General features: G+C 57.9%; 102 protein-coding genes, 1 tRNA gene, 1 rRNA gene and 4 pseudogenes (2 of these 108 running past the window's edge). 50 read left to right on the plus strand and 58 right to left on the minus strand.

Annotation, left to right across the window (positions count from 1 at the left end):
* Positions 1 to 1,132: the 3' portion of a DUF6882 domain-containing protein gene (locus WM42_RS02405; RefSeq protein ID WP_062035558.1), read on the plus strand. It extends 95 nt beyond the left edge of the window; only the last 1,132 of its 1,227 coding nucleotides appear in the window; its start codon lies beyond the left edge, outside the window; its stop codon occupies positions 1,130 to 1,132.
* Positions 1,133 to 1,149: 17 nt separating this feature from the next.
* Here the strand turns inward: WM42_RS02405 and WM42_RS02410 are convergent, their stop codons facing one another.
* Entirely contained in the window at positions 1,150 to 2,202 is a 1,053-nt protein-coding gene (locus tag WM42_RS02410) for a 3-hydroxyisobutyryl-CoA hydrolase (RefSeq protein ID WP_062035559.1), read from the minus strand.
* Between the two features lie 56 nt (positions 2,203 to 2,258).
* Here WM42_RS02410 and WM42_RS02415 point away from each other — a divergent pair, with 56 nt between their 5' ends.
* From WM42_RS02415 to WM42_RS02425, 3 genes are all read left to right on the plus strand, one after another.
* Positions 2,259 to 3,083, plus strand: coding sequence for an HAD family hydrolase (locus WM42_RS02415; RefSeq protein WP_235591295.1), 825 nt, complete (start codon positions 2,259 to 2,261; stop codon positions 3,081 to 3,083).
* Positions 3,084 to 3,157: 74 nt separating this feature from the next.
* Complete coding sequence (locus WM42_RS12850; RefSeq protein WP_235591296.1) at positions 3,158 to 6,880, plus strand: acyltransferase family protein; 3,723 nt, start codon at positions 3,158 to 3,160, stop codon at positions 6,878 to 6,880.
* Positions 6,881 to 7,032: 152 nt separating this feature from the next.
* Positions 7,033 to 7,734, plus strand: coding sequence for a DUF1648 domain-containing protein (locus WM42_RS02425; protein WP_158510259.1), 702 nt, complete (start codon positions 7,033 to 7,035; stop codon positions 7,732 to 7,734).
* 86 nt (positions 7,735 to 7,820) lie between these two features.
* On the opposite strand, the gene WM42_RS02430 is transcribed toward WM42_RS02425, so the two are convergent.
* Positions 7,821 to 8,147 (minus strand): putative quinol monooxygenase, encoded by a 327-nt coding sequence (locus WM42_RS02430; protein WP_062035561.1) that lies wholly within the window; start codon positions 8,145 to 8,147, stop codon positions 7,821 to 7,823.
* A 167-nt stretch (positions 8,148 to 8,314) separates the two neighbouring features.
* Here WM42_RS02430 and WM42_RS02435 point away from each other — a divergent pair, with 167 nt between their 5' ends.
* Positions 8,315 to 8,749, plus strand: coding sequence for a hypothetical protein (locus tag WM42_RS02435; RefSeq protein WP_062035562.1), 435 nt, complete (start codon positions 8,315 to 8,317; stop codon positions 8,747 to 8,749).
* A gap of 158 nt (positions 8,750 to 8,907) precedes the next feature.
* Here the strand turns inward: WM42_RS02435 and WM42_RS02440 are convergent, their stop codons facing one another.
* Positions 8,908 to 9,489 (minus strand): hypothetical protein, encoded by a 582-nt coding sequence (locus WM42_RS02440; protein WP_062039070.1) that lies wholly within the window; start codon positions 9,487 to 9,489, stop codon positions 8,908 to 8,910.
* 90 nt (positions 9,490 to 9,579) lie between these two features.
* Complete coding sequence (locus tag WM42_RS02445; protein ID WP_062035563.1) at positions 9,580 to 11,430, minus strand: ABC-F family ATP-binding cassette domain-containing protein; 1,851 nt, start codon at positions 11,428 to 11,430, stop codon at positions 9,580 to 9,582.
* 86 nt (positions 11,431 to 11,516) lie between these two features.
* Between WM42_RS02445 and WM42_RS02450 the strand changes: the two genes are divergently transcribed.
* The gene (locus tag WM42_RS02450) at positions 11,517 to 12,836 is read left to right on the plus strand and encodes an NHL repeat-containing protein (protein WP_235591297.1); all 1,320 of its coding nucleotides are present in this window, start codon (positions 11,517 to 11,519) and stop codon (positions 12,834 to 12,836) included.
* 62 nt (positions 12,837 to 12,898) lie between these two features.
* On the opposite strand, the gene WM42_RS02455 is transcribed toward WM42_RS02450, so the two are convergent.
* The 4 genes from WM42_RS02455 to WM42_RS02470 all read right to left on the minus strand — a co-directional run bounded on the left by WM42_RS02455 (position 12,899) and on the right by WM42_RS02470 (position 16,974).
* Positions 12,899 to 13,852 carry a 4-(cytidine 5'-diphospho)-2-C-methyl-D-erythritol kinase gene (locus WM42_RS02455; protein WP_082787615.1) on the minus strand — a complete coding sequence of 318 codons (954 nt, stop codon included), beginning with the start codon at positions 13,850 to 13,852 and terminating at the stop codon, positions 12,899 to 12,901.
* Complete coding sequence (rsmA, locus tag WM42_RS02460) at positions 13,846 to 14,703, minus strand: 16S rRNA (adenine(1518)-N(6)/adenine(1519)-N(6))-dimethyltransferase RsmA (RefSeq protein ID WP_062035566.1); 858 nt, start codon at positions 14,701 to 14,703, stop codon at positions 13,846 to 13,848. The genes WM42_RS02455 and rsmA overlap by 7 nt, the downstream gene beginning before the upstream one ends.
* A 95-nt stretch (positions 14,704 to 14,798) precedes the next feature.
* Positions 14,799 to 15,950 carry a resuscitation-promoting factor gene (locus WM42_RS02465; protein WP_062035567.1) on the minus strand — a complete coding sequence of 384 codons (1,152 nt, stop codon included), beginning with the start codon at positions 15,948 to 15,950 and terminating at the stop codon, positions 14,799 to 14,801.
* Between the two features lie 205 nt (positions 15,951 to 16,155).
* Positions 16,156 to 16,974 carry a TatD family hydrolase gene (locus tag WM42_RS02470; protein WP_062035568.1) on the minus strand — a complete coding sequence of 273 codons (819 nt, stop codon included), beginning with the start codon at positions 16,972 to 16,974 and terminating at the stop codon, positions 16,156 to 16,158.
* Between WM42_RS02470 and WM42_RS02475 the strand changes: the two genes are divergently transcribed.
* Positions 16,973 to 17,173, plus strand: a complete 201-nt coding sequence (locus tag WM42_RS02475; RefSeq protein WP_062035569.1) for a GNAT family N-acetyltransferase — start codon at positions 16,973 to 16,975, stop codon at positions 17,171 to 17,173. The two genes, WM42_RS02470 and WM42_RS02475, sit on opposite strands and share 2 nt — an antisense overlap.
* Positions 17,174 to 17,211: 38 nt before the next feature.
* Complete coding sequence (locus WM42_RS02480; protein ID WP_062035570.1) at positions 17,212 to 17,727, plus strand: GNAT family N-acetyltransferase; 516 nt, start codon at positions 17,212 to 17,214, stop codon at positions 17,725 to 17,727.
* Here WM42_RS02480 and WM42_RS02485 read toward each other — a convergent pair.
* The 4 genes from WM42_RS02485 to rsmI all read right to left on the minus strand — a co-directional run bounded on the left by WM42_RS02485 (position 17,697) and on the right by rsmI (position 23,772).
* Positions 17,697 to 18,875, minus strand: coding sequence for an MFS transporter (locus tag WM42_RS02485; protein ID WP_062035571.1), 1,179 nt, complete (start codon positions 18,873 to 18,875; stop codon positions 17,697 to 17,699). The genes WM42_RS02480 and WM42_RS02485 overlap by 31 nt on opposite strands.
* A gap of 1 nt (position 18,876) precedes the next feature.
* Positions 18,877 to 20,709: a methionine--tRNA ligase gene (gene metG, locus WM42_RS02490; protein WP_062039073.1), complete on the minus strand. Its 1,833-nt coding sequence runs from the start codon at positions 20,707 to 20,709 to the stop codon at positions 18,877 to 18,879.
* Between the two features lie 188 nt (positions 20,710 to 20,897).
* Positions 20,898 to 22,712 (minus strand): BCCT family transporter, encoded by a 1,815-nt coding sequence (locus WM42_RS02495; RefSeq protein WP_062035572.1) that lies wholly within the window; start codon positions 22,710 to 22,712, stop codon positions 20,898 to 20,900.
* A 196-nt stretch (positions 22,713 to 22,908) separates the two neighbouring features.
* On the minus strand, positions 22,909 to 23,772 hold the full coding sequence (gene rsmI / locus WM42_RS02500; RefSeq protein WP_062035573.1) for a 16S rRNA (cytidine(1402)-2'-O)-methyltransferase: 864 nt from the start codon (positions 23,770 to 23,772) through the stop codon (positions 22,909 to 22,911).
* A gap of 78 nt (positions 23,773 to 23,850) precedes the next feature.
* Here rsmI and pmt point away from each other — a divergent pair, with 78 nt between their 5' ends.
* The gene (gene pmt, locus WM42_RS02505; RefSeq protein WP_162492784.1) at positions 23,851 to 25,461 is read left to right on the plus strand and encodes a protein O-mannosyltransferase; all 1,611 of its coding nucleotides are present in this window, start codon (positions 23,851 to 23,853) and stop codon (positions 25,459 to 25,461) included.
* Positions 25,462 to 25,493: 32 nt separating this feature from the next.
* Here the strand turns inward: pmt and WM42_RS02510 are convergent, their stop codons facing one another.
* Both WM42_RS02510 and WM42_RS02515 read right to left on the minus strand, forming a co-directional pair.
* Positions 25,494 to 26,189, minus strand: coding sequence for a zf-HC2 domain-containing protein (locus WM42_RS02510; protein WP_062035575.1), 696 nt, complete (start codon positions 26,187 to 26,189; stop codon positions 25,494 to 25,496).
* The gene (locus tag WM42_RS02515) at positions 26,176 to 26,589 is read right to left on the minus strand and encodes a DoxX family protein (RefSeq protein ID WP_061921314.1); all 414 of its coding nucleotides are present in this window, start codon (positions 26,587 to 26,589) and stop codon (positions 26,176 to 26,178) included. The genes WM42_RS02510 and WM42_RS02515 overlap by 14 nt, the downstream gene beginning before the upstream one ends.
* A 158-nt stretch (positions 26,590 to 26,747) precedes the next feature.
* Between WM42_RS02515 and WM42_RS02520 the strand changes: the two genes are divergently transcribed.
* Entirely contained in the window at positions 26,748 to 27,500 is a 753-nt protein-coding gene (locus WM42_RS02520; RefSeq protein WP_235591019.1) for a DNA-3-methyladenine glycosylase I, read from the plus strand.
* 13 nt (positions 27,501 to 27,513) lie between these two features.
* On the opposite strand, the gene sepX is transcribed toward WM42_RS02520, so the two are convergent.
* The 4 genes from sepX to WM42_RS02540 form a co-directional block, all read right to left on the minus strand.
* Entirely contained in the window at positions 27,514 to 28,824 is a 1,311-nt protein-coding gene (gene sepX / locus WM42_RS02525) for a divisome protein SepX/GlpR (protein WP_061921311.1), read from the minus strand.
* A 147-nt stretch (positions 28,825 to 28,971) separates the two neighbouring features.
* On the minus strand, positions 28,972 to 29,682 hold the full coding sequence (locus tag WM42_RS02530) for a GNAT family N-acetyltransferase (RefSeq protein ID WP_061921308.1): 711 nt from the start codon (positions 29,680 to 29,682) through the stop codon (positions 28,972 to 28,974).
* Between the two features lie 2 nt (positions 29,683 to 29,684).
* The gene (gene glp / locus WM42_RS02535) at positions 29,685 to 30,974 is read right to left on the minus strand and encodes a molybdotransferase-like divisome protein Glp (RefSeq protein ID WP_062035576.1); all 1,290 of its coding nucleotides are present in this window, start codon (positions 30,972 to 30,974) and stop codon (positions 29,685 to 29,687) included.
* A gap of 36 nt (positions 30,975 to 31,010) precedes the next feature.
* Positions 31,011 to 31,937, minus strand: coding sequence for a UTP--glucose-1-phosphate uridylyltransferase (locus WM42_RS02540; protein ID WP_062035577.1), 927 nt, complete (start codon positions 31,935 to 31,937; stop codon positions 31,011 to 31,013).
* Between the two features lie 67 nt (positions 31,938 to 32,004).
* Between WM42_RS02540 and WM42_RS02545 the strand changes: the two genes are divergently transcribed.
* The 3 genes from WM42_RS02545 (at position 32,005) to mscL (ending at position 33,990) form a co-directional block, all read left to right on the plus strand.
* Complete coding sequence (locus tag WM42_RS02545) at positions 32,005 to 32,589, plus strand: 5-formyltetrahydrofolate cyclo-ligase (RefSeq protein ID WP_062035578.1); 585 nt, start codon at positions 32,005 to 32,007, stop codon at positions 32,587 to 32,589.
* A 68-nt stretch (positions 32,590 to 32,657) separates the two neighbouring features.
* Complete coding sequence (locus WM42_RS02550) at positions 32,658 to 33,344, plus strand: SAF domain-containing protein (protein ID WP_062035579.1); 687 nt, start codon at positions 32,658 to 32,660, stop codon at positions 33,342 to 33,344.
* A 184-nt stretch (positions 33,345 to 33,528) separates the two neighbouring features.
* Complete coding sequence (gene mscL, locus WM42_RS02555) at positions 33,529 to 33,990, plus strand: large-conductance mechanosensitive channel protein MscL (protein ID WP_062035580.1); 462 nt, start codon at positions 33,529 to 33,531, stop codon at positions 33,988 to 33,990.
* 108 nt (positions 33,991 to 34,098) lie between these two features.
* Here mscL and WM42_RS12855 read toward each other — a convergent pair whose 3' ends face one another.
* The 7 genes from WM42_RS12855 to WM42_RS02585 all read right to left on the minus strand — a co-directional run bounded on the left by WM42_RS12855 (position 34,099) and on the right by WM42_RS02585 (position 39,506).
* The gene (locus WM42_RS12855; RefSeq protein WP_082787616.1) at positions 34,099 to 34,320 is read right to left on the minus strand and encodes a hypothetical protein; all 222 of its coding nucleotides are present in this window, start codon (positions 34,318 to 34,320) and stop codon (positions 34,099 to 34,101) included.
* 30 nt (positions 34,321 to 34,350) lie between these two features.
* Positions 34,351 to 34,923 carry a MogA/MoaB family molybdenum cofactor biosynthesis protein gene (locus tag WM42_RS02560; RefSeq protein ID WP_061921496.1) on the minus strand — a complete coding sequence of 191 codons (573 nt, stop codon included), beginning with the start codon at positions 34,921 to 34,923 and terminating at the stop codon, positions 34,351 to 34,353.
* A 102-nt stretch (positions 34,924 to 35,025) separates the two neighbouring features.
* Positions 35,026 to 36,426: a S1C family serine protease gene (locus tag WM42_RS02565; protein WP_235591298.1), complete on the minus strand. Its 1,401-nt coding sequence runs from the start codon at positions 36,424 to 36,426 to the stop codon at positions 35,026 to 35,028.
* A 156-nt stretch (positions 36,427 to 36,582) separates the two neighbouring features.
* Entirely contained in the window at positions 36,583 to 38,136 is a 1,554-nt protein-coding gene (locus WM42_RS02570) for a HAMP domain-containing sensor histidine kinase (protein ID WP_062035582.1), read from the minus strand.
* Positions 38,133 to 38,831 (minus strand): response regulator transcription factor, encoded by a 699-nt coding sequence (locus WM42_RS02575; RefSeq protein WP_062039076.1) that lies wholly within the window; start codon positions 38,829 to 38,831, stop codon positions 38,133 to 38,135. The genes WM42_RS02570 and WM42_RS02575 overlap by 4 nt, the downstream gene beginning before the upstream one ends.
* 216 nt (positions 38,832 to 39,047) lie before the next feature.
* Positions 39,048 to 39,221, minus strand: a complete 174-nt coding sequence (gene rpmF / locus WM42_RS02580) for a 50S ribosomal protein L32 (RefSeq protein ID WP_062035583.1) — start codon at positions 39,219 to 39,221, stop codon at positions 39,048 to 39,050.
* A 15-nt stretch (positions 39,222 to 39,236) separates the two neighbouring features.
* The gene (locus WM42_RS02585) at positions 39,237 to 39,506 is read right to left on the minus strand and encodes a type B 50S ribosomal protein L31 (RefSeq protein WP_061921281.1); all 270 of its coding nucleotides are present in this window, start codon (positions 39,504 to 39,506) and stop codon (positions 39,237 to 39,239) included.
* Between the two features lie 578 nt (positions 39,507 to 40,084).
* Here WM42_RS02585 and rpmB point away from each other — a divergent pair.
* The 6 genes from rpmB (at position 40,085) to WM42_RS02615 (ending at position 42,905) form a co-directional block, all read left to right on the plus strand.
* Positions 40,085 to 40,321: a 50S ribosomal protein L28 gene (gene rpmB / locus WM42_RS02590; protein ID WP_005279911.1), complete on the plus strand. Its 237-nt coding sequence runs from the start codon at positions 40,085 to 40,087 to the stop codon at positions 40,319 to 40,321.
* Positions 40,322 to 40,323: 2 nt separating this feature from the next.
* On the plus strand, positions 40,324 to 40,488 hold the full coding sequence (gene rpmG, locus WM42_RS02595; RefSeq protein WP_042530058.1) for a 50S ribosomal protein L33: 165 nt from the start codon (positions 40,324 to 40,326) through the stop codon (positions 40,486 to 40,488).
* A 3-nt stretch (positions 40,489 to 40,491) separates the two neighbouring features.
* Positions 40,492 to 40,797, plus strand: a complete 306-nt coding sequence (rpsN, locus tag WM42_RS02600; protein ID WP_061921278.1) for a 30S ribosomal protein S14 — start codon at positions 40,492 to 40,494, stop codon at positions 40,795 to 40,797.
* A 21-nt stretch (positions 40,798 to 40,818) separates the two neighbouring features.
* Positions 40,819 to 41,067, plus strand: coding sequence for a 30S ribosomal protein S18 (rpsR, locus tag WM42_RS02605; RefSeq protein ID WP_034657238.1), 249 nt, complete (start codon positions 40,819 to 40,821; stop codon positions 41,065 to 41,067).
* Between the two features lie 244 nt (positions 41,068 to 41,311).
* Positions 41,312 to 42,103, plus strand: coding sequence for a hypothetical protein (locus tag WM42_RS02610; protein ID WP_062035584.1), 792 nt, complete (start codon positions 41,312 to 41,314; stop codon positions 42,101 to 42,103).
* Between the two features lie 82 nt (positions 42,104 to 42,185).
* Positions 42,186 to 42,905, plus strand: coding sequence for a TetR/AcrR family transcriptional regulator (locus WM42_RS02615; RefSeq protein WP_062035585.1), 720 nt, complete (start codon positions 42,186 to 42,188; stop codon positions 42,903 to 42,905).
* Between the two features lie 35 nt (positions 42,906 to 42,940).
* Here WM42_RS02615 and WM42_RS02620 read toward each other — a convergent pair whose 3' ends face one another.
* The 3 genes from WM42_RS02620 to WM42_RS02630 form a co-directional block, all read right to left on the minus strand.
* Positions 42,941 to 43,552: a hypothetical protein gene (locus WM42_RS02620; RefSeq protein ID WP_062035586.1), complete on the minus strand. Its 612-nt coding sequence runs from the start codon at positions 43,550 to 43,552 to the stop codon at positions 42,941 to 42,943.
* 72 nt (positions 43,553 to 43,624) lie between these two features.
* On the minus strand, positions 43,625 to 44,296 hold the full coding sequence (locus WM42_RS02625) for a hypothetical protein (RefSeq protein WP_062035587.1): 672 nt from the start codon (positions 44,294 to 44,296) through the stop codon (positions 43,625 to 43,627).
* Positions 44,297 to 44,375: 79 nt separating this feature from the next.
* Entirely contained in the window at positions 44,376 to 45,656 is a 1,281-nt protein-coding gene (locus WM42_RS02630; RefSeq protein WP_062035588.1) for a serine/threonine-protein kinase, read from the minus strand.
* A gap of 176 nt (positions 45,657 to 45,832) precedes the next feature.
* On the opposite strand from WM42_RS02630, the gene WM42_RS02635 reads away from it, so the two are divergent.
* The gene (locus tag WM42_RS02635; RefSeq protein ID WP_062035589.1) at positions 45,833 to 46,624 is read left to right on the plus strand and encodes a hypothetical protein; all 792 of its coding nucleotides are present in this window, start codon (positions 45,833 to 45,835) and stop codon (positions 46,622 to 46,624) included.
* On the opposite strand, the gene WM42_RS02640 is transcribed toward WM42_RS02635, so the two are convergent.
* On the minus strand, positions 46,621 to 47,451 hold the full coding sequence (locus WM42_RS02640) for a serine hydrolase (RefSeq protein WP_235591299.1): 831 nt from the start codon (positions 47,449 to 47,451) through the stop codon (positions 46,621 to 46,623). The genes WM42_RS02635 and WM42_RS02640 overlap by 4 nt on opposite strands.
* A gap of 131 nt (positions 47,452 to 47,582) precedes the next feature.
* Entirely contained in the window at positions 47,583 to 48,362 is a 780-nt protein-coding gene (locus WM42_RS13560) for a hypothetical protein (RefSeq protein ID WP_062035591.1), read from the minus strand.
* 234 nt (positions 48,363 to 48,596) lie between these two features.
* Between WM42_RS13560 and WM42_RS13565 the strand changes: the two genes are divergently transcribed.
* A complete protein-coding gene (locus WM42_RS13565) occupies positions 48,597 to 48,998 on the plus strand; it encodes a hypothetical protein (protein WP_235591300.1) in 402 nt (133 codons plus the stop codon).
* 90 nt (positions 48,999 to 49,088) lie between these two features.
* Here WM42_RS13565 and purH read toward each other — a convergent pair whose 3' ends face one another.
* Genes purH through WM42_RS02665 form a run of 3 tightly spaced genes read right to left on the minus strand, consistent with a single transcriptional unit; the run spans position 49,089 to position 52,996 of the window.
* Entirely contained in the window at positions 49,089 to 50,624 is a 1,536-nt protein-coding gene (purH, locus tag WM42_RS02655; protein WP_062035593.1) for a bifunctional phosphoribosylaminoimidazolecarboxamide formyltransferase/IMP cyclohydrolase, read from the minus strand.
* A 27-nt stretch (positions 50,625 to 50,651) separates the two neighbouring features.
* Entirely contained in the window at positions 50,652 to 51,281 is a 630-nt protein-coding gene (purN, locus tag WM42_RS02660) for a phosphoribosylglycinamide formyltransferase (protein WP_062035594.1), read from the minus strand.
* A gap of 11 nt (positions 51,282 to 51,292) precedes the next feature.
* On the minus strand, positions 51,293 to 52,996 hold the full coding sequence (locus tag WM42_RS02665) for a cell division protein PerM (protein ID WP_201057406.1): 1,704 nt from the start codon (positions 52,994 to 52,996) through the stop codon (positions 51,293 to 51,295).
* Between the two features lie 457 nt (positions 52,997 to 53,453).
* Between WM42_RS02665 and WM42_RS02670 the strand changes: the two genes are divergently transcribed.
* The 5 genes from WM42_RS02670 (at position 53,454) to WM42_RS02690 (ending at position 59,569) form a co-directional block, all read left to right on the plus strand.
* Positions 53,454 to 54,224 (plus strand): M23 family metallopeptidase, encoded by a 771-nt coding sequence (locus tag WM42_RS02670; protein WP_061921490.1) that lies wholly within the window; start codon positions 53,454 to 53,456, stop codon positions 54,222 to 54,224.
* A gap of 244 nt (positions 54,225 to 54,468) precedes the next feature.
* Positions 54,469 to 54,999 carry a PadR family transcriptional regulator gene (locus tag WM42_RS02675; protein ID WP_339019205.1) on the plus strand — a complete coding sequence of 177 codons (531 nt, stop codon included), beginning with the start codon at positions 54,469 to 54,471 and terminating at the stop codon, positions 54,997 to 54,999.
* Positions 55,000 to 55,002: 3 nt separating this feature from the next.
* Positions 55,003 to 55,707, plus strand: coding sequence for an ABC transporter ATP-binding protein (locus tag WM42_RS02680; RefSeq protein WP_061921232.1), 705 nt, complete (start codon positions 55,003 to 55,005; stop codon positions 55,705 to 55,707).
* Between the two features lie 3 nt (positions 55,708 to 55,710).
* Positions 55,711 to 58,389, plus strand: a complete 2,679-nt coding sequence (locus WM42_RS02685) for an ABC transporter permease (protein ID WP_061921229.1) — start codon at positions 55,711 to 55,713, stop codon at positions 58,387 to 58,389.
* A 415-nt stretch (positions 58,390 to 58,804) separates the two neighbouring features.
* Complete coding sequence (locus WM42_RS02690; protein WP_061921226.1) at positions 58,805 to 59,569, plus strand: M23 family metallopeptidase; 765 nt, start codon at positions 58,805 to 58,807, stop codon at positions 59,567 to 59,569.
* A gap of 18 nt (positions 59,570 to 59,587) precedes the next feature.
* Here WM42_RS02690 and pcrA read toward each other — a convergent pair whose 3' ends face one another.
* Positions 59,588 to 62,203: a DNA helicase PcrA gene (gene pcrA / locus WM42_RS02695; RefSeq protein ID WP_082787617.1), complete on the minus strand. Its 2,616-nt coding sequence runs from the start codon at positions 62,201 to 62,203 to the stop codon at positions 59,588 to 59,590.
* A 194-nt stretch (positions 62,204 to 62,397) separates the two neighbouring features.
* Here pcrA and WM42_RS02700 point away from each other — a divergent pair, with 194 nt between their 5' ends.
* From WM42_RS02700 to pgi, 3 genes are all read left to right on the plus strand, one after another.
* Complete coding sequence (locus WM42_RS02700) at positions 62,398 to 62,682, plus strand: chorismate mutase (RefSeq protein ID WP_235591023.1); 285 nt, start codon at positions 62,398 to 62,400, stop codon at positions 62,680 to 62,682.
* A gap of 51 nt (positions 62,683 to 62,733) precedes the next feature.
* On the plus strand, positions 62,734 to 64,080 hold the full coding sequence (locus tag WM42_RS02705; protein ID WP_062035596.1) for a Na+/H+ antiporter family protein: 1,347 nt from the start codon (positions 62,734 to 62,736) through the stop codon (positions 64,078 to 64,080).
* A gap of 81 nt (positions 64,081 to 64,161) precedes the next feature.
* Complete coding sequence (pgi, locus tag WM42_RS02710; RefSeq protein ID WP_062035597.1) at positions 64,162 to 65,793, plus strand: glucose-6-phosphate isomerase; 1,632 nt, start codon at positions 64,162 to 64,164, stop codon at positions 65,791 to 65,793.
* Positions 65,794 to 65,826: 33 nt separating this feature from the next.
* Here pgi and WM42_RS02715 read toward each other — a convergent pair whose 3' ends face one another.
* Together WM42_RS02715 and WM42_RS02720 are read right to left on the minus strand one after the other, a co-directional pair.
* Positions 65,827 to 66,672, minus strand: coding sequence for a DNA-formamidopyrimidine glycosylase family protein (locus tag WM42_RS02715; RefSeq protein ID WP_062035598.1), 846 nt, complete (start codon positions 66,670 to 66,672; stop codon positions 65,827 to 65,829).
* A 129-nt stretch (positions 66,673 to 66,801) separates the two neighbouring features.
* Positions 66,802 to 71,694 carry an ATP-dependent helicase gene (locus WM42_RS02720; protein ID WP_062035599.1) on the minus strand — a complete coding sequence of 1,631 codons (4,893 nt, stop codon included), beginning with the start codon at positions 71,692 to 71,694 and terminating at the stop codon, positions 66,802 to 66,804.
* A gap of 34 nt (positions 71,695 to 71,728) precedes the next feature.
* Here WM42_RS02720 and WM42_RS02725 point away from each other — a divergent pair, with 34 nt between their 5' ends.
* From WM42_RS02725 to WM42_RS02745, 5 genes are all read left to right on the plus strand, one after another.
* Positions 71,729 to 72,487 (plus strand): 3'(2'),5'-bisphosphate nucleotidase CysQ, encoded by a 759-nt coding sequence (locus WM42_RS02725; RefSeq protein WP_062039079.1) that lies wholly within the window; start codon positions 71,729 to 71,731, stop codon positions 72,485 to 72,487.
* Between the two features lie 45 nt (positions 72,488 to 72,532).
* Positions 72,533 to 73,339 (plus strand): thymidylate synthase, encoded by an 807-nt coding sequence (locus tag WM42_RS02730; RefSeq protein ID WP_201057408.1) that lies wholly within the window; start codon positions 72,533 to 72,535, stop codon positions 73,337 to 73,339.
* A complete protein-coding gene (locus tag WM42_RS02735; protein ID WP_061921204.1) occupies positions 73,339 to 73,881 on the plus strand; it encodes a dihydrofolate reductase in 543 nt (180 codons plus the stop codon). Before WM42_RS02730 ends, WM42_RS02735 begins: the two co-directional genes overlap by 1 nt.
* A complete protein-coding gene (locus WM42_RS02740) occupies positions 73,882 to 74,169 on the plus strand; it encodes a glutaredoxin domain-containing protein (RefSeq protein WP_062035601.1) in 288 nt (95 codons plus the stop codon). It begins immediately after the preceding gene.
* Positions 74,170 to 74,286: 117 nt separating this feature from the next.
* Positions 74,287 to 74,359, plus strand: a tRNA-Arg gene (locus tag WM42_RS02745).
* Positions 74,360 to 74,412: 53 nt separating this feature from the next.
* On the opposite strand, the pseudogene WM42_RS12865 reads toward WM42_RS02745, so the two are convergent.
* The 5 genes and pseudogenes from WM42_RS12865 to WM42_RS02780 form a co-directional block, all read right to left on the minus strand.
* A pseudogene (locus tag WM42_RS12865) lies at positions 74,413 to 74,913 on the minus strand (integrase core domain-containing protein); the annotation flags it as partial.
* A gap of 32 nt (positions 74,914 to 74,945) precedes the next feature.
* Positions 74,946 to 76,172 (minus strand): annotated as a pseudogene (locus WM42_RS02755) (IS3 family transposase).
* A gap of 45 nt (positions 76,173 to 76,217) precedes the next feature.
* Positions 76,218 to 76,925, minus strand: a pseudogene (locus tag WM42_RS02765) (helix-turn-helix domain-containing protein); the annotation flags it as partial.
* Between the two features lie 560 nt (positions 76,926 to 77,485).
* Positions 77,486 to 78,829: pseudogene (locus WM42_RS02775) on the minus strand (IS256 family transposase).
* Positions 78,830 to 78,928: 99 nt separating this feature from the next.
* The gene (locus tag WM42_RS02780) at positions 78,929 to 79,255 is read right to left on the minus strand and encodes a helix-turn-helix domain-containing protein (RefSeq protein ID WP_062035606.1); all 327 of its coding nucleotides are present in this window, start codon (positions 79,253 to 79,255) and stop codon (positions 78,929 to 78,931) included.
* Positions 79,256 to 79,442: 187 nt separating this feature from the next.
* On the opposite strand from WM42_RS02780, the gene WM42_RS02785 reads away from it, so the two are divergent.
* Positions 79,443 to 80,555, plus strand: a complete 1,113-nt coding sequence (locus WM42_RS02785) for a hypothetical protein (protein WP_062035607.1) — start codon at positions 79,443 to 79,445, stop codon at positions 80,553 to 80,555.
* Positions 80,556 to 80,614: 59 nt separating this feature from the next.
* Here WM42_RS02785 and WM42_RS02790 read toward each other — a convergent pair.
* The 3 genes from WM42_RS02790 to WM42_RS02805 all read right to left on the minus strand — a co-directional run bounded on the left by WM42_RS02790 (position 80,615) and on the right by WM42_RS02805 (position 83,195).
* Positions 80,615 to 81,807, minus strand: a protein-coding gene (locus WM42_RS02790) for an IS3 family transposase (protein ID WP_432416267.1) whose coding sequence is annotated in 2 segments (ribosomal slippage) — positions 80,615 to 81,525 and positions 81,525 to 81,807 — 1,194 coding nt in all. Because the reading frame shifts where the segments join, the coding sequence is not laid out codon by codon here.
* Positions 81,808 to 82,111: 304 nt separating this feature from the next.
* Positions 82,112 to 82,570 carry a hypothetical protein gene (locus WM42_RS02800; RefSeq protein WP_145915030.1) on the minus strand — a complete coding sequence of 153 codons (459 nt, stop codon included), beginning with the start codon at positions 82,568 to 82,570 and terminating at the stop codon, positions 82,112 to 82,114.
* Positions 82,571 to 82,616: 46 nt separating this feature from the next.
* The gene (locus tag WM42_RS02805; RefSeq protein WP_062035611.1) at positions 82,617 to 83,195 is read right to left on the minus strand and encodes a hypothetical protein; all 579 of its coding nucleotides are present in this window, start codon (positions 83,193 to 83,195) and stop codon (positions 82,617 to 82,619) included.
* A 282-nt stretch (positions 83,196 to 83,477) separates the two neighbouring features.
* Between WM42_RS02805 and WM42_RS02810 the strand changes: the two genes are divergently transcribed.
* The 5 genes from WM42_RS02810 to WM42_RS02830 all read left to right on the plus strand — a co-directional run bounded on the left by WM42_RS02810 (position 83,478) and on the right by WM42_RS02830 (position 91,273).
* Complete coding sequence (locus WM42_RS02810) at positions 83,478 to 85,412, plus strand: type I restriction-modification system subunit M (protein ID WP_062035612.1); 1,935 nt, start codon at positions 83,478 to 83,480, stop codon at positions 85,410 to 85,412.
* Positions 85,412 to 86,536 carry a restriction endonuclease subunit S gene (locus WM42_RS13505; RefSeq protein WP_082787619.1) on the plus strand — a complete coding sequence of 375 codons (1,125 nt, stop codon included), beginning with the start codon at positions 85,412 to 85,414 and terminating at the stop codon, positions 86,534 to 86,536. Before WM42_RS02810 ends, WM42_RS13505 begins: the two co-directional genes overlap by 1 nt.
* A complete protein-coding gene (locus WM42_RS02820) occupies positions 86,529 to 89,618 on the plus strand; it encodes a type I restriction endonuclease subunit R (RefSeq protein WP_062035614.1) in 3,090 nt (1,029 codons plus the stop codon). Before WM42_RS13505 ends, WM42_RS02820 begins: the two co-directional genes overlap by 8 nt.
* 120 nt (positions 89,619 to 89,738) lie before the next feature.
* Positions 89,739 to 90,167: an OsmC family protein gene (locus WM42_RS02825; RefSeq protein ID WP_062035615.1), complete on the plus strand. Its 429-nt coding sequence runs from the start codon at positions 89,739 to 89,741 to the stop codon at positions 90,165 to 90,167.
* A gap of 113 nt (positions 90,168 to 90,280) precedes the next feature.
* Positions 90,281 to 91,273, plus strand: coding sequence for a DUF1906 domain-containing protein (locus WM42_RS02830; protein ID WP_062035616.1), 993 nt, complete (start codon positions 90,281 to 90,283; stop codon positions 91,271 to 91,273).
* On the opposite strand, the gene WM42_RS02835 is transcribed toward WM42_RS02830, so the two are convergent.
* The 6 genes from WM42_RS02835 to WM42_RS02860 form a co-directional block, all read right to left on the minus strand.
* On the minus strand, positions 91,251 to 92,369 hold the full coding sequence (locus WM42_RS02835; RefSeq protein WP_235591301.1) for a hypothetical protein: 1,119 nt from the start codon (positions 92,367 to 92,369) through the stop codon (positions 91,251 to 91,253). The two genes, WM42_RS02830 and WM42_RS02835, sit on opposite strands and share 23 nt — an antisense overlap.
* 31 nt (positions 92,370 to 92,400) lie before the next feature.
* Positions 92,401 to 94,053 (minus strand): solute symporter family protein, encoded by a 1,653-nt coding sequence (locus WM42_RS02840; RefSeq protein ID WP_062035618.1) that lies wholly within the window; start codon positions 94,051 to 94,053, stop codon positions 92,401 to 92,403.
* A gap of 3 nt (positions 94,054 to 94,056) precedes the next feature.
* Entirely contained in the window at positions 94,057 to 94,401 is a 345-nt protein-coding gene (locus tag WM42_RS02845) for a DUF485 domain-containing protein (protein ID WP_062035619.1), read from the minus strand.
* 344 nt (positions 94,402 to 94,745) lie between these two features.
* A complete protein-coding gene (locus WM42_RS02850; RefSeq protein WP_062035620.1) occupies positions 94,746 to 95,588 on the minus strand; it encodes an aldo/keto reductase in 843 nt (280 codons plus the stop codon).
* Positions 95,589 to 95,718: 130 nt separating this feature from the next.
* Positions 95,719 to 96,075 (minus strand): FKBP-type peptidyl-prolyl cis-trans isomerase, encoded by a 357-nt coding sequence (locus WM42_RS02855; protein ID WP_061921152.1) that lies wholly within the window; start codon positions 96,073 to 96,075, stop codon positions 95,719 to 95,721.
* Positions 96,076 to 96,288: 213 nt separating this feature from the next.
* Entirely contained in the window at positions 96,289 to 97,584 is a 1,296-nt protein-coding gene (locus tag WM42_RS02860) for a citrate synthase (RefSeq protein ID WP_082787620.1), read from the minus strand.
* Between the two features lie 154 nt (positions 97,585 to 97,738).
* Here WM42_RS02860 and serC point away from each other — a divergent pair, with 154 nt between their 5' ends.
* The 3 genes from serC (at position 97,739) to WM42_RS02875 (ending at position 101,223) form a co-directional block, all read left to right on the plus strand.
* Positions 97,739 to 98,869: a phosphoserine transaminase gene (gene serC / locus WM42_RS02865; protein WP_062035621.1), complete on the plus strand. Its 1,131-nt coding sequence runs from the start codon at positions 97,739 to 97,741 to the stop codon at positions 98,867 to 98,869.
* 209 nt (positions 98,870 to 99,078) lie between these two features.
* Positions 99,079 to 100,347, plus strand: a complete 1,269-nt coding sequence (sepH, locus tag WM42_RS02870; protein WP_062035622.1) for a septation protein SepH — start codon at positions 99,079 to 99,081, stop codon at positions 100,345 to 100,347.
* Between the two features lie 48 nt (positions 100,348 to 100,395).
* Positions 100,396 to 101,223, plus strand: coding sequence for a DUF6928 family protein (locus WM42_RS02875; protein ID WP_062035623.1), 828 nt, complete (start codon positions 100,396 to 100,398; stop codon positions 101,221 to 101,223).
* Here the strand turns inward: WM42_RS02875 and WM42_RS02880 are convergent.
* From WM42_RS02880 to WM42_RS02890, 3 genes are all read right to left on the minus strand, one after another.
* Positions 101,184 to 101,996, minus strand: a complete 813-nt coding sequence (locus tag WM42_RS02880) for a TrmH family RNA methyltransferase (protein WP_061921143.1) — start codon at positions 101,994 to 101,996, stop codon at positions 101,184 to 101,186. The genes WM42_RS02875 and WM42_RS02880 overlap by 40 nt on opposite strands.
* Before the next feature lie 5 nt (positions 101,997 to 102,001).
* Complete coding sequence (locus WM42_RS02885; RefSeq protein ID WP_062035624.1) at positions 102,002 to 103,405, minus strand: NCS2 family permease; 1,404 nt, start codon at positions 103,403 to 103,405, stop codon at positions 102,002 to 102,004.
* Positions 103,406 to 103,502: 97 nt separating this feature from the next.
* Positions 103,503 to 104,153 (minus strand): DUF3027 domain-containing protein, encoded by a 651-nt coding sequence (locus WM42_RS02890; protein WP_062035625.1) that lies wholly within the window; start codon positions 104,151 to 104,153, stop codon positions 103,503 to 103,505.
* Positions 104,154 to 104,191: 38 nt separating this feature from the next.
* Between WM42_RS02890 and WM42_RS02895 the strand changes: the two genes are divergently transcribed.
* Together WM42_RS02895 and WM42_RS02900 are read left to right on the plus strand one after the other, a co-directional pair.
* Positions 104,192 to 105,031, plus strand: a complete 840-nt coding sequence (locus tag WM42_RS02895) for a glutaminyl-peptide cyclotransferase (protein ID WP_061921177.1) — start codon at positions 104,192 to 104,194, stop codon at positions 105,029 to 105,031.
* A gap of 11 nt (positions 105,032 to 105,042) precedes the next feature.
* Positions 105,043 to 105,648 (plus strand): DUF2771 domain-containing protein, encoded by a 606-nt coding sequence (locus WM42_RS02900; protein WP_062035626.1) that lies wholly within the window; start codon positions 105,043 to 105,045, stop codon positions 105,646 to 105,648.
* A gap of 83 nt (positions 105,649 to 105,731) precedes the next feature.
* Here the strand turns inward: WM42_RS02900 and WM42_RS02905 are convergent, their stop codons facing one another.
* A complete protein-coding gene (locus WM42_RS02905) occupies positions 105,732 to 106,112 on the minus strand; it encodes a cold-shock protein (protein ID WP_061921135.1) in 381 nt (126 codons plus the stop codon).
* A 373-nt stretch (positions 106,113 to 106,485) separates the two neighbouring features.
* Between WM42_RS02905 and WM42_RS02910 the strand changes: the two genes are divergently transcribed.
* Positions 106,486 to 107,100: a resuscitation-promoting factor Rpf1 domain-containing protein gene (locus tag WM42_RS02910; RefSeq protein ID WP_062035627.1), complete on the plus strand. Its 615-nt coding sequence runs from the start codon at positions 106,486 to 106,488 to the stop codon at positions 107,098 to 107,100.
* A 197-nt stretch (positions 107,101 to 107,297) separates the two neighbouring features.
* Here WM42_RS02910 and WM42_RS02915 read toward each other — a convergent pair whose 3' ends face one another.
* Positions 107,298 to 107,483 (minus strand): hypothetical protein, encoded by a 186-nt coding sequence (locus WM42_RS02915; protein WP_061921131.1) that lies wholly within the window; start codon positions 107,481 to 107,483, stop codon positions 107,298 to 107,300.
* Positions 107,484 to 107,549: 66 nt separating this feature from the next.
* Here WM42_RS02915 and WM42_RS02920 point away from each other — a divergent pair, with 66 nt between their 5' ends.
* The 4 genes from WM42_RS02920 (at position 107,550) to WM42_RS02935 (ending at position 113,104) form a co-directional block, all read left to right on the plus strand.
* The gene (locus WM42_RS02920; protein ID WP_062035628.1) at positions 107,550 to 109,634 is read left to right on the plus strand and encodes a helicase-associated domain-containing protein; all 2,085 of its coding nucleotides are present in this window, start codon (positions 107,550 to 107,552) and stop codon (positions 109,632 to 109,634) included.
* A gap of 71 nt (positions 109,635 to 109,705) precedes the next feature.
* Positions 109,706 to 111,337 carry a DNA repair helicase XPB gene (locus WM42_RS02925; protein ID WP_062035629.1) on the plus strand — a complete coding sequence of 544 codons (1,632 nt, stop codon included), beginning with the start codon at positions 109,706 to 109,708 and terminating at the stop codon, positions 111,335 to 111,337.
* 4 nt (positions 111,338 to 111,341) lie between these two features.
* A complete protein-coding gene (locus tag WM42_RS02930) occupies positions 111,342 to 111,980 on the plus strand; it encodes a DUF3239 domain-containing protein (RefSeq protein ID WP_061921125.1) in 639 nt (212 codons plus the stop codon).
* Entirely contained in the window at positions 111,980 to 113,104 is a 1,125-nt protein-coding gene (locus WM42_RS02935; RefSeq protein WP_062035630.1) for an aminotransferase class I/II-fold pyridoxal phosphate-dependent enzyme, read from the plus strand. The genes WM42_RS02930 and WM42_RS02935 overlap by 1 nt, the downstream gene beginning before the upstream one ends.
* Here WM42_RS02935 and WM42_RS02940 read toward each other — a convergent pair.
* The 3 genes from WM42_RS02940 to rrf form a co-directional block, all read right to left on the minus strand.
* Positions 113,085 to 113,444, minus strand: coding sequence for a DUF2200 domain-containing protein (locus WM42_RS02940; protein WP_062035631.1), 360 nt, complete (start codon positions 113,442 to 113,444; stop codon positions 113,085 to 113,087). The two genes, WM42_RS02935 and WM42_RS02940, sit on opposite strands and share 20 nt — an antisense overlap.
* An 83-nt stretch (positions 113,445 to 113,527) precedes the next feature.
* Positions 113,528 to 114,720 (minus strand): IS3 family transposase gene (locus tag WM42_RS02945; protein WP_370633393.1). Its coding sequence is split into 2 segments (ribosomal slippage): positions 113,528 to 114,438 and positions 114,438 to 114,720, totalling 1,194 coding nucleotides; the frame shifts between segments, so codons are not numbered across the junction.
* Positions 114,721 to 115,316: 596 nt separating this feature from the next.
* A 5S ribosomal RNA gene (gene rrf / locus WM42_RS02955) occupies positions 115,317 to 115,343 on the minus strand (it continues 91 nt past the right edge of the window).

The following is a 115,343-nucleotide window of genomic DNA, read 5'->3' on the forward strand; positions in this document are numbered from 1 at the left end:
GCAGCTAGGCGAGGTTGAAGCGACGGAGTTCAACTTCCAGCCTTCCCCGAGCGCTGATGGGACTACCGAATTGGACCAAAAGGTCCAGGTTCGCTTCAACACTGCGCAGGGAATACGCGATTTTCCAGGCATGCGCCTTGCCACCATCAAGGATGGCATTCTCACCTGGTGCGCGGAAGGTGCGCGTCAAGCGCCCATCGCGGAGTTCCACGAACCGCAACCTTTCGAGTTCTCACTGCTTAATATCGCGCGCTTTCTCGTGGGCAACGCCCCGGTCGCCCGGGTACCGCAGGGCGATCACGACGCCGTGGTGGCCATTGCGTTCAACAGTCTTCCGCACGATACGGCCAGCACTATCTCCTTAGGACTTGAGCGTTTCAGCGGCGGCATCGACGAGCGCTTGGCCTTGCTGAACCTCGCGCAAGCGCGCCGGCTCGAAGCTGATTCCGCGCCGGGTAACGCCAAGGGCGGCGCCACAGCGGAGACAATCACGCTCAGCGATGGCACCAGCGTGCATTTGAGCGCCAAGGATGCACCGGGTGGCCAGCGCATCGTTGGCATCCGCAAGGCCCATTCGGGTGTGCTGCCAGAGCACGTGCTTGCCGACGCCCATTTCACCGCCGTTGAGCACCAGTTCTACCTGGAGTCGCGCTTTCCTGATGCCGCCGTGCAGTTTGATGCCGCGACGGCCACCGCGATGCTTTCTACCTCGACCGGTTCGACGCCCGTCGATGCTCATCTCATCGCAACGGTCGACTCCGATGAGTTCACGTGGGCGTGGGCTGATCCGGACTATGCGGGCACGCATTCCGCACGCGCTTCCTTCAACTTGCAGCGCTTCGGGCGCGATAACTGCGTCCCAGATCTTGTCCGGCCTTGCCTACCAATGGAGTGGGCGAAGGACGCCTTTCTTCCGCAGATTGCGATGCCCATCCTCGGCGCATGGACTTTGCTGACCGTACAGCTGGGGGAAAAGACCGGTATCCTCCTAGCGAGCTCGCCTACGCTGACGTTGCCTGCCCCTACTCCGGAAGTTGCCGAGGCAGTGCTGGCCGTCGACCTTCCTGCAGGCTGCGACGCCGAACGCGCCCGTGCCGCTTACGCCGCTAACCGCGGCGTCGCCAGTTGGTAAAGCATTAGTGCCAGCATCTAGGCGTTGGCGATAACCTCGCGGAATTCGGCGGCCTCTCCCGCTGCGGGGAACGCGGCATCATGCGTTTTATCTACCAGGACCGCACGCACGCCTTCGACAAAATCTGGCCGGCGCAACATGTGCTTGCCCAAAGCCAGCTCCATGCGCAGGGCCTCACGGACGTCTTTCGCTTTGGCTTCCCCAGCGAAAAGTTCTGTAGCCGCAACCAAAGATGAAGGGCTAGCCTTTTCGGTAAGTTTTGCAAAGACCTCTGCCAGCTGCGGATGGGCAGGAAGCGCTTGCTTGATATCGGCCCATGTATCAAAGGCAAAGACTTCATCGATGTCATCAATGAGCTCTGCTAGCTCTGGTTTACCTTCCGGTTTAATCGCGTGCTTTTCTGCAGCGGCATCGACGCCTACGGCAATAACATCATCGATGAATGCCTGGGGGCTTTCGATGACGTGCGTCGCCAAGCCAGCCCAGAGCATATCTGCGGCATACATACGGTAGCCGCTAAGGCCCCAAAACTTTGCCAGTGCGGGATCGGATTTTCCACGGGTGCCAATCATGCGTTGGGCCATGTAGGCGACACCGACGTCAGTGATGTAGCCAATTGCCATCTCTGGCATCGAAGCAAATGCTTTGTCGGTGACGATTCGGTGCGAACCGTGGGCGGAAATTCCTAGTCCGCCTCCCATGACGACGCCGTCGATAACGGAGATATAGGGCTTGGGATACTCGGCGATATCACCATTCAGTTTGTACTCTTTTTCAAAGAATTCATCCACTTGTCCCCAACGTTCCTCCAAGACTCCGTCGCGGGCGGCACGCACGTCACCTCCAGCACAAAAGGCCTTGGGGCTTCGCGAGTGAACCAGCACTTGTTGGACATTTTCGTCCTCGCGCCACTGGGAAAGAGCTTGGCGAATAATGTCAAGCATCTCAGGATTTAAACTATTGAGCGCGCGCGGCCGATCCAGCTCGATAACTCCGGTATGGTTGCGAACTGATACTTTCACTGGCTCGGCGTGAGAACTTGTTTCTACAGCACTATTATTCTCAGACATGCCCTCCAGTGTGGCATATCACATTAGATACGGCTACCCCGATAAATCACAGATTGGTGGACGATTTGGCCCCGCAGCTCATTGCACTAGACATGGACGGCACTCTCTTAAACCCAGAGGGTCAACTTCCACATGACTTTGCGGAACTTAAGGCACTCGCTGCCGAAAATGAGTCCGTTCTAATCCCGGCGTCGGGCCGCCAGCTTGCCACCTTGCAGAAGATGTTCCCCGACTTTGACGCCTTCATCGCCGAAAACGGTGCGGTGGTCATGCGCGACAATGAGATCATTGCGTCCTTTCCCCTACCCGCTGCAGCTGTGCGTCGCGTTCTAGCGGCATCGTCTGAGTTCCCTGCGGAGCACACGTTGGTTCTGTGCACCCCGGAGCGCGCGTTTATTAAACGCGATATCCCAGAGCACGCGGTTCAGGAAATCACCAAGTATTACAGTGCGGTTAAGTGGGTGGAGTCCCTCGATGAGGTGCCGCTCGATAACGTCATTAAAATTGCGGCCTACTGTAAGGACGGCTCGGAGACCAACCTCGCGCCCAAGGTTCGGGAGGCTGTTCCCGAGCAGACCGTGGCTATCTCCGGCAAGGTCTGGCTCGACGTCATGGCGGACGGCGTCGACAAGGGCAAGGCGTTGACTGCTATGGCCAAGCTTAGCGACGTCGCGCTTTCCGAGACCGCCGCCTTCGGTGATTTCTTAAACGACTATGAGCTTTTGCGTGCCGCGGGCCTAGCGGTAGCAATGGAAAACGCGCATCCACAGTTGAAGGAGATCGCAGATATTATCGCCCCGTCCAATGCAGACAACGGTGTGTCCACGGTTCTGCGCAAGCTGTTCGCGGAGTCTGCTACCAGCAATTTAGGCACAAGTTAGGTTGCCCAAATAAGGGTGAGTACTCTTCCCCATTTTTTAGGATTCATTTACCAACGCGGGCTAGAATAACCCAGTTGCTAGCCACTATTTCCCTGGAGAATGTTTTGAAACAGTTTTTGAGGTCCCTCCTCGGCCGACCAGCGCAACAGGCTCAGGAGGCCCCGCAGAAACCGGTATATCAACCAGTGGCGGATAACAAGGATCACAACAACGATCCAAAGAAGACAGAGCCACAAGTCAAGGGTTCGCAGGACAAGTCTGCGAACATGCCTTCCCAGGCTAAGTCTGCCAAGGCAAACTCCTCTAAGCCAGCACAGCAGAAGCAGTCCGAACAGAAGCAGCCTGAGCAAAAGAAGTCGACTTCTGCCCCTAAGAAGCCGGAGAACTCTAAGCCTGCCGCTGCCCCTAACAAGCCGGCCGCACAAAACAAGCCTTCCGCAGCATCGGGCAAGCTTGACACTTCCAACGCCAAGCCAGGCAATACGGTACCGAAGCCAAGTGCGCCAGCCCCTACACAAGGTTCTGCTGAATCTAAGCCGCAGCCAGATCCTCAGAAGAAGCAGACTGATTCCAAGGCTCCAGCAAAGCCAGCTCCGAAGAACACCAAGAATGCTCGTCTGGTCTACCCACCTCAGGAAAAGGGCGCTGCAAACAAGCCAGCATCAGCTTCCCAACAGAAGACCGAGGCAAAGCAATCTCCTGCCGCTCCCAAGGGCGTAGCGCCGAAGAACTCTACACCTAAGAATTCTGCAGATTCCGCAGCCTCCTCATCCAAGGATGCGAAGGCCAACAAGCCTGCTGCAGAAAAACCAAAGCAGTCTGCACAAAAGGCACAGCCGACGCAGCCCCCAAAGCAAGCACCTCAGAAGTCTCAGCCTGCCCAGCAACTTAAGCCAAAGACTTCTCAAGCTCCTCAGCAGAAAACTGCCGCTGCGAAGCCTCAGCCCGCTCAACAGCAGAAGCCACAAACTGCGCAGCAACAGAAGCTGGCGCAAAAGCAGGCCAGCCAACCCCAAAAGACTCCTGCTCAAAAGCCGATAAGCCCGAAGTCTCTGCCTGCCAAGAATGTGCAGCCAGGCGCCAAGGCTCAGCCAAGCAATAAGCCTCAGCAGCCTGCACAGAAGTCTGCACAGCAAAAGCCCCAGCCACAGCCGCAGAACCAGAACCAGTCTGGTTCTGCTCAAAAGCAACAGCTAAAGTCAGCTCCGCTACCAAAGAATGCTGCACAAAAGCCACAGCAGCAGGCTCAGCCAGCTCCGAAGGCTTCTGTTCAGAAACCAATTCAGTCGAAGCCGTCGGCACCGCAGGCTAAGTCTGCTGAGAAGCCAGCCGAGAAGCCTAAGCCTGCTGCGAAGTCTGCACCACAGACCGAGCAAAAGTCAGGCAAGAAGCCGCAGCCGTCTCAACCGAAAAAGAACACTGACGGCGCTGGCGGTGCTGGTCGCGCTGCTGGCGCTGCTGCAGCGGCAGGCGCAGCTGGTGCCGCAGGCGCAGCAGGTGCTTCCGCAGCAAAGTCTCCGTCGGCGAAGGCACCAGCGGCCGATCAAGAAATCAAACGTGCGCTCGCACGCCGTTCCCAGCCGGTTGGCACTCCTACCCCGCAGCAGATGAAGGCGCCGAAGCCATCACGCGAGGCGCGCAGAAACTCTGATCAGCACGACGATGCTGGCAAGGGTTCGGCAACTGCTAAGACAGCCGCCGCTGGTGCTGTGGCTGGTGCGGCAGCAGGCGCGGCTAGTGCTTCCACGGCGTCGGCAAGCGAGGCTCCAAAGAAGACCTCCTACGTGCAGCCGCCGCAGAAAGCATCGCAGCCAAAGCAAGACTCCAAACCGGCAAAGCCGGTGATGGTGGACCGCTTCCCGCACGAACCGGAAGCGTTGAAGACCCCGCACGATAGCAAGGAAGTAAAGCGCACTAAGCGCGCACGCCTGCGCCAGGTTAAGGGCCTTGACGGCCTGCGCGGCTTAGCCGTTCTTGCTGTGGTTATCTACCACTTCTTCGGCGACGTGCTGCCTGGTGGTTACCTTGGCGTGGACATGTTCTTCGTGCTCTCCGGCTTCCTCATCACCTCCCTGCTGGTGCGTGAGTTCCGTGTGAGCGGTCGAATCAGCCTGAAGGACTTCTGGGTACGTCGATTCCGCCGCATCCTGCCCGCAGCGCTGACCGTTTTGATTATCTGTACTGCCATCGTGGCCCTCATCGGCGGCGATATCGCAGTCGGTATCCGTGAGCAGTTCCTGGGCACGTTCTTCTTCGTCAACAACTGGACGCAGATTGCCACCTCCCAGTCCTACTTCGCGGACAATGAGATCCAGGTCTTTGCCCACTACTGGTCCTTGGCCGTAGAAGAGCAGTTCTACGTCATCTGGCCGCTGCTTATCTTTGGTGTCTTTGCCATCTCCCGCCGTCAGCCGCGCCGTCTGCCAATCGCAGTCTCGCTGCTGCTGGCTATCGCCTCCGGCGTAGCAATGTGGCTGATTTACGCCCCGGGCCAAGACCCAACCCGCGTGTACTACGGCACCGATACCCACGCCTTCGGCCTGCTCATCGGTGCTATTCTGTCTCTGATTGTTACTAGCACCAAGTCCCACCCGAAGGCAGATTCTTGGCCAAGCCCTGGTAAGTCTGAGCAGGTAATGGCCGGTGTCATCGGCACCTTCGCCTTGGCAGGCTACATCGCGCAGCTGTTCCTCATGCCGGACGATGCTGATTTCACCTACCGCGGCGGCCTCATCCTCACCAGCGTTCTCGGCGCACTGATGATCTGGGGCGTTATCCGTGAGTTCGGTCCGCTCAAGTGGATCTTCAGCACCGCCGTCATGCGTTGGCTCGGCCAACGCTCCTTCTCGCTGTACCTGTGGCACTGGCCGGTCGTGATGATTTTGCGCGCGATTTTCGACGGAAACCACTCCTCCGACAAGCCGTGGATTCTGGGCCTTGTCGCGGTACCGATCTCTTTCTTGCTGGCAGAGCTTTCCTACCAGTTCGTGGAGAATCCTTTCCGCCGCGGCGGTTACAAGAAGACGTGGACTGGCTACTGGGCGGCCCGCCCATCGATGTCCGAGATGAAGGACGGATTTGCCAAGGCCTTTTGGCCGCTCGTGCCGTTGATCGTCGTCGCTTCCCTAGTGGGCGTGGGCTACGCGCTGGCGACCTCCAGCGATAAGTCTGAGCTGGAGCAGCAGCTCGAGCAACTGCAGAAGCAGAACAAGTCCACGCAAAACGGCAGCCCAGCGCCTGCTGCCGCACCAAGCACGCAGACGGAAAAGACGCGTCGCCCGATGCCAACCGGCAATGAAATTACCGCCATCGGTGACTCGGTGATGCTCGCAGCCTCCGAGGCGCTGCAACAACGCTACCCAGGCATCTACATCGACGCTGAGGTCTCCCGCCACTACAGCGCTGCCCCACCAATCATCGAGCAGCTGAAAGCAGCTGGCGACCTGCGCTCCACGGTCTTCCTTGGCTTCGGCACCAATGGCCCGGCATTCCCTGACCAGATTCAGGAAGTCGTGGACCTCATCGGCCCAGACCACACCATCGTGATGGCAGTTCCCTATGGCGACCGCGAATGGATGGCACAGTCTCAAAGCGACGTCATCGACGCTGCGAAAAAGTACGACAACGTCTACCTCGCTGACTGGTGCACCCACGCACAGAACAACCCAAACTTGCTCTATTCCGACGGCATTCACCCGCTTCCGGAAGGCGCCTCGGAATACGCCCTGGCGTTCCACTACGCCTTGTTGCAGTACTCCAACTACGACAAGAACTTGGATTCCAAGTGCCAGATCTAGAAGTTCTTGAGCCAAAGCTCCTAGAACGCAAAAGGCGGACGGTCTCTTACAACGGACTGTCCGCCTTTTCGTTTGCCTAACGCTTGAGCCGAAATTTTCGTTATCATGTTTTTGGATTTATGTAGGAAACTGCACACACGAGGAACTTCCTGTTGACAGCTCCACGCAAGGAATGGATTTGGTTGGCCGCCACGGCAACGCTTGCGCTAGTCGCCGCAATAGTTATAATTCTCGGCTGGGACAGCCTCCCAGACCCGCTACCCAAGCATTTCAATGGTCGAGGCGAACCTGATGCATGGATGCCAAAGACCTATCGCAATGCAATTGGTTTTGCTGTGCTTGTTCCTATTATTCTGACGATTGTTTCAGCCATGACTATCGGCACAACGCAGCAAGGCACTAAGACGGCTGCAACGAGCTACTCACAATCCACAGAAGTTGATGTCGAGCGTAGCCGTGCTCACTCCGCTGCTATCCTTCCCACGTTAAGCTTTTGGTTCTTCGCCCTAACGGCGATCTGCACGGCGTTCGCGCTCACTGGAATCTTTCTCAGCGGCCCTAGACCACTAACTTTCCCCTGCTTAGTCGTTGCCATCCTTGTGGCTTGCGTCTGGCTCGTGTTCAGGTTGAATAGCATAAATAAAAAACTGGATGAACAATTTCCTGACTCCTCTACAACGGGCAAGCTTCGTTACGGATTGTTCTACTACGACCCCACAGATCCCCGCGCGATGGTGCCCCTTCCCAGCGGTTCTTCCCAATTCAACTTTGGGCAGAAAAATTCCTGGTTTATCCTCGCTGGGCTCTTAGTACCTGCGGCCCTATTGATTATCCTTCTTAGCGTCGCGGCCTAGATTGCCCAAATAAAAAAAGTCCGCCTCCCTGCGCTGCGTGGTTGTATACACGGTGCAGGGAGGCGGATCACTTTTAAGCGAGTGCCTTAGGAATCGACCTTGTACTCGGCCATGCGGTCCCACTCTGTCTTACCGTCGATGTGGACGTTGATGATTTCTGGGGTCTCAAGCAGGTACTTCGGGAACTCCTCGCAGGAGCGCTTGAAGTGCTCGCCCTCGACGTGCTCGACGTCCTTGCCATCGGCATAAGCCTCAACGAGGAGGAAGCGCTGACGGTCCTCCGGATCACGGTACCAATCAAAGTTCAGGCAACCCGGCTCCGCATTACAAGCCTGGGTGTACCAGTCGATCTCGTCGAGGAAGGTTTCTGCGTATTCAGGCTTTACGTGGAATTTTACGTTAATCAAAATCATGAGCCCCATCGTACGTATGTGTATTTTCGTCCGCCACGATGCAGCACAAAAGCATGGTTCGGGCAGATTTTGACAGCGAAAGCCGGCACCACCCGGAACGCTTTCAGCCAGATGAGCCGATTAATATATTGTGTAGGAAGCCTCTTTAGAAAGGCCCCTATCCTCCTGTGACTACGCAAATCTCTTTGGACGAAGGCCGCGCGCTGTGGCGTCGGAGGCTTCGCCGATGGATTGCACTCGCGGTTTTTATCGTTGTCTGTGGGGTCGTTTTGGGTATCAGTACGATTCTGCTCAAAGAAGCAGCCCGCAACTGGGCCGATTACCACGCCGCCCGCCCATTGTGCGAGCGCGAGGTGCTAAAGCAGGCAAAGATTCCGGAGCGCGCCGCGTTCCTTACTGAGACCATCCCTGAGACCGATTCAAAGATCAGCGCACCCATGCGCGTTTACACCGCCCACGGTGATGTCATCTTCATCAACGATGAGGGCGTTGAGGATGAAGGCACCTATGATTGCTTGGTGAGTTTCCGTACCCATAGCTTTGTCACGAGCCGCGCCGAAGTCTCTGGCATTGCCCCTGCTGCCCTAGTGGAGGCTCCATGAGTTCGCTGGCGAATGAACTAAGCGCTAGGCGACGCCGTCAAAAACTCGGCGTCGCTCTTCTTGTGGTGGGAGCGATCGTAGTGACTGCATTGTCGCTAACCCGCTCAATTTCGTTGATTCGAGCGCCACGCTAGCAGGCGTAGAGCCGGCCGCATTAGCTAGTTAAAAAAGTACTCGGCGAGGTAGACAAAATTGCCATCGAAGCTGGTGGCTACGCCGAAGTGCTTGCCTGGTGCCGGGGTAACTGGAACGTCACGGTTGAGCCAGTTGAGGCGGTCGTGAGCTTCCTGAATGGTCAGGCGGTAGACGTTGCCGCTGCCTTCGTTCAAGTGAGTACGGCCGTCACCGACGTTACTGCGGTAGCTAAGAGCACCAGCCGCGCCCTGGTCAGCCCATTCCTGAGCGATGTTGCGAGCGTTCGGGTCATCGACATTCCCCTGCTTGCGAAGGTGCTCAGTGGTGGCGCCAACGAGGTGGTGAGCTACCTCCGGAGCTGGCTGCTTGATAAACGGCGGAAGCTGAATGTTGTACTGCTTTGCAAGGTCATAAGCCTGCGGTGGCAGTTCGACCTGTGGTACGCCAGCTGGAATGAACTGGGAGCTGCCAGCGGTGACATCTGCCGGGATGCCCGCAGGAATCTGGGAAGAGAAATCCGGGAGCTGAGCTTGTGCAGGAGCCAAGCTGCCGGCTGCGAGAGTAAGGGCGATGGAAACGGGGAGAATACGGCGCGTCAGTTTCATATCCTCCACCGTGCCACACCTTGGGGCGAGCTGAATAGTATTAGGCAGTGCTGAAAGCGAGATCGCAATAGCATTGTTATCTACGCCTTCTTAGCCTTCGAGCTTCTCGCCAAGCTCTAGCCACTCCATCTCGAGCTCCTCGCGCTGAGAGGTTACTTCCTTCAGCTTGCTGTCTAACTCGGTTAGCTTCGCGGTGTCGATGTCGCCCGCGCCTGCCACCTCGGCCATCTCGGCGTTGAGCTTGGTGGCTTGCTCGTCGAGCTTGCCCATTTTGCGCTCCAAGGCATTCATCTTCTTGGTCAGCTCGCGTTCCTCTTGGGAGGACAGGCGCTTGGTAGATTCCTTCTTGGCGTTTCCTGCGCCATTGCCGCTGCCGTCGGGAGCAGAATCCTGTTTCGCGCTTTCGCCGAGGTTGACCACGCCTGCGGGCTGAGCCGCGTCGAGGGCGGCGCGGCGGCGCAGGTATTCGTCAATGCCGCCTGGCAAGTTGGTGAGTTTTCCGTCGCCAAAAAGCGCATACGTATTATCCGCAATGCGCTCAATGAGGTAGCGGTCGTGTGAGATGACCACCATCGTGCCCGGCCAAGAATCGAGCAAGGACTCCAGTTCCTGGAGAGTGTCGATGTCGAGGTCGTTAGTTGGCTCGTCGAGCAGCAGCACGTTTGGTTCTGCCATCAACACGCGCGTTAGCTGGAGGCGGCGACGCTCACCACCGGACAAGTCCCCCACCGGGGTGCGCTGGCGCTTAGCGGAAAAGCCCAGGCGTTCTGCAAGCTGCGAGGCAGACAATTCTTTCTTGCCCAGTTGGACGTAGGTGGCCACGTCCTCCACGGCGTCGATTAGCCGGCGCTGCGGATCAAGGTCATCGAGTTCCTGGCGCAACCAGCCCAGACGTACCGTCTGCCCCTCAATGCGCTTGCCCGCGGCGAGTGGATGTTCGCCAGCCAGAGCACGCAGCAGCGTGGTCTTGCCTGAACCGTTCACGCCGACCAGACCGATGCGCTCACCCGGGGCCAAGCGCCACGTGAGGTGGTCAACGAGTTCGCGGCCATCCGGCGTCGCAATCGTGGCATCCTCAAGTTCAATGACCACGCGACCTTGGCGCTGTTTGGAAAAGGCCATGAGCTCAACCTTGTTGCGCGGTGCTGGGACATCAGCGATGAGTGCCTCTGCCGCTTCCACGCGGTAGCGCGGCTTCGAGGTACGCGCCGGCGCACCGCGGCGCAGCCATGCTAGCTCCTTACGCGCCAGGTTCTGGCGGCGCTGTTCCATCGCATCGGCCTGACGGGCACGCTCGGCGCGGGCATAGATCCAGTCGTTGTATCCGCCCTCATACGGATCGACCACGCCGTCGTGCACCTCCCACGTGGTGGTTGCCACGGTATCGAGGAACCAGCGGTCGTGGGTGACTACGACAGCTGCGATCTTGCGCGCCAGGAGATGCTGGGCCAGCCACTGCACGCCTTCCACGTCCAGGTGGTTGGTCGGTTCGTCGAGCACGATCAAGTCAAGCTCCTGGACCAATGCAGCGGCCAGGTTAACGCGGCGGCGCTCGCCACCAGACAGAGAACCCACCGGCGTATCTAGGCCCAGTTCCACGATTCCGAGGCCGCCCAAAACGTCGCGCACCTTGGCATTCGAGGCCCATTCGAAGGTCTCGAGGCTGAGCGGTTCGATGATGACCTGGGCGATGGTCAGGGCGTCATCAAGCTCAAAGCGCTGGGTCACCACGGCCATGCGCAGGTCAGAATTGTGGGACACACGCCCCTCATCCGGCGGCTCGATACCGGTGAGCACCTCCAGCAGCGTGGTCTTGCCGCCGCCATTTACGCCAACGATTCCAATGCGGTCCCCGCTTTGAACACCCAACGACACCCCGTTGAGCAGCGTCTGCAGACCGAAAGATTTGGAAACTTTTTCCAGGTTAATAAGGTTCGCCATAACGTTTAACCATCTTAGTGCCTAGCGCGCGGTTCCCCCTCACCACTTCAGACTATTGCAAATGAAAATTACTCTAAATAGGCTAAATGGCTATGAAGAAATCTGCGCTATCTATTCTTGCCGCTGTCTCCGCAACAACGCTCCTTGTCACTTCCTGCTCCAAGTCCGCTGATGAGCAGGCCCCGGCCAACGATGCCGCGACTGAGTCGCACGATCACGAGGGCCACGATCACGAGCACGATCATGAAGGCCACCATCATGAACACGATGGAATGGAGGCCGGCGAGGGCGAGACCGAAGTCGCTCAGTTGCCCAATCGCGTGGTCATCTCCCACGAGGGCGGCCTGAAGACCTACGACGCCAAAACCGGCGAGGTCATCGAGGAAGAGGAAATGCCTGCATTCCTGCGCCTGTCCAATGCTGGCGATAACCGCCACGTCATGGTCACCAAAGGTGATAAGTTCCTAAGCTTCGACTCCGGCCTCATCACCAAGCCGCACGGCGATCACAAGCACTACTACACCGCCGAGCCTAAGCTTTCCGACGCCGAGATCGAGGCGCCGCACGCCGGCCATGTGGTCCACCACGACGGTTTTACCGCCCTCTTCTCTGACGGCGAAGGCACCGCACAGGTCTTCCCAACCGACCAGGCTGGCGATCCGAAAGACATCAAGACCTTCGAATCCGGCGCAGCACATCACGGTGTTGCCGTTCCGCTCAAGGACGGCTCCGTCGTCATGACCAAGGGCACCGAGGATGAGCGCCACACCATCCAGCATCTATCCAAAGACGGCAAGGTCCTGACCGAGACCACCAAGTGCCCAGGAGTTCACGGTGAGGCTACCGCCGGAAACGGCAAACTTTTCTTCGGCTGCGAGGACGGCCCAGTTGTCTTCGACGGCAAGGAGTTCCACAAGATCGACGTTTCCGCCTACGCGGGCAAAGACGGCTACCAGCGCTCCGGCAACTCCGCCGGCTCTGAGGAATCCGACGTCATCTTGGCTGACAACAAGACCGAAAAGGACGCCGAGTTCGAGCGCCCAACCTCTGTCTCCCTCATCAACACCAAGGATTACTCCGCCAAAAAGGTTGACCTCGGTTCCTCCTACTGGTTCCGTTCCCTGGCCCGCGGCCCGCTGGGAGAGGCCCTCGTGCTGACTTATGACGGCAAGCTCAACGTCATCGACCCAGAGACCAGCGAGATTACCAAGAAGATCGACGCCATCTCCGAGTGGCGCGAGAACGAAGAATGGCAGCTGCCTGGACCGATCCTCAAGGCCGAAGACGGCTACGCATTCGTCACCGATGCCAACAAGAAGGAACTCGTTGTCATCGACCTCTTCGAGGGCAAGGAAGTAAACCGCTTCAAGCTGGACATCAAGCCAACCGAGATGGCTGTGCTCTAGATAAACAAAAGCTGCAGTGAGGGGACTTTGCCCTCCTGCAGCTTTTACTTTTTAATAACACCCTAAATTTCTTCGATTCCTGGTGCCGGCGAGGTGGTCACAATGCCACGGGTGCCCTTGTTATCGAACATCACTTGGGCCACGACTTCACCAGCGGTCTCCTCGTCCTCGCAGAGGAAGGCACAGGTAGGACCAGAGCCAGATACGATTCCAGTCAGCGCACCGGCGGCCATTCCAGTGTCCAGAATCTTGCGCAGGTCTGGGCGCAAAGAAAGAGCTGCCGCTTGCAGGTCATTGCGCAGCACCTTTGCGAGAGCCTCGGGACGCCCGCTCATCAGCGCCTGCGCCACCGCGGAAGTGTCCATGGTGGGGTTGCTGCCCTTCCCCGCTGCGCGAAGCTCATCAATCTTGGCAAAGACGGCCGGAGTGGACAGCCCTTCCGCATTGGTGATGATGGCCCACGTATACGTTCCGCGGCTAAGCATCGGCGCCAACTTCTCGCCGCGACCCGTGCCCAGCGCCGTGCCGCCGATTAGCGTGAAGGGCACATCAGAGCCTAGGCGCGCTGCCAGTGTTAGAAGTTCTTCTTCACTTACAGCGCCGAAGTCAGCAAATGCGTGAGCGGCCAGGCGCAATGCCGCGGCCGCATCCGCAGAACCGCCCGCCATGCCGCCGGCGGCGGGAATCCCCTTTTCTAGCTGCAACTTGACCTTGGGCAAGGCAAGCTCGCGCTCGCCGCGTACTGCATCCGCTACCGCTTCAACGGCTCGCCATGCCAAATTCTTGTCATTTTCCGGCACGCCTGCGGCATAGGTACCGCTCGCGCGCAGTTCCTGCACGACTGGGCCCGTGGTCATCGCTGCAGGAGTGCTATCCTCAAGCGTTTCGAGGCTAACCACATCAGAAATATTCAGCGATTGAAAGACGGTGGCGAGTTCATGGAAGCCATCGGGACGCGCCGCCTCGACTCCTAAGTGCAGGTTGACCTTCGCATGGGCGCGAGCACGAATTAACAATTCACACCTGCCAATCGGACAAAGTCTTCGGTGGCCAGCTTCTCACCACGCTGGCGCGGGTCGATGCCGGCTGCCACTAGAGCCTCTTCCGCGGCAGGGCCGCCGCCGAAGTGACCAGAGAGTGCCGCGCGCAGGGTCTTGCGGCGCTGTGCAAAGGCGGCGTCGACAAGTGGGAAAACCGCCTTGCGCGTCTCATCGTTGATAGGCCACGGCGCGTTCTCGAAGCAGTCGATGCGCACTAGACCAGACTCGATGTTCGGCGCCGGCCAGAAGACGTTCTTGCCGATGGTTCCGGCCTGCCGGACGTTGCCGTAGAAGGAAGCCTTCACCGAAGGAACGCCATAGACCTTGCTGCCAGGCTTGGCGGCGAGACGCTCTGCCACCTCAAGCTGAACCATGACGAGTACGCGGCGGATGGAGGGATAAAGTTCCAGGATGCGCAAAAGAACCGGCACCGCAACGTTGTACGGCAAATTTGCCACCAGCGCAGTCGGCTCGCCCAACTCGCCTGCCATAATACGCAGAGCATCTTTTTCCACGAGCCGCAGGTTGCCTGCTTGCTTCGGTGCGCGCTGCGCGATGGTATCCGGCAGCTGCGCTGCAAGGCGTGGATCAATTTCTATCGCCGTAAGGTCATCGACTGCCTCGAGCAGGCCCAAAGTCAGAGATCCTAGGCCGGGACCTACCTCAACGACGCGGTCTTCCCGCTGCAACTGCGCCGCACTAACGATGCGGCGGATGGTGTTGGGATCGTGCAGGAAGTTCTGTCCCAGCTTCTTCGTCGGGGTCACGTCCAGCTTCTCGGCCAATTGGCGGATTTCCATGGGCCCGAGCAGTTTGGGTTCAGTCATGCATTTTAGAGTAGTCGAGGTTTTCCGGATACAAAGAAAGCCCGCTTTCGCGGGCTTTAAACGTGGCGCGAATTGGCACCTAAAGGGCTACATGCTTAGCGCAGTCCCAGCTTCGCGGTACAAGCAGGCCATGCGCCCCAGCCCTGCGCGGCTTGAACCTTTTCAGCTACAGCGATCTGCTGCTCACGGGTTGCCTGCCATGCTTCCGGCGCATATGCGGTGCCGCCGAAGCCAGCCCAAGTGGATGGGGTGAACTGCAGGCCGCCGGAGAAGCCGTTGCCAGTGTTAATCGCCCAGTTACCAGTTGCCTCGCACTGTGCGATGGAGTCCCAGACGGAGCCATCGGCTACGGCGGGTGCAGCCGCGCCACCAGCCTCAGGCTTCTTCGTGCCACGAGCGATGGTCGCAGCAACCGGCTCGGTAACGACCTTTTCCTTGACGACGTCCTCGGATTCCTTGGCACCATCCTTCATCACCAGCTTGCGGGTGACCTTGCGCTCACCCTTGACGGCTTCCTCGCGGATTTCCTCGGTGCCCTCTTCGAGCTCTGGGTCATCGACGTAGTTTGGCTCTGCCTCGAACTCTTCGGTGGCGTCGTAGAAGGTGGTAGAAACTTGGTCAACCTTGATGGACATGCCGTTGGTCACCGGGGTGTCCATGGCGGGGAAGACGCGGTCATCTTCATCCACACCAATGCCGCGCTCCTCGATGACGTCCTTGACGGTCTTGGCAGCAATGTTGGTGTAGGTAATCTTGCCGCCGTCGTTGATCTTGACGATCTTCGGCGACGTAACCTCCAACTCCATACCATCTTCCAGAGCGTCATCCTTTTCCACCTTCTTGTCACCGGAGGTAACAGAAGCACCGGGCTTCACGCCGCCTAGCTCACCCAAGAGATCAGAAACGGTGAGGTTGGTGGAAGAAAGCTGCTTTTCGACGCCGTCGATAGTAACGGCAACTGGCTTAGAGGTGCGCACGGTGATGTTGTCACCGTCGGCAACCTTTTCAGAAGGAGCCGGGTAAACGAGATCCTCGCCGCCGACGTTGACGCCCGCAGCTTGCAGCGCCTCATCGACGTTACCCGCGAAGGTGGCCAGCTCGACCTTGTCGCCGTTGACGTCAAGGGTGATGTCCTTCTGCGCAGAAACAGCGACGACTCCGCCCACTGCCAAAGTACCGAGCACACCACCGGTGGCAAGGCGCAGAGGCAGGGAACGGGAAGAATTGATGCGCTTAATCTGGTTCATGAAACTCTCTCATCGAAAACGGGGGGGAAGCAGAGTAAATCTTTGAATAACGATACGATAACAGCAGGATGCAGTCGAAAACGATTTTTCTACCTACACCACTTCCAACACTGCTTTCACATTTGGCACGTCCATCACCGCTGAGCAGGAAAAACTCCGAATATGAAGATCGTCACAGATTTAAGCATGAATGCTTAAATCTAACCTAGGAGAGGCCGAATACCGAAGTGAACGTCTGGTTAACCTCTTCGATCAGTGCCTCGACGCGCATGCCTCGCACCTCAGCAATGCAGTTATACGTATGCCCGATGAAGGTCGGCTCGTTGCGTGCGCCGCGGAATGGCTCCGGAGTCATATACGGAGCGTCAGTTTCCACCAGCAGCTGGCCTGCCGGCGCGGCGGCTGCCGCCGCGCGCATCTCTTCGTTGCGTTTAAAGGTCACGTTGCCGGCAAAAGACAACACCCAGCCGCGCTCGAGTGCTTCCTTCGCCACATCAAACGGCGAGGAGAAACAGTGCAACATGACATTCTCGGCGTCGCCAAGCACCCGCAACAGGTCCGCATCCGCCTCGCGGTTGTGGATCATCAAGACCTTACCGGTTTCCTTGGCCAGATCCATGTGCCAGCGCAGCGCCTCTTCTTGCACCTCAAGTGGTGCGGTGGATTCCGGCTCATGTTTAATCCAATAGGTATCAAGGCCGGTCTCCCCGATTGCCACGCAGCGTGGGTCCGCAGCCATCTGCGCCAGCCGCGTACGTGCCTGCTCGTCCAATTCCTGCGCCTTGGTGGGATGGATGGCGCACGCTGCCCACACATTGGAAAATTCGTGCGCGGCCTGCAACGCCCGCTCGGCCTCTTCCAAGCCATCGCCTACCGTAACCATGCGCGACACCCCTGCAGCACCGGCGCGGGACACGATGTCGGCGGCTGGGTCCTTGCAGGAGGCTAGGTGTGTATGGGCGTCGACAAGCTGTGACAAGCCTTCTGCTGGAACAGGGACTGGGCGTGGCTTCTTTTTAGACATGGACGCAATTGTAATCTGGAACGCATACGAAACCACCATTTTTTTGGATCCGGCAGCCCAAGGCCAAGGCATGGGCACCAACGTCGCATCCATCAAGTTGCATGAGAAGTTCGGTTTTGCCAATGTAGGAACGTTCAAAGAGGTGTCCTACAAGAGGGGACACTGGCTAAATCTCGCCCATTTGCAGCTGCTCGTTTAGCCCCGCAGCTTCTTATTGTTTAAGGATCCCTGACACCTATGCACGTACGTCCCGCCGCGCCTGCCGACGCCGCCGCAATCGCCTCCATCTACAACGCCGCCTCCGCCGCTACCCCGGCGGCCAACTTGGTCACCTGGCAAGAATCTGTCGAGGATCGCGCCGAGTGGCTCGAGCAAATGGAAAAGGACGGCTACCCCGTCTTCGTTGCCGTAGAAGATGACGAGATCATCGGTTGGGCTGCCTATTTCCAGTTCGTAACGCCAGCCATCTACTACGGCACTGTAGAAAACTCCGTCTACGTCGCTCCTTCGGCGCGCGGCAAGGGCGTGGGCAACGAGCTCATGTGTGCCGTGGTCGACGATGCCAAAGACAACAACTACGTGCAGACGATGATCACCTACATCGTCGATACCAATGAGGCTTCCATCCGCCTCCACAAGAAGTTCCACTTCGAAGAGACCGGCCGCATGCCCAATATCCACACCAAGGACGGAGTGCGTCTGGGCCTAGTGCACCTGCAACGTCACTTCGACAGGAGCTCGTCGTCGATGTAGACCGAGCGGGCGGCGGCAACGCCTGCCACCGACATCGCTAGGGTAAGTGCGATGAGCACACCCAACGGAACCTCCCAGCCGCCGGTTGCTTGCGCGAGAACGCCGAAGAGGAACGGGAATACGCCAGCCAGAATATAGCCACCCGGCTGCACGAAGCCGGAAAGGCGTGCTGTTACCTCCGGCTGCCGGGTGCGCGCGGCAATCAGGGCGAGGGCCAGCGGGAAGCACATTCCGCCGACGCCCATCAGAGTGGCCCAGGTAAGCGGCGCTGCGCTCGCATTGACGAGCACACCCAGCCAGCCGGCCAAGGTAGCAGCCGACAAAACCAGTGGAACGGGACGGAGATCTCGCAGCCGCTCAATGAGAACCGGCATGATGAGCCCGCCGACAACGTTGATGGCGCCGATGAGCGCGAGCGCCAGGCTGGCCCGGGAGGCGGAGACCCCACGGCTTTCAAGCATCGTGGGCAGCCACCCCATCTGCGCATAAGCCATGGTGGATTGCAGGCCAAAGAAGAAAAGAAGTGCAACAGCGGTGCGCGAACGGCGCATCGGAATCGCCGCGGTATCCGGGCTTTGCACTGGATCGACGCCGGTGTGCTTACAGGCAATCAGCCACCCCACTACCTGCAGGGCGACAGGGATTGCCCACGCAAACAACGACATCCGCCAGCCACCCAGGTGGGTAGACATTGGACCAAGGGCACTCGATACGCCAAGCACAGTGGTGTAAGTCGTCATCAACGCCACCACGGTGCGCGCAGTTCCGTAGGTCTTGATCCATGCAGGCAACAAGATGTTGGTGACAGCGATGCCGCCGACTACGAGCAGCGTGAGCGCAACGAAGGGTACGAAACTACTTACCCATGGGCGCGCGGCAAGCCCCACCACGAGTGCCACTGCGCCGCCGAGAAGAGTCGTGGTCAGGCCACAACGCCGCGCGATAGGAACGGCAGCCCAGCCCATCAGTGCGAAACACAGACCAGGAAGGGCTGTCAGGGTCCCGGCGATGGCAGGGCCAACGCCAAAAGCTGCGCTGATGTCCCCCAGCACCGGCGCCACGGAGGCGATTCCGGCGCGCAGGTTCAGCGCAGTTAAGGTAACGACCGCAAAAGCGAGAGCGGCCGCGATGCTTCGGCGAGCCACCATCTTACTTCTGGACGGGTGCCCACTCAGGGCCGGTCTCACCAAGCTCTGGGTCAAGCTTTGCCACGAGCGGCTTCGGCTTGGAAAGCGCAGTGCCAGGCTCGACGTCTACGCGCTTCCACGCTGCCAGCTGGGCGGTGTAATCACCGGTGATGATTGGGTACGGGTGATTCTCCGGCGGCAGGCCAACGCCTACGAGTTCAACCGGGATATCATCCACGACGTCGCGTACCTCAGGCTGTGCCGCCCAGACGCCGTCGCGGCCCAAGGTCTCGTGGACCTTCTGCGCGGTAAACGGCAGGAACGGGGTGAGCATGACGTTGCAGTCAGAGACTACCTGGAGTGCAGTCCAGAGGACGGTGGCTAGACGCTCGCGCTGGGTCTCATCTTTGGCCAGCTTCCATGGCTCCATCGCAGCGATATAAGCATTCGCCTCACCAACGACGTGCATGACGGCGGTAATAGCCTGCTTGAACTTCGACTGCTCGAGGTAACCTGCCGCAGTCTCGAAGGTCTCCTCCGCCAGCTGCAGGATGGCCTTGTCGGCTTCTTCCAGTGCGGCGGGAGCTGGGACTTCGCCGAAGTTCTTGTAGGCCATCGAGACGGTGCGGTTGACCAGGTTGCCCCAGCCATTGGCCAGTTCGTTGTTGATACGGCGCACGAACTCGTCCCATGTAAAGTCCGTGTCATTGTTTTCTGGACCGGCCACGGAGATGAAGTAACGCAGCGCATCCGGGCCGAACTCCGCCAAGAAGTCCTTGACGTAGATGACAACGCCCTTCGAAGAAGAGAACTTCGAGCCGGACATCGTCAGGTATTCGGAGGAAACAATCTCGGTAGGTAGATTCAGCTCACCAAACTTGTGCAGCTCGCCGCCCTTCGCGCCCTTACCGGCGTAACCCAGGAGCTGCGCAGGCCAAATCTGCGAGTGGAAGGTGATGTTGTCCTTGCCCTGGAAGTAGTAATGGCGAGCCTCATCGTTCTGCCAGAAATCCTTCCATGCATCCGGGTTTCCGGTGCGATGCGCCCACTCGATGGAAGAAGACAAGTAACCGATGACAGCGTCAAACCAGACGTAGAGCTTCTTTGCGGAGTTTTCCTCCCAGCCCTCTACCGGAATTGGGATGCCCCAGTCGATGTCGCGGGTCATGGTGCGCGGACGCATGTCTTCGAGCAAATTCAGGGAGAACTTCAGGACGTTCGGACGCCAATCTTCGCGCGTCTTCAGCCATTCCTCCAGTGCGTCCTTCACGGAAGGCAGGTCGAGGAGGAAGTGCTCGGTCTCGATGAACTCCGGGGTCTCACCGTTGATCTTGGAAACTGGGTCGATCAGATCTACTGGGTCCAGCTGGTTACCGCAGTTATCGCACTGATCGCCGCGCGCCCCCTCAGCACCACAAATTGGGCAAGTTCCCTCGATGTAGCGGTCAGGCAAGGTACGGCCAGTCGACGGCGAGATGGCGCCCTTGGTGGTTTCCTTGAGCATGTAGCCGTTTTCATAAAGGCCCTTGAACAGCTCCTGTACTACCGCGTAGTGGTTGCGCGTGGTGGTGCGGGTGAAAAGGTCATAGGACAGGCCCAAGCCGGCGAGGTCGGTGACAATTTGGCGGTTATAACGGTCCGCGAGTTCGCGAACGGTCACGCCTTCTTTGTCGGCTTGCACCAGCAACGGAGTGCCGTGCTCATCGGTGCCAGAGACCATGAGAACGTTGCGGCCACGCATTCGCTGGAAACGTGCGAATACGTCAGAAGGAACACCAAAGCCTGCCACGTGTCCGATGTGGCGGGGGCCGTTGGCATACGGCCAGGCAACATTTACTACTACCGACTCAGTCATGCCCACCACTTTATCGAAGCCTTGGTCAACAGCGCGCGTTGAGGGGGTCACATCGACAATGGTGAAAGATCCACGCACAAGGATATTTGCGCGCATAAAGACGCATAAAGAAACGCACCCTCTTGCACGATTGTGCAGGAGGGTGCGTAAAGAAGCTTTAGGAAGCGACTAAATCGCTTGCTTTAGCTTTACTTGTGCTGAGCGCGCTTGCGCTGACGACGCTTCTTGAGCTCCTCAGCGCGCTGGTACTCGCGGTGCAGACGGCGCTCGCGGGCAAGCTTGCGCTGGAATGCCTGGGACTCGCGGTACTCCAAGTAGATGATGTCATTGCTGAGCGCCTTGTAGATGGCGCACATCAGGCCCACAACGATGAACAGGAATGGCAGCGCAGCCACAATGGTGACGTTCTGCAGGTTGGTCAGGGAATCCTCATCAGCCAGCAGCAGGGTCAGACCAACAGCCGCGGTGGCAACGCCCCATGCTGCGGACAGCCATGGCTTAGCGTTGGATGCACCGTTCTGAGACATCGAGCCCATAACGGTAGAAGCCGAGTCAGCGGAGGTGATGAAGAAGGTTGCCAGCAAGATAACTGCGATGATGCCGGCGATGAAACCACCAGGCAGGTTGTGCAGCAGGTTGAACAGCTCAACCTCAGAGGACTCGCCGGAGATGGAGTTACCCTTCTGCTCCATGTGGATTGCGGTGCCACCGAAGATGGCGAACCACACGGTGGAAAGACCAGCCGGGATCAGCATGACGCCGATGCAGAATTCGCGGACGGAACGGCCACGGGAAATGCGTGCCAGGAACATACCGACGAATGGGGACCAAGAGACCCACCATGCCCAGTAGAAGATGGTCCAGGTGGACAGCCACTCGCCTGCTTCGCCGTTGTTGGACTCAGCAGTACGGGAGATCATCTCGGTGAACGCATCCAGGTAGCTACCGATGGAGCCCGGAATCTGGTTCAGGATGGAAACGGTTGGGCCAAGGATGAATACGAAGATGGCAAGCAGTGCGGCCATAACCATGTTCGCGTTGGAGACATACTGAATGCCCTTGCCCACGCCGGACATTGCGGAAAGCAGGAAGGCCAGGGTCAGCACGAGGACGATGCCAACGACGACCTTCTGGGATGGGTTGTCGATGAGGCCAGAAGCCTGGATACCAGCCTGGATCTGGGTTGCACCGATACCCAGGGAACATGCGGTACCGAAGACGGTTGCAAAAATGGACAGGATGTCAATGATTTTGCCAACCCAACCATCGGCAGCGCGCTGGCCGATGAGCGGCACGAATGCTTGGCTCAGCAGCTGCTTGCGGCCAATACGGAAGGTCGAGTACGCAATTGCGAGACCAACGATGGCATAAACAGCCCATGGGTGCAGGGTCCAGTGGAACATCGCCGTAGCCATCGACGTGCCCACTTCCTTAGCATCATGGCCAGGAACTCCGTTGAGGTAGTAGTTCAGCGGCTCAGAAGCACCGTAGAACATCAGGCCGATGCCCATACCGGCTGCGAACATCATCGCGATCCAGGAAGGCGTAGAAAATTCAGGCTCTTCATCAATATGGCCCAAGCGGATGGTGCCGAACTTGGAGGCGGCGATAAAGATAACAAATACAACGAAAATCGTGCCGAAGAGGACGTAGACCCAACCAAAGTCGTTAACAACGAAGCTCAGTGCATCGCTTGCGAAGTCCGCGAAGTTGGTCGGCGCGGCTAAGCCCCATGCAACGATGGCGGCGATAAGCACGCCAGTGATGCCGACGATGGTCCAGTCGATCGGAGCGTTGTCATCGGCTGCGATTTCAATTTCCGGCTCGGTCATCTCATGAGGAGCGAAGTCCTCGTCGCCGAGCATGTTTTGTAGCTGACTCGTCGCAGATGCTGATTCCAGCTTCTCATCAACGGTCTGGTACTCCTCAGACGAAACCGGCGCCGCACTGGACGCCGGATCCGTACCCTTTGCCGTATTCGAATCTGTTTCTGGATTAGTCATGCACTCCAGAATGAGCGCGGCTAATGCCAGGCGTCAAACTTATATGCGCAGTACAGCGACCTAAATCCAGCATTTTCGCAGGATAATCTTACTTTGCAATCAGGCACACAAATGAAAATTAACCAGCATATGCAGGTCTTTTATCCTCCCGTGAGCTTTTGGCTATAACAATCCTGCAACAATTGGGCATTTAACACTATTTTTCGCTGTCACGGGCACTCAAAAAGGCGTCATAAAGTTCGCGATTGGACACCTGAGTACCGGCAGCGACTTCCTTGCAAGCATCCTTCGCGCGCACTCCATCTGCCACACGGCGCTGGACCTTATCCACCAGTTCCTCAAGCGATGAGGGGACCTCTTCCCCACCCTCAATAACAACCGTGATTTCACCGCGAGCATTGTCCTCAGCCCACTTTGCCAACTCACCCAAGCTTCCGCGCTTTACTTCTTCATAGGTCTTTGTCAGTTCGCGACACACGGCAGCAGGGCGGTCTTCACCCAGAACCGCCGCGGCGTCGGCAAGCGTCTGCGCCAAACGGTGGGGAGATTCAAAGAAGACAATGGCGCGTTTTTCACCGCGCAGCGATTCCAGCCACGCTTTGCGCGGTCCGGCCTTGCGTGGAGCAAAGGCGTCGAAGAGGAAGTGACCGACGCCGAGACCGGACAGAGCCAAAGCGGTGGGCACTGCAGATGGCCCGGGGAAACACGTCACCGGCACCCCAGCTTCGGCTGCTGCAGCAACGATGGAGTGCCCTGGATCAGAAACCAGAGGCATACCCGCGTCGGAGACAACCAAAACGGTGCCGGAACGAGCGGCCTCGACAAGTTGGGCTGCGCGTCCTTCTTCGTTGTGATCAAAGTTGGAGACCACCTTGCCGCGGATTTCGATCCCCAGAGCCTGCGCCAGGTTACGGACGCGGCGCGTATCTTCCGCCGCCACGATGTCGGCATGCTGCAGCGCCTGCATGAGTCGTGCCGAAGCATCTGCGATATTACCCAGAGGGGTGGCTGCCACAATTACTCCGCGTGGAAGGGGATCTAGACGAAACGAAGTATTCATGTCCCCTAGCTTTCCACAACTTTGCACAAGCAGAATCCCCAGGGGTCCGCCGCGTAGCCTAAACTCATCTAAGTGACTATTGCTACTGACTCTTCGCAGCCCGCAGGCACCCCACAGGCCAAGCTAGCAGGAAAGCCGCGTGGCAAGCATGCCTTCGCCGCCCCTGCTGCTCCTACCTCCTATGCTTGGGGCAAAGCAGATTGGGTCAGCACCGGCGTCATTGCAGTTTTAGCTTTCATCACCCGTTTCATCAGGCTCTCCGCCCCCGTCTCGCAGGGCACGCCAGTCTTCGACGAGAAGCATTACGTTCCGCAGGCCTTCGACATGGTGCGTAGCTGGGACAACCTCTTTATCGGCGGCATCGAGTCCAATCCAGGCTATGGCCTGGTGGTTCACCCGCCGCTGGCTAAGCAAATCATTGCTGTTTCCGAGTCTGTTTTTGGCTATAGCCCGCTTGGCTGGCGCCTGATGGCAGCGCTTTTTGGTGTAGGTACCGTGCTGCTGACAATGGCGCTCGCCCGCCGCGTCGCTGGTTCCTGGCAGGTTGCCACGATGGCCGGCTTGATTGCGGTATGCGATGGCGTGCTTTTGGTTTCTTCAAAGTTCGGAATGCTGGATATCTTCCAGGTCTTTTTCATCGTCGCGGCCGCATGGGCACTGGCACACGACCATAACCAGATGCGTTTACGTCTGCACACGGCATTTATCACGGGCAATATGGGCTCGTCCGATTTCGGGCCACGTTTAGGCTTCCGCTGGTGGCGTTTCACCGCAGGCGTCTTCCTCGGCTTAGCCCTTGGCGTGAAGTGGTCTGGCCTGTACTACATCATGTTCTTTGGTCTGCTTTCGGTCTTTAGCGATCTTGCTTTGCGACGCCGCTATCACGTACGCCGCTACGTACTGGGTACGCTCATCCGCGATACCCCGGCAGCTCTGGCTTCCCTAGTGCTGGTTCCGCTAGCTATTTACGTATGGACTTGGCGCGCATGGTTTGCCTCCGAAACCTCCGTGTTCCGCCATGCCAAGGTGGATGGAACTATCGCTGAAGACTCCCCGCTGCAAGCCCTGCCCGATGCACTCGCTGGTTGGTTCTACTACCACTCTTCGGTCTTGGAATTTCACGCTTCCCTGACCACCTCCAGCGGGCACTCGCACCCATGGGATTCAAAGCCTTGGGCTTGGCTCGTGGCGGCCCGCCCCATCCTCTACTACTCCTCTACTGATCTGCAGTGCAGCGGCGCCGGCACCTGCCGCAAGATGCTCTATCTCTTTGGCACGCCTGCCATTTGGTGGCTGGTCATTCCAGCCGTGTTGTGGGGTCTATGGTCACTGCTGGTGCGCCGCAACCGCGCATTCCTCATCCCGTTGGTTGGATTCGCTGCAGGTTTCCTGCCTTGGTTGGCTGCGTTCGACCGCCAAATGTATTTCTTCTACGCCACGGCTTTCATCCCGTTTGTCATCGTGCTGATCTCCCTCGCGCTGGGCCAGATGATTGGACATGGCAAGAAGATTTCTTGGGACTGGCTGACTTCGCTTGCTGGCGGGGAAATCCGGACTGGAACATTCGTGGCAATTTGCTACTTGTGCTTGGTAGTGACGATGTTCATCTACTTCTCGCCAATTCTTTATGGTTTCATGATTCCGGACAAATGGTACGAGTCGATGATGTGGCTGAACTCTTGGACCTAGATTCCTGTAATCCGGTTTCTCAGCGCGATCTCTTAATGCGGATTCGCGCTCAAAGAACGCCAGAAATCGGCGGCTGAATAACCTTTATGGGCTACCCAAGCCCAAGCCAGGACAATCGCGCTTATACCGGTGGCCAGGAGAATGTATATCTGGCTCATCATGATTGTGCCCAGCGCAATATCGCGCATGGTAAAGCCAAAAAGGAAGGCAAACATGGTTGCTGCAACCGGCAGCATGCCGGGAACGGAAGCTGGCCGCCAGGCAGCAAAGAACAAACCGATGGCCAGGCCGAAGCGCAAGGCCGCGCCCTCGATGAGAAGGCGTGCACGTTCAGGATCAGCGGTAGGGTCGAGTGCTCCCTCGGCGCCGGTGACGGCGAGCCCGGAAGCACTAACCACCACGAAGATAGCCCAGATAGAAAAGAGCAATCCGAGTACCACGAGTGCAACGCGCGCTACCGTCAGCGTGGTCTGACGTGCGCTGGAGGCACGGCGCCACTCTGGCTCAACGCCGGCGATGATGACCTCAGAAAGATCTTGTGGGGGTGCCATTCCTTCGGCCGATTCGACGAAGCTCAATGAGCGGGAAAGCGCCGCGGCCTTGTCGCGGTAAGCACGGCACTGCTCGCAGCTTTCCACGTGAGTTTCAATGACATCGCTAGAAACGTCGGTGGGTTCACCGTCGAGCTGCGCGGAGATTGCAGCTTGGATTTCCTCATGCGTCAACACGGCTCAACACTCCATCCAAGCTGACGCGGCCGGAACCGAAGACGACAATCATCACCAGCGAGGCAATCAGCACCGCTGGGTATTCAAAGCCGCCGTCCGCAGCGAAAAGCCCATGGCCTAGGTGCACAAAATACAATGCACACGCCATAAACAGCGCCAGGGCACCAGCGACAAAGGTGGTCAGAAGCCCGACAACGAGCAGGGAGCCGCCGATCATCTCCCCCAATGCTGCGATATACGCAGAAACATGGGGCTGAGGGATGCCCATCGCAGAGAACTGCCCTGTGGTCTCATCGATTCCGGCGAAGAACATTTTGTCAACACCGTGCGCGACGAAAACGAGGCCTAGTACTGCTCGCAAAAGCAGCAGCGCGGTATCGCGAACGGCGGGTCTATTCATGAGAAATACACTACCCTGGAACCCCTAGGTGCTGGCGAATCAACTGTATATGCCCCTAACGCACAGCTCATCGACAGCCGCTGGGAACCGATACGGGCAAAAGGCAGTCAAATAGTGCAAGAGCCAAATGCGCTTACACATTCAACGAAGGAAAAGACATGACCATGACGAATCCTTTCGCCGAGCCGCAGCAGGCGGAAAGCGATAAGGCCACCACAGGTATCGCACCCACCATAGGCACCCCAAACGCCTCCGCCCCCGAGTACACGGCTAACTCGGAGCGAACCGGGCTGGTCTACGACGCCGAGGGAGTTGGCCGTCCGCCTTGGGCGATGGCCTCTCCCCTGTTGCGCGAGTACTACGACACCGAGTGGGGAATGCCGGTCCGCGATGAAGCGGGACTTTTTGAACGCTTAACTTTGGAAGGCTTCCAGTCAGGGCTGTCTTGGGCCACTGTCCTGCGCAAGCGCGAAGCCTTCCGCGCTGCGTTCGCTGGCTTCGACCCGGATATCGTTTCGGCTTTTGGTGCAGCTGAAGTAGAGCGTCTACTCAATAACCCGGAGATTATTCGGAATCGCCGCAAGATTGAGGCTGCCATTAACAATGCAGATGCCACGGTGAAATTGCGTGAAAAGGGCGGCTTGAGCGAATTCATCTGGTCCTTCAGGCCGGAGGAAAATCTCTACCCGCGTTATATGGAAGACATCCCTAAAACGACCGACAAGGCCAAGGAATTATCCAAGGCCTTGAAGAAGGAGGGCTTTACTTTCGTAGGCCCCGTTACCTGTTTCGCGCTAATGGAAGCCATCGGCATGGTAGATGCCCATCTCATTGGCTCTCATCGCCGCGGAACGTCCGGGGTCTGGGAAAGTGAACTGGATGCTTTCAAGCATCCAGTTCAGAATATCTAGTTCACGAAGGCATCTAGCTCACGCGGCGTGATGCGAGGTCGTCGCGGCGCTGGCGATTGCTCACGTGCGGTCCGTCGAAGCCGTCGAATTCATCGTCATCATAATGGACCGGCAGATGGTCGAAGTCCGGGCTGTCATCGTCAACTTCCAGTACTACAGCGCCTGGGCGGCGCAGGCTACGCGGGATGGCCAGTTCATCATCTTCTGCACTGCGGACGCCGAGACGGGCGCGGCGCAGGTGGTACACGCGGCGACGCAGCAATGCCTGCTCCTGACGGACCTGGGTACGCAGAGCAATCAAATAGATCATGGTGACGATGCCGGCGATTCCCGCAAACCACCAGGTCCAGCTACCTACTACGATGCCCAAGCACACGGTGAGAACAACCGCCAAGGAAAGACCCAACAGCGTACGCTGACGGCGCTGGTAGCGGGTTGCGGAAGCAGCCTTTTCTGCTACCGGATCCCAGCCGCCGCGCCCAAGGCGACGCTGCGCAAAAGCAACCTCATCCTCAGATAGATCAGTATCCTCATCCATCTCAGTTTCGGATTCCTCGACAGACTCGATGGCCTGTGGAATCTGGCTCACCTGTTCCTCGGTGTCGACCGCGCCGGGATACATCAAGTCCACAGGCGAGGTATATGCCGAATCAAGGTCGTAAGCATCGTCTGCGACCTCGGCCACTGCTGGCGCGCTGAAGACCTCTGCCGCCTCCGCGTCATCCGCCAGCTTGGATTTCAGATCCGCAGGCTTATCCTTTTCGGTTTCATCCTCAATGAGGAGCTCATCTTCTTCGGATTCGCTCGCTGTGTCCTCCGACTCTTCGTTTTTATCCTGCTGCGCCGAAACTGGGACAGCGGAGCCGGCTGGGGTTGTTTCCTTCGCCGGAGTCTCGGCCTTGGCCTTACCGGACTCTTCGACAATTTCACCCTCAACGGTCTCCGGTGCGTCCGCCTTTACTGCGTCATCGCCATCAGGCTCATCAGACAGCTGCGCGCCCGGCTGGCGCGGATTCGCCTTAGCCTTTGCTGCGGCACCGGCGATGGTCACGGCAGGGGTTTCTTCCTCGTCAACCACGGAGATATCGCTAGCGTCGACGACTTCGTAATCTTCGGTATCGTCTTCAAAACGGCGCACGTCACGCTTGTTAACTCGCGGGCGGCGACGCGCGGCGACGTTTCCGGAGTCGCCTTCGAACAACACGCGAGTGTCATCAAAGGCTTCGCCTGTGTGGCTCATCGGACGCTGCGAACGCAGCAGCCAAGGTGCCAAGATAAAAGCCCAGACCACGATGATGGCGATAATGGGCACAGCAGTGGACACGGTATGGGTGGCCTTCCGTAGGGTGCAGAGTTTGACTCAACGTTAGCGCCTTATCCGCCCCTATAAGGACTCAAAATCGGGGAAATTACAATGTTGTGACTTGTGTGAAAACAGTGGCGAAATCTACCCGCCAACTGGGGCACCCAGCTAAAGAAGTCGCCCCTCCGCCCGTAACCGCGCGACAGCGGTGTTCGGATAGTCGTCGCGGTTGAGCGCCACAAAGTAGTGATCGCGCCAGGCGCCATTGATATGCAGGTTGCGACGCAGATATCCCTCTTCGCGGAAACCACAGGACTTCAGGATCTTGCCTGAGGCAGGGTTCTCCGGCAAATAGGTCGCTGTCACGCGGTGCATACCTACGCGGCGGAAGGCGTGGTCAACGCCCAGTGCGCACGCGGCCGTAGCAACGCCGGCGCGGTGGACTGCGGAATGAACCCAGTAACCAATCCAGCATTCCCCGATGCTGCCGTGCTGAATATTGCCCAGCGTCACCTGGCCCATAAACTGACCATCCAGCTCGATCACCAGGGGGATGATACTGCCCATCCGCGCGTTGTCACGCAGGAACATCAGATGGTTCCACCAAGAATTTCCCGAATGCGCGTTTTCCCACGTCGTTGGGATGGTGGGTTCCACCGGGCGTAAGTATTGCTCATCGATGACGCGCTGACGGCGCCAGTCACGGCCATCGCCGCGCATCAGCGGACGCAGGCGGAGGACTCCGCCCTCCGGTAGAACTCTGGAAGGCGCCAAACTAATACTCGGGGTGGATTCCGGCCACCCTGGATGTTCTTCTCGCGGTGGCCCACTCGCAGGTACACGTAGGCGCCCCGCCGCAGTCCCGAAAGGATCCAGCATGCCTAGCTGCGCTGCGTCAAAAAGAGCACATCCACGACGTCACCCGGGCGGATCTCGGTGGCGCTTTCAGGAATCCTAATCATCGCATTCGCTTCCGATAGTCCCGCCAATAAGTGGGCCGGCGCACCGCTCGCACCGCCCAAGCCTTCAACCAAATAATCGGCAGTCTCAGCATCGCGCATCAAGCGAGCACGGATAAATCCGCGGCGTCCTGGCCGCGAATCCATGTGATTGAGTGCACGTGCACGAACTACGCGGCGATTTGCATTGCGCTTGCCCAGAGAAAGGCGAATCAGCGGGCGTACGAATACTTCAAAAATGACCAATGCCGAGACCGGGTTCGAAGGCAACAGGAACGTTGGAACACGCTCCTCCCCCAGCAAGCCAAAGCCTTGCACAGACCCCGGATGGATGGCCACGCGGGAGGTATCGATATCGCCGAGCTCGCGCAGTACCTCACGCACTGCCTCAGAACCGGCGCCGCCGACCGCACCGGAAACCACCAGGACCTCGCTGCGGGCGATGTGTGTTTCCAGCGCCTCGCGGATTCGTCGCGGCTCGCCTTCCGCGATGCCGACGCGTTGTACGTCAGCGCCTGCTTCCCGCGCCGCAGCGGCCAAGGAATAGGAGTTAACGTCAAATACTTGCCCCAGGCCCGGTTCGCGATCGATGTCCACGAGTTCCTTACCAAAGGACAAGATGGTCACGCGCGGGCGCGGATAGACCAAAACCTTTGAGCGACCGACAGCGGCCAAAAGGCCAATCTGCGCAGGTCCCAGGATAGTTCCCGAAGAAACTGCGACATCGCCCGGCTGGATATCGTCGCCAACTCGGCGCACAAAGTCACCCGAGCGCACAGGGCGATGCGCCGTCACGCGCTTGCGGCCGCGGTCTGTCCACTCGAGGGGAAGGACGGCGTCGGCAAGCGTGGGCAAAGGCGCACCGGTGTAAACGCGCACCGCCTGTTTCGGCTGCAAGCGCAGTGGCTGGCGCGAACCCGCCGGAACCTCACCCACCACGGGGATGGAACGCTCAACCTCAGGGCCCTTTTGCTCCCCTTCTGCGTCCTCTTCAGTAGCGCGCCGCGCCTTCAAAGCACGCTCGCCTCCCACGTCAACGGCGCGCACCGCGTAGCCATCGATTGCCGCCTGCGGAAATCCGGGCAGCGGCTGATTGGCTTGCACTTCCTCAGCGCACATCAGTCCCAGCGAGTTCGCAATCGCGATACGCACTGGTTCCGGTGTCACCGCCGCATCAGTAATCATCGCAAGCTGATCATCTACTGAACGCATAGATTGCCGCCTTCCCTGTTTGTCTTCTGACCTAGATTAGTTGATGCCCTTTTCAGCCTCATACTCGGCAATGATCTGCTTGATTGCCTTGTACAAAGCCGGGCCATACTTCTCATGGTGCAGGCCGAAGTCCACATTTGCCGGAATATATCCGCCGGGATTGCCCAGGTCATGACGCTTTCCGCGGTGAACCACCACGTGGACCGGGTGGCCTTCCTGGATGAGCAGCTCGATGGCGTCGGTTAGCTGCAGCTCACCACCCTTACCTGGGGAAATGCGGCGCAGCGCATCGAAGATCTTGCGGTCTAGCAGGTAGCGACCGGTGGCCACTAGGTTCGAAGGCGCATCTTCAGGCTCTGGCTTTTCTACCATGCCGACGACCTTCTTCACGCCAGGAGCGTTAGTATCTTCCACGTCGAAGACACCGTAGTTGAAGGTCTCTTCACGCTCGACTTCGAATGCGCACAGAACGGAGCCACCGACGGCGGCGCGAACGCGTGCCATCTCCTCCATGACAGTCGCCGGCAAGACAATGTCATCCGGGAGCATGACGGCGAAGCAGTCCTCGTCATCGTCCAATGCGGATTCCGCAAGACCAACCGCATGCCCCAAGCCGAGCGGCTTTTCCTGCGGCACAGAGATTGGGTGAATAAGGTCGCCAGCGCGGCGCACCTTAGCCACCTGCTCGTCCTTGCCACGTGCGTCCAAGGTCTCAACAAGCTCCGGGAAGGCATCGAAGTGGCGCATCACCTCTTGCTTGTTGGGGGCAGTAATAACTGCTAAACGCTGCGCACCAACCGAAGCGGCTTCCTCTGCGATGAGTTCGATACCTGGGGTATCAACCACAGGGAGCAGTTCTTTCGGAACAGTTTTAGTGGCCGGCAAAAAGCGGGTACCCAGGCCCGCTGCCGGCACGACAACTGTCTTAATCCCGTGCAGGGATCCCTCGTTGTTATTAGCCATAAGTTTGAGCTTACAGGCCGAACTTTTTCTTTCGTGCAGCGATACACCAGCAATTACTATTAGTTCTATGACTGAGATAGCCAAGCAAAAGCAGGCGTTGCGCATTGAGCTTCTCGACGCCCGCCGCACCCGCAGCCCCGAGGAGAAGGCCACTGCCGACGCCGCCTGGTGCAACGCGGCCGCCCAACTTCTAAGCCCCGATATGCAGGTCGCAGCCTATAACCCTCTGGGTTCAGAGCCTGGCGGCAGCGAGTTTGTCCACACCCTGGCACAGGCATGTAAAGCGGTATATCTGCCTATCTCTGGCGACGATGGACAACTTTACTGGGCGCTTTACGAAGGCCCCGAGAGCCTCCAACCCGGTGCGCTCGGCATCGCAGAACCAACCGGCGAGCGCTTCCCCAGCTCCATCTTGGCTGAGCTCGACTTCATCTTTGCGCCAGCGATGGCAGTGGACAAGAGCGGCTACCGCCTCGGAAAAGGCGCTGGCTACTACGACCGCGCGCTTACTCCCCTTGTTCCCGGCAAGCCCAAGGTCATTGCCATGGTCCACTCCAGCGAGGTCCGGGATGTGCCAAAAGAAGAACACGACCGCCCAGTTGATGTCATTCTGACTGAGCGTGGGCTCGTCGACATTGAGCCAGACGTTTAGCTAGACGGTTTAGCCATAAGAAACAGCAAAAGCGGAACCATAGTCCTGCAACCGCAGTCTAAAAGAGCATGACTGCGGATAAATTGCTGAAAATGCTGCGCACCCCAGGACATCGGCGAGCGTTGATGTTAAGACGCTTTGTTGCATTGGTACTGGTTGCTGCAGCAGGTTTCAGCATGCTTTCCGCTCGCAAAGAACACCCTCTGGCGGTGGTCTTTGCCCGCGATGTTCCTGCGGGCCATGCTCTTTCACTTGACGACGTCACCCTAGCACCCATCCCGGCCAGCGCACTGCCGGAGACGAAAGTCGATACCAACCTCGAGGAGCTTGAAGGCCGCGTGGTCGTATCGGCGGGTTCGGCTGGAGAAATTCTTACCGAGACGAGACTGCTTGGCCCGCAGCTCGTGGACGATTTAGTGAATAACTCCACAGGAAAAAACTCGGGCGAGGAATCCCACATGATTCCACTCAAGCCAGCAGAACCTGACGTCCTTCCCCACCTCCACCATGGGGATACGGTCAATGTCATCGCTGGCGCTAGCGAAGAAGAGATAGAAGAAGGCCAAACAACTGATGGCTCAGTCATCGCAGCAGGTGGGCGCGTAATTACGACGACCAGCGGCGAAGAAGAAAGCCGCGCCACCACCGTGCTTTTAGCTCTTCCGGCTTCCCAAGCTGATGCCGTGGCAGCCGCCTCGCTGAGCCAACCGCTCACCGTTGTCATTGTGGGACAACGAGCCACCGGCATGAATTAGCGTAGAGCCGCTTCCAGAAGCCTTCCGATTGAGCCAGAAACGTTGTCACATCCCCTAAAACTCGCTAGGGTGAGTCTTCACGAGCCCCTGCTTTTAATTTTAATAACATTTGACTCATGACTAACTTGGAAAAGTCACTCGGGGGCGAGGGTCACAATGTGTTTTAGGAAAGGAAACCCTCCCAATGCTGAAGGGCTTTAAGGACTTCATCCTCCGCGGCAATGTCATCGAGTTGGCAGTCGCAGTCATCATTGGTAGCGCATTCACCGCTATCGTCACCGCCGTCACCAACAATCTCATCCAGCCTCTGATCAACTCCTTCGGCTCCGCAGAAGTCAAGGGCCTGGGCTTCCAGATCACCGACAATGAGTCCACCTTCATGGACTTCGGTGCTGTTATTACCGCTGCCCTCAACTTCCTCATCATCGCTGCGGTTGTTTACTTCCTCATCGTGATGCCGATCAACAAGCTCTCCGAAGCTGCTAAGCGCCGCCACGGCGTTGACCCAGAAGAGCCAGCTCCGACCACCGAGCAGCTCCTGACCGAGATCCGCGACCTAATGGAAGCACAGAACGCTTCCGGTGCAGGCCACAACATTGCGGGGACCTCCTACAACCAGGAGAGCACCGGCCGCCACCAGGCATAAGGTTTTACATCCTGCATAAAGACCGAACTCCGGTTGTCTTTTAGATAAAAGACAACCGGAGTTCGTCGTTATTAATGGGCAATAATTAGAGGTGGGAAACGCTCGCGCCTATTGGCCATAATGCGGCGGCATTTGCTCCCTGTAGAACGCTTCATCGTGCTGGCGTTCAGCCGGGGCATCCTCATCGAGCTGGACTACGCGATGAGCGTCCCCACCGCTTTCCCGACCTGAGTTATCAAAAGCAGATACAAAGTCCGGTTGGTCGGCAGTGCGGTCATAGTCCACGGCGGAGCGACGAACGGTCCGGCGGCGTTTACGAGGTTCAGACATGAATACTAGAAGGGAACTTACCTGCTACTACTAGACGCTGTACTTCTGCAGCTGGTCGATGAGATAATGAACTAACGGGGCCAGCGTGGCCATGCCGTCGCGCACTGCGGCGCGGGAGGAAGCCAAGTTAACGATGACGGTCGAGCCCGAAACACCGGAGATACCCCGCGAGGTGCAGGCATCGACTGCGCCACAGGCTTGGCCGGAAGAGCGCAGTGCTTGCGCGATGCCGGGAACCATCTGATCCAGGACCGCGCGTGTGGCTTCAGGCGCCTTGTCGCGCGGGCCAACACCAGTACCGCCGACGGTAAGGACCAAGTCAACGCCACCGACAACTGCGGTTTCAATGGCCTGACGAATCTTCGACTTCTTGGAACGAACAGTCACGGAGCCATCGACCTGGAATTCAGCCTCAGAAAGGAGCTCGCCGACCAAACGGGACGTATCATCCGAGTTCTCGTCTGGGTGGTCAGTGATGACAACCACCAGTGCGCGGCGCGGCGCGTTGAAGTTTTGTTCCTGCTCGCTGGCGATCAGGAAGGCGTCATCAGGCTCAGCGACGTCCAACAAAGACCCTGTGGATTCCTCAGAGACCTCGAAAATGCCGTTGTTGGTCTCGTTGTCAGCATGGTCTGCCAATGTAGCTCCTTTATAGGACCAAAAATTCTTCTTCAAAGATTCGGGCGATTTTTGTTAATGGATAATTTACTCGTCCGAAAGAGTTACCTCTACCTGGCGAGGATCTTTTCCTTCCCCATTGCTGACTTCGAGCGTGACCTTGGCTCCGAAGTCTTGCGAGCGAGCTGCGGCAATCAAGGAATCGGAGTTCTCGATGCGGCGGTCATTGACGCGGGTGACGAGGTCGCCTGCATTCAGCCCTGCTTCTTCTGCTGGGCTGCCTGGCTCAACCTCGACGATGCGTGCGCCGTCGCCACTGTCGCGCGCGTCTACCTTGACGCCCAAGGTTGGGTGCTTAACCTCGCCCTTGTTGATGAGCTGGTCAGCCATGCGCTTGGCAAAGTTGGACGGGATTGCAAAACCCAAGCCGATGGAGCCTGCCTCGCTCGAGCCGGAGCTCGACAAGGAAGCGATCATGGAGTTCATACCGATCAGGTTGCCGTTGATATCGACCAATGGGCCACCGGAGTTGCCGGGGTTGACCGCGGCATCGGTCTGGATGGCGTCGATAAGCGAGCTCTCGCCGCCCTCCTGGGAAGCCCGAACCGGGCGATTCTTCGCGGAGACAATACCCGAGGTAACCGTGGCATTTAGCCCCAGCGGGGAGCCCACAGCAACGACCTCTTGGCCAACGGCCACGGCGTCAGAATCACCGAATTGCAGGAACGGCAGGTCATTGACGTCCTTGATCTTGATGATCGCGACGTCGGTGTTTGCGTCGGAAGAAATAAATTCAGCTTCGTGCTTGCTGCCGTCGTTCATGCTGACGCGCAACTGGCCGCCACGCTCAGCGCCGGCAACCACGTGGTGATTAGTCAGCACATAGCCATCCGGCGAGATGATGGAACCAGAGCCCTCAGCAGCGCTGGTAAGGCCCAAAGCCTCAATGGAAACAACAGCGGGCAGCACCTTAGCCGCGGTCGCCTCAACCGAGCCCTCAGCTGGTTCCTCACCGGTGCTATTAGCCACCGGCTCATTCTGCAGAACCTGGTTTACGGTGCTCGTATCGTTCTTATCCTTCGCTCCTAGAGCTAGACCAGTAATGCTGCCCACAGCGACAGCGCCGGCGAGCATCATGGCCAAAGCCGTGCCCAGGCCCACCTTCTTCTTTTCTGGCGGGTTCGGTTGCGCCCCTACGTAAGTTATGGCCTGATTAGGCTGGCCCGGTTGGCCAAACTGCCCTGCCTGGCCGGGCTGGCCCGCGCCGAAGCTTTGGGTATGCGGATTTGCTTGGCCGCCGACGAATTGGGGATTGCCCGCGCCTTGGTTGAAATTTGCGCCCTGCATCCCAAAGGAACCAGCCTGGCCACTGGAGCTAGGCTGCGCCCCGGAGTTCTGGCGCGGTTCATTCCAACCGGCAGAATTGCTAAGATTGGGTTGATTCTCGGACGCTGGCCTCTCGCCGCGTGGATCCGCAGGCTCGTTCATGTTTGAGTTCCTCGTATTCATGTAGGCAATTGTGCCGCAGTGGGCTGGGGTGCATCTGTAACGATTCTGCTAGCCATATAAGAATAACTGTTAGAATTCTGTATGTCTTGACCTGCAGCGCAACTCCTTTTTATGCCGCAATAAGGTCGGCGCAGATTAACCCTGATTAAACCAGCGCTCGGCGAAAATGGTGCCGCGATCAACTGCCGCCTCATCTTCTTCGTTTGCGGAAGGATCGAAAAGGCCATCAACGAAGGTCTCGCCTTCCCCACGGTACCCCGGCAAGATAACCTCCATGCGCGTGCCGCCGTCGTTCGAATCCTTAATTTCAATAGAGCCCTCGTGGCGCTCAATCACGGATTTGACGATGGCCAGACCCAAACCAGAGCCCGGCATCGAGCGGGCTTCTGCGGAACGATAGAAACGTTCGAATACCTTCTCCCGCTCATCCGGCGGAATGCCCGGGCCAGAGTCGTCGACCCGGAGACGGACCTCGTGCTCGCTGATCTGCTGCATGAACACACGCACGGTGCCGGTCGCAGGCGACCATTTCGCCGCATTGTCCATCAGATTAAGCGTTGCACGGCCCAGGGCGAATGGATCGCCTTCTAGGACCCACGGAATAAAGCGCACACGGAACTCGACGTCGGGGCGGCGTCGCCTAGCGCGCGCTAGCGAAGACTCGAGCACCTCCATAAGGTCAACCGGCTCCGGAGCCTTCTCCGTGGCGTCCTCACGAGCCAAGTCGACCAAGTCACCGATGAGCGTAGAAAGCTCCGTCATCTGTGACATGACGTCATCTTCCAAGTCGCGGCGATCTTCTTCGCTGATACCAAACCCACCGCCGGACTTGTTCATCATCATCAGCAACTCAATGTTGGTACGCATCGAGGTCAACGGAGTCTTCAACTCGTGACCTGCGTCCGCCACAAACTGAGCCTGCTGCACACGCGATTGCTGCAGCGCTTCCAACATCTGATTAAAGGAAACCGTAAGCTGCGCCATCTCGTCATTGTTGACAACCTCGATAGGTCGCAGATCGTTGGTCTGCGTGACGTAATCGGCCGCACGCTTCAGGCGCGAAATCGGCTGCATACCAGTCTTGGAAACGAGCATGCCGGCAAAGATCGCCAGCAGAACGCCCAGCGCAACGATAACGACCAGCATTGCGCCAATGGCCGCGATGAGCTCATTCGTCTCGCTCAAGTCCCGGGCCAAGACCACAGTGGTGCCTAAGTCATGGCGTTTTGCGAGGATGCGCTCGCCACCGACGGTGCGCACCGAGATCTCGGTGTAATCATCATCCTTCTGAAACTTATCCCCCACCGGGATGGCATCACCAAAGGTAAAGCTCCAGGAAGGCGGGGAAATCGCGATACGAGTCGATGGATTATAGAGCTTAAACTTCGCGATTTCGGAATCGATAGATTCAACAAAACGCGGGTCCAGGCTTTCCTGAATCAACACGTCGGCTTTTTGCTCAAGCTGCTTGTCGACGGCCGCGGTCAAAGACTCAGACACGATCCAATAGGTTGCCAGGGTCATAAGCGCCACGGCGATGGCCACGACCAGACCCGTAACAAGCGAAAGACGCCACCGCAGTGGCGCCCGAGAAGCCCAACTCCCCCTTCCGCCGGCAATCTCGTTAACAGGGGTGGGTTGTACCTGTTCGGAAGCCTCGGCGTTGGGCGCTGGCTTCCTCAAAATCACGGTGTCGACTTCCGCAGAACATAACCGACGCCGCGCACGGTGTGGATGAGACGCGATTCGCCCTCACCTTCCGTCTTCTTCCGCAGGTAGCCGATGTAGACCTCTAGTGCGTTGCCGGAAGTTGGGAAATCGTAGCCCCATACCTCTTCCAGAATCACGTTGCGCGGCATGACCTTGAGCGGGTTTTCCATCAGCAGCTGCAGCAAAGCAAACTCAGTACGAGTCAAAGAGATCTGCCGGTCGCCGCGCTTTACCTCACGGGTTTCCGCATTGAGCTGCAAATCCTCAAAGGAAAGCTCGGTCTCCGCGCTGTGCGGTGCTCCAATGGAGTCTGCAGCGGCGCGGCGCAGCAAAGAACGCACGCGTGCCAAAAGCTCCTCCAGCGCAAATGGCTTCGGTAGATAGTCATCTGCTCCGGCATCGAGACCAGCCACGCGGTCGGAGACACTATCGCGGGCAGTTAGCACCAGGATCGGGCGCTCCCAGCCCTCGCTGCGAAGAGTACGGCAGACTTCGAGGCCGTCCATGTTGGGCATCATGACGTCGAGGATCAACAGCTCCGGATTTTCATTGCGGACAGCCTCCACCGCCTCAAGGCCGTCACTGGCAATCATGACTTCATAACCATTGAACCGGAGAGAACGACGCAGCGATTCGCGTACCGCTTGCTCGTCGTCGACGACAAGAATCTTCATAAACATAATTATGACCTATTCATGGTGGATTTTCGAGGCCACCATGCAATCCAATCCCCTTTCCATCCCCCCAAAGCCACAAGCTAACGATTCTCGCGGCGCCTTTTAGACAATGTATCTGTTTAGAATATCTGTCCAAAAGAAAGAGCCTGCGAAGAAGATGCCTTGTTTAAGGCGTTTCTTCGTAGGCTCTTTTAAAAAGTAGGGCGTTCTAGATTAGAACTGCTCCACGTCTACCAGGCCGAGCTTTGCAGCCTTGACCAGACGGCGCGGGATGCGCACGGTCTGACCGTCGATGGTGACTTCCTGAAGGGCGACGTTGTCTGCCTTCCACTGGGAGCGACGTGCGCGAGTGTTCGCGCGGGACTTCTTGAACTTAGGAGTTGCCATTTTCTTCTATCCTCCTTACGCGTTCTTCTTCTTGCGGCGAGCCATTGCACCGAAGCGCTGGTTGAAGCGCTCGACGCGGCCTGCGGTATCCATAACGCGCTGTGCACCGGTCCAGAACGGGTGGGACTCAGCGGTCACGTCAACGACGATCAGTGGGTACTCGTTGCCATCTTCCCACTCAACGGTGCGATCGGAAGTAGCAGTGGACTTGGTCAAGAACGAGTGGCCAGTGCCAGCGTCCTTGAAGACCACCGGGTGGTAATCCGGGTGGATATCCTTCTTCATAATTATTCCCTCAGGGTTGAAACTACGGGTCGGTTCTTCACTCTTCTACCTGGCTTAAGCCTTAAAGAACGGCGAACTTTTTACAAAGCAGCCCTCTATCGGTGTCGAAGATCGTGCCCGAGTTGGGACGTACAGATTAAAAATGGCGTTAACCTCATCGCTCCGGGATATTGCTTGCGCTTCCCGTGGGCGGAGATGTCAACAACTTAAAGCATGTTACACCTTTGCCACCAGTTCCCCAAACCCACATACACGCTATTACGCTCCGTATATAGAGGAACCGGCCCGCATGATTAACAGCAGCCACAGGCGTTAACAAGACCAAATGGCGCAGGTAGTTCGCACGAGCCCACTGCATCAGCTTGCAGCACTGGGACAAGGAAGGCGATTAGGTAATTTGGGCCGCGGGCTGTAAGATTTTCCCTTGCTGTTGTCAAAGTATACGTTTTACGCCCCGTCTACTGGTGTTTGACGGTCTTGCCATCCATGCTCAACCTCACTTTTCGAGCGCTGCGCCTCACCGCAGAAGGCATAACCGTCAGTAGCCATGATGTGGGCGGCTAGGAGAAAGAAGACCCATGTCGGCTATTTGCCAGGTAACGGGCCGCAAGCCGGAATTCGGCAAGCAGGTCTCGCACTCGCACCGCCGCACTTCGCGCCGTTGGAACCCCAACGTGCAGCGTCGTCGCTACTACCTGCCCTCCGAGGGCCGTACCATCACCCTGAATGTCTCTACCAAGGGCATGAAGATTATTGACCGCGACGGCATCGAGTCCGTCGTCGCCAAGATTCGCGCACGTGGGGAGAAGATCTAAAGATGGCACGTAATGACATCCGTCCAATCATCAAGCTGAAGTCCACTGCGGGCACCGGTTACACCTACGTGACCCGTAAGAACAAGCGCAACAACCCGGATCGCATCACCCTGAAGAAGTTCGATCCGGTCGTCCGCAAGCACGTCGAATTCCGCGAGGAGCGATAATCTATGGCTAAGAAGTCCAAGATCGCCAAGAACGAGCAGCGCAAGGAAATCGTCGCCCGCTACGCGGAGCGTCGCGCTGAGCTCAAGGCCATCATCAAGAACCCGAACACCTCGGACGAGGATCGTCTGGACGCACAGTTCGAGCTGAACCGTCAGCCACGTGATGCATCCCGTTCCCGCATCCGTAACCGCGACGCAGCCGACGGCCGTCCGCGCGGTTACCTCCGTAAGTTCGGTCTGTCCCGTGTCCGTATGCGCGGCATGGCTCACCGTGGTGAGCTGCCGGGCGTTCGCAAGTCCAGCTGGTAAAGGGGTAATTGCACAATGGCTATCAAGCGCAATAACCAAAAGAAGTTCCGCATGGAACAAACCCGTCGCCCGAAGAAGAACCCGCTGAAGGCTGAGGGTATCGAGACGGTTGACTACAAGGATGTAAAGACCCTGCGTCTGTTCATCTCCGACCGTGGCAAGATCCGTTCCCGTCGCGTGACCGGTCTTACCCCACAGCAGCAGCGCCAGGTCGCTACCGCTGTGAAGAACGCACGCGAAATGGCTCTCCTGCCGTTCACCGCCCGCTAAATCAGTAGCTGGGTTTCTCAACAGCGCACTTTTGCCGCTGGCAAGTGTGACACGGTAAAAGAACCTTCGAAAGTCGCTTTCTTTCAATCACTTCGATTGGATGCAAAGCGGCTTTTGTGCGTTTTGTTCTTGGCCACGAAATAACTATCTGCTACTTAACCCACAACTTCCCTATGCGGGATTCGAGCTGGTGATAGATTAGTGATATTCACTTCCTCTCTCCTCGAAAGGGCTTTTAAGGCGCATGCCATTGCATCAATCCTTAGCGGAACTCAGTGAGCTCGCAGCACATTGCCAGTCCCCCGCTACTGCCCGCGGCTTACTCGCGGAAGCGCAGGATCTCCTGCACAATTCCCTGGACCACCGCGCGAACGAGCTAGAACTTGCCACGTGGTTTTCTCGCATTATCACTGACATCGTGCGCTCGCCCGGCGTCGCCAGCCCCGTGCGCCTTTCCGGCCCCGTCGCCCGCGGTGACGCACTTCCTTCCATGACCATCACTTGGCTGGGCGAGGACCCGCAGCTGGAATCTATTTTTAGGGACGTGGGCCTTGTTGGCCGTTCTGCAGAAGAGAGCATGGCCAGCCGTGCCGACGCTGGCCTGCCGCTGGGTGTAGGCAGCGAAGACGCACTGCTGAAGGAAGCACTGGATTTGCGCCCGCCAGCACTCAAGGTGGTCGATGGCCTACCGGATCGCAATACGACTGTCGACGTCCAGAGTGACCTGCTCGCCCCCATCGCCGCCATCGCGCGCTGGGCCGCCCCGGCGCCGCGTCCCACCCCGGATCGCCTCGCTATCGGCGTTGAGCGTGAGCTTCTCGACGCCGCCGAAGCCGAGGCTTTATCCATTGCCTGGGGCACTGGCATAGCGTTGGAGTTGCGCCTGTGGCACGCCGGCGTGAACGGACGCGATGGTGTCCTTGCTACTCTCCCACCGCTCGACCGCACCGCTTATGGCTCCGCCTGCCGCACGGTATCCGCAAACTTTGAGTCCATTGATAAACGTCAGCAAGACTGCTCCACGCAGGACAATTAATTAGTTGCTGCGAATATAAACGAGTACACTTAACTGGCTTAATGAATTAAAATTCATTCACACGAAAGGAGGCGTCCTGCCCATGGCTGGAACTGTTGGTAGGCCGCGCAAGAACAGCCCGCGCCGCCGTGGAACTACCGCCCGTGAAGAGATTCTCGACGCTTCATCAGAGCTTTTCACCACGCAGGGTTTTGCCACCACTTCGACGCACCAGATTGCGGATGCCGTGGGCATTCGCCAGGCGTCTCTGTATTATCATTTCCCCTCCAAGACAGAAATCTTTCTAACCCTCCTTAATTCCACCATCGAGCCTTCCCTCGAGCTTGCTGAGGAGCTGGCGGCCTCCGCTGCCGCCGCCGAGCAACGTCTGTGGTCTCTCGTTGCGGCGGAGTCCCGCCTGTTGCTCACCAGCGGCTGGAACGTCGGCCGCCTGTACCAGTTGCCTGTGGCTAACTCTCCTGAGTTCTCCGAGTACCACGAACAGCGTACTGCTTTGCAGTCTCGTTTCCGCGAAATTGCCGCCTCAATCGTCGGCGAGGATGACCCTCGCATCGAGCTTCCGTTCCACATCGCACTTTCGGTCATTGAGATGCGCCCGAACGATGGCACCCCGCCTTTCGACGCTTCCCAGCGCGTTCCGGAAACTGCCGCCATGCTTGCCGACGCCGCGCTAGCCGTTCTCGGCGCAAAGGTTCCGGACAACGCGGAAGAGACCACTCTTGAGCTGCTCAAGAACCGCCACGACTCCATCTCCTCTGCCGCCGCTGCTGCCGCGGATCGTAAGAAGAAGTCCGGCAATTAATTAGTGTGTGCAGCGTGGTGCTGCCAAGCAAACACCTATCGCTGCCAGTAGTCGTTCCAGGTGACGCTTTCTACGGCCGTGTTGTCTTGGTAGACGCGCAGACCGTCGGCGTTGACCACGATGTACGAAGGATCGGCATCAACCTGGTAGGTGCCTTCGTGACCTTCGGCGGGCAGCTCCAAGGTGCCACCGAACATATCGGAACGGTAGGTAGCACCGCCGGCGTTGCCGCAGACGACAACCTTGCCATCATCGCTGGTGCCAGCGAGGATGAGGTCCTCGCCCGCGGTGCACGATGCATAGCTGCCGGACCAACCGCGGTCGCTCAAAATACCACCGCTGACGGTGGACTTATCGCGCCCGTGGTCGTAATGCTCTTCCGGGTTAGGCGCTGTTTCCGTCACGGTTACTACGGACTGGCTTGGGCTTTCTTTAGTGCTAGGCGCTACGGAAGTCGTCTCTGCCGGAGCGGAAGTTGATTCCACCGGCTTGAATTCCTGCTGCGCAGTCTGCTCGGTTTTGTCGTCGCCACGGCTGAGCAAGAAAAATGCTGCAGCAGCCGCCACGATTGCGACGAGAATTACGATTCCGACGACGATAGGCACCACGCCAGACTTATCTTTTTGCTGCGGATACGGATAAGTCATAATGTGCGCCTTCTTTTCTGTGTCGATACGAGAAATGCTCTATGTGCTAGGTGCGCTAGGTCTTCCTAGACCTTAACGATAGCGCTGAACGGCATAGTGAGCCAAGCAGTTTTTATGAGGCTTATACACCGCTTCGCCGTCTTCTTTAAGGCTTTCAATCAGGCGATCGATCTTCTGGTTGGTCTTCTTCTCGGTCCAGCCAAGTGCCTGCGCCAGCTCTCGAATCGCCGGGATATTAGCATCCGTGGCACCCGGCGCGCGGAGGTAGCTAGCCAGTTGGCGCAGCAGTAGCTCCTGCTCGTCATTCGGGACGTGGCGAGTGCGCGTGCGGTCCCCCTCCTCATCCAGCGGGCGCGGGGTGCGGCGAATCATGTCGTTGTTTTGAACGTCGATGTGAATCTCGTACACGCAATCAGGCGTGGTGAAAGTGATGGCGGTCGGCCCCGGTGGGATGGGTGCCAAGCCGCGCGGCCCTACCTCGATGCGCGAATGGGAGCGCACATTGCGCTGGCTGATATAAAGCGGAATATGGCGGCCCACGTTGGCGAGCATCCAGCCTTGGCCGGAGTACCACAGCTGGAATAGCTGACGGTGCAGGTCCAAGTCCTCTGCGCCTACTACAAAGTCACCAGCACGGCCTACTATGAGCTCGTCGCCCGGGCCCATCCGGTGTACCTGCCCGACCAAGTCATTGATCTGAAGCCATGGTCCAGAGTTTGCCGGCGAGCTGGCGTGAGACTGCATAGATTAGGCGCTTTCGAAGTCGAGGATAGATGGACAGGTTTATTCCGAAAGTCCATACTAATACCCAAAAGCGTGAAAGTTAGCCGGTTACTAGCGCAATTGTGGTGATCGCAATCGTGATGATGATAAGAATCGTCGCCGCAATCATCAACGCGTTGTTGTTATCCTTCTGCGGCCGCGCAGGCTGCGCCGGCCGAGCAGACCGTACCTGCTGCGGCGATTGCTGCATTGGCCTTGCTGAAGGCATGGACGCCCCCGGATTGATTCCTGGGTTGAAGGGCGCATTGATAGGCCCGCCATAAGAAGGCACCGAGCCCATCGCGGGGTTACCCCAATTCTGCGCACCTCCGGCGAGGTTTTGGGCGCTGCCCATACTAAAGCCCATGGCGGGAAGCTGACCGCTTGCCGGATAGTTCGTGGCTTGGTTCTCCGGGATTGCGGATCGCGTATTAAGTTCGGCTCCACCGTTTCCGCATGCCTCCAGTGCATCGATGAACTTGCTGGCTTCTGGAAAACGCTTATAAGGAGTGTTATCCAATGCTCGTTCCATCACTGCGTCAATCTGCTGAGTGGCCATTGCCGCCTGTGGATCAAGCCGTGCCACGATAGCCGGGGTGCCCATCGCCGGGACTATACGTTTGGTGCGCCAGGCAGACTCCGGCATCATCTCTTTGAGGTGATACATGGTCAGCATCTCAAACGCGATGAGTGCTAGCGCATAGTTATCACCTGAAAAGGATGCTTCCTGGCCGCTGTAATCACGCGAATTGCTCTCTGGTGAAGAGTAGTTTTCAGTTCCGATTACGTTGCCTACGGCGGTCAAACGCGACTGTCCCTCCGAGATAGCGATTCCGAAGTCGCTCAGAACGCTATAGCCGCTATCGGTGGGCCGGCGGCGTAGCAAGATATTGGCCGGTTTTACATCCCTGTGAATCCACCCATCCGGGCGCATCGAATGCATCTGGTCCAGTGCTTTGGCCACGGGGCGCAAGTACTTGACGACGTCGCTGATGCTAAAACCCGGCTCGTTACTATGGCGACGTTCACGGATGAGCTCTTCCAACGTGCCGCCTTCGAAAAGCTCCATCTCAAAGCCGAGATTGCCCTCGGTGTCGGCCAGCTTCTTATTTATGTGCGTGACATAGGAGCTATGGATGGCCGCCAGCGCCTTCATTTCATTATGGAAGCGCTTGAGCCCTTCTTCGTTGTGTAGCTCCGGCAACACCGTCTTGATTGCAACGTTGCGCCCTAGATCGACATCGGTGGCCGCGAAGACGGTTCCCATGCCGCCGCCACCGATGCGCCGGACGTTTGCATATCCTTGGCGCTCCAGCCACATAACTACACGGGAATCATTCACGCGTATATTTCACCACACCCGATGTAGATGCATGTTCTAAGAATCGCCCTATCTACCCCGCTTGTGGGGTAGCATAACCGCTCGTAGAAGGCAGCTACTATTTGTAACTACTCGGAAACTTTTAAGTTGCTGCCTGTATTTATTTCCTATCGCCGATTTCTTTGCCGAAGGATGCAATGACCAACCCTAACCAAGGCCCAAATCACTACCCTTCGCTGTCCACGAATATGTACTCGGGCGCGCAGTCGCAATCCCCATTTGGCGAGCAGAATCCCTATACCGACCCAAATGGCCGCTACCAGTCGACGCAGCCGATGGGATTTACAGCGCCCACCGCGCGGCCCTCGCGAAACTGGGTTCCGATCCTGTGCATCTTGGCAGTCATCCTGGCCATGCTGATTGGCGGCGGCGTGGTCTGGGCGGATAAGAAGAGCGACGAGGCTCAGCAGCCACCTGTCGCTCCGGCACCGCCATCGACGGAGGTTACGGAAGAACCCGCCACGACCACGGAAGAAACCGAGTCTGATCCAACGCCTACCCAGGATTCTTCTTCCCCGGCGCAGAATAATTCGCCGCGCTATCAGCAAAGGCAGCAGCCGCGCCAGCAAACCCACACCACTACGCAGCGCACGGATTATCCAGCAGGGCTTAGCGCCAATGGCTGGGACGGAATCTCCGGCGCGCAGTGCAACGGCGGCGAAGCCGTGTACGCGGCCAAGAAGTCCGCGCCACAGGCGCACATCGTCATCTGTGACGAAAGCTCCGGCTTGGTCTACCGCGGCAATTGGTCCAGCGGCCCGGCCGTTGGCACTGCCTCAGGCAGCGGCACTTCGTACACCGCTACCTTCAACGATGTCAGCCAGCTGCTGATTAATGGCGACGAGTTCACAATCATCCCGGATAGCACCTCTTATGACTCGAGCAAGCTAGACACCGGCCAGTTCAGCACCGTCTGGAGCGCCAACTAGCAAGCGGCCTTGGGCCACTGGACCTTCGCACCTGCGAGTTCGGTGGCCAAGGCGCTGAGCATTTGTTGTGCCGAGCCATAGGCACCGCTTGGCGACGTCGCGTAAATAGCCACCGCAACCTTCTTACCGTTGAGCTCTACCGTGCCCATCTGCCGTGCTTCATAGGCGCCGTTTGTATCTGGGCCCCAACCGCCCTTAAAAGATGAATTATCGAGGCTGCCTAAGCCATAGCTTTGGGCAGGATCAGAGGCAGCCATAGCAGTGAGCACTCCGCTGCCCTGTGCGATACAACCCAACTGCCCTATAAAACGCGCTTGATCAGCGACTGTCCATTGGGTCTGCCCGAAGGCAGAAAAGCCCGGACGGGTAACCGTGGGCTGCACTTGCACGTCTAAGCCTGCTTCCGCTAGAACTGCGCTGGCGGCGCTAGCTGCAGACTGCCCGCCGCCTAGGGATTGCCAGAGATTTTCTGCGGCCGCATTATCTGAAAAAGTAATGGCCTGCGAGACCATCGCCGGATCTGCAGAACCAGCGCGTTCCGCGGCAATTGCCACCGGCACCTTCGCGGTAGACCATGCGGCTCGCGGCTCAGAAATACCGGCACTATATACCTCATCCTGACCTGCAACGGCGATTCCGGCTTTCCCGCCGTACTTGCTCTGAACGTCTTCGACGATCTTCTGCAGTGCTTCCTGGACGTTCCCCCTCGCTGCAGCAGGAGCCGGGTCCTTGTCAGACTTTCCACCATCGCCTTTAGCATCCGCATCGGGCACCATCGTCTGCCCGCTCAAAGTGGGGCGCGGGTCCACATCCGTGCTGGTGGTCATGCTAACTTCCGCTCTTTCCTCCACATCACCGATCGTGCAGGCACTTGCGGCCAAAGCCACGCATAGTAGGCCCAGACCGCACAGGTTCTTTTTCTTCATCTAGTTGGGTCCTCTCTCGCTGCCGGAGCCGATTAAACGATGTAAACAATGGCGTTGTTGCCGCCAGTGCAGGTGACATATTCGCCGTTGTCACGGCAATCCATCGTGTAGTTGATGCCAGTAACCGGGCTATATGCGGTGATGACCGCGTTATATTCCTTGGTATCTAGGAAATGCTCTACATATGCATCGCGGACGGCGCGGGCGAACTCAGGAGAGGTCATCGTGGAATCACGGTAGACGTTGTTCAGGTCTCCGCCCGCAGCACCAGACATAGCTGCGTCGTTTGCGGCCACCGCACCGGCCGGAAGCGAGGGATACGCTGGGCGTTCCGGAGCCTTGGTCGTTTCTTCGGTTGTTGGCGCCTCGGTGGTTGCTTCTGCAGAGGTTGTCAGCATCGGGCTGGCGTTCTTCTCATCGCTGCCGCCCTTAAGAAGGAAAAATGCCAAAGCAGCGCAGAGCGCGATGACGGCAAGCACAATAAGAGCAATGATTGCCCACTTCGTACCGCTCGAGCGCTCTTCTTGGTACACCGGCGCCGCCTGGCTGTAATCCGCAGGACCATACTGCTGACTGTATCCGCCTTGCGCATAGTACGGCGCGGAGTCACCAGCAAATGGTGACCCCATGTTGGACAGCTCGTATTGCCCATAGTCCTGCGGCGGGTACCCCTGCTGTGAGTAGCCTTGCGGGAATTGCTGTTGTGGTTGATCCGCCGCGTTCTGCCCGCCTGACTGTTTTGCCCAAGGGTTGGTATTGGGTGCTTCGTTTGCGCCTTGGTAAGGGCCAAAGCCGTTGTTTTCGCCAGACAAAACGTCTCCTATATGCAGGGATATGGTAGTTACTTAGATTTCTGATTATGGCACACGTATGCCCTTCGACCAGCTAATTTTTGTGCAGAACTCACCCGAAGTAGGCGGATCTGGGGACATTTCCTTGGTAGTGGGCGAAGTAGCCAAAACTTCGGTTACATTGTCACTATTGCTATCACTGCTTATGTGATTCGCCACTGTCTTTGTTGAGGAAAGGCCGTTTTAGAAATCCCTATGACGAACTATCCAGGTTTTGGCTCGCAGCCTAATAACTCGCGTCCTAATTCATCGCCCCAGTTTGGCTCCCCGCAGTTTTCTGCGTCACAATCATCGCCACAATTTGGTTCCGGATCTTTTGCCCCCGGTACGAACCCCGCGCACCCAGCATCGGCTACGCAACCTAATAACTTCGGCGCGCAAATGCCAGCGCGCAACGGCAAAGGATTGATTAGCGGCGCAATCATCGGTCTGATTGCCGCCTTCCTCTTCCTCGCTATTGTCTTAGGCGCCGCGGCATATTTCCTGCTGCCAAAAGACATTCCAAACGCCCCAGCAGACACGGTGTCAACGCCAACCTCGACGCCAGCCTCAACTGCGCCAACGACCATGAGCGACGTTCCATCCGAAAACGTCTAAAGGGGCCCAGCAACCATAAGTTGCCAGGCCCCTCAGCCAACTAGCGCTGCGCCTAATTAGCGGCGCAACGTAATAATTCGCGATAGCGAATTAGTGGAAGAAGTGGCGAGTGCCGGTGAAGTACATGGTCACGCCGGCCTGCTTGGCGGCCTCGATGACCTCTTCGTCACGAATGGAGCCGCCCGGCTGGACGACGGCCTTGACGCCAGCGTCGAGCAGAACCTCCAGGCCATCAGCGAATGGGAAGAAGGCATCCGAAGCAGCGAAAGCACCCGCGGTGCGGTTCGCGCCGTCGGCAAGCGTGTTAGCGCGCTCGACCGCCAGCTTCGCGGAGTCAACGCGGTTAACCTGGCCCATGCCCACGCCCACAGCGGCATTGTCCTTGGTCAGCAGGATGGCGTTGGACTTAACTGAGCGCACTGCGCGCCATGCGAACTCGAGCTCAGCTAGGTCAGCATCGGACAGCGACTCGCCCGACACCAGCTGCCAGTTCTCCGGCTTATCGCCCTCGGCCTGGTAAGTATCCGGCTCCTGGCGCAGGACGCCACCGGAGATGTGCTTGATTTCCTCTGCCGGAGCCTCGTGCTCGGCAACGAGGATGCGGAGGTTCTTCTTCTCCTTGAGGATATCCACCGCGCCATCCTCGTAAGACGGAGCGACGATGACCTCGGTGAAGATGTCCTTGACCTGCTTGGCCATCTCGACGCTGACCTCGCGGTTGACGGCGATGACGCCGCCGAATGCGGAGAGCGGGTCGCACGCATGCGCGGCGCGGTGTGCCGCAGCGATGGACTCATCAGACACGGCGATACCGCACGGGTTGGCGTGCTTGATGATGGCAACGCACGGACGCTCGTGATCCCATGCAGCACGCCACGCGGCGTCAGCGTCCTGGTAGTTGTTGTAGGACATCTCCTTGCCGTTCAGCTGCTGCGCGTTAGCCAGGCCCTTGCCGGAGCCATCGCGGGTAACGGTGGCCTTTTGGTGTGAGTTCTCGCCGTAGCGCAGCGTCGTGGTGGCGCCGCCCTCGGTGAGCTGGTCCACGAACCATGCGGAGACAGCCGCGTCGTAGTCAGCAGTGTGCAGGAATGCATCGCGTGCCAGGCCGCGACGCTCCTCCAAGGTGAAGCCGCCCTTCTTTGCAGCCTCTGCGACGTCGCCGTAACGCGCCGGATCAACGACGATGGCAACGGATGGGTGGTTCTTAGCCGCAGCGCGGACCATGGATGGACCTCCGATATCGATCTGCTCAACACAGCCATCGAAGTCAGCGCCGGAAGCAACGGTCTCACGGAATGGGTACAGGTTCACCACGACCAGCTGGAATGCCTCCACACCGAGCTCTTCTAGCTGAGAGAGGTGATCCGACTTGCGGGTATCCGCCAAGATGCCAGCGTGAACCTTCGGGTGCAGGGTCTTCACGCGGCCTTCGAGGCACTCCGGGAAGCCAGTGAGCTTTTCCACTGGGGTGACGTTGATGCCAAGGTCTGCAATCTTGGCGGCGGTGGAACCGGTGGACACAATCTCAACGCCGGCAGCGTCGAGGGAGCGGGCGAGATCCTCGAGCCCAGTCTTGTCATAGACGCTAATCAGCGCGCGCTTGATCTGCTTACGGTCATCGCTCATGGTGCGGAGAAAGCCTTCCTAAAAGTCTTAGAGCTGAATCGAAATGGTTGCGTTGGCATCCTGCGCTACCTGAACGGCGCGCAAGACTTTAACGATGAGTTGGCGCTCGACCACCTTGATGCGCTCGTGCAGCGAAGCCTCATCATCATCCTGCCGAACCAAGACTGGCTCCTGGGCAATGATGCGACCGGTATCTACACCGGCATCCACAAAGTGGACGGTTGAACCTGTGACCTTCACTCCGTACTCGAGAGCGTCACGTACACCGTGTGCGCCCTTGAAGGACGGAAGCAAAGCCGGGTGAGTATTGATGGTGCGGCCTTCGAAGCAGGCGAGGAAATCTGCGCCCAGAATCTTCATGAAACCAGCTGAAACAACAACGTCTGGTTGCGCAGCTTCTACTGCGGCAACCAGACGTTTATTCCATTCGGCGCGGTCTGCGCCCATCGTTACTACTTCTGCTTCAATACCAGCGGCTTTCGCGCGCTCTACCCCCTGACAAGGAACGTCAGCAACGACCTTGACCACACGATAGTTCTCATCCTGCGCATCGATGATGGCTTGCAGGAGTGAGCCGGTTCCGGAGACCAGAACGACGATTTCAATCGGACGGGAGGTGCGGACGGTTTCGCCTTGTGGCTGATGCTGTGAAGTCACGGGACATAAGCCTAGTCCTTGTGAGGCTCCTGCGGGAATTCTTCGACAATTTCGCCGTCGATGACTTCCGCTTCTACCCCAGAATCGGCGGGCTTTGCCGTTTCTTCCGCTGCTTCTTCGGCTGCTTCTTCGGCCGATTCGTTTGCCTTTTCTACAGCTGTTTCATCAGCCTCATCATCTTCTGGAGCGTCTGCAACCGACTCCTCTTCAGGGGCACCCATTGGTTCTTCCGGCACAGACTCCTCTTCGGCCGATTCCTCACCCGTGGCATTTTCACTTGCAGCATCCGGTTTAACCGATTCCGCCACGGCGTCGTTGGAAGAGTTTGGCGCAGTTTCTTCCACTTCAGCGTCTTCCACTTCGGCTTCTTCTGCTTCGGCGTCTGCAAATGCAGCGTCCGCCGCAGCTTCCTCAGCCTTGTCGGATTCCGCGGCGGCTGCTGCCGAGGCGTTGCGGGATGCATGCCAGGCGCCGATTGCAAAGGCACAGGCAAAGCCCAATGCGATTGCCGCAAACCATAACGCCACGAGACCCGTTGCGGTCCACACGTTTAGGCCCGTTGTGCCATAGATGCCAAGCACGCCGGAAACGAAGTAGCTCAAAAGCAGGGTAAAGAAAGCAACAAAGGCACTCGCAGCGACCGCAAAGAAAAAGTTCACGTGGCGGCGTGCGCGCCAGACCACATAGATGGCCGAGGCGATCGGAACAACGAGAAGGCCCACCGCCCAAGGCGCAATGGAAGAAGGAACTACGCCCACGATTGGCAGCGGCGGCAAGGAAACCATGTGGATGCTAAACAGGCTGATGCTGCTTTCCGGGCCGAACTGGAATTCAGAACCAGACAGAATGCCGCCTGTGCCGATAACTGCGTTTGGGATATACAGAGCGCTAATCAGGTAGAGCAGGAATCCACCCAAGCCATCGATGCTCGGGTACGCATTCATCATCTCGCTCTGACGGGACCAGCCCACAATGGCGACGATGAGGCACACTACTGCCGAGGCAGCAAAAAGCACACCGAGGTAACGCAGCGCTACTTGCGCGGCGTCGACAAGCATGCGCGGCATACCGAAACGTTTGGCCAATGCCTTCCACAAGCGCGAACCCATGCCACCGGCCAGCGCCGACAGATGTAGCAGAAGCATGCGCGGCAAGACCACGAAGAAATTAGGCGGCGAGACGTCAAATACCTTGCCGGCGTCCCACAACATCAGCCACGCGATGATCGTGAGAAGCAACGGCACACCGACAACACAGCCTAAGAGGACCAAAAGATCTTTGATGCTGACCTTATGCTTGATCGCCTGACGGATCCGGCGCCCGACAATTAAGGATAAGATTCCTGCGGGCAGCAGCGGTAAAACGGAAAGCTCAATTCCGCCTGCCGAAATCGGCGCGAGGTTAAACACCATCCACGCTTCGGCAACGATCGTGGGCAGCCATGCCAAAGGCGAGCTTGTTAAAAGCAGCGCCGCCAATGCCACTGCAAGCACTACCAACACCACGACGGCGTTAGGGATTGCCACCGTCCACAGCATTCGGCGGATGCGCCCGGCCAAAGTGGTAGGCGCGGTAGCTCGACGGGCGCGCGCCTGGGAGCCAACCTTGTTGGCCACGCGTGCAGCTGGTTTGGATGAGCCGGCGCCACCGCGCCCGCGCACTTGCGCGCGCGAACGGGAAGCCGACCGCGTTTGAGGGCTGGTGTTTTTGTTCATCGCGTCCACTTTGCCATGGCCCATCGTCCATTTTGGGTTGGCGCGACGATAACAAGCTGAATTGGCGGCACTTCGCACTAACCTTAAGGTGCTAGCTCAGGCGCACAACAGCGCAATATATACTGTATGGAACGGAAAGCAACCATTAACGCTACCGTGATGACCGTGCACTCTGAGCAAACATACACCGTCTATACTGGCCAATTACGATTATCGCTAGCTCTACCTAAAGTGTGACACAAACCCTTTCAGGCCCCTGTCCAGCTAATTTCACCGAAAAGGTCGAAAAATTTCCATAACGGCTTGCTGTTATTATTTCGAGACGCTACTGTTACATCTCGTTGGTAACAGGAAGGTCACAATCCAGTAACCAACCGCCCAAAGACGTAACGCTTAATTTTTTGGTTTCTAGTGCAGGTGCGGTTGGCGGATTGTGAAGACAATGGAAGAAGAAATCATGCGAAGCAAGACTCAGCGGAACGCCGGCCGTCACCGCCAGATCGCCACCTCGCAGACTGCGAAAGGTCGTCTAGCACTGGTGACCGTCGCTGCAGGAGCTGTGTCCACCGCAGGTGTCGGTGGCGCAGCAGCTGCCAACCTTCAGGCAGACAATGCCGGCATGAAGGCGCAGACCGTCGACTACAACCTTGCTACCGAGTCTGACGCCCTGCAGGACGTTCAGAATGGCGCCCAGGCTGCCGCCAAGGAAGCTGCCGCCGCTGCCCCACAGATCCTGAACGTTGCCGAGGCAAAGCCGGTAGCAGATCTTTCTGCTCAGCTGGATAAGGCAGTTCAGGCATCTGAGGCACGTGCTGCTGCCGATGAAGCATCCCGCGCACCATCCGTCGTCCGCCCAGCCGAGGGCACTTTCACCTCCGGATTCGGACCACGATGGGGTTCCTTCCACTCTGGCATCGACATCGCTAACGCTGTCGGTACCCCAATCCTCGCCGCTATGGACGGCACCGTCATCGATTCCGGCCCAGCTTCCGGTTTCGGCCAGTGGATCCGCATCAAGCACGATGACGGCTCCATGACCGTCTACGGCCACATGCAGACCCTGGACGTTGCAGTTGGCGAGCGCGTGCATGCCGGCCAGAAGATTGCCGGCATGGGTTCAATGGGCTTTTCCACCGGTTCCCACCTGCACTTCGAGATTCACCCAGCAGGCCAGGGCGCAGTTGACCCAATCTCTTGGTTCGCAGCCCGCGGAATCAACATCTCCTAAAGCACTAGCCTTTAAAATTCCTTCTTCCCACCCTCCTTCTCACCTGGTTTAAGCGGTAACAGGACTTCGCTTCCTGTTGCCGCTTTCGTGGTTTTGGCCACCCACCCTTGCCGCCGCATTACTTACCCAGTAAGCTACGCTATAGGTTACCCGGTAATCAATGATTACTATCGGCTTGACCGGCAACTTTCCAAAATCTATATCCATCCCCCTGGCAGGAAATATGTCCATTAAACATTCTCTCTTGTCGCTCCTTAGCGCTGAGCCAGCTACCGCCAGCATGCTGCAAAGCCACTTCGCGGAAGCGCTGGATGGACTATGGCCACTCAACATCGGCCAAGTTGCACAAACGCTAAAACGACTCGAAAGAGACAACTTCATCGAGGAGCACGGCACAGCCGTAGGCCCCACGGGCAGGCATGCCACGACCTATCACATCACTACACAAGGCCGTGCGGAGCTTGCGGACTGGTGGACGCGGGGCGTCGCCAAGCATGCGCTCGAAAGAGATGAACTCGTCCTCAAGGTAGCGCTCGCTGCCCAACGCAGCGACGTCGATGCCATTGAAATTCTGGATGCCCAGCGCTTTGCCACCCTGAAGCAGCTTCGGCTTCTAAACCAGCAGGCCACCGAATTACCTGAAACCCGCAGCGCCACGCGGCTGGCCCTCGAACGCGAAATCTTTGACCTTGAAGCACTGCTGCGGTGGCTCGACCGGGCTGAGGCTCTAAATCCCCACACCTCCGCTTCTACTTCCAATCAACCAAAGGAATAGACCATGCATAACAGCGAAGAAACCACCCACCCATTACCACTTGAGCTTCATAATGTCTCCCGCGAGTTCGGCTCTGGCGCGCGCCAAGTTATCGCACTTAAGGAGGCAAACCTGCAGCTTCATCCCGGCAAGCTCATCGCCATCATGGGCCCTTCTGGTTCCGGCAAGTCCACGTTGCTCAACGTCGCTGGGCTCCTGCTGCCACCGACCTCTGGACGCGTGCTTGTCAACGGCGAGGATGCTGCGGGGCTGTCCAAATCTGCTGCCGCTCAGTTGCGCCGCCGGAACCTAGGTTTCGTCTTCCAGGACTTCAGCTTGGTGCCCACCCTCAGCATCGGTGAGAACGTCACCCTACCCCTTGAATTAGATGGCGTTAGCCCTAAGAAGTGCCGCGAGGCCGCTGAAATTGCGCTTGCGGAAGTAGGCCTGGAAAATGTCGCTGACCGCTTCCCTGAGGAAATCTCAGGCGGTCAGGCGCAAAGGGCCGCAATCGCCCGTGCACTCATTGGCCCGCGCCAGGTATTGCTCGCGGATGAGCCGACCGGCGCGCTCGATACCGCCACCAGCGAAGAAGTCATGAAGGTGCTGCGCTCTCGCATCGACGCTGGCGCCGCCGGGCTTCTCGTTACCCATGAGCCACGTTTCGCCGCATGGGCCGACTCCGTTGTAATGATGCGCGATGGCGTCCTCAGCGGAAAGGAGCATTAGTCAATGTCTGCTCTTTTAGCCGCCGCCCGCCCCACCTATCGCGACATGTTGGCCCATCGCTGGCGCAGCCTAGCCGGGGTGGCATTGGTTGCACTTCCCGTCGCCGTTTTGGTGTGCCTGGGCATACTGGGCGTCAATGGCGATAGGTTCCACAACGTATTTTCAAGCAATCCGCGCACGATTGGCGTGGCGGCTTCAGAAGATACAAAAGCGGTGCACCTGGAACCTGCAGCGGGTTTTGCTTCCCGCGCAGAAGAAATCTTGCCTGGTGACCTGCGCCCCTCCCCGATTTTTGGGCCCGTCACCGTGGGAGTTCAGCACGATTCAAAGCACTCCAATATCCAGATCACCCAATTCGACAGTGCTTTACCGCCCACTAAAGCTCAACCCCTCATCGATTCCGCGCACCCCGACGAGGGAACGCTCATCTTGTCCTATGCAGATGCGCGTTCATTAGGAGTACACAAAGGTGATGTTGTCAGCATAAGTTCCCCTACCCCTGGCGGCTTATCGGAGGCAAAGGTCGCGGGCATCATCCCCGGCGGTAGGAGCTATGCCACGGCACCAGTCCTTACGAACACGGAGTTCTTGGCCCAGCACCCGGAGCAAGCTACGTGGGCCATCGTGGGCGATACCGTGCTCAACCAAAATGACATCGCACGGGTGCAGTCGGCAGGCTTTAGCATTTACGACAAATCTTTATCTGAAGCAACGATAATCGATAGCGGCGTCCACCTAAATTTTGAAGCCTTCTTAAGCTTCATCGCCATCGCCAGTTCTTTTGCTTTTGCGGTTACGCTGCTCCTTGCACTTATCGCGCCAGTGTTTAGCTTCGCTTTGCGCCGGAATACACGCATGTACGCACTCATGGCAGCACAGGGCGCACAACCAAAGCACATCGCTACAGCCGTATTAGCCTATGGCTTCTTCACAGGCCTGCTCGGCGCCACGAGCGGCGCAGTGCTCGGACTCGCAGGCAGCTATGCCATCGGGGCACTGCGTTTTCCTGGAGTAAAGCTCGATGTTCCACTGCTTTATCCACTTGCACTCTGGGCTATCGCAATTGTTGCTTCCACGGCCGCCGCTCTGGTGCCCGCGTGGCTCGCCGCCCGCCAGGCGCTTGCACCCTCCCTCCACGGCGGCATGCCGGATCGCATCCTCAACTGGCGCAAGGAAATGGCATACGGCCCTGTCGCATTGCCCGTTATCCTCATCGCGCTGCTTACCCCATTCGGTAAGTCAATCTATTCACTGCTCATCCTGCTGGCTTTCCTCGCCACAGCCGCAAGCGTTCCCGCGCTGGTATATGCCACCGCACGCGTATGCAGTCACCACGGCCTCGCTTTGCGGATTGCCAGCCGCGATCTCATGCGACGTGGATTCCATACGGTCCCAACCGCTATCGCGCTCATCGCCGTAACCTTAGCTGCGGCCGCGGGTTCCGTAGGCGTTCGCAGTGACGAAGCATGGTGGGACAAGGTGGACACGGTAGTAAATCCCTCCACCTCAGCAATAGTCAGAAACACGGATCATCAAAAGAACTTGGGCGCACCGGCCAACAAGGTGGAACAGCGAGCCATCGATAGTGCGCTTGCACTGCAGCCTGGCAAGCCCCTTGAGACTTTTGGATATACCGATTGGAATTCCACCTCTATTCCTGGTTCTTCCATTCCAAATATTGCTCTCGAGATGGAATATGACTACACCTGCGAGCAGACTTCCTACAACGACTCTGTCGAGCAGGCTACCTTCATTGACAAAGATGGCCGCAGGACCGATGAGTCTGGAGAAGCACGGCAGAATTGTCTGCATGACATGATGACGTGGTTCCCGTCTAGCGCCTTCACTCGCTATGGCCGCACGCTAGAAGCAACGCCCGAAACGCTCGACCTCTGGAACTTCGACAGCGATGCTGACCGCCAAGCGGCGGCAGATACACTCCGTAAGGGCGGAGTTGTCTTAACCCATAACAGCCACCTCGATGGACGCGACCATGCCGAGTTCACCGCTGTTCGGACCCCACAGGGCCAAACCGAACCGCGCGAAGAGGTTAGCGCTACGCTGCCTGCGGTCGAGGCGCTTCCCGCGTTGGGCCGCGATCTCAGGTTGGTTAGCCCTGCGGCGGCAAAGAAGCTAAAGATCTCCTCCTCCCGAATCGGCACGGCGATTGTCTTCGATAAGACTTTGGAGCGCAGCCAACAGAAGGAAATTGAAGAAGCCGTAGAAAACGCTACCGGCGGCGAATACGAGATTTCCTTCACAAAGACCACGAGCAAGGCAAAGGAATACGCCCCTGCCATTGCCCTATGGGGCATCGGCTTCATCTTGTTAGTGCTCATCATCGCCAACTCCGCGGCAGCGCTACGCCGCAGCGGAAAGCTCTTTGAGTCTTTGGGTGCAGAACCTTCCCTCATGCCGAAGGTCGCCGCTTGGCGCACGTGGTTGGTTGGCACGATCGGCATGACGCTCGGTTTCATCGTTGGCGAGATTATTGGAATCATCATGATTCGTGTGCCGCGGCCAGGCAGGCCCGAAGCAAACGAGCTGTTCTATCAGGGAGATCTCTACAGCATGGACTGGTGGCAACTTGCGGGCGTGTTCATAGTGCCTTTGCTTGGCGCGGGCGGTTCCTGGTTGGTGCACCGGCGCTTAAGTGCAGTCGAGGCTGAACAAAACGATTAGCCCAAGAGCCACAACAGCAAATTGACCCGAACGCAAGGCCTGTACCAAGTCTAGGCACAGGCCTTGTCGCAGCTCAGGAGGGGCTTTTACTGAATGAATCCTGGCAGCCCCATAACGTCACCCCCAATATCCACCCCCACAACCTAAACCCATACTTCACAGTCGTAACTATTTTCACATTAGTAACATGCGTAACATGCTGGCATGTTCGAATAATTTTCGAACATTTCCTGTCTTTACCTGCAATTTTCACAATTGCAACAGTACGAAAAGCTCGATAACTTTATCTCGTTGCCATAAACGGCCTCGATATTCCGGATTGGACTTTTTCGGCGTGTCGAAACGCGTCCGTTTGGCACTAAAGGCTTAACCGAGCCACCCCGACCATGCACCGCCATGAAAAGGACCCGAAGTTATGAAGCGCAATCTCCGCGCACGCAAGACTGTGGCACTTACTGCCTTGGCAGTTTGCACCACGCTTGCCACCACCATGGGCGCTACCGCCTCTGCCGCGCAGCCGGCAGCTAGCGTAGACGTCTCTGATGGCTCGTCACAGCCAGAAGTATCTACTAATGCAGATAACGCAACGCTTATCGACGCCTTCGTCGGGCTGACCAAGTCCACGGCCGGCGTACTCGCGGGCGCTGCTACCCCAGAGGTATCGAATGAGGGCGGGGCGCTGAACATCGTTCTCGACCCTTCGAGTGTTCCGGGGCTTGCCCAGGCTTTCGCGCCTTCCGGCAATCACTCCGGACTGAAGCCAACGAAGAGCCAGGACTCCGCGGGCAACACCGTGGTGTTTCCTACTTCCGGCACTCTTACTTCCGGCTTCGGCCCGCGCTGGGGCGCCTTCCACAGCGGAATCGACATTGCTAATCCGATTGGCACGCCGATTTACTCCATCATGGACGGTGAAGTTATCTCCTCTGGTCCGGCTCAAGGCTTTGGCCACTGGATCCGCATCCAGCACGATGATGGAACCATCTCCGTCTATGGCCATATGCCGGGCGACCAACTGCTTGTCAACGTCGGAGACCGCGTGAGCGCAGGTCAGCAGATCTCCGTCATCGGCAACGAGGGTCAGTCCACCGGCCCGCACCTCCACTTCGAGGTGCACCCGGGCGGCGGCGCAGCCGTGGACCCGGTCAACTGGTTCGCTCAGCGTGGCATCAACATCTAAGCGAACCGCCCTTTGCGCTTAAAGCTTTTCCATCGGCACGCCGCCGATGAGCATCAAGCGCACTTTGCCGGCGCTTCCGAAGTCCACCGTCACCGTGGCGCGTGGACCGGAACCGGAGGCATCGATGACCGTTCCTAGGCCGTACTTGGCGTGGTTGACGCGGTCTCCCACAACTAAATTCAGCTGGTTGTTCTTAGGCATCGAGCTGGTAGGAGCAGGCTTACGCGTGCGTTGCGAAGGGGAAGACGTAGCGCGCGGTGAGGTTCTGCCCCAGCCGGACCAATCGGAGCCATAGGAGCGGCCATATTGGTAGGAATCATCTCCGCCCCATGCACTAGACAGCGAGCTGTCTGGTTCTTCACGGCGCCAGTCGATGAGGTCTTCGGGGACCTCGGCGAGGAAGCGGCTGGCCGGATTCGTCATCGGGTTACCCCAGGACGAGCGAAGTATTGCGCGGGTGAGATAGAGCTGCTCGCGAGCGCGTGTGATGCCCACATAAGCCAAGCGGCGTTCCTCACTGAGCTCTTTTGGATCCCCTAAAGAGCGCATGTGCGGGAATTGGCCATCTTCCCAGCCTGTGAGGAAGACGACTGGGAATTCCAAGCCCTTGGCAGTGTGCAAGGTCATCAGCGTGACCACGCCAGTTTCGTTGTCAGGGATTTGGTCTGCGTCAGCTACCAAAGACACCTTCTCTAGGAAAGCCTGGAGCGAGCCGGGTAGGGCCTCCCCCTCGGCGAGCTCTGGGCTTAAATCTTCTACAGCGTCGGCTCCGGTAAACGCCATCTGATTAGCCGCCTCGGAGCTAAATTCTCGGGCAACGGAAACCAACTCGTTGAGGTTATCCAGCCGCGCGCCATCCTGCGGATCATTCGAGTTCTCCAACTCCGCACGGTATCCAGTTGCATCGAGCACGGCACTGAGCAGATCACCAAGATCCGGCTGATGAGTAACCTCGTTAATCATGCTCGGAATCTGAGCGCGGATGCCTTCCATCATCTCGTTGAACTTCGACACTGCATTAACGGCTCGTGTGCCCATGCCCGCAATGTTGCCCGCGGCGGCATCGTACAGGGCCTTTCCAAAGCTCACTCCCAGGTTCTCTGCATGCAGCGCGATCTGGGATTGCGCCTTATCACCGATGGCGCGCTTGGGAACGTTGATAATGCGGCGCAGGCTCACTGTGTCATCCGGATTATCAATGATGCGCAGATAAGCCACCATGTCACGGATTTCGCGGCGTTCATAGAAGCGAGTGCCGCCCACAACCTTGTACGGGATTCCGGAGCGAACAAAGATATCTTCCAACGCACGCGAGGCATTGTTCGTGCGGTACATGATCGCCATATCGGAATAGGCGCGGCCCTTATCTGCCAGAGAGTCGATCTCAGAAGCAATAAAACGGGCCTCATCATGCTCGTTATCGGCGACATAGCCGACGATCTTCGCGCCTTCGCCGTGCGCAGTCCACAGGTTCTTCTCACGGCGGCCCTCGTTCTTCGCGATGAGAGCGTTCGCCGCGTTCAGAATGGTCTGAGTGGAGCGATAGTTCTGCTCCAACAAAATGGTGTGCGCCTGCGGATAGTCACGCTCGAATTCCTGAATGTTGCGGATCGTAGCGCCACGGAAGGCATAAATGGACTGATCTGAGTCACCCACCACGCACAATTCTGGTGCATCGGGGCCTAGCTCTCCCCTACCCACCAATGCAGAAACCAGCGCATACTGCGCATGGTTGGTGTCTTGATACTCATCGATAAGAACGTGCTTGAAGCGGCGACGATAGAAATCCACCACCTGTGGGTGCTGATGGAAGATACGCACTACCTCACCGATGAGGTCATCGAAGTCCACGGAATTGGCTGCACGTAAGCGGCGCTGATATTCATCGAAGACGCGTGCAACCGTAATCTCGAAAGGATTCTTGGTCTTTTCTGCTTCTGCCAAAGCGTCAGCCGGCGAGACCAGCTCATTTTTGTGATTCGAAATCTGATTGGCCAGCACACGGGCGGTGTACTTCTTTAGATCCAACTGCATGTCTTTGGCGATCATGGTCAAAAGGCGGCGTGCATCGTCACCGTCATAAATAGTGAAGTTGGTGTTCAGTCCCTGCACCAGCTGCGCATTTTGACGCAAGATCCGCACGCAGATGGAGTGGAAGGTAGAAACCCACATCCGCTCGGCCACTGGCCCCACCAGCTGGCCCACGCGCTCTTTCATCTCCGTGGCGGCCTTGTTGGTAAAGGTAATAGCCAAAATCTCCCACGGAGCCACCCCACGATTGCGCATAAGATAAGCAATGCGGCGGGTAAGCACAGCAGTCTTACCAGAGCCCGCACCCGCCACAATCAGCAGCGGCGAACCAGCGTGCGTAACCGCCTCAAGCTGCTGCGGGTTAAGGCCCTCAGTAAGCGGATCGGGGTCCACAGCACCAGGCGCGCCAGCTGGGTTCGATGCAGCACCAGCAGCAGGCCCCCTCGAAGTAGGAGCCCCAAAGCCACCCGACTGTGACTGCGGCGCGGCAGGCCGGGCTGGGCCACCGAAACCGCCAAAGCCGCCAAAAAGATCCGGCTGGCTGTTGGCAGAATTTTTTCCATCTGGGTGTGGGGCTGGGGTAAATTCAGACGCATTACTCATAGTGCCTACCAACCTACTAGCACCACCGGACATCCCCTCATAACACGCCTTATGCAGGGGAATTCGAATTTATCTGCTGCAGTTTCCTTTTTGGTTTTTAAGTGGCAGAATCTTGGGCTATGTCCTCTGCGAACAACCCGACTGAAAACTCCGCGCACGCCAATAGCCTCGATACCAACGTTGTGGACAACGGCATGGAGATCCGCATGCCCTCCGGCACCGATGATCCCTTGAGCGATGCGGAGATTCAGAACTATCGCAAGGAAATCAACCGCTTGGATCGCGTTATCCTCGACGCTGCGAAGCGCCGCACGGAAATCTCCCAAACCATTGGGCGCACGCGCATGAACGCCGGCGGCACCAAGCTGGTGCACACCCGCGAGATTGCCATTCTCAACCAATTTCGCGACGAGCTCGGTGAGGAAGGCCCAGCCATCGCCTCTGCGCTGCTGCGCATGGGCCGCGGAAAACTCGGCTAAATCTTTCAATAAATTTCATCTTTCTGGAAATAATACAGTATCCTCTTCGCCATGAATGCAGTTCTTGTCGCGGTCATCGTCATGCTCGTCCTCGCACTTTTGCGCGTGCATGTCGTCGTCGCGCTATTCCTCGGCGCGCTGACGGGCGGCCTGCTTTCCGGCATGGGGCTCGATGGCACCATGGTCGCTTTCCAGGATGGCCTCGGTGGCGGTGCCAAAATTGCCCTGAGCTATGCATTACTGGGCGCCTTTGCCATGGCGGTCGCCGCGGCAGGCGTGCCGCAGCTGCTCGCCAACGCCCTGATCCGCAAGATCGGGGGAGACGGGGCGTCGCCAAGCGCAGCACAAGCCACCAAGTGGATCTTGGTCGCCGGCCTCATCGCCATGGCTGTGATGAGCCAGAACGTCATCCCCGTGCACATCGCGTTCATCCCGCTTATCGTGCCGCCACTACTCAAGGTCATGAATGCCCTGCGCCTCGACCGACGTCTGGTTACCTGCTGCCTGACCTTCGGCCTGGTCACCACCTACATGTTCCTACCGGTGGGCTTCGGCTCCATCTTCTTGAACGACATCTTGCTGTTCAATATCTCCGAAGCGGGACTTAACACTGACGGCATCTCGATCATGAAGGTGATGGGCATTCCTGCCCTTGGTATGCTCTCTGGCCTGCTGATTGCCATCTTCTTCAGCTACCGCAAGCCACGTGATTACACCGATGCCCCGCTCAGCAATGAAGAGCCAACCGAAGAAGCCCCGTCGCGTTACAAGATTTGGGTCTGCGTTGTGGCTATCATTGCCACCTTTGGCGTGCAGATTGCGATGCAGGCGATGGATTTCGAATCCGATGGCCTCATGGTTGGTGCCCTGACAGGACTTGGCATCATGTTGGTCACCGGCGCCATCGATTGGCGCAAGGCAGACGATGTCTTCTCCGATGGCATGCGCATGATGGCGCTCATCGGTTTCATCATGATTACTGCCCAGGGCTTTGCCTCTGTCATGACGGCGACAGGTCAGGTCGAGGAACTGGTGAATGCAACCAGCGATATCTTCGGCAGCAACAAGATGATGGCCGCCGCGGTCATGCTCATCGTGGGACTTGTCGTGACGATGGGCATCGGTTCTTCCTTCTCCACGCTCCCCATCATCTCCGTCATCTATGTTCCGCTGTGCATGTCACTGGGCTTTAGCCCCGCCGCGACGGTGGCCATCGTCGGCACTGCAGGCGCGCTTGGCGACGCCGGCTCCCCCGCCTCCGATTCCACCCTCGGCCCCACAGCGGGTCTGAGCGCCGACGGCCAGCACGATCACATCCGCGATTCGGTCATCCCGACCTTCCTGCACTTTAATATCCCGCTTCTCATCGCCGGCTGGATTGGAGCAATGGTCCTGTAGCTAACGGCAAAATGCTCCCGCGTGGACTACGGTGGTATCCGTAATTTTTAGTGTCTGACTAAAGCCAGAAAGGCCCTTGTAATGGACATCACCACCCAGCCCCAGTGGAACGCACTTGTGCAGCTCTTTGCGGAGAAGAAAGACCTCAATCTACGTGAGCTCTTCGCCGCTGACCCGCAACGTGCGGCTCGCTTAACTTTCGACGCTGCGGGGCTGCATGTCGATCTTTCCAAGAACCTGGTTGATGACGATGTCCTAGCGGCTTTGGTAGAACTTGCCCGCGCTGCAGATGTAGAAGGTCGCCGCGATGCCATGTTCGCCGGCGAACACATCAACAACACTGAGGACCGCGCAGTCCTGCACACCGCCCTGCGCCAGCCGGCAGATGCGCAGCTTAGTGTGGATGGACAAGACGCAGTGGCTGATGTTCACGAAGTTTTGGGCCGCATGCGCGACTTTTCAGATTCCCTGCGCGATGGCAGCTGGCTGGGGCATACGGGTAAGAAGATTCGCACCGTGGTCAACATCGGTATCGGCGGCTCCGACTTGGGCCCGGCCATGGCCTCGAAGGCGCTGCGCAGCTACGAAGACGCCGGCATCAAGGCACTTTTTGTCTCCAACGTTGACCCGGCTGACATGGCTGCGGCGCTGGACCAGGTAGAAGCTGAGGAGACTCTGTTCATCATTGCTTCTAAGACCTTTACCACCCAAGAGACCCTGACCAATGCGCACGCGGCGCGCGCGTGGCTCATCAATAAGTTGGGTGATGAGGCGGCAGTGGCCAAGCACTTCGTTGCTGTATCGACCAACGCCGAGAAGGTCTCCGAGTTCGGCATCGACACTGCGAACATGTTCGGCTTCTGGAACTGGGTGGGCGGCCGCTACTCCATGGATTCCGCCATCGGCCTGTCCCTGATGTGCACCATCGGCGCGGATAACTTCATGGACATGCTTGCCGGTTTCCATGCGATGGACGAGCACTTCCGCACCGCGGAGCTGGCGCAGAACCTGCCGGTCCTGATGGGCATGCTCGGCGTGTGGTACTCCGACTTCCACGGCGCACAGACCCATGCGGTCCTGCCTTATTCTGAGGACCTAGGCCGCTTCCCTGCTTATCTGCAGCAGCTGACCATGGAGTCCAACGGCAAGTCCGTTCGCCGCGACGGCACCGCGGTCTCCACGGGCACTGGGGAAATCTACTGGGGCGAGCCGGGCACCAACGGCCAACACGCTTTCTTCCAGCTCATCCACCAGGGCACTCGCCTTATCCCGGCGGACTTCATCGGTTTTGCTCGCCCGCAGCAGGACTTCCCTACTGCCGACGGCACCGGCTCCATGCACGATCTGCTGATGGGTAACTTCTTTGCTCAGACCAAGGTTCTGGCATTCGGCAAGACTGCCGAGGAAATCACGGCGGAAGGCGTTGCCCCTGAGCTGGTTCCTCACAAGGTCATGCCGGGCAACCGTCCGACCACTACCATCATGGCGGAGCAGCTGACCCCGGCTGTGTTGGGCGCGCTCATCGCACTCTACGAGCACATCGTGTTCACTCAGGGCGTTATCTGGGATATCAACTCCTTTGACCAATGGGGCGTGGAGCTGGGCAAGCAGCAGGCGAACGACCTCGCGCCAGCAGTCTCCGGCAAGGAGGAAGCAAACTCTGGCGACCAATCCACCGATGAGCTCATCGGCTGGTACCGCTCCACCCGTTAAGCTCCTAGCGCTTAACGGGTGGCTCGAAGCCTATTAAGCCCTGGCCCGGAAATAGGGCTGGCAATGCGGGCACCACCAGATGATGCGCTCCAGCTCGCCTTCTTCCCCGCCGGCGTCAACGCCGCCGAGCGTCGACTTGGCAATTGGCGTGCCACACCGCCTGCACTTGGCGTTATTTCTGCCGAAGACGTAGGTGGTCTCCCCGGCGCGCCGCACGCCCGTGGTCACGCGCACTGGGGAGTTGCGGTTGGCCCACATGATGCGCCGCGATATCTCCAGAATCCGCGGCACATCCACTTGGGCCACGCGAAGGGCCGGGTGCACGCCCGCGATGAAGCAGGCCTCCGCCCTGTATTCGTTGCCGATTCCGGCCACGTTTTTCTGATCCAGCAGCGCCGCCCCAATGGTACGGGTGGGCTGGCTTAAGATTCGCCGCGCGGCTTCGTCCGCGCCCTCAGACTCCCACTGCTCGCTCAAGATATCTGGGCCCAAATGCGAAATCCGCTCGTTGTACAAGGAGGCAGGATAGGCCTCGACCATGCCCAGCCAGTGGCCCACCAGCTCAATATCGCGCGGATTATTAGCTAGCTGTAGCACCACCCGCGCGCTATGGCCCGGCTTGCGCCACCTATCGCCCTTGTAGTGAATGGCCCACTGGCCTTCCATCTTCAAGTGAGTATGTAGCACCAAGCTTTCGGCATCGGGCCGCGCGAACTGCATGAAAAGATGCTTTCCATAAGGCCACACACGAGAAACTGTGCTGCCCTCCAAATGCACGGTGGCATACCGGGGCACCCTAAGCGACGCCCCGGTGACCTCACGGCCGGTCATAAACTGCAGCTTATTGGACAACTGCAGGACGGAATCACCTTCTGGCATGCAACCAGTCTAACTAGATGGCAAAACCAGCTCGTTAAAGATGAGGAACCCGGTAGCCGCTGAGGCCCGTGGCACATGGATTTACCGTCTCGGATTTACCATCCTGGTTTTAGCGTTTGAGTTCGGTTTCTAGCGGCGGCTGCCCCGCGGACGAAATCCACCCGGCGCGCCACGGCCTGGTTCGGGAGGATCGTCAAAGCTTAAATCCGGTAGCTCCGCCAGAGCTTCCGAAACGCTTCGGCCGCGGCGTGGCTCCATGGGCTTTTGCCAGGGGTCGCTGCGGTTGTCTTCGATGCGGCGGGACGTGCGCGGCGGCGCAGCCTTGGCCGAGATCCGCACGCCACGGGGACTGATACCTGCGCCAAGGCCTCGCAAACGAGTGGCGATTGCCGATTCGAATGCGGGCGCTCCGTTGATTTTCTCAATCACCAGCGGGCTCAAGCGCCCTGCGGCGATGAGCTCCGTGAGACCTTCAAGCACTTTGCCAAGCACTTCATCAGCATCGATGCCCTCAGGCAGGGCGTCCAAGAAAGTTGTCAGCGTCTTTCCACCGCGGGTTAGATGCGCCACGCAGAGGCCGTCCATCAGCACCACTAGGGCACCGGCGCTACGGGTGGGGCCGTGGCCGCCGTCCGCGCCATCGCGTTGCGGCCAAGCAAGGGCCGCACCATACGGGTTGGCGGGATCCGTCGCGGCGAGCACGTAGGTATTAATTTCCGCAGTGCTCGCAGTGCCAGATGGCCACCCCGTCACGTCGGGCGAATCGTTCATGCCACGCAAGCGATCGATGACCGCGGGAGTAGAAAACTGCGCCGCGCCAAGCCCTTCAATCACATAGCCGCGCATCGCCTTGCCAGATTCCTCAAAGCCAGAGAGCACTTTATAGGCCAGCGCGAAGCCGCCGAGCACGTCCTCGGCCACCACGGAACCCCGAGTGAGCACGCCATAGCGGTCAAGCCAAGCCTCACCGTGTGCTACGGAGCGGCTCGTCGCGTCGACGCCTTGGCCTGACACGGAAGCAGCCCAACGGCCGGCCACGTCGGGGGCGGTTGCGGCCCCGCCGAGGCCCTGCGTTTGGGCAAAGGACGTGCGTCCCATGCGCAGCCGGGAACGGGTGGGGCGTCGCTTAGCGCGGTGCGCAGTTGCTCCCGAGCGCGAACCGGCCGCGGCAATGTGTGTGCGGATTGGCGCAAAGGAATCGGGACTAACCAGGCCCATTTCTACCAGCTGCCACAGCGCTTCCCGCAGCTCCTCGGCAGTGCCAGGCACCTGCGCCGCGATATCGTTGAACAGGTAACTGCCGCCACCGCGCAGGACCTCCAGCGCCGCTAATTGCAGCATGCTCAGCCCCTGCTCATCAGGGTCAACCTGCGGCGCCAACTGCGCCGCGTAGTCCACCGGCAACAGCATGATCCACGGGTCATTCGTGCCAGCCTTGCCAGCGCCTACGATGAGCACCTCGCCATTAGAGGTCAGTTCATCGAGCATGGTCGGCGAGTAATCCCCCACGCGCGCCGGCAGAATCAGCGACTCCCACGCAGAAGCCGGCAGCCTAACTCCGGCGAGCTGTTCAATCACGCTGTAGACGCCATCCGCCCCGCGTAGCGCAGGCCGCTGGCCCACGGGCGCTACCTGCTGCCAATCGGGCAAGAAGCGTCCGAAAGCGGCAGCGCTAACAGGCTCCGTCGCAGCGCGTGCCGCAGCCAGCGAGCGCGAGCGAATGGTGCGCAAGACCTCCGCAGCGCAGTACTCGGTCTCCTCGATTCCTTGGCGGTAGCGGCCTTCCACCACGCTATCGAGACTCGCCAGCGCGGTGTGTGCTGCCGAGGCCGAAAGGCCAAAGGCCGCCTGCAAGTCCCCCAACACGAAAGGCCCGCGGGTGCGTGCCCAACGCGAGACCAGCTGTTGCAAGGCATCGGTGATGGTGGACTGCTGCGCGGCAACACCAGGCGGGACGGGCACGCCGAGTCCGTCGCGAAGCAGCGGGGCGTCAAGGGGCTGTGCGAAGTGCTCGCGCCCGGCAATGCGCACCCGCATCACGCGGGCGCCCAGAGAATCAATTGCGCTCAGCGGCACCGAGGCATGCTCCGCCATCTCTTCCACCGGAATCGGCCCCAGCACGCGCAGCAGGTCTGCGACTTCCTCCGTTGTACGCGCCCGACGCTCCGCGGAGGTGCGCTGTAGCTGGGCATGCACCTGCTCGATGACCTCCGGATCTAAAAGCTCCCGCAGCTCCACCGTGCCCAAAAGCTTGGCCAGAAGCGCCGGATCAAGCGCTAGGGCCGCCGCCCGCTTTTCCGCCAGCGGAGAATCGCCCTCGTATATGAAAGCGCCGGTGTAGTTAAACAGCAGCGTCGAAGCAAAAGGCGAAGGCTGCTCTGTGGTCACCTCCGCGATGCGAATGCAACGCAAAGCCAGCTCGCGCATGGTTTCCGTCAACGCCGGCAGATCATAGACATCCTGCAGGACTTCGCGGACCGTCTCCAGGATGATGGGAAAGGAAGGGTACTTCCGCGCGACGTCGAGAAGCTGTTCCGCCCGCTGACGTTGCTGCCACAGCGGCGCGCGCTTGCCGGGACTGCGGCGCGGCAGCAACAGCGCACGCGCGGCACACTCACGAAAACGCGAGGCAAAGAGCGCGGAACCGCCCACCTGCTCGGCCACGATGTCCGAAATCTCATCGGCGTCGAAAAGAAAAAGCGCAGCATCCGGCTCCTTTTCACCCTCGGGCAAGCGTAGGACGATGCCGTCGTCGCCAGCCACTGCCTGCGCGTCCATGCCGGTCAGCTCCGCCACCCGCTGCCCCACCGCAAGCGCCCAGGCAGCATTCACGCCTCGGCCGAACGGCGTGTGCAACACCACGCGCCAATCCCCGAGTTCGTCCTTAAAACGCTCGAGAACCAAGGTCTTCTCATCCGGAATAACACCCGTAGCCTCATGCTGTTCCTGCAGATAGGCCACGATGTTATCCACCGCATGCCCATCTGCGTCCTGGATGATCTCTGGAGAAAGGTGCACATGCCGGCGATAAGCACCCAAGGCCTTGCCTAGCTCATAGGGACGTCCTGCCTGGTCACCATTCCAGAAAGGCAACCGGCCAGTGTGCCCCGGCGCAGGGGTGACAATCACCTGATCGCGCGTGATTTCCTCAATGCGCCAGCTAGTAGCACCCAAGGTAAAGATATCGCCCACGCGGGATTCATAGACCATCTCCTCGTCGAGCTCACCCACGCGCCGGGGCGCGGCATTTTCTGCCCCCGCAGGCAGAAAGACGCCAAACATTCCGCGGTCCGGAATCGTGCCGCCGTTGGTAACAGCCACGCGCTGCGCACCGGGGCGCGGGCTCAGCCGGCCAGTGATGCGGTCGAAGACCACGCGGGGTTTGAGCTCCGCGAAGTCCGTGGAGGGATAGACGCCGGAGACCAGGTCGATGACGGAATCGAATACCTCCCTGGCCAAATCGCGATAGGGCCACGCGCGGCGCACCATGGCGTACCAGGCATCCACGTCTAGGCCACCCGCGTTATCTGGGGAGGTAACCGGAGCAACCTCGGCGGCGGCGACGGCTGCCACGGTCTGCTGTGCCAACACGTCTAATGGGTTCTGCGGGGAGTGCATCTCCTCGATGAGGCCCTCGCGCATACGCGCCACGGTAAGAGTGGATTGCACAAGGTCAGCACGGTGCTTCGGATAGAAAGAACCCTGCGATACAGCGCCCACGGAGTGCCCGGCACGGCCCACACGCTGCAGACCAGAGGCTACCGAAGGCGGTGATTCCACCTGCACCACTAGATCGACCGCGCCCATGTCGATGCCCAGCTCTAGCGAGCTGGTGGCCACCACTGCTCGCAGTGTTCCTTCCTTGAGCATCGTTTCAGTCAATGTGCGCTCATCCTTCGACACCGAGCCGTGGTGTGCGCGAGCGATGACGGCAGGTGCCTTGCCGGCGACGTCGACTTGCTTCATCAGCTGCGCTGGGTCCCGGCGCGTAGCAGGCGACAAGCTTTCCGGATCATGCTCCATGGCATAAAGCTCATTGAGCCGGGAGGTCAGGCGCTCCGCGGTACGCCGCGAGTTCACGAACACGAGCGTGGAGCGATGCTCCATGATTTCGCCGTAGAGGTCTTCTTCAATAAACGGCCAAATGGATTTCGCGGTGGGCAATGCCGAATCAGCCACCGCCGCGGGGCCAGTAATGCCCAGTGGATCATCCACTGTCATCTCACCGATAGTGGAGCCTTGCTCTGGGGTGGGCAGATCCGACATGTCTTCCACAGGCACGTGGACATCAAGCTGCCAGCGTTTTTCAACCGGCGGTGCCACGATTTCCACGGGCCTGTCGCCGCCCAAAAAATTCGACACTGCAGAAAGCGGGCGCACCGTTGCCGATAGCCCGATGCGCTGGAACTCCCCCGCCACGGCCGCCAGCCGCTCGAGCGTGAGCGCCAGGTGTACGCCACGCTTGGTGCCAGCCAGGGCGTGGATTTCATCAATGATGACGGTATCGACGGTAGATAGGATGCCCGCGGCCTTCGAAGTCAGCATCAAATAAGCCGACTCCGGAGTGGTGATGAGGATATCCGGCGGGCGGCGTACCTGCCGGGAGCGTTCTGCAGAAGGTGTATCCCCGGAGCGTACGCCGACGGTGATGTCGGGGGCATCAAGTCCTAATCGTTCTGCCGCACGAGCGATGCCGTTCAGCGGAGCACGCAGGTTATTTTCCACGTCCACGCCAAGCGCCTTCAGCGGGGAGATATACAAAACCTTGACGCCTGAGGTGCCGCCCTTTACCGGCTGTCCCACGGGCAGTGCAGTTTGGCCTTCCTTTTCCACGAGGGAATTTAAGGCCCATAAAAACGCCGCCAGGGTTTTACCGGAGCCGGTGGGGGCGACCACGAGCGCATGGTTGCCGGATGAGATCTGCTCCCATGCCTCGCGCTGTACGGGCGTGGGCGCTGCGAAAACGTCCTCGAACCATTGCCGGACTTGGGGCCGGAAGCGGGTTAGGACGTTTTTGTTCATGCCTTACTTTATCGCGCGCGGTAATCTAGCATGCATGACCGTCGAGATTTTTGATTCCCGCCTGACCAATTCACTAGCCAACGGCTGCGGTGAGATCCTCAAAGGTGTGCGCAACGGTGGCTTGCTGCGCGGCCTCGCGCTTGGCGACGCCGGCGATGAAGCCGCACAAGAATGGATCACCCGGGTAATTTCGCAACACCGCCCCGAAGACGGCCTGCTTTCCGAGGAAGCAGCAGACGATCTCAGCCGTTTGAAGAAGGAACGCGTGTGGATCGTCGATCCCCTCGATGGCACCAAGGAGTTTGCCACCGGCCGCCAAGACTGGGCTGTCCACATCGCACTCGTGGTCAACGGCATGCCACAGCATGCGGCCGTGGCCATGCCAGATTTGGGCGTGACCTTCCGCTCCTCCGATGCCCGGGCCGTTACCGGCCCGCTTTCTAAGAAGTTTGTAGTCTCCCGCAACCGTCCGCCCCAGGTGGCTTCCCATATTGGGGAGAAGATGGGATTTGAAACCGTCGGCATCGGTTCTGCCGGCGCCAAGGCAATGCACGTTCTGCTCGGTGACTTTGACGGCTACATCCACTCTGGCGGCCAGTACGAATGGGACCAGGCTGCGCCGGTGGGCGTTGCCATGGCAGCGGGCCTGCACTGTTCCCGCTTGGATGGCTCTCCAATTCGTTTCAACAACGAGGACACCTTCATCCCAGACCTGCTCATCTGCCGGCCGGAACTCGCCGATGAAATCCTGGAGCACGCTGCTGCCTATGCCGAAGAAAACGGCGGCTTTTAGGCGTTCCATAACCTTTTAGGCGTTTCAGCAAAAAGGCTTCTAAACTTGAAAACCATGATCCAGACCCCATATGAGGACCTCCTCCGCAAAGTTTTGGAAGAAGGCGCGGACAAAGGTGACCGCACCGGCACCGGCACGCGCTCAATTTTCGGAGCGCAGTTGCGCTATAACTTGGCGGAGTCTTTCCCGCTGCTGACCACCAAGAAGGTCTACTTCCACGGTGTTATCGGCGAGCTGCTGTGGTTCCTCAAGGGCGATTCCAACGTGAAGTGGCTGCAGGACAACAACGTCCGCATCTGGAATGAGTGGGCTGACGCCGATGGCGAGCTGGGCCCTGTCTACGGCGTCCAGTGGCGCTCGTGGCCTACCCCGGATGGCACGCATGTTGACCAGATCCAGCAGGCTCTGGACGCACTGCAGAATAATCCGGATTCTCGTCGCAACCTGGTCTCCGCCTGGAATGTGGCAGAACTAGACAAAATGGCGCTTATGCCCTGCCACCTGCTATTTCAACTCTACGTCGCAGACGGCAAGCTCTCCCTGCAGGTCTATCAGCGTTCGGCGGATATGTTCCTGGGCGTGCCTTTCAACTTGGCTTCCTATGCTGCGCTGGCCCACATGTTTGCGCAACAGGCTGGCCTGGAGGTCGGCGAGCTCATCTGGACCGGCGGCGACTGCCACATCTACAACGACCACCTAGAGCAGGTCAAGGAGCAGCTCTCCCGCGAGCCACGCCCCTATCCGCAGCTCAAGCTCCACAAGGCTGACTCGTTGTTCGACTACACCTTCGACGATTTCGAGGTCGTAGGCTACGACCCACACCCCACCATCAAAGCGCAGGTTTCCGTCTAATGCTGGGTGCTATTTGGGCGCAGTCCCTGGACGGCATCATCGGCGATGGCTCCGTCATGCCGTGGCACGTACCAGAGGACCTCAAGCACTTTAAGGAGGTCACGCTGGGCTCGCCCGTAGTGATGGGCCGACGCACGTGGGAATCGCTAAACCCGAAGTTTCGCCCGCTGCCAGGCCGCGATAACTATGTTCTCTCCCGCAAGGAGCCGGGCCAATGGTCCGCTGGGGCGAGCACAACCAGCAACCTCAACGACGTAACTTCCACGCTTTCCGACGCCTGGATCATCGGCGGCGGCCAGCTATACGCCTCAACCTTGGATGAGGTCGACGTCATCGAAATTACGTTGATGGGCGTTAACATCGGGGATGTCTACGGTGATGACGCAGTCTATGCCCCCGCAGTTCCGGAGACTTTCGGCCTAGCGGCTAGCACTGATTGGCTCACTTCTGAAAAGGGCCACCTGACCATTCCGGGGCAGCCCCCGAGTGAGCTGCCGATTAAATACCGCTTTTTAACTTATGAACGAAAGGACGCCGCTTAAATGACCGTCGCAACTCCCGAAACCACCGAGCACGTCACCATCTTCTACGCCGACTGGTGCCCGTTTTGCGCGAAGCTGCTCAAGGCGCTTAACCGCACGGAGACGCCATACGCGCTTGTCGACGTCGAGGCCGAAGGCACTGAGGACATCAACGAGTGGATCAAGTCCGTCAATGACGGCAACCGCATCGTGCCAACCGTGCTTTACTCCGACGGCACCTCCGTTACCAACCCGGCTGCCTCCGCCGTGCGCAAGAAGCTCGCTGAGCTCGACGGCTCCGCCGAATAGTGCGAATAGCTCAAGTAGCTGCCGCCTCCAGCACACAAACGCCGAAGTTAAACATCCGATTTAACGCAGCCACATACCGTGCTGGTAACCTAATTGCGTTGCTTTAAAGCAACCCCCGCCCCAGTAGCTCAGGGGATAGAGCACGGCTCTCCTAAAGCCGGTGTCGGTGGTTCGAATCCACTCTGGGGCACCGTGTGAAGTCTCGAGACATCGTTCCGGTCGGTGTCTCGAGATTTTTCGTTTTCAGTTGCCCCGACTGGGGTTGAGTTCGTTGTCTTTCTTGTTGTAATAGATTTTTTCTTCGGTGAGTGTGTAGGCGGCGATTTGTGCCCCGGTGGCGGTTATTTTGATGTCTACGCGGTTGTCGATGCAGACCATGGTGATTGGTTCGCCGCCCCATCGGCGCCCGATGTAGAGGCGGCGTAGTTTGCCACCCCATCGCAGGGTTGTCTTGCCGTTGGTGCCTACTTTGTCGGTGCGTAGGCGGTAGTCGTGGTCTGGTTTGATGTCTGCTGGGAGAGCTTTGGGCAGTGCTGTATAGGCTTCTGCGGGGGTGGTTCTGTTTAGGGCTCTATGGGGACGTTTGTGGTTGTAGTATTCGATGATTTCTTTTAGCTGAGCGTTGAGTTCATCGAGACTTTGAGCTGGTGTTTTGTTTGCTAGGGCAAGTTTAAGGGTGTAGTGGAAGCGTTCAACTTTTCCTTGTGTCTGGGGGTGGTAGGGTTTACCGTTTTTCTGCTTGATTCTGAAGCGTCCTGGGTTTAGTTCCGCTTCTTTTACGACCCTGTGTTGATGGGCTGGGTGAGATAGTACTCGGTTTCTACTTCCTGTGGGGTGGCGTAGTCCAATGCTTCGTGAAGCCGCTTAGTGTTCCACCAATGCACCCACCGCAAGGTGGCCAATTCGACTTCTCCGACCGACGTCCACGGACCTTGGGCATGAATCAGTTCCGCCTTGTAGAGACCATTGACGGTCTCAGCTAGAGCATTGTCATAAGAATCGCCGACTGTTCCCACACTCGGCCGGATTCCGGATTCCGCGAGAGCGGTGGAATACTTCAGTGACACGTACTGGCTGCCCCGATCGCTGTGGTGAATCAGCTGGTTTCCATGGATTCGCCCTGCAGTCGTTAACGCATGCTCCAAGGCCTCCATGGGTAGCGCATCGGTGCGCATCGTTGAGCGTGTAGCAACACCAACAATCTTTCGACTGTAGACATCCACGACAAACGCGGTGTAGGCGAATCCTGACAGGGTGCGAACGTAAGTAATGTCGGCAACCCACAGCCGGCCTGGTGCTTGTGCACGAAAGTCTCGCTGCACTAGGTCCGGGCGATGATCCGGTGCCTTCGGGCTGATCGTTGTCACGGGGGTTCGTCCACGTCTGCGGCCGCAAACACCTGCTAGCTTCATCAGACGTGCAGTCTTATCGCGACCAATATGAAAACCTTCACGGTTCATCGCGTGCCACATTTTGCGGATACCGTAAACCGAGAAATTCTCCGCATGCACACGCTGTATCTCTGGGATGAGAAGGCTATCGCTTAAGGCCCTTGCACTGGGAACACGTGTAGTGGCTTTGCGGTAGCCGCGTGAAGTGATGAATCCACGATCTGCTTGTTTGAGGACTCGGCAGATGGCCCCGGGCCCCAAACTGATCCTTATACGCGTCGATGTAAGAGATCATTTGGTCGTGGGTCGGCCTGGTTCCGCTGCGAAAAAAGCCGAAGCAGTCTTAAGAATCCCGTTTGCTCGCTTCAGCTCACGGTTTTCGCGGCGCAAACGCTTGAGCTCTTCTTCCATCGTTTCGCCGCCTGAAGCGCCAGAGTCATCACGTACTGAAGCGCTGTCACGGTACCAAGCCCGCAACGTATGGTGAGACACTCCAAGCAGCTCACCGACCTCCGTGTAGGCACGTTGCAGTGAGCAGGACTCCAGGCGGACCATTTCGATGATCTGATGGACCGCCTTCTCCTTGAACTCAACGGAATACTTTCTAGGCATAGTTCAATCCTTCCTTAGCTGAGGTAGGAACTAAACCCAGGACGCTTCAATTCCTAGGTCTATGAGCAGTTGCTCGAATCCGTTTCGCGCGGGGTTTGTCCGGTCTGTTCTGGTTGTGAATGCGCGGCCGTTGTTGGTGAGGGTGGACTGGGGGTAGCCATGTGTCTGGCCTGCATTAATGAAGCTTTCTATGACGTTTCCTACGGTGGCATTGTTGAAGGCGCGGCAGGAGATGATGAACCGGGAATGGTCGTCCAAGATGGTGAGGATAGCTACTCGCTTGTGACCTGCGATGGTCCAGTCACTGTAGTCCATTTGCCATGTTTCATTGGGTTGATCTGCTTGAAATCGTATCCATGAGCTGCGAGGACGCTTTTGTGGTTGAGCGATGACGTGACCGTTGTTTGCTAGCACTCGGTGGATTGTCGATGGTGCTGGTGGTGGGTCGATTCCCTCTTGCTGCAGGTGCCACCGAATTGTGTGAGCTCCGGCGTTAGTGCCGCGTTATGTGAGGTCCTGGCGCAATTCAAGTATGCGGTCGACAGTGCTGGGGTTGAGTGCTCGGGGATTAGTGCGGGGGCGTTTAGGGCGTGGTTTTAAGGAGTTAATTCCGCCTTCTCGGTAGCGGGCTTGAAGTGTTCGGATCCATCGTGTGCTGATGCCGAAATGGTCAGCTGCTTCGGCTTGAGTCATGCCGGTAGCAAGCATGGTTTGGATGATGATTTTTGGGCTTGGTTTTGATTTCTGCTCCATCTTTAAAGCATGGAGGATCGATGTCTCGAGACATCGCTTTTTGTCGTGACTGGGCAGTTCTAATGTCAGGGCTTTCTACCGGATCGATGTGGTGAGACATCTGCGCTGGTTGGACCGGAACGATCTCATGAGACATGCGGAACGATGTCTCCGAACCAGACACATCTGGGGCACCATGGGGGGTTCGAAGAATCTGGTGTGATTGTTCGAACAACTCCCTCAAAACAGCAAAACGCCTCTACCTGCGCAAATAGGAGAGGCGTTTTTGTTGTACCGGAACCGATTCCGGGGTGTTGCCACCCAAAAAGTGGCCGAAAATCGCTGTTCATTGATAGCTTCTGCCCGCCACCCTTCTTGTGGTGGCGGTTGAAAGTTGAAACCGAGTATTTTACGCAACTTGTGGTGGTGCGTTCGCGTAATGAATTTCAGAGAGAAACTCATCAGACATACGTCTCGTCTCAGGCGGTGTGGGTGGTTTCGGTTTCGTATCAAAGTTGATAACCAGCCTATGTAGGTAACGCTTAGAGCGTGTCAAGTTGTTTGTGTGTGGGGCTTGATTTCTAGAGGTATTGGTCGAAGCGGTCCGGGTAGGCCACCGCCATTTGGTTGATGGCTTGTTTCCAGCCGGAAACTCTGGCTCCTTCCATGAGTCTGCCGGCTGTCGCTGAGACTCGTTTGCCCTGCTTCGCCCTCTTGGCAGCGCGTTTGTCTTCGATATTGCAGATCATCAACCACAGTGTCTTTAATGCGGACTCATCATTGGTGAACTGCACCCGGTTACGAGTGGCTTTACGCAGCTCATTGTTAAACGACTCAATCGAATTCGTGGTGTAGATAACTTTCCTAGCAGCTGGCGGAAACTGCAAAACGGTACGAACCGCTCCCACGCGTCTTGCCAGACCTTGACGGATCTGGGGTATTTCTCACCCAGCTCAGAATCTGTGAATTCCTCCAGCGCTGCTGCAGCAGCGGCCTCATCAGGGGCTGAGTAGACCTTCTTCAGTGCTGCCGACACGGGCTTGCGGTCGCCGTAGGCCACCCATCGGTTGGCCGCACGAATTAGGTGCACCACACAGGTTTGCACCATCGATCCTGGCCAGGTTGCCTCCACTGCCTCAGGAAGGCCTTTGAGCCCATCACAGCAGACAATGAAGACGTCTTTAACACCACGATTCGACAGGTTAGAGCACACCTGCGCCCAAAAGGATGCTCCTTCCTCTTTGGCGATCCATAGTCCCAGGATGTGCTTGATTCCCTCGATGTCCACACCGATGGCCATATAGGCAGACTTATTGACTACGCGTCCACCGTCACGGACTTTAATACGCAATGCGTCGAGGAAGATGACGGGGTAGAACTCGTCTAACTGGCGGTTTTGCCACACCAGTACCTCATCAAGGACGGCGTCTGTAACCGCAGAAATCGTCTCATGGGAGATTTCAACCCGCATGGCAGTGGCCATATGGTGCTGAATATCGCGCACGGTCATCCCGCCGGCATACAAGCTCACGATCATGTCATCGACGTCAGTCAAACGCCTAGAGCCTTTGGGAACCATGGTGGGAAGAAACATCCCGGCCCTGTCTCTGGGAACGTCTACGGTAACCGGCCCGTAATTGGAATCAACCGTCTTCGGGTAGGTGCCATTGCGGTGATTATCAGTCCCAGCTGCCGCTTTAGCATCTCTATCTCCCGATGGATAGCCCAGGTGGGCATCCATCTCAGCATTAAGCCCTCGGGTAATCGAGGCTTGCAACATGCCGCGCACCAGGTCATTGGCATCCGTAGTAGAAGTACCTAAATCATCAATTAGCTTCGCGATTTCAGGGTTAGCAAGAAGCTTCTCCTAAGGTCGCGTCAATCTTGGCCTTATCAGCCGGATCTCGTCTTGCCACAGTAGTCATTCTGGCTTATCTCCTTATGCGGGATGGAATCCCACACACAAACCATCAGACACCCTCTGGCAACCCACACAGGGTGCAGAACTAGCGCGCCGCCCCCATCTACTTACCAGCCCGCCCAGGCCACAATTGACACCCCAACACAGTCTCAAGGCGAGCCACCATCTCCGCCGAAGGCCACCCAGCCCCATTTAACAACTGATGCAGCACCGCATGCGAAGTCCCGACCTTCCTGGCGAGGTCACGAAGCGAAGTGATTTCCCCCTCTTCCAAAGCCTCATTAAATGCCGTTTGGAAATTACGGACAAGCCTCAAAAGCTTCTTATCATTCACATCGCTCACCGCCGCTAGCTTCACATCAGGCCAACCCTCATACAATGCGGCGTCTTCCTTCTTCGGGGGACGACCCCGCACAGGTGAACCAGACATACAACACTCCCATAACCACGGCGTAAGACATTGTCAATGCTAGGTCGTTTCACAGACCAGGACGACCGCCCAACCCTCACAAGCCAGCAGCCCATAGAGCATGTGTTCGACAACGCAAACTGGGAAATGACACCCATGTGAGATAATCAACCCGACACGGCCCGCCCCGCCTCAGAAAGGTGACACGATGCCCCACGACGGCAGCAGCCCGAAGCCGAATCCCAACCTGGATTGGTTCGGAAAAATACAAAGCGATATCGCAAACAGTGCTGCAGGCCTTGCAGGGTCCAAAGCCCTCGCGCAACAAGTAGCAAACCTGAACACATCCATGAAACTGGGTACGAGTCCCTACATTGACTTCAAAAGCAGCGCAGTCATGCAAGCCCTCAACCAGACACAAGCAACCGCAAACGCCGCATCTGTTTTTCTGAAAATGTACGATGACCAAACTTTCAAAGCTGTCGAAGCAATACGACGCGGCATGGACATGGGAATCGGCTCTTCAGCATTGGAGCAGATGACTGGGGTGCAAACTTCAATGGCCGCCTTAGCGAAGCTCGGCAATCCGCTACCGGACATTTCTACTCTCGCTGGAATTGGTCAAGCCACCCTACCAAAGAGCATGCTCGCAGGGCTGAACTTCTCAGCCGTGGCCCAAGCCGCCAGTGCTGCACAGGCATTAAATACAGAAGCAATCATTCCACGAGGACTCTCCGAAGCCATCAATCAAGCAACCAAGAACCTGACTGCCCCTGAACAGTTGCTGAAACAAATGCAGGGACTGGGATTCTCGCCAGGCGCGCAGGTTGCCCTGAAAGGCTATCCGGCAGCTTTCCCTGATTTTGAGAAGTACTCCTCAGTATCAAAAATCGTTGGCGAACACTACCGCCCGCCGAACATTGACAGCGTTCTACGTCGCTTCGAACGGCTCGAAAAAGAACTCAACCTCGATATCCCGGTGGAAACCGCTGATGATATTGATGACTTGGTTGAGGATGCACAGGCCGTTGAATACGTTGAGAATCAAATCACCGAAAACGGGGCTCTTAAGCCGTCGATTTCACAAGTCCTGTTCGGTTTCAATCTCAACGAGCTTACCCGTACACAATCCGGCAGTCTGGTCACTTTCGGAGGGGTAGTTATTGCCTATATGCATCAAGTTCTAGAGACGCTACTTGAGGAAGATGTCACCGCCGCGCGTTTCTTCACGGTTGCGATTATCCATTTCATCGCCGTGTATGGTGCAGCGATGCTCGCAGATGGAGCGCTAGGCGAGGGCAAGGATTCGCCTGCTACGTAGTTGCTATTAGCGGCCGAGAGGGTGTCTGACCCCCGGAAAGTAGACACGTCGGGGGTTAGCTATGCTGCTTGGGTCAGTGTAGCTGATGTGAGTGCTTCGAAGTCATTGGGGGCTAGAAGGTTGCACCAGGAGTGCCGTCTGCGGGTGTTGTAGCGCATGCACCATCGAAAGACTTCCTGCCGGCAGATAATGGGATTATCAAAGACTTTCCGATCACGTAGCACTTCACGTTTTAAGGTGGCGTTAAATGATTCTGCCAGGGCATTATCGGCACTAGTTCCCACCGCGCCCATGGATTGGCGTACACCAAGTTGGGCGCAGTGGTCCCTAAACGCCTGTGAGGTGTACACACTTCCATGATCAGAATGGAAAATAGCCCCGTCAAGGCTTCCGCGGACTGTGCTGGCATGGGACAAAGCCTCGATGACCAGTGAGACACGCATGTGGTCTGCGAGTGCATAACCTGCAAGTTTTCGTGAATAGGTGTCAATGACCGTGGCCAGGTACATGTTCTTACCGCCCTTACACGGCAGGTAGGTGATGTCGCCTACATAAACACGGTTCGGCTCGTCAGCGGTGAATGTACGGCCTACTAAATCTGGCATGACACGGTGACCAGGCTTGCGCCGGGTGGTGATGCATCGACGCCGTTTGCTAAAGCCTTTTAGCCCCATGGATTTCATGATGCGCGCAACCTTCTTATGGTTGATCGGGCCGAAGTCCGTATCGTCGTTGAGGCTTGCAGCGATGCGTTTAGCACCATAAAGCCCGTTCTCATCATCAAAGATGGCCTTGATTCTTGCACCAATAAGGGCATCGGAACATATCTTTAACCTGCGATTTTCGTGGGTGTTGACCCATTTATAAAACGAGGAGCGATTGAGCTTTAACACATGGCACATCCGCTTGACCGAGTACTCGGTTCGGTAGTCATAGACAAACTGGAAGCGGATCACCAGTGAGTCTCTTCGGCAAAATACTTCGCGGCCTTGCGCAGAATATCGCGTTCTTCGCGCAGCTTCGCGTTCTCTTTTTCTAGCTGGCGGATTCGCTCGGAATCAGTCGTCTCCTTGGCGTTGTCGCGCATGGCCTTCGTGCGGGCACGTTTGCCGGTGCCGTATTGCTGAAGCCAGGAGAAAAGCGAGGAACGATTGACTCCAAGCTCTGCTGAAGCCGCGTGAAGTGAAAGGTCCTCATTGTTTTCATAGAGGGCCACAGCATCACGTTTGAACTGTTCGGAATACCTAGGCATGGTGGTAGATTACCTTTCTTCCCAACCCAACCGGGCTGGATATCAGGTGTCTACCAAACAGGGGTCAGGTCCTTACAAGCGAGGAGATCGACCATCCCAGGATGCGAACGTTCGCCACCTGAAAAGAGGTCGAACGGGCCACCGCTGAGCGGGTCAACTGGTACAACACCCAAACGCCCCCACGGCTCCATCGACTACGTCCCGCCGATCGAATACGAGGCCGGCTACTATCACAATCATCCGGAAACGAATACGACCGAAGCCCAAGCGGCTTAAACACCGCCCTCCACAAACCCAGGCCGATTCACCCCGCTTTGAAAGCTAGGCGAGCAAGTTTCCAATCCGGAAACTTTTCCGGTTCCGTAACCACATCGAACACCTCCACCTGGAATTTTTCCTCAAGTCTCACCCGCTCTTGAAAGTCGTTTGTATTCCTAACACGCGTATAAGCCACATCCGCTGTCTGCCCAGGCCCAAAGTGCGATGTTCCGACTATAAAGTCTCCATATCTGGGGATATAGAATCCTCGGGTGCCTCCTCTGAAACCATCCGGTCGATAAAACACCTCTCCATTATCAAACTCCCATGCCCCACCTATAACTACGGCTTTGAATCGATTGTTTTTGATGACCGCTCGCTGGGAACCGAGGTAGTGCAACTCAAGGTCCGGCTTTCGCAAATTATCAAATCTCCAAAGAGCAACCGCGACAAGGAAGCCAGAAATTATTCCGGACACTACTCCAGTAATAAGGTTTACAAACATGCACAAATTATAAAATCACCCGACTAGTGGCCATCGGAGTGAAAAATCATTTCACAGGCTGAATTAGAAAATCACCCCATGGATTTTCCACCTTGAAATACTCAAAAGGCCGATGCGGAAGCAGCTCGACAGTCCCGTCGATACGCCGAATCCAATGCTCGCCACGAGCATCCGTAAACGAAATCTCAACTCCCGGCTTCCGCATCATTCCTCCCCAGGTATGTTCCAACCACATCAAATACGTTCCAGGGGGCACCATCCAACGAAGGTACCGATTAGCGTTTGGGCAACATTCTTCACTCATGGCTGATACCGCCTCACTCGTCTGGGGCCCTCCGCCTCCGGAAATAACTAGATGGATAACTACCCAGTAGATTGGCTGGTTTGAGTCGTTAACAATGAGTGCCTTTGATTCATTTTCTGGGTCTATCCAGGAATTAATTTTGTTGGCTTGCTCGCGTTTGACTTCTTCGTCTCGACGGTTTTGCTCTTTGGCTCGAAGTGATTCTTCCTCTTTCCTGATCTTCCTTTCGAGTTTGAGCTGCCGAAGGGCTGCAACCATTGCGCCAGTTGTACCAATGGAACCGAGCCAAGTTCCTACTATTCCAATCCACTCTGCGTCCATCGCTCTCTACTTTCCTAACCTTTCACGGCCTTTCCATTTAAGCTCGCCTCATAAACCTTAGAAGCAAATTGGGATTGAGTTGAGTCCTGGAATGCTTCAGAAACCCAGTTCCAAAAGCAAAGGAGAATTTGACGGAATCCACTAAGAAGACGTCAAAGGTTGAAGTTGAATAGCCAGAAATTGAAGGCGAATCACTCAGGCCTGTCGAAAGAAGCTCAAGGGGTCAGAACTCTAAGATTACATAGGACGTTTCCTAGCCCTAAGATAGAAGGACCCTGCAAAGTGAGCACCGCTGAGTTAAATCAGTCCGTCGTGTGGAACACCGCCGACAAGTACCTGCGCTCGATCGTCGAGCCGGAGGACTACGGCGACTACATCCTACCGCTGACAGTCCTGCGCCGACTGGAGTGCATCTTGGCTCCCACCAAGAGCCAGGTTGTAGACCTTGCCACCAAGCTCAATGCCGAAGGCATGAGTGAGGCCTACTTGGACTGGGAGGTGCAGTCACAGTTCGGGTTGTCCTTCTACAACACCTCGCGGCTGGACTTGACCCGCATCGCGGAAACCGACGACCACGTATTCGACTCCCTCATGGATTATGTGGGCGCATTCTCACAAAGCGTCCGCGATATTTGGGACGCATTCGACTTCGCGGTCAAGATGCGCACGCTTGACCAAGCTGGACGTCTGTGGCCGGTGGTAAAGCACTTTTCCACCATTGACATGTCGGTTGAAGCACTGCCGGACGCGCAGATGGGCGACCTGTTTGAGCACGTCATGTACCGCGCGTTCAACACCAAGGGCAAGGCTGCGGGCGCCTTCTACACCCCGCGTGATGCGATCCGTCTCATGGTGGACATCCTGTTTGCCTCCGATGACCTTGGCCTGACCTCCCCCGGCGCGTCGCGTACTGTCTACGACCCCACCGCGGGCACGGGCGGCATGCTGCTCGTAGCAGAACGCGCGTTGAAAGAACTCAACCCCAACATTGAGGTCAACCTCGCTGGTCAGGAGCTCATGCCGACCGGCTATGCCATCGGTAAGGCTGACCTGCTTATTCAAGGTGGTGAACCGGATGCGATCCGCCACGGTGACACACTGCTGACAGACCTGTACGAGGGTGAGCAGTTCGAGTACATCCTGTCCAACCCACCGTTTGGTTCTGACTGGTCGGTGCAGCAATCCTCGGTCAAGAAGCAAGCCAAGGTACCGGATTCACGTTTTAGCCACGGCCTGCCTAAAAAGGACGATGGCCAGATGCTGTTTCTCTCCCACGTGGCTTCCAAGCTCATGCCCTCAGGCAAGAACGGTTCTGGGGGACGTGGTGCGGTGGTGTCTAACGGATCGCCGCTGTTTACGGGTGGCCCCGGTTCAGGCCCTGACCAGATCCGCGCGTGGCTTCTAGAAAACGACCTGGTGGACGCGATTATCCAGCTGCCCACCAACATGTTCTACGGCACGGGCATTTCTACTTACATCTGGATTCTGGACACCAACAAAGAAGACCACCGCAAGGGCTTCGTGCAGCTTATTGATGCCTCCAAGTGCTGGTCTGTGCCCGATAAGGGCCTAGGAGATAAGCGCCGCGAGATGCGCGAGGCCGACCGCACCAAGGTGCTGGAGACCTACAGTGCTTTTGCCGATAGCGACATGTCCAAGGTACTCACACCAGACGACCTGGGCTTCCGCGACGTGAAGGTGACCAAGCAAGCACGGCTAGGAGTTCACGTCACCGACGACTCAATTGCCGAGGTACTAGCACACAAGCAGGCCGTGGATGCACACGCCGACGTGGTACGCGCGGTGGCAGACTCTTCCTACAACGACCTGCCGGACGCGCTCAAGGCTGCGGCTAAGGAACACGGCGTGAAGATGCCCGCCGCGCTTATCGACGCCATCTCCAAGGCCATTGCCGTCCCCGACTCGGACGCAGAGCCCGCAGTTGACCGCAAGGGCGACCCGGTTCTTGACCCGTCATTCACTATGACCGAACGCGTGCCGCTTACCGAAGACATCGACGAGCACATGCAGCGCGAAGTACTCCCCTTCGCACCCGATGTCATCTGGGACGCAACCAAGGCCGTCACCGGCTACGAGATCCCGTTTAAGCGCGTGTTCTACACCCCAGATCCGGTTCGTCCCCTAGCGGAGATTGATGCCGACGTAGCCGAGGTCATGGGCCGACTCATGGATAAATTCGGGCAGGTGAGGAAGTAATGAGTAGCCCCTTTTCCTACTCTAGCTTTGACCTCCCACAAGGATGGAATAAAAGACGACTCGGTTCACTTTTACAGTTTCGAAACGGTCGAGACATTTCAGGCACAGACATTGAGCTTGAAAGCTACCCTGTTTACGGCTCAGGCGGCGAATTTAAACGGACAAATCAGTACTTGTTTGATGGTCCCTCCATTCTTTTCGGAAGAAAAGGAACCATTGACAAGCCTTTACTCGTAAATGGTCGCTTTTGGACTGTCGACACAATGTTCTATACAGTTCCTGGACCAGACGTTGACCCGCGGTTTGTTCATTACTGGGCATTGGTTGCACCATTATCAGTGCTTTCTACAAACACGGCAGTGCCTAGCATGACTTCGACCGATCTGGCGCAGCTGTACCTGGCTGTTCCTCCACTCCCCACCCAGCGTGCCATCGCTGACTACCTCGACCGCGAGACCGCAGAGATCAACGGTATGCGCGCCGATTTGGACAAGATGGAGCGGCTGCTGACGGAGCGACGGGCCACCATTGTCAAGAATGCATTTTCAGTATTGCGGCATTCAGGTTGCAGCTATCGAAAGCTGGGTTACGTGGCGCAATTCCGTAATGGGAAAGATGCCAAAGGCATAGAAAGCGTAGATGGCGCATACCCGGTTTACGGCTCGGGCGGAGTATTCAAACGGGCAAATTCGTATCTATTTGACGGCCCATCGGTACTCTTTGGCCGCAAGGGAACACTTGACAAGCCGCTGTTGGTCGATGGCAAGTTCTGGACAGTAGACACCATGTACTACACGGTTTTAAGCGCGGAGGTGTGTCCCTCATTCCTTCACAAATGGGCAACTACCCTTCCTTTCGAGATGAACTCGACCGATACTGCCCTGCCGAGCATGACCTCAACCGTTTTGAGCCAACTTCGTATCCCCCTCCCACCCCTCGGCGAACAACGCCGCATTGCCGATGAGATCGAACGTGAAACCGCTGAGATTGATTCGATGTTGGAGGACATTACGAAGCTGCGGGATTTGCTGGCGGAGCGTCGTGCGGCGGTGATTTCGGCGGCGGTAACTGGCCAGATTGATATCCCTGTCTCCCCTACTCACAAGGACGAACCTCATGCCTAAACGTGACATTATGCGCGAAGAGCGCCTGGAAGAAACCGTCTGTACCTCGCTTCAAGCTAGCGGCTGGATCTATGAGCCAGGAATGAAGGACACTGGCTGGGATGCGCGCCTTGGTTTGTTCCCGGCGGACGTGTTGCATTGGCTTTCCACCCAGTACCCGGAGGACTACGCCAAGGCGGTGCCGCAGGATGCTCCTGAGGCGACACAGGAGAATGCGCAGCGTTTGCTGCTGGAGTACGTCGCCAAGCGGCTCGAATCCGCAACGCGCAAAGACGCACAAACCGGACGCATCCGTGGTGGCCTGCTGGGTACTCTGCGCGAGGGCTTTAAGTACGCGCAGACTAACGCACGCTCAGCCACCTTTGGCCCCATGGCGGCATTCCCACCGGCCAATCCATTGAGTGTGACTGCAGCCAAGCGTGCGGAGGAGAATCGCCTGCGCATTATCCGCCAGGTGCACTTTGATACCACCAGCGGCGAGACGCTGGATCTAGTGGCTACGGTCAACGGCATTCCGGTGGCCACGTTTGAGTTGAAGACGGACAACACACAGTCAGTGGCTCATGCGATAAAGCAGTACCGCAAGGATCGTTTACCGTCGAAGAATCGCCGCGTACTCCTGCCGGGGCGCGCACTAGTTCACTTCGCGGTGTCGAATGACGAGGTGTACATGGCCACTGCGCTCAAAGGCAACGACACGAGGTTCCTGCCATTTAATCAGGGACATAACGGTGCTGGAGGCAACCCGTCAGTAGCAGGCAAGTCTGCTACCTCGTATCTGTGGGAGCAGGTGTTGCAGCCTCGGCTCCTTCTACGTATCTTGAGCGACTTCGCAGTGTGGGAACCGGATTCAAAGTCCAAACGTGGAACGCAAGGCAAACTTATTTTCCCGCGCTTCCACCAGCTGCGTGCGGTGGAGCGAGTGACAACCGACGTCGCCAAGCGCGGCGCTGGCGGGCGCTACCTCATCGAGCACTCCGCTGGTTCCGGCAAGACCAAGACGATTGCGTGGCTTGCGCACCGTCTTATCAGGCAGGTAGCCCAGGATGGCACCAAGACTTTTGATTCCGTCATTGTGGTCACCGACCGTACCACTCTGGATACCAATATCCGCCAGGACATGCAGGCACTAGCTGCATCGCGCGGCTTGGTGGTTTCAGTTGGTGAAAACTCTGGTGCGAAGTCGCCGCAGTTACAGCAGGCGTTGGTTGAGGGCGGGCACATCATCACCTGTACGTTGCAGACATTCCCGTACGTGCTTTCGCTGCTGGATAATGATCCGGATATTCAGGGCCGGAACTGGTGCGTGATTGCTGATGAGGCGCACTCGTCACAAACCGGTTCTTCTGCCTCGGCGCTGCGCGAACTGCTGGCCGAAGTCGACGTGGATGAGACCGAGGAATACACCGCCGATGACCTGCTTGAGCTGCGCCAGGAGGCAGTAGCTAATGCTTCCAATATGACGTTCGTGGCGTTTACTGCCACCCCTAAGGGAAAGACCCTGCGCCTATTCGGTTCACAGACCCCGGATGGCCACTACGTCGCCTTCGACACGTATCCCATGGGCCAGGCTATTGCCGAGAACTTCATCATGGACGTGCTCACCAACTACTCCACCTACACCATGTGGGCGGAGGTCCGCGATGAACTAGGCCGAACCGAGGAGGTAGACCAATCCGCCGCAGTCACGGACATGGTGCGTTTTGTCCGCCTGCATCCGACCTCCATTGCCCAAAAGGTCGAAGTCGTTGTCGAGCACTTCCGCCGCAATGTTGCGCACCACCTTGATGGTCAGGCCCGTGCCATGGTGGTGACCTCCTCGCGCAAGGCAGCAGTGCACTGGTCCCGCGAGATGAACCGCTACATCACTGCAAAGGGCTACGGGTTCCATTCGCTGGTAGCATTCTCCGATGCCGTAAGCATGGAGGACGAGCCAGAACCAGTCACCGAGGTAAGCCTCAACGGCGAATCCGACGTGGAACGCGCGTTTAAGGACGATGACCGGCCTTACCGCGTGCTCATTGTGGCGAATAAATTCCAAACTGGGTTCAACGAGCCGCGTCTATGCGCAATGTACGTGGACAAGCACCTCTCTGGAGTGGCAACGGTGCAAACCCTATCTCGCCTGAACCGCATCTATCCGAAAAAGCCCGCTCCGATGGTGGTTGATTTCGTCAACGATCCCGAACTCATTGAGGCTGATTTCAAGCGCTACTACCAAGGCGCCTCGATTGATACCGACATTGACCCAAACTCGCTGCACACACTTGCCGACGAACTCGATACCGCAGGCTATTATGATCCCGACGAGATGAATAAGGTCGCCGAAGCCTATATGGCCGGCGAAGATTCGGAGAAACTACGCGGTGCCGCTAATGCAATCCTTAGCCGCTGGCGCAGCGACCGCAAGTCAACTGACAAAGACACCGTCGAGCATGCCAAGGACTTCAAGGCTCACGTATTAAAGTACCGCCACGCCTATGAGTTCCTCTCCCAGATCATTGCTTACGCAGATGCCGACGTATCGCGCCGCGCCATATTGTGTAGCGTTCTGGAGCCGAATCTGCACGTTACAGAGGACATCGAAGACGAAGATTTCCTGACTGGCCTCACGCTGGCTGGGGTTGCCATTGCCCAAGGCGAGGTGGAAGAGGATCATCGCGTTTCCGACACCGAACCAGAGCCGCTCAAAGTCCCGGAGTTCACGGTCCGCCTCGGCGAGCCCCAGACTCCGCTGCGCAGCGCATTCGATGAAGCTGTTGAAAAGGTCAACGATCTGTTCTCACTCGCTGGCGTCGATGTTGACAGTAGCGAAACTGGCCAGATGATTGTCGCCGCGTGGGGAACCCTCTCCAAGCAGCCGGTTGCAGTAAAGCTCGGCAAGGAAAACACCAAGGAGCAGCTAAAGCGCTCCAAAAAGTTCAAGACCGAAGCCACGCGTGCGATCTTTAGCGGCATCGAACAGCGCAAGCAGCGCGACGCACTGGTCTCTAGCGACCGCAACGTCCTCGAGAGCCTGGTCGATGCCTTGGCAAATATCATGGCGTCGGCGAACGAAACAGGCCAGCTAGAAGAGGGTTAGAGCCTTGAGGGTGCTGGCCTAAGCAGCCACCACCCTACGTGGGCAGACTATACAAAACTGCCTAGGGGCTTGGACACTTGGGCCACCTAACAACATGACTCCCCGTTCTAGACTGGCCTCATGTCTGAAGTAACGAAGCACTACACCGTAGACCTCACCCGCCTCGACACCGCCGTATACCGCGCAACCAATTCCGCCGGAGCCAGCATTGAGTTTGGCCGTGACGAGGAGCTCTTTTCCCCTGTTGAGCTTTTACTGGCTGCGGTGGCGGGGTGTTCCGCGGTGGACGTGGACGTGGTGACATCCCGGCGTGCGGAGCCGGAATCTTTTGATGTGCACATGGAAGGCGACCGCGTAAATAAGGACGGGGCATCGCGCCTGTCGGAGGTTCGCGTGGGCTTCGATCTATCGTTCCCGGAAACCCCCGAAGGCAACCAAGCGCGCAGGCTCGTGGACAACCTGATTCGCATCTCCCATGAGAAGGACTGCACGGTATCGCGCACGGTTGAGAACTCCACGCAAGTGACGTTTAGGAACGACTCAAAATAGTTTCCCGAAGTAAAAGCGCGACATGCGGTTGCACTCCGGGAATGCCCCAAGACCTCCTGCTATGGTGCAATTGTTAACTACTGTGACAAATGTGATTACTGCAGGAGCTCAACATGTCACCATCTTTCTCCCGTCGCGGCCTCTTAAAGGTCAGCGCTCTCGCCCTGACCGCAGGCGCCATCGGTTCTGCCGTTCCGAATGCAGCGGCGCTTGGACCGGTGCGCGGCACCATCATCGACTTCGCCGTCGGTGTTCCTTCCGCCGCGGGCATCAAGCGCGCAGGCCACCTCGGCGCCATCCGTTACGTTTCCAAGCGTCGCCCCGGCGCCGAATCCTGGATGACCGGCAAGCCAGTCACCTTGCAGGAGACCAAGGCTAACGCCGCGCAGGGCTTGGCGACGGCCTCCATCTACCAGTTTGGCCGTGCCGAAACCGCCGATTGGAAGCAAGGTGCCGCAGGTGCAGCCATCCACGCCCCGCAGGCTATTGCCCTGCACAGGGCAGCAGGCGGACCGACCAATCGCCCCATCTACATCGCGATTGACGATAACCCGACCCGCGCCCAGTATGACCAGCAGATCAAGCCTTATCTGCAGGCATTCTCCCGCGTGCTTTCTGCCGCGGGCTACCAGACCGGCGTATACGGCAACTACAACACCATCGAGTGGTGCGTGCGCGATGGAATCGGCTCCTTCTACTGGATGCACGATTGGGGCTCGAACGGCAAGATCCACCCACGCACCACGATTCACCAATTGCCGGGCAACATGCAGCGCACCATCGACGGCGTCACCGTGGACATCAACGAGGTCTACGCCCGCGACTGGGGTCAGTGGATGCCGGGCCAGAAGGCCCCTGCTGCGCCAGCCAAGCCTTCCGCACCGAAACCAGCCGCACCGGCACAGCCGGGCAACATCCCGGGTATCTCCCCGCAGTCTTCTGATGCGATGGGTGCGCTTAGCTCCCAGGTAGAGCACGCGGTGCCAGGCATGCGCCTGCCGCAAGTAAACCAGAACGGCATCTCCTACGGCGGCTCTTCCGTCTCCCAGGACCAAATCAAGGGAGCCATCGACCTAGCCTCTACTATTCAGAACGCTTTGAAGTAGCGCTTTCAGATTGAGCCGACGAGGTCGGCTCTTTCTTTATGTCCTTCTTTTTCTCGGCGCTCTTCTTGCCGGCGTCGGTAGGCTCCTTGCTCTTATCCCCGCGCTTGGCCTTGCCACCGTCTTTGCTCTGGTCCTCATCAGAGCCCTTCTTCTCAGATTTCGGCAGAGTCGAGGTCACGGTGATGGTCGTCTTGGAGGCAGGCGTAGAAGGCTTCGAAGGACTTACTGGAGCAACGCTCTCACCGTTGAGCGCCTTTTGGTAGCGGTCAGTGCCCTTACGCAGGTTGCTGCCCGTTACCTCGTCTTTTACAAAGTCCGTGAGATCATCGGCGCTGCCATAGGTGGTAGCTGCAACAACGAAGTTCTTGCCAAAGGAAACCGAAGAGTGCAAGGTCTTGTCATTTGACCAGCCCCACTTGGTGCCCACTACATTTTGCAGTTTCGCCGTGCCGTAGTCCTGCTCGTATCCGTCTTCCGAGATGGGATCGGCGTGGGCCATCGCCACCAGGACCGGGTGGGTGGGGTTATCTTCCTTCAGCTGCACCACGAAGCGCACCACGTCATACATGGAGGTCACCGAAGTGCCCCATTGATCACCGGCCTTCGTGGCCTGCAATCCATATTCCTTTGCCACGGAGTCAATGGAATTCGGGTACTTCTCAAAGAGTTCTTCTGCGCTTGTATCTGAGGAGCTGGCGATCATGTCTAAGGCTTCGTATTTATCCTCGAAGCTTCCCTTTTCGAGCACGTAGGTTGCGATATACAGCTTGATAAGGCTCAATGCTGGGCGTGACTCATGCTCATTTGCCGTTGCCATACGCATTCCATCGCCGATGCGGTAGTAGCTCAGCTGCTGGTCTTTATTACCCTCGAGGAACTGACTGACGTCATCGGGGACGTCGGAAAGCGCAGGCTCCCCCAGCTCATGCCGAAGGTCGGACGCAGACGCATTGCTTGCCGACGCCGAGGCGGCCTTACTATCGTGCTGCTGCGACGGTGTACATGCGCACAACAGGCCGCCGGCGAGTGAAAACGCGGCGAGGGCGGCACCGACCTTCATCGGCACCGCCTTCGTTTTAGACAAAGAATCGAGCACGCATTAGATAATACTCAGTACTCTGCCAGGTTTAGTGGTTGACTGGGGCCTCCACGCCAACGCCGGTCAGAGACCGTACCTCCATCTCTGCGGACAGATCCTCAAAGTCATCCGGCGGGGTCAGGATGGAAACCAACCAGCCTGCGATGAATGCCAGCGGAATGGAAACCAGGCCCGGATTCGACAGTGGGAACAGCGCCCAATCCGCGTTCGGGAACATCGAGGTCTCAGAACCGGATACTGCCGGGGAGAAGAAGATGAGCAGCAGGCAGGAGATGACGCCGGTGTACATGGACGCCACCGCACCGGCCGTATTGAAGCGACGCCAGTAAAGCGAGTACAGGATAGTCGGAAGGTTTGCAGAAGCCGCGACGGCGAAGGCGAGAGAGACCAAGAACGCGACGTTTTGAGTCATAGCCAGAATGCCCAGGATGATGGCAGCGATGCCGAGGACTACGACCGTAACCTGCGAGACACGGACCTGCTCCGACTCGGTGGACTCTCCCTTACGGATAACCGCGTGGTAGATATCGTGCGCGATGGATGCAGACGCGGTAATCGCCAGACCTGCAACTACTGCCAGCACCGTGGCGAATGCAACCGCCGAGATTACAGCCATGAATACCGAGCCGCCGAGTTCTAGCGCCAGAAGCGGAGCTGCGGCATTGGCCCCGCCCGGCGCGGCCAGGATGCGGTCCGGGCCCACGAGTGCCGCGGCACCGTAGCCCAGGATGAGGGTCATCAGGTAGAAAGCACCGATAATGACGATTGCCCAGGTCACGGAACGGCGTGCCTCAGTTGCAGTCGGAACCGTGTAGAAGCGCATGAGCACGTGCGGCAGGCCGCCAACGCCGAGCACCAGAGCGATACCGAGGGAAACGAAGTCCAGCTTGGTGGTCAAAGTCTTTCCATACTTTAAGCCTGGTTCCATGATTTGAGAAGCTTCGTAGCCCTTCTCTTGGAGGTAATCCGAGCCCGCATGCATATCGACGGCGTCGGAGAACAAGGTGCTAAAGCCGCCCTTCACCGCAATGAAGGTCATGATGCACATCGCCACGACGCCGGTGACCAAGAGGACCGCCTTGATCATCTGCACATAAGTAGTGCCCTTCATACCGCCCACCAGAACGTAGACGATCATCAAAACACCCACGATGCCAACCACGACCGCCTGCCAGGTGAAGTCATGGATATCCAAAAGCACCGACACCAGGGAGCCTGCGCCGGCCATCTGCGCAATCAGGTAGAACAGCGAGACAAAAAGCGTAGAGATGGACGCCGCCACGCGTACCGGGCGCTGCTTCAAACGGAAGGACAACACGTCTGCCATGGTGAAGCGACCAACGTTACGCATCGGCTCGGCAACCAGCATCAACGCCACCAGCCAGGCCACGAAGAAGCCGACAGAATACAAGAATCCGTCATATCCGTTGAGAGCGACCGCGCCGACGATACCGAGGAAGGAAGCGGCAGAAAGATAGTCACCCGAAATGGCCAAACCGTTCTGGCGGCCAGAGAAGGTGCCACCACCGGTGTAGAAGTCCGAGGCCTTCTTCGTGGTCTTTCCTGCCCTTAAAACCACCCACATGGTGATGACAAGAAACGCACCAAAAACGGCGATGTTGAGCACCGGGTTTCCGGAGCCTTCTTGCGCTGCCTCAGCAGCTAGGTTGAAGGTCAGCATAATCTATCCCTCCAATGCCTCACGAATAGCTGCTGAACGCGGCTCAATTTTCTTGTTGGCGTACTTGACGTAGATCCACGTAATCGCGAACGTGGTGACAAATTGGGCGAGCCCGAATACGAGCCCCACGTTCCACCCACCGCCAATTTCGGTGCCCATGAATCCAGGCGCAAAGACGGCAGCCAACACGTAGATGACGTACCACAGGAAGAAGGCAATGGTCATCGGGAAAGTGAAGTTACGATATGCACCGCGTAACTGCTTAAACTGCGGGCTATCGCGCATCTCGATGAAGTCCTGCGCTGTCGGTTCGCGGCGCTCGAGCATCGAGGTAGGTGCGCTAGTCATGTCGCTCTCCTTGGGTTCTCAAGATTCCACACGAAAGTGATTAATGAACCACACGAGATAGAGATAGTGTGATGAATCACGTTTCGCCTTACGAGTAAGTTACCCAATTCACATTGCGAGGTTGTAAAGCTTGCCAATCGATTTTTGATTAGCAAGCCTTAGCTACCCCCTAACCCCATTGCTTACTGCACTTTTTAAAGCGTGAAAAGTACCCCCATATCTTTCAACGCTCGAGTTTGCAAACATTGCGAAAGTCCACATGGCAAGAAAAGGCGGCAGAGAACTATGCCGTTCCCTGCCGCCTCTAGGCCGTTTTCTGAGGGCCGAAAGGCCCGCTTTAACGTTTAACCCGGAAACTCACGCGGGTCCTTGTACAAGCGCCCAGCCGCGCCGTTATCGAGGGCGTCGATTGCCGCAATGTCATCGTGGCTAAGCTCCAGCTGCGCGGCCGCCAAGTTCTCCTCGAGGCGCTCACGCTTGGTGGATTTCGGGATTACGGAAATCCCCTTGGCTAGAAGATAGGCGATTGCTACCTGTCCCGGGGTTGCCTCAAGGCGCTGCGCCACATTCTTGATCTCCGCATTGTTAAGGACCTCTCCCCTCGCCAGCGGCGACCATGCCTCTGTAACAATGCCATGTTCATCATGGAATTCTCGCAACTCCGGCTGGGTAAACCCCGGATGCAGCTCCACCTGGTTCAACACTGGAACGATACCCGTTCGCGCGATGATCTCCTGCAGCGTTTCCTCGTAGAAGTTAGCCACGCCGATGGAAGCGATCTGCCCCATGCCCTGCAGACGAGCCATCTCCTCAAAGGTCTCCACATAGAGTCCAGCCTGTGGCCACGGCCAGTGGATCAGGTAGAGGTCTAGGTAGTCCAGCTGCAGCTTTTTCAGCGATTCAGTAAATGCTGCGTCTACCCCCTTCGCCCCGTGGCTGTCATGCCAGACCTTGGAGGTGATGAAGAGCTCATCACGGGTGACGTCACCGGCGCGCATCGCATCATTTAGGGCCTGGCCTAGCTCTGCCTCGTTCTCATACAAGGTTGCAGTATCGAAATGGCGGTAGCCGAGCTCGATGGCTTCACGTACCGCCGTGATACATTCCTGACCCGTCATCTTGTAGGTGCCCAGACCAAGCTGTGGCATCTCGCGATCATCATTAAAAGAGATAAATGGGACACTCATGGTTCCATTGTGCACGAGTTTCGCCACGCGTGACGCCGAAAAATTCAAGTTCTTGCGCCCGCAAAAAAGAAACTCCACCTTCTGCCCTAGCAATTCGGGGCAAAAGGTGGAGCCAAAAAAGAAACGTTATTTACGCACGCAGCAGGTCGATAACGAAGACCAAGGTGCGTCCAGCAAGTGGATGCGCTCCGCCAGCTGGGCCGTATGCCTTCTCCGGAGGGATGATGAGCTTGCGACGGCCGCCCACCTTCATGCCCGGGATACCTTCCTGCCAACCTGCAATGAGGCCAGTCAGCGGAAACTCGATGGACTGTCCGCGACCCCAGGAAGAGTCGAATTCCTGGTTGTCCTCATACGAGACGCCCACGTAGTGAACCTCAACAAAGCCACCCGGCTGTGCCTCTGCGCCGTCGCCGACGATGATGTCCTCGATAACTAGCTCAGTCGGGGCCGGCTCAGTATGAGCCTCAATTACGGGCTTATCCATTGGGGAAAATCCTCCTTGGGAAACGTTTGTGATATCGATTCGGCGCCTAGTTGTCTCGCTTTTAGGCCGAGAACTAGGCCTGCACGAACGGCGAAAGCCGAATCGCAGTGTGCCCAGTATAAGGGTTCATCTGCGATTCGGCTTTATTTGGCCTACGCAATGACTTGTTTTGTCATCATTTCGTGACTAAAGCCATGCAGTCCAAAAGGCCTATTACGCACGCTCAGCGCGCGGGGAAACGGTGCGCAAGGTCTCGCCGGTGTAAATCTGGCGCGGACGGTTAATCTTGGTGTTCAGATCCAGCTGCTCGCGGTACTGAGCGATCCAACCCGGTAGGCGGCCGATGGCGAACAGGACGGTGAAGAAGTCCGTCGGGAAGCCCATGGCGCGGTAGATGAGGCCGGTGTAGAAGTCGACGTTCGGGTACAGCTTGCGAGAAACGAAGTACTCGTCCTCGAGAGCGATCTTCTCGAGCTCCATTGCCAGATCCAGCATTGGGTCGCCGCCCAGGTGCTCGAGGATCTCGTGTGCGGTCTCCTTGACGATGGCTGCGCGTGGGTCGTAGTTCTTGTACACGCGGTGGCCGAAGCCCATCAGACGGACGCCCTTTTCCTTGTTCTTCACGCGGTTCATGAAGTCGGTTGCGTCGCCGCCGTTGTTCTTCTGGATTTCATCGAGCATCTCGAGAACGGCTTGGTTTGCGCCACCGTGCAGCGGGCCGGACAGAGCGTTGATGCCGCCAGCGATAGCAACGAAGAGGTTTGCCTGTGCGGAACCGATCATGCGGACGGTGGAGGTGGAGCAGTTCTGCTCGTGGTCTGCGTGCAGGATGAGCAGCTTGTCCAGAGCCTTCGCGACGACTGGATCGACGTTGTACTCCTCGGTTGGGTAACCGAACATCATGCGCAGGAAGTTCTCGCGTGCGTTCAGGTTGTTGTCCGGGTACATGTAAGGCTTGCCCTGGGACGCGCGGTAAGCGTATGCAGCCAGCATCGGAACCTTAGCCAGCAGGCGGACGGTTGCCTTGTCCAGCTGCTCCTCATCCAACGGGTTGAGCTGGTCCTGATAGTAGGTGGAGAGAATGTTAACGGAGGATGCCAGAACCGCCATCGGGTGCGCATTGCGCGGGAAGATGTTGAACTGCGCCTTGAAGTCCTCATCCAGCAGGGTGTGGTGGCGAATTTCATCGTTAAAAGCGCTCAGCTGCTCCTGGTTTGGCAGCTCGCCCTTGATGAGGAGGTAGGAAACCTCATTGAAGGTGGCGTTGTTTGCCAGATCCGCTATGTCGTAGCCGCGGTGGCGCAGGATGCCTTCCTCACCGTTAATGAAGGTGATCTTGGACTCGGTGGAGCCGGTAGCGGCGTAGCCGGGGTCAAAGGTTACGAGGCCAGTCTCATTGCGAAGCTTGCCAATATCAAAGCCAGAGTCACCTTCGGTGGACTGCTTGATATCCATCTCGTACTCGCCACCTGGGTAGTGGAGAACAACCTTGTTGTCTTCAGAAGCCACTTGTTGATCCTTTCTCAACACTTAAAACACCGACTCCAAACCGGCATTACGTTTTAAATCTCTTCACACTTTATCAAAATTTGTGACGCTGCCAACATCCTAAACTTTTAACGTTTACCAATAGGGTGACCGAAATTAGGTTAGACTGTGCCTCATGCTCCACACAGAACCGACTTTACCTGCAGATCTTCTCCCCATCGACGGTCGCTTCGGATGCGGCCCTTCCAAGGTACGACCCGCCCAAATTGAGGCAATTACTGCGGGGGCTAAATCCATCATCGGCACTTCTCATCGCCAGCCCGCCGTGAAAAACGTGGTGGGTTCGATTCGCGAGGGATTGCGAGATCTATTCAAGCTTCCAGACGGCTATGAGATTATTCTTTCGGCCGGCGGCGCCACCGCTTTTTGGGACGCCGCGACGTTCGGCCTCATCGAAAATAAGTCCGCGCATTTGACCTACGGAGAGTTCTCTTCGAAGTTTGCCAAGGCAAGTATTGGTGCACCGTGGCTCACAGCGCCCATCGTTTACGACTTCCCCGCCGGCACCGCTCCCGACCCACGCACGGTGGATTTCGGCGATGCTGACGTTGTGGCGTGGGCACACAATGAGACCTCGACGGGCGCGATGGTTGACGTGCTGCGCCCACAGCCAAATAATCCGGAGCAACTCGTTGTCATCGATGCGACCTCGGGCGCTGGCGGATTGCCCATCACGATGGCCGAGGCTGACGTCTACTATTTCTCGCCGCAGAAGTGCTTCGCATCCGAAGGTGGGCTCTGGCTCGCGGCGGTCTCCCCTGCTGCGATTGAACGCATCGCAAAGCTTAATGCTGCACAACGTTATATCCCGGCTTTCCTGAACCTGCAGACCGCCGTGGATAACTCGCGCAAGAACCAGACCTATAACACTCCAGCCGTGTCTACTCTTCTGATGCTGGAAAATCAGGTCCGCTGGATGAACGACAACGGCGGGCTCGACGGTATGGTTACGCGCACCACAGCTTCCTCCACCATTGTTTATGACTGGGCCGCATCGCGAAAAGAGGCCAAGCCTTTCGTCGCCGAGCCCGCTGGCCGCTCGTTAGTCGTGGCAACCATCGACTTTGACGAGACCGTGGATGCTACGGCCTTAGCCAAGGCCTTGCGGGCGAACGGCATCGTGGATGTCGAACCTTATCGCAAGCTAGGGCGCAACCAACTGCGAATTGGTATGTTCCCCGCGATTGAGCCAGACGACGTCGCAAAGCTCACGCAAGCAATCGACTACCTCCTGGATAGGCACTAAGCGCAACTGACAGGGCTTTTCCAGCCAACATGCCCCGCGTTCTTCATAAGGCGCGGGGCTTTCTGGGTTAAAGTGGATTTCATCACACGCACCTCGTTGGGGTGTGGATCGATTGCACTAGTCGCAATGCCTAGATGCGGTTTTAAATAAACTGTCAGTATCCAAATCCGTTGTCCGAATCCGTCGACAAGCAAAAGGAGCGCCCCTCAATGCGCGAGCTCTTCCTCGCAAAAAGCGACTCAACCACTACTTCTTTGGTCATGGAAACCGAAGAAGGCGAAGAGTTTTTCCTGGCCGTCACCGACGATCTCCGCGAGATTCTAGGCGCACCTAAGCCAGAGGATGACGCATGGGGCAATGTCTCCAGGCTCCCGTTCGCGGCGGACGCAGATGACTCTACGGATGCTGCAGATTCTGTGAATTCTGCAGCATCCAGCGACGCAGACTCGGCTGCAAGCACCGCCTCCGCTGGCGAACACGAACAGCGCGACGCGGAAGCAAAGAAAGATGACGACGAGTCATCCACCGCGGCTGAGTCCACTGACTCCACTGCGCCTGCTGAGCCACAGCTGACCACAACCACTCCGGCGCCTATTTCGCAGCCGCGCTCTGGCATGCGTGACCACGGCGACTCCCGCCCGCACGCAATCAGCCTGCGCCCGGCGGAAATTCAGGCCCGCATCCGCGCTGGCGCATCTGCTGCAGAGATCGCCGAGGAAATTGGCGCCCCCGAATCCCGCATCGAGCCTTTCGCACACCCGGTACTGCTGGAGCGCGCCCGCATTGCCGACGTCGCCAAGCAGGCCCACCCCATCCGCGAAGACGGCCCGGCCAAGCTGACTCTCTGGGAGATTCTCGCCACGGCCTTTGCCGCACGCGGCCACTCCCTCTCCGAGTCGACCTGGGATGCCTACCGCCATCAGGGCGAACCGTGGATCCTTCGCATCACGTGGAAGGCTGGCTTGTCTGAGAACGAGGCGGAGTGGACCTTCAAGCAGTCCATGTCCTCACCGGCTACCGTGGAGGCTCGCAACTCCGTTGCCGCCGATCTCACCGACCCTGACTTCGTACAACCAGTGCGTTCCCTGACCTCCGTCGGCCGCGGCGAGCGCTATGACAAGGCCATAGACGGCGAGACGCCGAGCGCAGTCACCAACATCACCGACTTCACTGCACCGACGGTCGTACCGGATCCGCAACCTGCTGATGTCGAAGCGGACTCCGCCAATGCAGACTCCGGCGCTACCGGCGCGGCCCGCCCTGCTGGCGCCGCTGAAACTCAGGCTTCTGGTTCAAAGGCCTCCACAGCTACCGAATCTGCGTCGGATAAGTCGAAGGCAGAAAGCACCGATGAAGAGTTCCTGCAGAACCCATCGCCGGAGCCAAAGCCAAAGAGCCGCCGTCGCCGCGCTACGACCCCACACTGGGAAGACGTCCTGCTCGGAGTGCGCTCTAACACCAAGCGTCCGCGCGAGTGAACGCGAGTGGATTGACAGCCAAGAAAAGTAATTAAGCGAGTTTTTACCGTGGACCCTAAACCTGTTCTCACTCTCTGGTACGTCACTGTCGAAGATCCCGCTGCTGTGCTGCGGGAGGAGCCAAAGGCCGATCGCGGCTTTGGCCGGAAATTCTTGGCACAACTCAATCCCAACCTGCCCGTAACCCCCATCGGGCAATTTCCTCTCAATCGCTCTGCCCAGGCTGGCGATAGCGAGTACTACATCGGCGGATACCCTGGCGTTACCGTGGTTCAGACGGTCATCGAGGAAGAATCCATGGTGCTCTCGCGCCTTCCAGAGCAACTCTTGAAGGCGGTTCCCGCGCTCGAAATCTATGCCTTCGTCTCGCAGGAAAGCACCGGCTATGCCGGTTTTGCGCACTGGACGGCCGGTGAGCTCAAGCGCTGCCTGTGCGGTACGCGCTTTAACCTGCAGGAAGACTCCGGCCTACCAGAGCCCTTTGAGGCGCCGTTCTGGGCCGGTGAAAAATACGAACCGGTCGGCGGTATCTCTCTGCCTTTCGAACCACAGGGCATCACCGAAGCAGCGCAGTCTTATTGGCTCGGCGTGGAAGTAAATGACCAAGGCCCCGACCTCGACGTCGTGGGTTATGCCACCGACGGACGGCCCGAGCCCAAGGTCGCGCCAAAGAAGCCGGAGCGCAGCCTCGGCGCCATCGCCTCTGCTTCCGTGTCCAAGCTCGGCTTCAACGACTACGACGATTACGAGGCCCACGACCAAGAACCAGAGTCCACTGGCGAGGAAATTCTCGAAACCGCCAAACGCCTCGGCGGGCTAATCGGCAGCTACGTGCGTCAAACCTCGAAGTCAATTCGGGAGCGCTGGCGCTCATAAAAAGCGATGGCCGCTGAGGTAGCCACGTTGAGCGAATCTGTACCTGGGGCCATCGGTATGCGTGCGCGCACATCGGTGGCCTTCATCGCATGTTCGGTAAGGCCGGGGCCTTCTGCGCCCACGAGCAGAGCAGCCTTTGAAGCTCCCTTAAGCGCGTCTGCCAAGTGTACAGCCTCTGGGTGCGGGGTCAAGGAAACGAGGCGGAAGTCGGCGTCGCGAAGCGCCTGCAGAGAACGCTGCCACGTGGTGTATCCGCCGTCCAGATGGGCAAAAGGCAAACGCAACACATGGCCCATGGATACGCGCACCGAGCGACGATAGAGCGGGTCTGCTGCGCCCGAACCCAACAGCACGGCGTCAACGTCCATGCCCGCCGCATTGCGGAAGATGGCGCCGATATTTTCGTGGTCACCCACGCCCTCAAGCACCACCACGGTGCTTGCCGTCTCCAAGATCTCGTCCAAGCTCGGCTCAGGCGCGCGGTCTGCGGCAGCCACCAACCCTCGGTGCATGTCAAAGCCGGCGACGGCCGCGAGCGTTTCTCGCGAGACCTCGTACATCGGACAACCTGGATCCCCATACTCTTCCACGTAGGCATCCAGCTTTGCACCAAAACCTACGACGCAGCGCAGCGGGAAACGCGAGTCAGCCAAGCGGGAGACCACCAGATGACCTTCGGCAATGACAAGACCCTCGCCTTTCTTGTCCGACTTATTCAAGTCACGGACGTCATCAAGGCGAGGGTCTAAAGGGTCAGTAATTACTTCACGCATGCACGCTAGCTTAGCGCGTTGGTCAGCGGAGCCATGCCGAAGTAGACCACGAAGAGCGCGGCGATGAGCCACATGAGCCAGTGCACCTGCTTTGCCTTACCGGCAAACGCAGACATCAGGGCGAAGGCGATGAAACCCACGCCGATGCCGTTTGCAATGGAGTAGGTAAACGGCATGACCACGATGGTGAGGAAGGCCGGGATGGCAACTTCCATCTTGGTCCATTCGATGTCCTTGAGCTGGCTTGCCATCATTACGCCGACGATGACCAGAACCGGAGCGGCCGCTTCGATAGGAACGATCTCATAGAGCGGAGTCAAAAACATCGCGAGCAGGAAGATGACACCTGTGGTGATGTTGGCCAGGCCGGTCTTCGCGCCGTCACCAATGCCGGCTGCGGAATCCGCAAAGACGGTGTTGGAGGAAACCGAGCCCAGACCGCCGGCGATGGCGCCGGCGCCTTCTACCACCAGTGCGGTGCGCATGTCTGGCAGGTTGTCATTCTCATCGACCAGCCCTGCCTGCTTGCCCAGTCCATTCATAGTGCCCATGGCGTCGAAGAAGTTCGTCAGCAGCAGGGTGAAGATAAGCAGCACGGTAGCCACGACGCCGAGCTTGGTAAAAGCACCCACGAGGCTGACCTCGCCCACGATGGATAGATCCGGCAGGCCGCCCAAGGAACCAGGAATCTCTGGTGTTGCCATACCCCAGTCCTCAGAGCCGAAGATGGCCTGCAGGATCATTGCGATGACAGTGGTGATGACGATGCCCAGGAACAGGCCGCCGCGGACCTTGCGGATAACCATGAAGGAACAAAGCAAAAGGCCTAGGACGAAGACGAAAGCCGGCCAGGTGGAAATAGAGCCATTGATGCCAAGGCCCACCGGAACCGTGGTGTGCGCTGCATCGGGGACACGCGTTACAAAACCGCCATCGACAAAGCCGATGATGGCGATGAACATGCCGATGCCCACACCCATCGCAGCCTTCATCGAGGCCGGAATGGCATCGAAGACCGCTTGACGGAAGCCCGAGATGGCGAGCAAAACAATGATGATGCCTTCGAGTACCACCAGGCCCATGGCGTCTTTCCACTCCAAGCCTTTGGTGGAGACCATGGTGACGGCAACAAAGGTATTCATACCCAGGCCCGCCGCCATGGCGAATGGATAGCGCGCAATCGCGCCGAAGGCAATGGTCATGATGCCGGCTATTAACGCGGTAGCTGCGGCGACCTGCGGAATTCCCAAGGTACGGCCTGCAGCATCGGGCGAGGTGCCGAGGATGAGCGGGTTGAGAAGAATGATGTAGGCCATCGCGAAGAACGAGACCACGCCGGCGCGAACCTCGGTTCCGATTGTGGAACCGCGTTCAGAGATTTTGAAATAACGATCGAGAGCAGCGTTCATCGCTTTTGAGACAGCCCCTTTACCTAGTGCCAGGAGGATTGAGTTTTACTGGCCTTAGTAAAGTATTTGCGGCTCCAGAAAGCAAACCACGAAAGCGCTAGTAGATAGGTTTTTCGTCGTCAAAAGCGGTTTCGGTCACGGATCCTTCTTCCCGGATTTTTGTCTCCGAATGCGCGCCGCATCCGTATCTTGCGTGCACTACACGGCCATCTGCCGAAAATTCGTTAGCGCACACACCAAAGTTATCCATCAGCTCCAAATAGAAAGCACAGGTCTTACACTGCAGCGGCGCTTGCGCGGCCATCTCGGTATTAGGGCCAAAGGAGCCAGTGCGCCACCTCTTTTTCGCCTCATCTAAACCCTTTGCGGAAAGCTTGCCGTCTTCCAAGCGTTCGTCGTAAGGCGCAGGCGGCATCAAATCGCCCGGGCCCAAATCCCCCGGACGCACGCGCTCGTTATACGGCACCCACTCCGGGGCTTGCAGTGCCTGTTGCCCCGGCACCAGCGCTACCTCGTTAACGGTGATAAAACGCGAGCCCTCCGCGCAGGCCACAACCGCTTGCCATTCCCAGCCTGGGTAGCCTGGCATATCTGCTTCAAAGCGATGGGTTGCGACGTTACGGCCTAGCCCTGCGACTCCGCGGTGCTTGCCGACGCCGCCCTCTCCTACTTCTTCCACTGCAGCGCGAGCAATGCGCACGGCGGTCTTGTTAAGAAGTGGGTTCGTTGGCTCATTCTGCTTAGTCACGCACTACATTATCCATGACATCGTGCACAATGACTTCCATGGGTTCTTCTAAATCTTCTCTCGCTTTGACTTCCACCGCCGTTTTAAGCGCGCTTAGCGCAATCGGCCTGCTTGCCGGTTGCAGCAGTTCAGAGGGCGATTCGCCGGCTCAAGAAGGAACAAACGTGCCACGCGAAGTTGAGCATCTATCCGTTTCCATCAAGGAACACACTGCCATGCTCCCCAATTCTTTTACCCAGGGCCTCGAAGTTGATCCCGCGGGCAAGCTGTTGGTGGGAACTGGCCTATACGGGCAATCCCGGTTACTGCGCCTGCAACCCGGCGCGAAGGAACCCGAGCAGGAAGTGTCACTGCCTCCTTCTTTGTTCGGTGAGGGCATCACACAAACCCAGGATGCGATTTGGCAGTTGACGTGGAAGGCGGGCGAGGCCATCAAGCGGGATCCCGTAACCCTCGAAGAGACCGGCCGCGCTCGCTATGAGGGCGAGGGCTGGGGATTGTGTGCCGCGGGCGAGGATAAATCTGAGCTCATCATGTCTGATGGAAGCAACGAGCTGCGACATCTTGATGCCCAAACTTTCGAAGAGACTGCACCACGGACCCCCGTTACCTTGGAGGGCCAGGCGGTAGAAGAGATTAATGAGTTGGAATGCGTGGACGGCCAGGTCTTTGCGAATGTGTGGATGAGCGAGGATATTTTGCGCATTGATCCCACAAGCGGCGAGGTCACCGCGGTTATTGATGCTGCGGGACTGAATAAATCTGGGCCGCAAACCCAAAACGATGTACTCAATGGCATCGCCCATATTCCAGGAACGGAAGAATTCTGGATTACTGGTAAGCGGTGGGTTGATTTGTATCGCGTGACCTTCGAGTAGGATTCTTTGCCATGGCAACCCGTAAGGAAGCAAGGAAGAAGTCGCTGCTGCAGCTTTTGGCGCTGATTATCGCCGTGGCAGTCATTGTGGTCTCCGTGGTCTTATTCCAGAATTGGTGGAATAGCCGCCCAGGTCCTGAGCCGCAGGACATCACCGTCAAGGCCAGCGTGGGTGAGAAGAGTCTCGACGTTGCGCCTTATATGGTCTGCGAGCTGGGCACCGAATGCCCTGAGGGCGAGGCTCCAAACCTCACCGTCGGCAAGGATGACACTTTGCATCTAGAGATCCCAGAAGAGATCTCCAACCACGAGTGGCGCATCCTTTCCATCTACGATGACCCGGCGGCTAACGACGAGCAGATTCACGGCGCCGGCGATTCTTCCACCGTGGACGTTCCGGGTTCTGTTGACCCCATCAAGGCCTCTACAGGAAAGCGACCGCGCCTGATGGTGGTCGAGATTTCCTCGCTGATGATTGGCACCGATGGCAAGGGCGAGGAGGCGCCGTTTAGCACCGTGTGGTCCCTTTCCACGATGTCTGACAAGGAGCTTGCCGAGGCCACAAAGACCGCTGCACCTGATAAGCCCACCGAGCCGAGCAAGGCTGCTTCCAAATAAACGCAGCCTGCGAAAAAGCGCGAGCCCAACTTCTAGATTCCCACAAGGGGAGACGAAGTTGGGCTCGCGCTTTTGCTTGATTTTTAGCTATCCAAATCCTTGGCGATGGCACGCAGGATTTCAGCGACCTGACGGCCAGTCTTGCGCTCTGGGTAGCGCCCCTGCGCCAGCACCGGCTGCACCTGGGTTTCCAGCAGCGTCATTACATCGGAGAGCATGCTCGACAGCTCGTCCGGCTTACGGGAAGGAGTGCGGCGGCGCGGCTTGTCCAAAACCTTGACACGCAGTGCCTGTGGACCGCGGCGGCCTGCCGCGAAATCAAAGTCGATCCGCTGGCCTTGGACCAGCTCGTCGACGCCCTCGGGCAGCACGTTGCGGCCGACGTAGACATCCTCATCGCCGGGGTTGCTCACAAAGCCGAAACCCTTGTCAGCATCAAACCACTTAACTTTGCCGATTGGCACGCCCCTACTCGCTTTCTTACTCGGGAATAAAGAGAATTATTCTAACTCCTATAACACAGCAATTGAAGTTGCTGTCACATAAACAACACACGTTACAGGGGTGATCTAATTCACATTTTCGGAACGACCTGCGAAAATGCAATGAGTTCCCAGAGGAAAGACGCCATGCCGAGTCAGTTACGTGACTATTTCGTTATAAACCGTTACTGTTTGGGACAGGCACTTGGCCGCCAGCGAGGAAGTCTCGCCCCCACACGCAGTCCGGGCTTCCCCGTGGCGGCCGATATTTGTGCAAGACAACTTTAAAGCAATTACTTTTGCCGGACTGAGCACAACGTGGGCGCGAGAAATCTAGAGAAGAGGAATACTTTTAATGGGACGCCACTCCGCTAAGAACAACTCGTTCGCTACCAAGTTCGCAGCTTCCACCGTCGCCGTCGGCGCCGCTGCAGCCATCATGGCACCGACCGCATCCGCTGCTCCGGATTCCGACTGGGACCGCCTCGCGCAGTGTGAGTCCGGCGGAAACTGGGCAATCAACACCGGCAACGGCTACTACGGCGGTCTGCAGTTCTCCGGCCAGACCTGGTCCGCATTCGGTGGCGGTCAGTATGCACCGACCGCAAACCAGGCAACTCGTGAGCAGCAGATCGCTGTCGCTGAAAAGATCCTGGCTTCCCAGGGCTGGGGCGCATGGCCTGCTTGCTCCGCTTCCTTGGGCCTGAACTCCGCACCAACCCCGCGTGACGCCGCTCCGGCACCGGCTCCAGCACCGGCTCCAGTTCAGCAGGCAGCTGCACAGCCTTCCGACGAGCTGGCTGTTGACGCTCTCTACAAGATGGTCGAGGACACCGCAGCTAAGTACGGGCTGGCTATCCCGGCTGAGTTTGCAAACCAGTACAAGGCAAACCGCCACAACTTCGACGCGTTCTACTCCGCGAACCGCCAGTTCATCGATCCGATCGCTCAGCTCATCGAAAACCTCTAAGGCTTTTTCAAACTAAAGCTGCGCAGATTCGCGTTTAAAGCTCCCAGCCCTAGGTGGAACTTTCCAGTTCCTTCTGGCTGGGAGCTTTTGGTTTTCTTAGCGTACGAAAAATGGCCCCACCACAAAACGGCCGCTAAAGGGCGCGCGGTGGGGCTAGGCCTGCGTTAGGCTAAAGGATTTTCTTCTAAGTAAGAGCTTTAGCGGTTAACGCGGGTGTATGGGTGCACGTAGTTGAGCTTCTCCGCCGGCATTGGCAGGATCAGATCGTCACCGAACGGGCTGGATGCACCAGCGAACGGCGCGTAGATTTCGGTAATTGCGTGCTCGCGATTTTCATTCTTCGGCCAAGCCGGGGATACGAAGCCATTCTTCTTATTCGACATAGGCCTTATTATTCCAAACCCCGGCCCAAAAAGTAACTCAATAACCCACTAAACTTATTCGCCACCATGACCCCACCTCACAGCACTTCCTCCGCGACGGTTCAATTCCGCACGTGGCTTGCAGATCTTGACCAAGAGCAGCTTTCGACGCTGCTTGGCTATCGCAGCGATGTGCTCTCACCGCTACCCCCGGGAATCGCCCCGTTGGCAACGCGCCTTAGCCTGACCACTTCCCTAGCGCGCGCACTCGCGCAGTGCGATGCCGAGTTGCTTGCTACTGCCGAGGACATCGCTTTGCGGGGCGGCGAACTGGAACCCGTAGAAGTTTTGGCCCCAGAGCCAACCGCAAGGTTGCTCGAGCGGGGCCTCGCATTCGAAGTGGAAGCACAGGGCGTATGCCTTGCCCCAGGGCTCATGCAGGCGCTTCCCACCGGGTGGTCGCTGCTCCATCAGAGCACCACCAACCCCGAGGAGATCACGGCACTGCCCGAGGATGAGGCACGGATTCTGCAAACCCTGGCCGCCTCTGGCGGAATGGGCGCTACTCGCGACGCAGCTCCCGATGCTGATCCCACGCGCCCAATCCCCCGCCTTTTGGCCAAGAGCATTCTCACCCGCGTCGATTCCCACACCGTGCGGCTACCGCGCGCCGCCCGCCGCGCGCTGGAGGGACACAGCCCCGAGCTCATTCCGCTGCGCCCAAGCGGCCGTGCCGGCACCCCGCCACTAGAGAAGAAGGCGGGGGAAGCAGGCGCCGCCGCTGGGCTGCAAGTAGTTCGCGAGCTGGAAAGACTCATCGATCTTGTCGGTGCTCGCCCCATCGAGCTTTTGAAAGACAAGACCGTAGGCGTTCGCCCGCAGGCCCAACTCGCTAAGGAACTCGGAATCACAGAGCTGGAGCTGCGCCGCCTGGTTTGCCTCGGCTTTTCCGCTCGTCTCCTAAGCCGCGGCGAACCGAAGGGCTTGAAGGGCAACTTCTTAGCGCCTACCCAAGGCGCACAGGAATGGCTGGATGCCGGCCTGTCTGAGAAGTGGAGCCTGCTCCTCGATGCCTGGCAGTCCTCTACCTGGCAGCCTTGGGCCGAAGGCCGCCTGCTTTCCGCCGAGAGCGTCTCTGAGCATTTGGCCCGCCACCGCCGCACGGTGATGGACGTCTATGCCCACGCCTCAGTCCCACTTAGCAAAGAGGAATTTTCCGAAGAGCTGCGCTTCCGCGCCCCGCTTTTTACAACGCACACGAAGTCCTCCACCATCGATGCCCTCGTTGCCGAAGCTGAATGGATCGGAGCCATTGCGCTAGGCCAAGCCACCCAGGTGCTGCTGGATCCTGCGGCCACGCATACCCTTACCCCGGAAGAAGTGGACTACTTCATCATCCAGGGCGATCTCACGGTCTTGGTTCCCGGACCGCTGGAGGCCAGCGCGCATCGCCGGTTGGGAGATCTCGCGGACTTGGAATCGCCAGGCCTAGCCAGCGTCTACCGTATTAGCGCGTCCACGCTGCGCCGCGGCTTGGACGTAGGCATGACGGCGCAAGAGATCACCGACTTCTTCGCCGCCCACAGCGAGGTGCCTCAGACCCTCGAGTTTCTCATCCGCGACGTCGATAGGCGCCACGGCACGCTGCGCTCCGGCCCTGCGCTGGCGTACCTCCGCAGTGAAGATCCCGTCCTTCTCGAAATGGCGGTGCGGGCGGTGCCAGAACTGCGCCGCATCGCTCCTACCGTCGCAATATCGCAAGTGCGCGTCGGTGAGCTGCTGGAGAAACTGCGCGCCCACGGACTTGCTCCCGCCGGCGAAGATGAAACAGGTGCTTCCCTGAATATGGCGCTCAAGCCCTACGCACTGCCTACTCCGGCACCTCGCAAGGCTGGCCCCACTCGCCCGGATCCGACGAGCGTCGCCAAGGCTCTGCTTGATACCGAATCACCCGCGCCCACCGCCGCGGATGAATCCAGCCTCGACGTCCTTCACGCTGCTGCCCGCGGCGGGCGCCCCGTCAAGATCACCTATGCGGATAAGAACGGCAATTCTAAGTCCAGGACTGTAAAGCCGCTGTCCGTCGCCGGAGGTCAGGTCGATGCCACCGGCAGCGATGGTTCCACCATCCGCTTCCCTTTGCACCGCATCACTGCCGTGGAACTCGCTTAGCGCCAGCAGGGCGATCGGGGCTATACTTTTGGCTTTCTACCATTGGCGAGCCTGTACAAAGGAGCAAGTAGATGCCCGGACCGCTCATCGTGCAATCTGACAAGACGGTGCTCTTGGAGGTCGACCACGAAGACGCTGCCGCAGCCCGCATCGCGCTTTCGCCCTTTGCAGAACTGGAGCGCGCGCCAGAGCACGTTCACACTTATCGCATCACACCGCTGGCGCTGTGGAATGCCCGCGCCGCGGGCCACGACGCCGAGCAGGTGGTCGACGTGCTCGAGCGTTATTCGCGTTTCCCGGTTCCGCAGGCGCTGCTTATCGACGTCGCGGAGACCATGTCGCGCTACGGCCGCGTGCGCCTCCACTCGCATCCGGCGCACGGCCTCATCTTGGAATCTGCCGAGGTTCCGATCCTCGAAGAACTCGCGCGGCACAAGAAGGTCAGCCAACTGCTGGGCGCTCGCATCGATGACAGCACATTCGCCGTGCCGCCTTCGCAGCGCGGCCGCCTCAAGCAGGAGCTGCTCAAGGCCAACTGGCCCGCCGAGGATCTTGCCGGTTACGTCGACGGCGAGTCCCACCCCATCTCTTTGGTGGAGGAAGGCTGGGCGCTGCGCGATTACCAATCCTATGCCGCAGAATCCTTCTGGTCCGGCGGCTCCGGCGTGGTCGTGCTGCCCTGTGGCGCCGGCAAGACCATCGTGGGCACGGCGGCGATGGCCAAGGCCCAAGCCACCACGTTGATCCTGGTTACCAATACAGTGGCCGGACGCCAGTGGCGCAACGAGCTGCTGCGGCGTACCTCATTGACCGAGAACGAGGTTGGCGAATACTCCGGTGAAAAGAAGGAGATCAAACCGATCACAATCGCCACCTATCAGGTGGTAACCCGCAAGACGAAGGGCGAATACCGCGCCCTTGAGCTCTTCGACTCCCGCGACTGGGGTCTAATCATCTACGACGAGGTCCACCTGCTTCCTGCTCCCGTGTTCCGCATGACTTCGGATCTCCAATCGCGCCGCCGCTTGGGCCTTACCGCCACGCTCATCCGCGAGGACGGGATGGAGGGAGACGTCTTCTCCCTCATCGGCCCCAAGCGCTACGACGCCCCGTGGAAGGAGCTCGAAGCCGCCGGCTACATCGCCACGGCGGAGTGCATCGAGGTACGCGTTGACATGGACGCCGAGGAGCGGATGCTCTATGCCACGGCGCAGGCGCGGGATCGCTACCGAATCGCGGCGTCGTCAAGCGCAAAGCACCGTGCCGTGGATAAGATTTTGGCCAAGCATGCTGGCCAGCAAGCACTCATCATTGGTGGTTACGTGGAGCAACTGGAAGAACTCGGCTCGCACTTGGGCGCGCCAGTAATCGACGGCAAGACCTCGAACTCCAAGCGTGAAAAGCTCTTCCAAGCTTTCCGCGACGGCGAGGTGCAAACACTCGTGGTCTCCAAGGTGGCAAACTTCTCCATTGATCTTCCCGAAGCTGCCCTAGCTATTCAGGTCTCCGGCACCTTCGGCTCGCGGCAGGAAGAAGCCCAGCGCCTAGGACGCCTCTTGCGCCCGAAGGAAGACGGTAAGGAAGCAAAATTTTACACGCTCGTCACCCGTGATTCCGTGGATGCGGACTATGCGCTCCACCGCCAGCGCTTCTTGGCGGAACAGGGATACGCGTACCGTCTCGTCGACGAAGTAGACTTATGACCTGATGAAGATTTTCAAGTTTCAGGTCGACGAGACCTACGCCAAGAAGAACAATGAACTCCTGCGCGATTCCGCGCGCCTGCGCAACTCCGGCCTCATCATGGGCTTGCTGCTCATCATCGGTGCCGCTGCGGTCTACATGACTGTGGATGCGGACTGGGGATTTACCATTGGCCTCGGTATGTTGCTCTTCGGCATCCTCGTGGCCATCGTGGGCGTTGCAGCCGCGCGCCAGGTTGGCACCGCACAGCACCTCTATGATTCCTACCCGCTGGCACCAGCAGTGGTAGCTGAGGTCAACGAACGTGACATGGTGCTGATGGCGCTAGTGAACACCAACGTTGATCCCGGGCTTCCGCCGCGTTGGGCAGCTTGCCTGCGCACCGTTACTTCCGTGCCAGGTGTCAAGCGCACTGTGGGCACAAAGCTGCCGGTTGCCGCAGTTTCCGGTCACCGCAACAACAGCGATAAAGAACACTGGCAGCAGGTCACCCCGATGCCCATTGCATGGGGCACGCCGGACGCTGAGGTCGTCACCATGGCGCGTAAGGCAATCCCGGAAGACCAGTGGCAAAAGCTCGACCGTGCCCGCAAGCGCCTCAATGATGTGAAGGCCACCCGTTACGATCTTTTGGTGCTCTAATGACGGTTAAACGTCTGCAGCAATTTGGCGAGACCATCTTCGCCACCATGACCCAGCTGGCAATCGATAATGACGCCATCAATCTGGGACAAGGCTTCCCGGACTCTGATGGGCCAGAGCGCATGTTGGAGATCGCGCAGGAGCAGATTGCGACGGGAAATAATCAATACGCTCCCCTGCGCGGGCGCCCTGAGCTTGTCGACGCACTGGCGCATTACTACTCAGTTTCTCGCAAAGCAATCGTGGTCACCGCAGGCGCCACGGAGGCAATCACAGCGACTGTTCTCGGCTTGGTAGAGCCGGGCCAGGAAGTCATCGTCCTTGAGCCCTATTACGACGCCTACGCCGCCGCAATCGCGCTTGCCGACGCCACCCGCGTCGCCGTGCCGCTCAAGCCTTCCGGAGAAAGCTGGGACCTCGACGTCGATGCTGTGCGCGCCGCTGTGACGGATAAGACCGCGATGGTGATCGTGAATTCCCCGCATAACCCCACCGGTTCAGTATTTAGCCACGCCGCGCTGCAGGGCCTGCGCGACGTTTGTGTGGAACACGATCTACTGGTGCTCTCTGACGAAGTCTACGAGGACCTTACCTTCGGGTCTGCCACGCACGTGGACATCCAGCGTATCCCGGGCATGGAAACCCGTACGGTCAAGGTCGGCTCGGCGGCTAAGTCCTTTAACGCCACGGGCTGGAAGACGGGCTGGGCATTCGCACACCCAGACCTTCTAGACGGAGTGATAAAGGCAAAGCAGTTCATGACATTTGTATCTGCCACGCCTTTCCAAGCCGCAGTGGCCCACGCACTGGTATATGAGCGGGACTGGCAGAAGGCTATGGTGGAAGAGCTGGCCGAATGCCACGATATCCTAGTTGATGGCCTGCGTGAGGCCGGCTACCAAGTGCACGAGACTCAAGGCACTTACTATCTAGTCGCCGACGTGAGCTCCTCTGGTATGGACGGAGTTGAATTCTGTACAAAGCTCCCCGAGACACACGGGGTTGCTGCTATCCCACTTGCCGCCTTTGCCGATAACCCCGAACCATGGCGCTACAAAGTTCGTTTCGCGTTCTGTAAGCGCCCTGAGGTAATCAAAGAGGCAGTTAAGCGTCTGAGCGCTTGACCTTCTCCAAAGCCTTACCCTTCGCCAGTTCGTCAATTAGCTTGTCGAGCTGGCGAATATTTTGCATCATTGGGTCCTGCACCTCCTGAACTTTCACGCCGCAGATACTGCCGGTGATAAGAAAGCGATGCGGATTCATCTCTGGTGCTTGCTCGAAGAACTGCTCAACAGTAAGTTCCCCAGCCGCAGCGATGCCTGGGACATCGTATCCCGTGAACCAGGAAATAACCTCATCTACCTCAGCGCGAGTACGGTCCTTACGTTCCGCCTTGGCGATATAGGCGGAATGGATCTGCTCCCACCGCATGCTAAAAATTCGAGGCTTAGAAGTATATGACATGGCTTCTATCCTACTGCTGGGCCGCAAACATCCTTCTCCAAGGTTGGGCCTGACCCCCGGAAAGTAGACACGTCGGGGGTTAGCTATGCTGCTTGGGTCAGTGTAGCTGATGTGAGTGCTTCGAAGTCATTGGGGGCTAGAAGGTTGCACCAGGAGTGCCGTCTGCGGGTGTTGTAGCGCATGCACCATCGAAAGACTTCCTGCCGGCAGATAATGGGATTATCAAAGACTTTCCGATCACGTAGCACTTCACGTTTTAAGGTGGCGTTAAATGATTCTGCCAGGGCATTATCGGCACTAGTTCCCACCGCGCCCATGGATTGGCGTACACCAAGTTGGGCGCAGTGGTCCCTAAACGCCTGTGAGGTGTACACACTTCCATGATCAGAATGGAAAATAGCCCCGTCAAGGCTTCCGCGGACTGTGCTGGCATGGGACAAAGCCTCGATGACCAGTGAGACACGCATGTGGTCTGCGAGTGCATAACCTGCAAGTTTTCGTGAATAGGTGTCAATGACCGTGGCCAGGTACATGTTCTTACCGCCCTTACACGGCAGGTAGGTGATGTCGCCTACATAAACACGGTTCGGCTCGTCAGCGGTGAATGTACGGCCTACTAAATCTGGCATGACACGGTGACCAGGCTTGCGCCGGGTGGTGATGCATCGACGCCGTTTGCTAAAGCCTTTTAGCCCCATGGATTTCATGATGCGCGCAACCTTCTTATGGTTGATCGGGCCGAAGTCCGTATCGTCGTTGAGGCTTGCAGCGATGCGTTTAGCACCATAAAGCCCGTTCTCATCATCAAAGATGGCCTTGATTCTTGCACCAATAAGGGCATCGGAACATATCTTTAACCTGCGATTTTCGTGGGTGTTGACCCATTTATAAAACGAGGAGCGATTGAGCTTTAACACATGGCACATCCGCTTGACCGAGTACTCGGTTCGGTGGTCATAGACAAACTGGAAGCGGATCACCAGCGTGTCTCTTCGGCAAAATATTTCGCGGCCTTGCGCAGAATATCGCGTTCTTCGCGCAGCTTCGCGTTCTCTTTTTCTAGCTGGCGGATTCGCTCGGAATCAGTCGTCTCCTTGGCGTTGTCGCGCATGGCCTTCGTGCGGGCACGTTTGCCGGTGCCGTATTGCTGAAGCCAGGAGAAAAGCGAGGAACGATTGACTCCAAGCTCTGCTGAAGCCGCGTGAAGTGAAAGGTCCTCATTGTTTTCATAGAGGGCCACAGCATCACGTTTGAACTGTTCGGAATACCTAGGCATGGTGGTAGATTACCTTTCTTCCCAACCCAACCGGGCTGGATATCAGGTGTCTACCAAACAGGGGTCAGGTCCGTTCATCAACGCCACGTTGAACTACTCCGCTCCCCCGCTACACACGGATCGGAGATGCCGGTTAATAGTTTCCGTGCTGAAACAAGCTGCATTCGGACCATCGAAGCCATAAAATCTAGCGGCCCCAACGCTGCTCGATGGTTCGAATGCAGATCCCAACTCCTCATCCGCGTGCGAACCAATCTCTAATTCACATTGTTTTTAGCCACAGTGACAATTCAGAAGGCTGACCCGTATAGTCCATAAACCACGCGATAATGAACATCGCAGTTGCCTGGGATAGTTCATATGGTGAACAAAGCTGCATTCGGACCATCGAAGCTGCCGAAACCGGGCGTTGTGGGCTGGTTGGGTGGTTCGAATGCAGGTTGGCCAACGATAAGGCGAAGGGGAACGTCGTGCCGATAGCCGTTGGCTGGCTGGTGTTGGTTCAATAGTAGAAAACGAAAAAGAAGGAAGGGAAGCAACCGTAGTGGTTGCTTGCCTTCCTTCTTTGTGTATTGAGTTATGTGTTTATTGTTTTATGTCGGCGGTAACTTACTCTCCCACAA

It is taken from the genome of Corynebacterium simulans (assembly GCF_001586215.1).
In the GTDB taxonomy this organism is placed as follows: domain Bacteria; phylum Actinomycetota; class Actinomycetes; order Mycobacteriales; family Mycobacteriaceae; genus Corynebacterium; species Corynebacterium simulans.

Coding starts and splice junctions, on each gene's coding strand:
- metG (WP_062039073.1), bottom strand. CDS start 20,709: ATGACTGAGTCGGTAGTAGTAAATGTTGCCTGGCCGTATGCCAACGGC.
- WM42_RS02940 (WP_062035631.1), bottom strand. CDS start 113,444: ATGTCATATACTTCTAAGCCTCGAATTTTTAGCATGCGGTGGGAGCAG.
- WM42_RS02680 (WP_061921232.1), top strand. CDS start 55,003: ATGCATAACAGCGAAGAAACCACCCACCCATTACCACTTGAGCTTCAT.
- WM42_RS02805 (WP_062035611.1), bottom strand. CDS start 83,195: ATGGACGCAGAGTGGATTGGAATAGTAGGAACTTGGCTCGGTTCCATT.
- WM42_RS02610 (WP_062035584.1), top strand. CDS start 41,312: ATGCCATTGCATCAATCCTTAGCGGAACTCAGTGAGCTCGCAGCACAT.
- WM42_RS02410 (WP_062035559.1), bottom strand. CDS start 2,202: ATGTCTGAGAATAATAGTGCTGTAGAAACAAGTTCTCACGCCGAGCCA.
- WM42_RS02470 (WP_062035568.1), bottom strand. CDS start 16,974: ATGTCTAAAAAGAAGCCACGCCCAGTCCCTGTTCCAGCAGAAGGCTTG.
- WM42_RS13565 (WP_235591300.1), top strand. CDS start 48,597: ATGACGAACTATCCAGGTTTTGGCTCGCAGCCTAATAACTCGCGTCCT.
- WM42_RS02895 (WP_061921177.1), top strand. CDS start 104,192: ATGGGTTCTTCTAAATCTTCTCTCGCTTTGACTTCCACCGCCGTTTTA.
- rpmB (WP_005279911.1), top strand. CDS start 40,085: ATGTCGGCTATTTGCCAGGTAACGGGCCGCAAGCCGGAATTCGGCAAG.
- WM42_RS02515 (WP_061921314.1), bottom strand. CDS start 26,589: ATGAATAGACCCGCCGTTCGCGATACCGCGCTGCTGCTTTTGCGAGCA.
- WM42_RS02715 (WP_062035598.1), bottom strand. CDS start 66,672: ATGCCAGAAGGTGATTCCGTCCTGCAGTTGTCCAATAAGCTGCAGTTT.
- rsmA (WP_062035566.1), bottom strand. CDS start 14,703: ATGACTGAACCCAAACTGCTCGGGCCCATGGAAATCCGCCAATTGGCC.
- WM42_RS02575 (WP_062039076.1), bottom strand. CDS start 38,831: ATGAAGATTCTTGTCGTCGACGACGAGCAAGCGGTACGCGAATCGCTG.
- WM42_RS02855 (WP_061921152.1), bottom strand. CDS start 96,075: ATGGATAAGCCCGTAATTGAGGCTCATACTGAGCCGGCCCCGACTGAG.
- WM42_RS02915 (WP_061921131.1), bottom strand. CDS start 107,483: ATGTCGAATAAGAAGAATGGCTTCGTATCCCCGGCTTGGCCGAAGAAT.
- WM42_RS02825 (WP_062035615.1), top strand. CDS start 89,739: ATGTCTGAAGTAACGAAGCACTACACCGTAGACCTCACCCGCCTCGAC.
- WM42_RS12855 (WP_082787616.1), bottom strand. CDS start 34,320: ATGTCTGAACCTCGTAAACGCCGCCGGACCGTTCGTCGCTCCGCCGTG.
- WM42_RS02885 (WP_062035624.1), bottom strand. CDS start 103,405: ATGAACGCTGCTCTCGATCGTTATTTCAAAATCTCTGAACGCGGTTCC.
- WM42_RS02545 (WP_062035578.1), top strand. CDS start 32,005: ATGACTGAGATAGCCAAGCAAAAGCAGGCGTTGCGCATTGAGCTTCTC.
- WM42_RS02520 (WP_235591019.1), top strand. CDS start 26,748: ATGACCATGACGAATCCTTTCGCCGAGCCGCAGCAGGCGGAAAGCGAT.
- WM42_RS02480 (WP_062035570.1), top strand. CDS start 17,212: ATGCACGTACGTCCCGCCGCGCCTGCCGACGCCGCCGCAATCGCCTCC.
- WM42_RS02740 (WP_062035601.1), top strand. CDS start 73,882: ATGACCGTCGCAACTCCCGAAACCACCGAGCACGTCACCATCTTCTAC.
- WM42_RS02920 (WP_062035628.1), top strand. CDS start 107,550: ATGACCCCACCTCACAGCACTTCCTCCGCGACGGTTCAATTCCGCACG.
- WM42_RS02475 (WP_062035569.1), top strand. CDS start 16,973: ATGGACGCAATTGTAATCTGGAACGCATACGAAACCACCATTTTTTTG.
- WM42_RS02785 (WP_062035607.1), top strand. CDS start 79,443: ATGCCCCACGACGGCAGCAGCCCGAAGCCGAATCCCAACCTGGATTGG.
- WM42_RS02725 (WP_062039079.1), top strand. CDS start 71,729: ATGACCGTCGAGATTTTTGATTCCCGCCTGACCAATTCACTAGCCAAC.
- glp (WP_062035576.1), bottom strand. CDS start 30,974: ATGCGTTCAGTAGATGATCAGCTTGCGATGATTACTGATGCGGCGGTG.
- WM42_RS02445 (WP_062035563.1), bottom strand. CDS start 11,430: ATGGCGAACCTTATTAACCTGGAAAAAGTTTCCAAATCTTTCGGTCTG.
- purH (WP_062035593.1), bottom strand. CDS start 50,624: ATGAGCGATGACCGTAAGCAGATCAAGCGCGCGCTGATTAGCGTCTAT.
- WM42_RS02465 (WP_062035567.1), bottom strand. CDS start 15,950: ATGAACCAGATTAAGCGCATCAATTCTTCCCGTTCCCTGCCTCTGCGC.
- WM42_RS02845 (WP_062035619.1), bottom strand. CDS start 94,401: ATGACTAGCGCACCTACCTCGATGCTCGAGCGCCGCGAACCGACAGCG.
- WM42_RS02880 (WP_061921143.1), bottom strand. CDS start 101,996: ATGCGTGAAGTAATTACTGACCCTTTAGACCCTCGCCTTGATGACGTC.
- WM42_RS02440 (WP_062039070.1), bottom strand. CDS start 9,489: ATGAAACTGACGCGCCGTATTCTCCCCGTTTCCATCGCCCTTACTCTC.
- WM42_RS02840 (WP_062035618.1), bottom strand. CDS start 94,053: ATGCTGACCTTCAACCTAGCTGCTGAGGCAGCGCAAGAAGGCTCCGGA.
- WM42_RS02495 (WP_062035572.1), bottom strand. CDS start 22,712: ATGACTAATCCAGAAACAGATTCGAATACGGCAAAGGGTACGGATCCG.
- rpsN (WP_061921278.1), top strand. CDS start 40,492: ATGGCTAAGAAGTCCAAGATCGCCAAGAACGAGCAGCGCAAGGAAATC.
- WM42_RS02700 (WP_235591023.1), top strand. CDS start 62,398: ATGGAGATCCGCATGCCCTCCGGCACCGATGATCCCTTGAGCGATGCG.
- WM42_RS02450 (WP_235591297.1), top strand. CDS start 11,517: ATGGCTATGAAGAAATCTGCGCTATCTATTCTTGCCGCTGTCTCCGCA.
- WM42_RS02900 (WP_062035626.1), top strand. CDS start 105,043: ATGGCAACCCGTAAGGAAGCAAGGAAGAAGTCGCTGCTGCAGCTTTTG.
- sepH (WP_062035622.1), top strand. CDS start 99,079: ATGCGCGAGCTCTTCCTCGCAAAAAGCGACTCAACCACTACTTCTTTG.
- WM42_RS02930 (WP_061921125.1), top strand. CDS start 111,342: ATGAAGATTTTCAAGTTTCAGGTCGACGAGACCTACGCCAAGAAGAAC.
- WM42_RS02685 (WP_061921229.1), top strand. CDS start 55,711: ATGTCTGCTCTTTTAGCCGCCGCCCGCCCCACCTATCGCGACATGTTG.
- pgi (WP_062035597.1), top strand. CDS start 64,162: ATGGACATCACCACCCAGCCCCAGTGGAACGCACTTGTGCAGCTCTTT.
- WM42_RS02705 (WP_062035596.1), top strand. CDS start 62,734: ATGAATGCAGTTCTTGTCGCGGTCATCGTCATGCTCGTCCTCGCACTT.
- WM42_RS02540 (WP_062035577.1), bottom strand. CDS start 31,937: ATGGCTAATAACAACGAGGGATCCCTGCACGGGATTAAGACAGTTGTC.
- rpmG (WP_042530058.1), top strand. CDS start 40,324: ATGGCACGTAATGACATCCGTCCAATCATCAAGCTGAAGTCCACTGCG.
- WM42_RS02800 (WP_145915030.1), bottom strand. CDS start 82,570: ATGTTTGTAAACCTTATTACTGGAGTAGTGTCCGGAATAATTTCTGGC.
- WM42_RS02665 (WP_201057406.1), bottom strand. CDS start 52,996: ATGAACAAAAACACCAGCCCTCAAACGCGGTCGGCTTCCCGTTCGCGC.
- rsmI (WP_062035573.1), bottom strand. CDS start 23,772: ATGAATACTTCGTTTCGTCTAGATCCCCTTCCACGCGGAGTAATTGTG.
- WM42_RS02620 (WP_062035586.1), bottom strand. CDS start 43,552: ATGACTTATCCGTATCCGCAGCAAAAAGATAAGTCTGGCGTGGTGCCT.
- WM42_RS02485 (WP_062035571.1), bottom strand. CDS start 18,875: ATGGTGGCTCGCCGAAGCATCGCGGCCGCTCTCGCTTTTGCGGTCGTT.
- mscL (WP_062035580.1), top strand. CDS start 33,529: ATGCTGAAGGGCTTTAAGGACTTCATCCTCCGCGGCAATGTCATCGAG.
- WM42_RS02735 (WP_061921204.1), top strand. CDS start 73,339: ATGCTGGGTGCTATTTGGGCGCAGTCCCTGGACGGCATCATCGGCGAT.
- WM42_RS02625 (WP_062035587.1), bottom strand. CDS start 44,296: ATGCAGTCTCACGCCAGCTCGCCGGCAAACTCTGGACCATGGCTTCAG.
- WM42_RS02780 (WP_062035606.1), bottom strand. CDS start 79,255: ATGTCTGGTTCACCTGTGCGGGGTCGTCCCCCGAAGAAGGAAGACGCC.
- WM42_RS02850 (WP_062035620.1), bottom strand. CDS start 95,588: ATGAGTGTCCCATTTATCTCTTTTAATGATGATCGCGAGATGCCACAG.
- rpmF (WP_062035583.1), bottom strand. CDS start 39,221: ATGGCAACTCCTAAGTTCAAGAAGTCCCGCGCGAACACTCGCGCACGT.
- WM42_RS02585 (WP_061921281.1), bottom strand. CDS start 39,506: ATGAAGAAGGATATCCACCCGGATTACCACCCGGTGGTCTTCAAGGAC.
- WM42_RS02615 (WP_062035585.1), top strand. CDS start 42,186: ATGGCTGGAACTGTTGGTAGGCCGCGCAAGAACAGCCCGCGCCGCCGT.
- WM42_RS02690 (WP_061921226.1), top strand. CDS start 58,805: ATGAAGCGCAATCTCCGCGCACGCAAGACTGTGGCACTTACTGCCTTG.
- WM42_RS02565 (WP_235591298.1), bottom strand. CDS start 36,426: ATGAACGAGCCTGCGGATCCACGCGGCGAGAGGCCAGCGTCCGAGAAT.
- WM42_RS02430 (WP_062035561.1), bottom strand. CDS start 8,147: ATGATTTTGATTAACGTAAAATTCCACGTAAAGCCTGAATACGCAGAA.
- WM42_RS02635 (WP_062035589.1), top strand. CDS start 45,833: ATGACCAACCCTAACCAAGGCCCAAATCACTACCCTTCGCTGTCCACG.
- WM42_RS02530 (WP_061921308.1), bottom strand. CDS start 29,682: ATGCTGGATCCTTTCGGGACTGCGGCGGGGCGCCTACGTGTACCTGCG.
- WM42_RS02550 (WP_062035579.1), top strand. CDS start 32,658: ATGACTGCGGATAAATTGCTGAAAATGCTGCGCACCCCAGGACATCGG.
- WM42_RS02640 (WP_235591299.1), bottom strand. CDS start 47,451: ATGACCACCAGCACGGATGTGGACCCGCGCCCCACTTTGAGCGGGCAG.
- WM42_RS02935 (WP_062035630.1), top strand. CDS start 111,980: ATGACGGTTAAACGTCTGCAGCAATTTGGCGAGACCATCTTCGCCACC.
- WM42_RS13505 (WP_082787619.1), top strand. CDS start 85,412: ATGAGTAGCCCCTTTTCCTACTCTAGCTTTGACCTCCCACAAGGATGG.
- WM42_RS02670 (WP_061921490.1), top strand. CDS start 53,454: ATGCGAAGCAAGACTCAGCGGAACGCCGGCCGTCACCGCCAGATCGCC.
- serC (WP_062035621.1), top strand. CDS start 97,739: ATGCTCCACACAGAACCGACTTTACCTGCAGATCTTCTCCCCATCGAC.
- WM42_RS02910 (WP_062035627.1), top strand. CDS start 106,486: ATGGGACGCCACTCCGCTAAGAACAACTCGTTCGCTACCAAGTTCGCA.
- pcrA (WP_082787617.1), bottom strand. CDS start 62,203: ATGAGTAATGCGTCTGAATTTACCCCAGCCCCACACCCAGATGGAAAA.
- WM42_RS02925 (WP_062035629.1), top strand. CDS start 109,706: ATGCCCGGACCGCTCATCGTGCAATCTGACAAGACGGTGCTCTTGGAG.
- WM42_RS02720 (WP_062035599.1), bottom strand. CDS start 71,694: ATGAACAAAAACGTCCTAACCCGCTTCCGGCCCCAAGTCCGGCAATGG.
- WM42_RS02820 (WP_062035614.1), top strand. CDS start 86,529: ATGCCTAAACGTGACATTATGCGCGAAGAGCGCCTGGAAGAAACCGTC.
- WM42_RS02830 (WP_062035616.1), top strand. CDS start 90,281: ATGTCACCATCTTTCTCCCGTCGCGGCCTCTTAAAGGTCAGCGCTCTC.